Origin of the sequence: Bradyrhizobium sp. JYMT SZCCT0180 (assembly GCF_018130165.1) — a bacterium.
Classification (GTDB): domain Bacteria; phylum Pseudomonadota; class Alphaproteobacteria; order Rhizobiales; family Xanthobacteraceae; genus Bradyrhizobium.
This window is the reverse complement of sequence record NZ_JAFCLZ010000018.1, coordinates 1-115,343: the sequence shown is the minus strand read 5'-3', so window position 1 is coordinate 115,343 and position 115,343 is coordinate 1. Positions and strand designations below refer to the sequence as shown.

The window sequence follows — 115,343 nt, the reverse complement described above, 5'->3', positions numbered from 1 at the left end:
CGCAGAAACCAACGGGTGAACAATATTTGAATAACGTTCCTTCGTATCGCCCTGATTGAGGTCGATAGCCGCGCGGCGGCCGGCACACAGCCCGCGTTGATCATGAACTGCACGAATCGCACCTAAGACTGTCGCCAGACGACGCGCCAAGTCTACCACCCAATGGGGGTACCCCTTAAAAAACGCTTCTGCGCCAAGGAAGTGTTCTGGTTGCACCGCATCCAGCCGAATATCGTCGTGTGTCAGAAATGCTCTGCACTGAGTCGATTGCAGCCTGGACTGTCCCATGAAGTCCAATCTATCGATTGGCGTTCGCGTTCGAATGAGCGCTCTTGGTGCGTCACGTTGCGCGCGCCTTCCGGCCCCCGATAGTTTACAGGCGTGCCGGGCCGGCCCTCGGCCGTCGATGCCCCGAGATGACGGCCTCAGCTCGCCCCCGCGCTGCAGCCGTTCCCTGATTAGCGGCGGCCAGTCGCACGCCAGCGGCCCGGCGTCTCAATCATTCATGAAGGCTCAACTCAGATAGAATTGGAAATTGACGACTAATCGGTGTTTCACAAGAGCGGCACGAGATGAACTGGACGAGGAGTCTGCTGCAGCTGAGCGTTCTTGCTCTCTTTTGGGTCTGTGTTGCGGCCCCCATTTCGATCGTCATTTGGAAGCGAGATGCCGATACGCGCGCATACGCGCGCGCGGCGGCAGCAATTTCGGCCAAGTACGATATTGACTGTACGCCGCCGGATAGGAAGGGGCCTTTGTGCGATTTCCCTCCCGCCGCGCCCACACGCGCTCCTCCGCTTCCGAGAGCCGCCTATCCGGCGATGGTTTTAGGTCCTCCTCTCCTACTCTTCATCCTCGGTTGGATGGGTCCTTGGGCGGCGAGCGGCTTTCGCCGCTAAACCCTCGCGGCTCCGAAAATTTGCGCGCGGAACGGAATCCCATCTACTGAGTCAGCGCATGGCGCAGAGCTTCTGCTATTTTTCTATTCCGATTGATCACAGTCCACATGTGGCAAGGGAAAGGCGTCGCCTCCCGGCGACGTCAGCCCTCCATCATGTCAGAGTGTTCCGTCTAAGTCGACGATGGAGGTAACTCCGATTCTCCGCTCCTGACCTAAGTGCCAGTTGCAACAAAGCGAGCGAGCCCGCTTTAATCGCGATGTGTACGTCGCATCGTAATGGTGGTGGATTCAAGTGAGGATCTGGGGCGCTCGGGGTCGTTCATCCATGCACCACGACTACAAGGTCCGCATCCTTGGCGATGACGGCCACATCAACACCGTGCACCTATCTTCCGTAGATGACGAAACTGCAAAGTATCGCGCCAGGCGGCTCGCGTATGGGCAAGCCGTAGAGCTATGGGACGGCGGGAGCCGGATCGCGATCAAAGGCCGGATGTCGCAAGCAAATGTGCGGTCGCAACCAAGCCGCATCGCCGCCGTCGACACCGTCCGCGATCTCGATACCGCCGAGGCAATCTGGCGCAATCTTGAGAGCCCGAACCATTCCGTCGCGCCTTATCAGCGGTTCGACTTCCTCGCCGCCTGGCAGCGCCACGTCGGTGAGCGCGCGGGGCTGTCGCCGTTCCTGGTGATAGCCCGTGATGATGACAGTCGGCCGCTGGGCCTGCTACCGCTTGCCCTGCAAACAGTCCTTGGCGTGCGCTGCGCAAGCTTCATGGGCGGCGCGCATGCAACCTTCAACATGGGCCTGTGGGAGCGCAAATTCGCGGCGAGCGCCACCGAGGCCGATCTCCGCGCGCTGCTGGCAATGCTCGCGGCGCGCGCCGAAGTCGACTTGCTGGCGCTGCGGCAGCAGCCGGCACACTGGCGCGACCTGCAAAACCCGTTGGCGCTGCTGCCGCATGAGCCCTCGACCTCTCACTGCCCGCTGCGCACCATCGAGCCCGGCGCGACAGCGGCGAGCCTGGTCAGCGATTCCCTCCGCCGCCGGCTGAGGCGCAAGGAGCGAAAGCTGCAGCGGCTTGCCGGCTACCGCTATTACATCGCGTCGGTTGACGCCGACATCACCCGCCTGCTCGACTGGTTCTTCGAGGTCAAGCGGCGGCGAATGGCCGAGCAGAAGCTGCCAAACGTGTTCGCCGAACCGGGCGTAGAGCAATTCATCCGCGCCGCCTGCATGACAAAGCTGGCCGACGGCGGCCGGGTCATCGACATACATGCGCTCGAATGCGACGAGGAAGTGATCGCGATCTTCTGCGGGGTCGCCGACGGCCAGCGCTTCTCGACGATGTTCACCACCTACACCATGTCGAGGAATGCAAGATTCAGCCCCGGCCTGATTCTCGTGCGCGACATCATCGATCATTTTGCAACCCAGAACTATCGCGCCTTCGACCTCGGCATCGGCTCGAACGACTACAAGCTGCTGTTCTGCAGGGAGCACGAGCCGATATTCGACAGTTTCATTCCGCTTAGCATGCGCGGCCGACTGGCCGCGGACGCACTGTCCGCGGTCCGCCACGCCAAGCGGTTGGTGAAACACAATCCGACGCTGCTCGGCGTCGCGCAGAATCTGCGCAGCATGTTCCGCCAAACGGTGGGATAGGCCAACCTCGTCGCAGCGCGCCGGAACCAGCTCACCAAGGCCCTTTGCGGTAACGGGTTTTTGCTGAACTGGGTTTCGAGGATGAGGCCCCCTTCCGCAAGGGTCTGAATTCTACGCTGACGATGTCGCGGCCAGAAGGAATACGCGGCTCGCTTAAGACGGAGTCGACCATTTTCGTCGATCGAGGTCGAGCCGCGGTCAGGCATAAAGCCATGTCCGCTATCGTGGGTGAACCAGACTATTCGGGTGCATCGCGGAATCAACAGCAATGCGCCACACACTGCATTTGCAAGGTCGTCCTTGCCGGATGGTGGGTGATCGATGATTTCCCGGCCACCGCGCGACGTTCGCCGTTCCAAACTCACCAGCTGCGCCGTCAGTTTCGGAAGATCAAGCAGCGCCACGTTCTTGCTGTTCAATTGCGGCAGCGCGTCGCGGTAGAGGTCCGACTTCGGCTTTTCTGCCGAGAGGTACGCAATGCCGTGACGCTGGAATGCTTCCTTTGGCCTCTCGCCAGCGTATCGATCGCCGCGCACCTGGCTGATGCGATAGCTTTTCAGCGTTTCTGCAAAGTCAGAGACCACGGCGACATGCGGTTAACGACGCGAACTACGCGGCAGCCGTCCGTTTTGGATTTGGCACCTCGGGACGATTCCACCGTTACCTCGCTCTCCGTGCTGCCCATCTTCCGGGTGTGGTCGATCAGGTGGACAGCACAGTTGCCCGCGATCTGCCACCTTGCCCCACTCTTTCACGATCATGTCTTGGGCCATGTTGTCGTTTTCGGCTACCTCGTGGCAGGAATGAACGGATCGATAATGAGGGCGTCAATCCGACGATCTATTACTTCAGCGGTCAGGGCATCCACGATGGGTCGAATGATCATAGCGCCGGCACGGGCTGTCGTGGCAATTACAAGAGGCTGGTTCCGTCCACTGTCTACAAACAGACGGCCATCGATATCTTCCGGCGCAAGGCGGTAATGCAGCGCGGCCGCCTGAATTTTGCGTTCGGTCTCTTCCTGCGGGTCCTCCAGATTCCACAGCCAGACGCGCAAGCGCTGCGATAGTGAGACCCCGAGCAAGTCCCGGCCGGACACCTGCGCAAGCGCTTCCGCGGCGATCAACGAGGACTTGCCAACGCCGCCTGGCGATATGGTCGCGGTGACGAATTTTCGGATCAGCAGATTGCCGTAAATCCATCCCCGCCGCTCGATGGTGGACGGATCTTTCCAAGCATAGGGGGGCCGCGATTAACGCCGTCCTCATCAGGTCTTCTTTCGACGGCCTCAAACGCACCTAGAATAGCGTTCTCGATAGTATCGGGACCATGCGCCTTTACTAGACCCGCAATCTCGGAAGCTTCCCACAACCGCTCAATGATATTTCCTTCATCAGAAAAGCCACGGTATTGCGCGCGGCCATATCTCTGCGCCAATGTCGCCAGCACTAAGATCCCGATACTCTCGTCACGGTTTTCAAAGTAGTATTGCGCCTTGGCAAATTCTGTCCGTGCCATAGTAGGCGTGAGTTCAGCAATTGGCGGAAATACCAGAGGCGCCGTGTTTATGCCGATGGCTTCGCGAGATGGCGCCAGGCGTATTTCATACTCAATCCGTTGCTTGGCCCCCGGAGCCTTGCAAGCCTAGAGGTGCTCAAAAAGCGGCCGCTGGATTGTAGCGTCGGGCCTCGCCCTGCTCCTCATCTCAGCACCTCTGGAATTGAGATGCGATCCGGCGCCGCGCCAATCGGCGACGACGCGATGCCGAACTTGTCCGGGAGTGCCTTCACGTTGTCCGGTAAGCGGCGTTAGGCTCAAAGGCCGCCTCAGTTGGCGGGCCTCGTTCGTGTCACCCCTGCCCTCAATCGGCGCGGACCGGCCGATTTGCAGAGCGTGAGTCACGGCAGGTATTCGATTTCCGCAGTGTAAACGGCCATGAAACCGTGCGCCAACCAATGTCGCCGCTCACACCAGTTCCCAATATTTTCGATTAGCGGCACGAATTCATCGGCATAGACATTCAGCGGCCCCGTCGCTTCTGCCATCGCCCTAGAAATCGCATTGGGCGTAACTGGTGAGGTAGCGGCCGCGCAAATATCAGGCTCGATCCATGAGTTTCACAAAATGCGCATCAGGGAGTTCGTTTGGCATAGCTTAAATATGCACAAAAAGCTGTAAGTGTGCGCCGGACCTAAGCCCCGCGCCAGACGAATGATTGCGGCCAACTGAGGCAGCCACTATTGGTTTAAGATGATCCTGAGCACACATGCGGTCGTTGGGGCGGCTCTTGCCACTCTGATGCCGTCCCACCCGGTTGCCGCATTCGTGGCGGGCTTTGCAAGCCATTTCGTGATCGATTCAATCCCTCATTGGGATTATCGGCTCAGATCGATATCGCGGGGAGCCGGCGCTCGAAATAATTGGCGGATAACCGCGGCCCGGATACGCGATTTGGCCGTGATTGGCTTCGACGCCTTCGCGGGCCTAGTCCTCGCAGTCGGAATCTTTGGGACGAAAGCGAACATGGTCGCCGTCCTGGCTGGTGCCGTTGGGGGGATGCTCCCGGATCCACTGAAGTTGGTTTATATTATTTATCCTCGCCAGCCCTTGGCCACCCTTGTGCGCTTTCACAACTGGATGCACACCAAGCGCAAACTTGATTGGCCGCTTGGTGTGAGTTCCCAAGTCGCCTTTGCATCCGCAGTTATCGGGGCATCTGTTGCCGTGCGATTGGCAACCTAGGGGCTACTGCCGGCGAACGCGCCCGGCCTGACCAATCGAACGGAAGCTTCTCTTGGCCCTCGTGCCATTCGAGACGCTGAAATTCATTCCTCGCTTTAGCATCTCAGCTTCAAGGTCGGCTGCATGCTTATTCCAGTCCGGCGTGTCGCGGACCTTGAATTTCGGCTCGCCGACCTCGCGCTCCACCGCGTCGTCGGCAGCCAGCGCTCCCCGGACGGCTTCGTAACCTGGTAGTCCATCCAGCATGGTGAGGCTCTCATTCGTAAAAGGCCGTCGCGGAATTCCCAGCTAGTACTCGGTACGCGCGACCACCCAAGCCCGACCTTGTGGCAAAGGACGAAATTTGCGGCTACAATTCCGGATTGCGTAATTTTACGAGCGTTTCGAAGTTTGGTGTCGCCGTGATCGATATGCATGCCGGGCTCATCCAATTGGGTGAAGGTCCAAACCCGGCGTCTCCCGCGATGCTACGGGTCAAGAATGCGTTTTCCTGATGGACGAAAAAGCCCTACCTTCACCGGGCGGGGCTATGTCGAGAGAGTATCATTGCTTTGACCCGCGTGAGGGCCTGCCGCAGGGTATGAGGGGGTCACTCGTGAGTCTAGCCAAGCCTTCATTGGAACGTTTGCGGTCACAGCGCGTTGTGGGACGTCAGTATCGGCGGGCATTGGTGATGAAAAGTGCTTAGATAAAAAATTAACGGCCCCAGCGCTGGGGACAATTCGGCCGCGCTCTACAATGTCGAGTAGGCTTAGGTCGATGCATGAACAGCGACGTTACTACCGAAGCGCCTGCTATAGCGCGGTGCCCAAGGCGATCCAAATCGCAACAGCGATGCACCAGACAATAGCCGCGTATGGCAGAGCAATACGCATTTTGCCTCCGCTCGAAAACGCACGAAACCGACGGATGAACAATATTTGAATAGCATTCGTTCGTGTCGCCCTGATCGAGGCCTTCGATGACCGCGCGCCGGCCGGCACACAGCCCGCGTTGATCAAGAGCTGCACGAATCGCACCTAGACTGTCGCCAGACGACGCGCCAAAGTCTACCACCCAATTGGGGTACTCCTTAAAAACCCCTTCTGCGCTAAGGAAGTGTTCTGGTTGGCCGCATCCAGCCGAATATCGTCGTATGTTAGAATAGCTCTTGCACAGAGTCGATTGCAGCCTGGACTGTCCCATGAAGTCCAATCTATCGGTTGGCGTTCGCGTTCGAATGAGCGCCCTTGGTGCGTCACGCTGCGCGCGCCTTGCCAACAAGACGGGCACGATTGTTGGAGGGAGCGTCTACGTTAATAGCGTCAGCGTATTGTTCGATGGAAATAAATCGCCGACCACCATTCATCGCGAATACGTTGAAGTCGTGCCGCCAGCCCTGGACACAGCACGAGATAGCTTGGCAAAGCGACACTAAAAGAAAAATTTCGCCGCGGCACACTGCTCGGCCGCCTTATCATCGCAATGCACATTGTGAATACCTGCCCTATCCTCGCGCCATCGACCAAGGGGTGCCGCGCCCGTGCCGGATGGCCAAATTATTCGACCGTCACTGACTTGGCGAGATTACGCGGTTGATCGACGTCGGTCCCCAGGACGAGCGCCGTATGGTACGCAAGAAGCTGCAACGGCACCGCGAAAGCGAGCGGTGCCACCAAGGGCGGCATGTCCGGCAGGACAAGCGTCATCCAGGCCCCGGGTGACGCGAGTGCTGCCCCCTTCCGATCCGTAAGAAGGATTGTGCGGCCCTCGCGAGCGATCACCTCGTGCATGTTTGACATGGTTTTCTCGAACATCATGTCGCCCGGGGCGATCACGACGACGGGTACATCCTTGTCGATGAGCGCGATCGGCCCGTGCTTGAGCTCTCCGGCAGCATAGCCCTCGGCGTGAATGTAGGTGATTTCCTTGAGCTTGAGCGCGCCCTCCAGCGCAAGCGGATAGTTCGTTCCGCGGCCAATGAACAGCACGTCGCGAGACCTTGCCATCTTGCGAGCGAGCTGGCGGATCTTCGGTTCTAGCTCAAGCGCACGCATCATGTAGCTGGGAACATCGGCAAGCGCCCGCACCAGAGCGACCTCGTCGTCGGCCGAGAGCACACCGCGGGCGCGCCCTGCCGCAACGGCAAGGCAGGCCAGCGTCGCCAGCTGGGAGGTGAAAGCCTTGGTTGATGCGACGCCGACCTCCGGACCTGCAAGTGTTGGCAGCACGATTTGGCTCGCGCGTGCCATCGTAGAGCTTGCAACATTGACAACCGCAAGGGCACGTTGCCCATGAGCCTTAGCGAATTCAAGCGAGGCGAGCGTATCGGCGGTCTCGCCCGATTGCGATACAAAGATCGCCAGATTTCCCGGATCGAACGGAACGCTGCGGTAGCGAAATTCCGACGCGACATCGATTTCCACCGGGAGTCCCGCGTACCGTTCGAACCAGTACCTAGCAATCAGCCCCGCGTAGAAGGCCGTCCCGCATGCAGTAATCGATACTCGATTGATATCGCGAAACTCCAATTCCACGTCTTTCGGCATTTTGATCGTGCCGGTGGCGGCATCAACGTACTGCGCGAGCGTCAGGCCGACCACTCTCGGTTGTTCGTGAATTTCCTTAATCATAAAGTGCCGATGCTCGCCTTTATGGACGAGGACGGTCGAACCGGCGATCTTGGCTGGCAAACGCCGCAGCTGCTCGCCCTTCGCGTTGAAGAACGCGATGCCCTGTCGCGTGATGACCGTGACGTCACCGTCTTCCAGGTAATTAATCGTGTCGGTAAGTGGCGCAAGAGCAATCGCGTCTGACCCGAGATACATTTCGCCTTCGCCATACCCAACCGCCAACGGCGACCCTTTACGCGCTCCAATTATTAAATCGCCATAACCTTCAAACAAGAACGCCAGTGCAAACGCGCCTTCCAGCCGCGGCAATGCAGCACGCACCGCCGCGACTGGCTCGCGTCCTTTCTTGAGCTGCTGACTTACGAGATGAGCGATCACCTCGGTGTCGGTCTCGGTGGCGAAACGCGCGCCGGACCGATTAAGCTCCTCGCGCAATTCTCGATGATTTTCGATGATGCCGTTGTGAACGACCGCAACACCGTCAACCGCGTGCGGATGTGCGTTCGTTTCGTTCGGACGGCCATGCGTCGCCCAACGCGTATGTCCGATCCCGATGCGACCAACGAGCGGCTCACAAGCGAGCATGCTCTCGAGGTTCTTAAGTTTTCCCACTGCGCGTCGCCGAGTAAGGAGACCGCGTTCAAGCGTGGCAATTCCGGCGGAATCATACCCCCGATATTCAAGCCGTTTCAGCCCATCCAAAATCGGAGCGGCGGCTGGCCCTCGACCCACAAAACCGACGATTCCACACATGTTCGATCTCCGATCTGCCTACCATCCGCTCGCTGAAACAAGGCGCTGGTCGCGCGCAGTCAATTAGCGTGGCTTGACGGCTGTCCATTTGGGAGCCCACTCCAGCAATTCCTATCGTTGAGTTACGAACGCTTATCTCTGGTTCGAAACGACCGAAGTGAACGTCGAGCCGCTGCACGCAGCAAGATTATTGAGAGTAGGTTTAGCAGGAACCCCCGGACGTCCAAATCGTCACGATGGAGTAGGCCGAAAGAGCTCGCCACCAATATCGATGAGGCTACCGTTTAAAGCGAAAATGGCCAGCCGTGGGAACGACGTGTTCAAACCACGACGGCGCGCCGATGACTTGGCACTTCTACAGTTACCCTTATTGTTGCGCACTAAGACAGGCACGGGTTTTCCCAGGGCCTACCACCACCTTCCGCTCAATCGGACGAGATGGGCTGCGCCGGCTTGTCTTCAGGGGATCCCGCGCGATCGCTCTGCGAAATCGCGAGCGCCGCAAGCACTGTCCGGTTACTGATTTCGAGCTTCTGAAAAATGTGATGAAGATGTACCTTGATGGTGCCGTCCGTAATACTTAGCCGTCGACCAATTTCCTTGTTCGACAATCCTTCGGACACCAGGCGCATGATCTGGCGCTCACGATCCGTCAACGTTGTCAGCGCACTTTCAGCGACCGCGCTTTGCTCCCGAGTTATTGTTTGCTCAGGGGAAAGCAGCGGCAACAGCCGTTGACCTGTCGCAACCTCGCGCAAGGCCTGCATCAGAGCTTCGGGGTCCGTATCCTTCGAAATGACACTGTAGCCTTCGGCCGCAGCTGCCATAACCAGTTCGCAGTCCTCATCAGTTGCGGTGAAAAAGACCAGTCGCGTGGCAAGATTCTCGGAATTGATGAGGGAGAGAATTTCCGATTCGGTCACGCCAGGAATTGAAACGCCGAGAATTGCGATATCCGGCCCGAACTTCCGCAGCGCCTCGATGCAACTTGCACCATCACTGCAACTCGCAACAATGTTGAAGTCGCCGTCGGCGCCAAGCAGACGGCTCAACCCCTGCAGAACGATCGGATGCCGGTCTGCGATCACTACGTTGGTACAACGCATCGGGCGGTCCTCAGCCTGTCCCCCCAATAACTTAAACCCCACTCGCCCCTGCTTGTTTCATTGCTAGCCTAAACGACTTCGAGACAAATTTCCAACAATGCAACGCATTCGATACCGCAACGCAAAACGAGGTTAACCCGCGTCCTGTCAGCCTGTCTGTGTCTCAAAAGATGTAACCCCTTCGCGGTGCTTCCGTAGAAGTACGGATCGGTTTCGAGTGACACGTTACTTCGCTTTCGCATTTCATCATTTGAAGCTTTCGCGCCACTGTACATCCGCCCTCGGCGACACCGTCAGCAGCGCAAAAGTTTCACAACGCTTGATTAGCGTCGCGCTATCAACTCGCTCAGAGAATGCGGAAGAATGGGTCGTTAGCCATTATGAACGACATCCATCTGCCCGAGCCGGCACTATAACCAAAGGTATATAGGGATACGGAGAATTCGAATCTAACATTCGTAAAGACTTTACTAACGCGGATCCCTCGAAACCTGCCAAGCCGATATTCTGCGAACGTAGGAAAACAAGCATCACAGATTCGGAGCCTTTCAAATCCGCCAATAAAAAACCCCTTTGAACGAAGGAGCAAGACGACTGGAGAAGAAGACCGACTGAGTACAAAGCCAATCATTTAGTTCAAACAATTGCGTTTGGCGGGAGAGTAAAATGCGGAGGCAAAAATCTTTTACAACGGTTCTCGTTGGCAGAAGCATCTTAGTTAGGGAAGGAATTGCCAGAATCCTACGCGCAGCAAATTGTCGCACATCCGCCTCGGTATCGTGCGCTGATGATTTGCCGCCCGGCAAACTCCAACCACACCAATTGCTATTTCTCATTGTCCACACCGGTGACGATTTCAGCGTCGCCCTCGAACAGATCGAAATTTTGCGACAGAGGTATCCGGGCGGCCGCTTTGCAATCGTGGCCGATCACTATCGGCTGGATGAACTGGTTTCGGCATTTCGGGCCGGCGCCAATGGCTTTTTCGTCGACGTAATGAGGTGTGACGTATTCATCAAATCCGTCGAGTTGGTGATGATGGGTGAAACATTTTTTCCGCCGGCGTTCCTGTCATTGTTCCTCGATTCCAAAGGCAACCAATTGCCTGAGGTGGCGCCGAGCGACGACAGCGGCGAGGCAATCGTCGTCACAAGCGAGGATACGATCGCGCCACAGCTTTCACCTCGGGAGAAGTCGATTCTGCGCGGCCTGATCGAAGGCGAGTCCAACAAGTCGATAGCGCGAAAGATCGACATCGCCGAGGCAACCGTGAAGGTCCACGTCAAGGCAATTCTGCGCAAGATCCGGGTCCAGAACCGCACACAAGCGGCGATCTGGGGGATGAACAATCGGGCAAGCAGCTTTCAGCCCTCAATCTCAAATGTGAGCGAGCGACACCCGAGCCCCATCGCGGCAATCTCCGAGATCAAGCAAATCGGGGGTCCGGCGCCAGTGGAAGTGCTTAACCACGAGACAAGTCATGCCGAGGTAGCGCGTTACGACGGCCTGATCCGCAAGGACATCAACCCAAGGTCTCTTGGCGCAGCGCGGTTAGCTAAATAACAGGCGATCGCGGCGGGATTTGAAAGTCAGTCCCGCCGCGATTTTCATGCGTTGCGTATGCAAAACGAAGCGTACCGCCACGGCGTCTTCGCGTTGCGCGATGTCCGGCTGCCGACATTGAGCCAGAATGACGCGCGAAGGTTGCGGCGAAATCGAGCGGTCGCTGCAGGCGGCCGACGCTGGTGGCTGATCTCGATCTGCACGAACCCACGGACGCATCGGTACCGAGACGCTGCAGAAGGCGATCCGGGCCCGGAGCCATGATGCCGGGCTTGGCCGGCCCAGGGAAGCCTCGCGAGAAGCGGACGGCATCCGGCCGCCACCTGAAGACCGTACCGAATGCAGAGGCCTGGCTGGGGCTCAGGGACGCGCGCATCGCTTGGCGATGATGAGCTGGTATGTGATCGAGCGCGCCTGCTTCTTGGTTTCGGCGGTGGTCGGATCGTCGATGATGCGTTGGGATCATGCTGGCTGGAGCTGCGACCGTTCCATCAGACGATCCCTGAAGTTATCGGAACGGCACAATCGGCATCGGAGTGCGGCAGTGCCGTCACAGTGCGGCCAGGTGTCAGGATGGTGGCGGTGCGTGACTGCGTTGGGTCCTAGTGCGCGAGGGCGCCTCGTCGCCGCTTGGATCGGTCCGGCGGATTCTCGAATTTGAACTGCGCGACCTGCCGCCAAAGCTGCACCTCGTGCGCGTTCCCCAACTGCTTGGCCCGCTCTTTCGCTGCATCGTCGTCAGCGCAGTCAAAGTTGACCACGCCCACCAACCGGCCGTGTTCATCCGAAACGTAGACACGATAATGCGGCATCGTTTGTCCCTATCGTCACCGTTTTATCTGCAAGTTACGCTGCCAGGCATGGAGATTTCGGGTCTTAACGGGCTACCTCTGATGGGCGGCGTGCTCGCTGCCGCAACTCGTCCTCAAGCCCGCTCATGCGGTCGGACCATGCGGTGCTTGCTCACCCCCCGGGAGCGAACGCTCGGACGGTGACGGTCGGCATGCCTGGACCGCTCCAGCTCAGGCTCGATAGCACGATAGCCGTTGGGGTTCTGCAATTGCCAACGCCAATGGTCCGCGCACATTTGCTCCAACGATCGCGCCGATTTCCAACCCAACTCCTCCTTCGCAAACGTGGGGTCGCCATAACAGGTGGCGACATCCCCTGCCCGGCGCGCCCCGATCTCATACCGAATCGACCTGCCGCTCACCGCCTCAAATGTTCGAATGACTTCCAGAACGCTGCTGCCGCTGCCCGTTCCAAGATTGACCGTGAGCACCCCGGGCCGTTGCAGGTGGCGCAGGGCACTGAGGTGACCGGATGCAAGGTCGACGACATGGATGAAGTCGCGGATACCGGTGCCATCCGGCGTGTCATAGTCGTTGCCCCAAACGAGCAGCTTCTCTCGCCTTCCAATCGCCACTTGCGCCACAAACGGCAACAGGTTGCTCGGAACGCCCAGCGGGTCTTCTCCGACGAGTCCGCTTTCGTGCGCGCCAACCGGATTGAAGTACCGCAGGATACCGATCCGCCACTCGTCGTCGGAGCTGTAAAGGTCCCTCAGCATTTCCTCGATAAAGAACTTTGTGCGGCCGTACGGATTTGTCGGTCCGAGCGGATGCTTCTCGTCGAGCGGCAGATAGCTGGGTACACCGTAAACGGTTGCGGACGAACTGAAGACCAGTGACTTCACGTTTGCTCGCTTCATGGCCGACAGGAGCCGCATCGTTCCCAAGACGTTATTCTCGTAATACGTCATGGGCCGAACGTTGGAATCGCCCACGGCTTTCAGCCCCGCAAGGTGAATGACCGCAGTCACCCCGCAGGAACGAAGTATTTCGTAGATGGCCTCTTCATTCCGGATGTCAGCGTGCCGGAAGACGAGCGACCGCCCGCAGATGGATTGCACCCGCTGGAGAGAGGCCTTGTTGCTGTTGGAGAGATTGTCGACGACGACGACGTCGAGCCCGGCCTCCATCAAGGCGATACAAACGTGAGACCCAATGTAGCCAGCGCCGCCTGTCAACAAGATCATTTCGGCCCCTTTCCGTATTCGTCCAACCGGCTTCCGTGCAATGCCTGCCTGGGCGCCGGCTACGCTCTCCAGACTCGGACCGCGATTGTTCTGCGAGAAGGCTTCGGCAACCGCGCCAAGGCGTGTCGTGGCGTAGACGAACGCCGTTGCGGCAACCCTCGTCACCTCCTCCCGACGCGCAGCGAATCGCTCCCAGTCGCGTCGACCCGGTCTATCCCTGACGGGATACTTGAATGGCTTAGGCTTCGGGGAGAAGCGTCAGGCCGGTCATGGTATCGCAAGGTGACCTCGACTGCGTCACCCGGCTCCAACTCGGTATCTTCGCTTGCGACGATGCGTTCCTGGCCCTTGTCGCCTTTTCTAATGATGGCGATCTCTGTTTTGTTACCGCTTCCACGTGCGAGTTGTGATCGCACCATCGAGGTGTACTGAAGCTTCTCGCCGACGCTCTGCAACTTCTCGCGAATCTGGTTAAGCTTTACGCTGGTGTCCTGCAGCTCACGGAGCAGATCGAGCCTCCGCTGATCGTCAAGTTTTGCCAGCTTTCTGCTGAGCTCGTCCTGTTGCTTCTTGGCCTGCAGCAGTTGCGCAGTGGTCTGCAGCTTCCGGGTTGACGACAGCAACACCGCGCGACGGGCATCCGTAACGCGAGGGCTGGTCAAGGAACCCCTGGCGAAGAGATCGGACGCTTTCTGCAGTTCTTCGAGGTCTGAGTGAAGCCCCTCTTCCTCTTTCTTCTGCTGCTCCGAGAGCACGCGGATCTCGTCGTCTCCCCGTCGCACGCCGCCTTGAAGGAATGTCTTTTCCTGCTGAAAGTCACTCTGCTTCGTTTTCAAATATTCCGTTTCTGCATTGACTATCTCCGAGATCGCCGATCGAGCTATGGGCACGTCCGTCAGAATGCCTGGATTGAGCTGCGTCGCCTCTCCGAGCTCATTCTTGATGCGCCACATACGCGCCTGTTCTTTGGCAAGATCTGTCCAAAGCGATCCGTACTCGCTTCTCAAATCCGCCGACTCGAGATACGGATTATTCATTCTGATACGCATGATGTCGTAGCCGCCTGCCACAGCGACGAGCTGGCGTGCCGTGATGGACGGACGATAAGGGTACTCGCCCGGCTTTGACACGTCCCCATTTACGTATATCGGCCTGTATTCCGCCACGGTCGTCGTGACCTCATTCGCGTCGATCACGATGACAGCCTCGCGGCCATCGGAAGTCCTCTGTCGAAACACCTTGCTCCCCAGTGCGGCCCCGATTTTGGTTCGGATCTGCGGTAATAGTAGGCCGGCCACTGGTAGCGTTCCGACCAATGGCAAAGAAATGCTCCCGTCCATTTGGACGGCAGCACGATGCCGTAGCTCAGGCACGCCCGGCACCGAGACCTCCAGCACATCTCCGATGTTTACCCGATATTCGGCCTTTGCTTGAGGGACAAAAATCGTCAGGCCAACGGCCACCAAGCCCCATTTGATGCTGCGGCCGAGGTTGCTGCCGAAGACATCGATATAGAAATCATTGCGCAGTCCAGAGTTCGGCATGGTAGCAATTCCCTGCATGGACGTGGTCTATGGGTGAAGTTCTTCTCCTGATGGAAGGCAGCGCGCGCCTGCATCGCTATCGTCCGAGCGACCGTCCACGATCCGCAAGACTTACCGTTCTTGCTCCCCTCATTGGCGCTGGGTCGCTCAGTGTCTCCCTCGCTGTTTCGATTGATCAGTGCTGAGCATTGCGAGCGGATTTCTTTCCGGCAATTTTAATCCCGCGTTGCCGCAGCTCAATCGACCATCGTGGTTACCCCTCCCTACCCATTTATTGCCAGTTCGAACCGTCGACTCCGATGGTACTGATTTGGCCAGGGGGACGGAATGGCTGGGTGGCAGAGTGCTATGAGTTACGCCTCCTTTACCAATTTGCCGGTCTCTACCAAGTTTCCGGCAGGTTCGGTCGACGCCGGCAGGGCACGCGTCGGCAAGAACCGATTGGCTGCCCTATTGGCATTGGCAGCAAGTACCGAATTCCTGTTCATAACTGTAGCGGCCTATTTCGCAGCCATCCTGTATCATCAGCTGATCCTGGGGCAGGTCCTGGTCTCGCTGGATCCCGCCAAGTACATTCAGGAATCCCTTCTGATTGCTACGTTGGAGCTGCTCGTTTCCATAGGGCTCGGGCAATACTCCCGGATCCTGACCCAGCCACGCCACATGTTCCTATGGAGTGGCGCCAGCAGCGTCTTCCTCGCGTTCTGCTTCTTCCTCTCGACGATATTCCTTCTGAAAATCTCAGACGGCTACTCGCGCGCCACCGTCATCGCCCAGGCCGTGAGTGTCCTCCTCGCGGTACTCGGCACACGGGCAATATGGTTCGCACTACTGCAGCCGGCCATTGCAGCGGGACTGATCGACGCCAGGCGCATCGTTCTGATTGGAGACCAGGGTCACTGCCTGCAGTTCTCTATTCGAGCGATGGGCACCGGAATTCGCACCATCCACTCGTTCGACTTTCCGACGGTTCGCACCGACGCCTCCGTACCACCGCTTCCCGGCGCGGCCCAAGCACTACTTGATGCGCGTCAGCTTGTCGCAAATTGCCGGCCCCTCCGAGCAGATGACATTGTCATTTTGCCTTCGGAAGCAGATGTTCCGTCTGCTCTCGCGCTCGCCAACGCCCTAGCAGACCTCCCAGTTGACGTTCACGTCCTCCCTGTCGGATCCATCGATCTCATGGCCGTGTCACGGATCACTCAGTTCGGCGACATGGTGACGATGCGGATCTTCCAGTGTCCCCTCGATCCTTTCAAACGGGCATTAAAGCGAGCATTCGACGTCGCTGCGGCAATCGCCGGACTGATTATGGTTAGCCCCCTCTTCGTCATCGTTGCGCTCGCAATCAAGCTCGATTCCCGTGGGCCGGTGTTCTTTCGCCAGACGCGGCATGGCTACAACAACGAGCCTATTCGCGTGCTGAAATTCCGAACGATGACCGTGATGGAGGATGGCGACAATTTCAACCCTGTCGTCAAACACGATCCACGGGTGACTCGTCTGGGACACCTCTTGCGCCACACCAATATCGACGAGCTTCCGCAGTTGTTCAATGTCCTGGTCGGCGATATGTCGCTCGTCGGGCCCCGTCCACACGCGACCTCGCAAAACGAGGTGTTCGGCGAGCTGATTTCGTCATTCTTCCGCCGCCACAACGTTAAGCCAGGCATTACCGGCTGGGCTCAGGTCAACGGCTATCGTGGCGACACCGATACTCTCGAGAAAATGCAGCGGCGTGTGGAGCACGATCTGTACTACATCGATAACTGGTCGCTTCTTTTCGATCTGCGAATTATTCTGCTCACGCTTTTGTCCAGGAAGGCCTACACAAATGCCTACTGAAACGTTGAAAGGCCAAACCTCTGTCAGCCGATAGGGGCAACAACGAACGCGATGCAATTCGCAGATGCTTATCGTCTCGCTGGCAGGTCCGCCCGAGTGTGGCGTTGGAAGGTCTATCTGACGCAACAATCGGTCGATCCCTCGCTGCAGCGTAGTGGCGAAGCACGGGGGTAATCCGAAAGGGTCGCATCTTGGATGAATATTGCGCTAGGACTCGTGCTTGTGGCCGGGGCATCTTGGATCTTCCGCCCGCGGTTTGCCAGGATGATCCCGCCTTTGTCCTGAAGACGTTGCGCCGGAGGTCTTGATTGGAGCAAGAGAATGGTTGGTCTGTCGAATTTGCCGGTAGCAATCACTGACGCAGGGCCCTTCTGCCTCTCAGTCTTGTCGTTTCAGCAGAATGAATTTACTGAATCCGAAGAATTCCCGCTCGCCGTCAAGCCAGCGGCGGCATGGCTCGATGCGAAACTGAAGGTAACAATTGTCCAGACGGAACGAGAGCTTGTCGACGTCTGGCATCGGGCCAACAGGTCGCAGAAACCGGACCTGCTAATGACAACCGTGGCAAAGGTCCAAAGATTAGCAGATAGGGCACGCACTAGTTCAATAGCATCTGGCGTCCTGGCAGGACTCAAATGAGGGAAGTCCTGGTCAACAGCATTTTGTACGGCACGCAATGGACGGGCCTCATGCCGATATTCCGTCGGCTATTTGCCGGACGGGCGGTCATTGTAACGTTCCATGAGATCCAGCGGGATTTCCAACACGAGCTGATGACGGGTACATCGGTTGAACTCTTCCAGCAATGTCTCTCGTTGCTCCAACGGCAAGGTTGGAAAATCGTCAGCCTTGATGAGTGTTTGCGCGCGTTGTCCCAAAACGAAGCGAACGCGCCCAGGTATGCAGTTATAACATTTGACGATGGATATCGAGACATCAGCTCTGTGGCGCTTCCGCTCTTGGAGCAGAACAGGGCGCCGTTCATGGTCTACGTACCAACTGGCGCTCCAACGCGCTCCTTGAAGCCGTGGTGGCTCGGCCTGAGGGAATTATTTCGCAGAGCGGACCACGTCACGATTGATCCGATGGGCGTCAAGTTTGATTGTTCGGACTTTTTCGGCAAGAAGGTGGGATTGAAAGCGGTAACCAAATGGGTTCATGAGGATTATCGCCGTGCTGCATCGCTCGATCGTACTTTCCAGAACTACGGTATCTCGCTATCGGCCTTGAACGCCGCATATTTTCTGGACGAACGAGAACTGCAAGCGCTGTCTCGTCACCCTCTGGCGTCGATTGGTGGTCATACCACTTCGCACGCGGCGCTTGCGACCCTTGACCCCTCCTCGGCACGAGCCGAACTTGAGGACAATCGCAAGTATCTGGAAACCCTCCTCGAACGGCCAGTTCGGGACCTGGCGTATCCCTATGGCACACCCGGCGCATGCGGGCCCCGCGAAGAGTATCTTGCCGGGCAAGCTGGCTTTTCAACTGCGGTGACGACACGGAAAGGTTGCTTGGCCGACGGAAATCTCAATCGTTTGGCGCTGCCCCGCTTCGGCGTTGGATGCCATTTGGACGCACTTATGTCGTTTGAGGCGAACGTGGGCGGCGTCTACGCAGCCGGACAGGCGCTCAAGGGCGCCGTCTCTTTGCGGCACCGTTCTTAGGTCTGCTCGTTTAATCCGCAGCGCCCCCCGGCTTGCCGATTTGTCGGACACCGAGCTGGCGATCTGCGGACCGCAGCCCTGTCTGTCTGTCCATCACCAGCGCATGATCCGGAAGCGTGTGCAGCGGCTTTCCCTCCCGGAAAATGCGCAGCCTTTGCGTGGAGATAAAGCTCTGTTCGCCAACAACTCTTCAAGGGGTGCTGTATCGACGAATGTGATTCCGGGTAATAGTGTGCCAATCGCCTCATCACCGCAGTCATGGACAGCGGCCCCTCCTTAACGAGCAAACCGCTCCACTAGATTGCCCCAGCCCATCTCTCTCCCAAGCTCGACCGATCCAGCCGGGCTGAGGTGACCGTTATCGCGATAGAGCATCGTTCCGTTCAACCGTGTCTGACACCGTTCGATCCCGCATATCTGCTCGTCGAGATCGAGCAGCGGCGCCGCATCTTGCGCTCGCACTTGATCCAAGAAGCTTAGAACTTCGCGACGGTGCTTGCGGTATTCCTCCGAGGTGAACGTACAATCGGGATGGTCGGTGATCGTCAGCTTGCCCGCGGCGATCCGCTCGAGACAACGCCCGATATCGAAGGGGCCCGCAGGGGGCGGAGCCACGAGGATGACCCGCTTGCCGAGGCGGCGGATCCCGGAGACGGTGGTGGCCAAGGCTTTGAGCAGCAAAGCAGTGCTCTGCGGCCGCTCGCTGAATCCGTCCGGCGTTTTCACTAGATAGCGCCAGTCCAGATCTTCCGCACCCGGCACATACTGGGTAAGAGCAGCGGAGAGTACTACGGTGTCGATCTCCGGATGCTTAGCCAGATAGCTGAACACCGACTCGTTGAACCTGGCACATCTCTCACTCCAACGCCGATTGTGCGCGCCATTCAGGGGGGACAAATCGAGGAGGGGTCCACATACGCTCTTCGTAGCCTGAATAATTCCCTGCGGAGAAGACGCCGCTAGGCCCGGCGCCAAGGCCATCGCAAAGGAGTCGCCCCAAAGCAGAGTTCGCGAATTAGGCTTGCTCATACAACTAGGAATCGGCTCAAACTGATCCCTGTATTCGCATGCTGGCGCTAGACCATATCCGCCAGTTCGCGCCTGCGTGTCGACAGTGCTCATCCACCTGGCAAGCATGAAGCTCGCCGCGATCAGAATGATCGGCAGAAGCAGGAGAATTGCGACGCTCCGCCTCGTGATCAAGAACCTGCGGAAGCGGTTTTCTACGAAGCGGTACTGCAGCTCGGTCAAGATAGCAGCAATGCCGAGTAGCGCGATGTTCACTTGGGCGGGCACAGCGGTCAAGAAAACGTTGCTCGCGAAAGCGAACAGCGGCCAATGCACTAGGTACAACGAATAGGACCGATCGCCAACGGCGGTAAGCGGCCACAGTGCAGACTCGGCTCTACCGAGGTTTGCGCCAGGGACGAGGAGCACTGCAGTCGCGAGGCACACAACCGCAGCGGCTACGCCCGGGTGCCCGCGCTCGTCTGTGATTACGGGGACGACCAGGAGGACCGCTACGCACGCCCAGCGTAGCGCTGTGATCGGGATTGGTGCGATGATGTTACGTCGCACCATCAGGGCAACCACGGATCCGATCCCCAGCTCCCACGCCCTGCTCGGCAGATAATAGAAGGCCGCCGAGACGTTCCGCGACAGGAACGCCTCGCAGATAGCTACGCTGATGACTACGCCAACGATGCCGAGAAACAGCCGAAAGCGACGGGGGCATAAGTACAGCGCGATGGGGAGGCAGAGATAGTATTGTTCCTCGAGCGATAGCGACCATACGTGGAGCAGCGGCTTCATCGCCGCCTCGGTCCCGAAGTAGTTCGTCTGATGCAGAAGCACGACGTTTGCAGTGAAGGTGAACGCGCCGGCTAGCTGCGCGACGAAGCTTCGGAGCTCGGTGGCGTCGAGAAGCAGAGGTGCCGCGATGGCCGTGACGGTGAAAGTCGCGTAGGCTCCCGGCAATAAGCGACGAACCCTACGCGCATAGAAGCCACCGAATGTGAAGCTGCCGTTGTCGAGACCTTCGTCGATCAGCCAGGTCATCAAGTAGCCGGATATGACGAAGAAGATGTCTACTCCGAGAAAGCCCCCCGTAAGATAGGGAAGCCCTGCGTGATGAAGGACGACTACCAGAACCGCCCATGCTCTGAGCAGCTGGATGTCCGAGCGGATGTCCTTTGCACTGCTCTGAACCACCTCTTCGGACCGACCGACGGCCTCATCGACAACCAAAGAAGGAGTTAACGTTCGTTGGTGGAGCATCAGCTGTGCCTAAGCCTCGCCAGAAACCAAAAAGCTTCGCCCAAACTGTTGGCAACCGGTCGCGGATGGTGCCTGGCCGTTCAGCCACCATGGCCGCCGACTTGCGCAACTCGGTTTGCCGAGGATCGGTGATTTCGGATACTCGGTCACTCCATCTTGCGGGGTAGTCAGAAATGAACGACGAAAGAAGGACGCCGAATCGTGCACTGCGCGCCCTACCCCTTTATGGGTACATATAGATTTCCCCATTTCCAGTGAGATTGCGTTGACGCGGAGAGAGTTAAACAGCACGCTCCATGCTGTGCTCGCAGCGCGCCAGGAGTTGCCAGATCGTGAATCGAGCAGAAAATACTCGATCCGCTGCAATCTCTCCAGCGGGTATGCGGAATCTCGCTTCCGCAACCACGTTCGGATGCTTGTCCGAAGCCGACACTCCCTCGCGAAAAATGCGCAGCCTTTGCTCGGAGATCATGCTCATCGCGCCTGCACGGCCTTTAGAAGGCGCGGCGAACCTTGGCCTTGCTGTCGCGATTGGCAGAGTCAAAGCCTCGACCCGGCTCTCTTTTTGCGACCGGCTTGGCGGATATTGGTGATGTTGGGTTAGCGGCGGGGAAGATAATGTTGTTTCGAGAGATTATGGAGGCGCGGCGAGACGAGTTCGTTAATAAGGGAGTTAAGGCGCGATATTTTTTCCCGCATCGCCTGTACTATCTTCCCAAATGTGGACCCGATGGATTCGTATCAGCCGAACGACTGTTTCCGGACGCTGTCCCCAATCAGCTTTGGCAGATCGTTCTCTACGCCGCACCAAGTGCCATCGCGGACTTGCCGCCCGATTTGTTTTTTGATGACGATATTATCTGGCATCAGCAGCACTTGGGGGAAGTTGGGCTTGTTGCAACTGCAAACCTCGTGCTCCGCGGCGATACGCTCTACACCAACAACCATCTTTCGGATTTAGTACAGCGTATCTCACGGCGGCGCGAACTCAAAACCCGGATCGAGAATCGATTCAAGGGATGGAACCACATGCTGCTCAATGGCATTCTGAATTTTGCCGTCGAGCGCAATTTGAAGCGCATCTTGATGCCGACTGCGGAACTGGTCATCTCGATGACGGACCCCAAGCGGCGACAAACAATTAATCGTGAGCTCTTCGACCGCATCTATGACCAACATGTATGCGCGTATTTTAGAGCGGAGCGCGCGGGTCTATGGTGGGTTATTGATGTACCTCAACATCGAGACCGGCTGGTTGAGCCCGTAAAAAACCAAACGGGCAGCACAACCAAGGCAAGGACGATCTGCATCTATCATGACGTGGAAAGAGGCGTCGGTCATGCAGGCATTGACCCGCAACTCGAAGCGTACGCAAACACAAACGCGGCGCAGGCGCTTGAGGAGATGCTTTCTGTCGAACGCCGACTCGGTATTCGTGCCACGTATAATGCCGTTGGTTTATTTTTGCCGGATGTCCGGGCAAGCATAGCCCAGGATGGGCATTGCATTGCTTTTCACTCGTTTGACCATCGCGCCGGATCGGGCGCTGCACATCGGATTGAACAGTTCTTGGCGAATCGCGCGCTTGGTGGCAGGCGCCGGTACGCCCGCATGATGCGAAAGGCAATGCGTCGGCTTCTGCCTGCACCCCTGCGAGGGGCAGTACCACAACTCGAAGCATGCCGACGGATAGATTACCGCATCAAAGGATATCACCCTTGCCGATCCGCACTCACCCCTGAATTGATAGACGCCAATTTGTGTTATCACAATTTTGAATGGCTGGCGGCTCCTGCGGAGCGGGTCGGCAGCCAAGCGCCGCATGTAGAAAACCGCGTTGTAAAAATCCCGGTACAGTTTGATGATTTTGGCTTGTACTATTATGGAGATGAATACCAAAATTGGGAGCAGCGTGCGCTAAAGACGATTGAGGAAAATGAATTGGTTGTCTTTGGCTTGCATGATTGTTATTCGCAATACTGGCTGCCGGGGTACTGCAAGATGCTCGAACGCATCTCTCAATGGGGAACTTTCAAGACATTGGACCAACTTGCGGCAGAGACATTCTTGGCGAGCGCGGAATAGATGGCCAATACCGCATCTGCCCCTGTCGCGCCTATCAACACACCTCTTTTCGTACGTAAAAGACGCTTTGAATACCCGATAAAATTCAAAGTGAGCAAGCCGGCGCCGATGCGCGTCCACCAAGATCTGAGCGTGCCGCGCAACCTTGTATCCGCTTTGGACCATGGTCAGGTGAAGGTGATTGAGCCTGGCGCAGAGCGCCCCCGTCGTGTGCCTTGCGGTGAAGCCGGCCGGAAAGCGGATGCCGGAAACCGGCACGTCCGGTTTGATGAGTGGTAGAAGCGACGTCGGTGAAGGACACCGTGGTGGCCGACGGTCGATCTGGCGACTCCAAACAATCGGTCGATCTCTCGCCGCGGCCTTGGGCTGACGTAATGGCGAAGTGGAGAGGTCGCCGGAGTAACTCGAAAGGGTCGCGCCAGGGGCGCATTTTGCGATAGGACACGTGCGTGTGACCACGCTATGATGGAACTTCCGCACTACGGCCCTTGTCCTGAAGGCCGCATTTTGCGCCGGAGATCATGAGCATATCTGCGGTAGGCCCATGCACCGGTGCTTAGCACAAATGGCGATTGGCATGTTTCTAAAGTCAGAATGGGACGCCTCCAGCCTTGCCGATCCGGCCACGCGCTATACGCTCCAGCAATGCTGCGCAGGCGCAAGGCTACCGTACGGAAATGCTCCAATTCCGCTCGACACATTCACCAGATACGCATTGTCATTTCAGCGGCATCTGGTTCTCATGGTTGAAGATGCGCTGGTGACGGTGGCGGACGCCCGGAACCGGGCCGCCGACCGCATCATTGCTGCGACAGCCTATCGATTTGCCGCTGCTGAAACCGCGAGATCCCCGCTCGTTGTCAAAGCCGCAGCGGGCGCGGAAAGACATACGTTTCAGCTGGAGAATACTCTGGCCTCGCAACCCAGGGACCTGCAGCTGAGGAGGTCCCGGAAGTGAATCCTGTTCTGAGAAATTGCCTGTTCTACGGGGCGGGCCACTTTAGCCAACTGCCCGGCGTTCGTGCGCTCTTCGCCGGTAGAGCCGTCATCATAGTGCATCATGAGATTCAGCGCGATTGTCAGTCCGAGTTGATGACCGGCACTTCAGTCTCCCTTTTTGAATATTCACTCAATTGGTTACGGCGAGAAGGATGGTCCATCGTCAGCCTGGATGAATGTCTTCAGAGACTGGCAAGTAATGATCGATCGCGCCGCTATGCAGTCCTGACTTTCGACGACGGTTACCGCGATAATGTGTCGGTAGCGCTTCCGGTCCTGGAGCGCAATAACGCACCGTTCATGATGTACGTGCCGACTGGCGCCCCTACACGATCCCTGCAGTCGTGGTGGTTGGGTTTGCGCAAACTGTTTCTCTTGAGAGACAAGGTTACAATCGATGCGCTAGGTCGCCAGTTCCACTGTTCCGATATTCGAAGCAAGATATCGGCATTTGATGAGGTCCGCCGCTGGATTCATGAGGATTACCGGCGTGGCGCGATGCTCGCGCCGACGTTAGAACAGAACGGGATTTCTCTAGCAGCGTTAAATGATGAATATTTCCTGGACGAGCGCGAGCTTCGTAACCTTGCGCGTCATCCGCTCGCGTCGATTGGCGGCCACACAACGTCGCACCCGGCGCTTGCAAGCCTGGACACCCTTTCAGCGCGAGCCGAACTGGCCGACAACCGCAGCTATCTTGAAAATCTGCTCCAATTGCCCGTTCGTCACGTCGCATATCCGTTTGGTACCCCGAGAGCGTGCGGGCCTCGTGAAGAGCGTCTGGCGAACGAAGTAGGCTTTCAAAGTGCGGTAACAACACGACACGAGCAATTGCACGATTCCAAGGTGAACCACTTTGCTCTTCCTAGAATCGGCGTTAACGGTCGTTCGGACTTCAGGGCTCGAATGAGCGGCATTGTTGAGGCGGCGCAGGCGCTGCGCTAACCCGAAGTAGCGTCCGAACTCAGGCGTCCTGACGTGATGATCACTCTTGGGGCAGCGCCGATGGCACGGCGGTTACCCGCAGATCCTGGTAGTTCACCGCGATTGTTTCGGCGCCCCCTCGCCCGCGATAGATACCTTGCTTCCAGTAGTACGCCTCATTTTCTCCGTATCCTATCGTCCCACGATAGCTGACGATGGGGACCCCATCCCGCCAGACATTGAGGGCTCCATTTTTCATGTCGTCAAACTTCACTTGAATGCTCATGGAATAGTATTGCCCCCGCTTGATGGGGTTAGGGTCTGCGTAGATGTCGTTCTCCTTACGGGAGTGATCACGTATGATGATGTACATATGCTCGCCGTACATTGCGACGGCGAACGGAGGCGGACCGTCCGCAGCGGTTTGATGAAATTGCCCGATGACTAGCCATGGTGAAGTATTTTTCGGTCCGGCTTCTATCATAAATCTGTAAGACAGATTTATGACTGCCCCGGATTTATATTGTTGTTCGATCGCGATCTCAGACCGTTCAGATCCGCTGTTGTGCAAAAGATCGCTGAATCTGGAATTGCTCCAATGATCACCGGGGTGGACCTCAAACCGGAGCGTGCGGCTATCCGGCGAGGTCAGGCTCCAACTTTGGTTCGCGTTATGCACATGGGCGCGGACTCCATCGATCGCTATGAATGAGTCATTGGCGCCGGAGAATGAGGTGATCTCTGTTTCGGTTACCACCCTACCAGTCGGCGCCGCCGGCACTTGGTCTGTGCCAGCCATATCCATCGCAGTCGAGTGGTGAGCACCGCGGGGAGTGCCGCCCGGAAAGGTCCAGGTGGCCCAGTTGTTTGCTGCCGCCAAGCCTGGAAGCGCGAAGAATTGCAACAAGGTTAGCCCTATCAGCGATGGCAGCCTACGCAGTCCGATTACCTCGTTGATCGATGTGATTGGTAACCACGTTCCGTTGTTCCGCATAGCTATCCAAGCCGTGGTTGATCTATCTCTTTGATGCGATGCTTGCTCGACGCGTCGAACCGGATTAGCAATCGCGATTGCATCGCATCGGTATTAGTAAGTTCCTTGCAGCGAGAAGTCATCGTGACGGCCGGATAGAGGGTGGCTACTCCGCATGAACTGAATCCGTCGCGATCGGTTCGAGCCTGCATCATGTCCGCCTCGGCATGTCCTGCCATATGCCGCGAGTGTCTATGACGTCCAGGTGACGTCGTTCGGCCAGCGGGACCATTTTGAATTCATCATGGTCGACGAGGATAATCGCGATCTCGCAGCTGCGCAGTGCCTCGTCGATGGTCATGAAGCCGACGTGATGATCGGCCAGTTCAGGCGGCAGGCGGCGCAGGTTTGGCTCGACAATCTTGATGCGTGCTCCGTACCTGGCCGCTAAATGCAGTGCGATCTCCATCGCCGGGCTCTCTCGGAGATCATCGACATTCGCCTTGAAGGTCAACCCACAGCAGGCGGCATTTGCATAGGGGTGGTCCTCGATGAGAGCGCAAGCCCGCTCGATCATCTTCTGCGTCTTGTTAAGATTGACTTCCCGACTCGTGCGCATCACGCGCGCGAGCTCCGGCGCCGAATCGATGATGAACCAGGGATCGACTGCGATGCAGTGCCCACCCACGCCCGGACCCGGTCGCAACACATTCACGCGGGGATGACGGTTCGCGATATCGATCACTTCCCAGACGTTGATGTCAAACCTGTCGCAGATCAGGGAAAGTTCATTCGCAAAGGCTATGTTGGTATCGCGGAACGCATTTTCGGTAAGCTTGACCAATTCAGCGGCGCGAGCCGTCGTGGCGACGCAGGCGCCACGAACGAACAATTTGTAGAAGCGCTGCGCGCGTCGCGTGCAGGCAGGCGTAACGCCGCCGATGCATCGGTCGTTGTTGACGAGTTCAGTCAAAATCCGACCCGGCAAGACGCGTTCGGGGCAATAAGCGACGTGGATCGCCGAATTGTCCGTGCCGTTCGTGCCGTTCGTGCCTATATGGAGATCCGGCCTGCGCTCACTTATCCGCCTCGCGATCCCCTCGGTGGTGCCGATCGGCGAAGTGGATTCTAGGATAACGAGATTACCCGGCGCGAGCACATCCAGGATGCTCTCGAGCGCGGTATTTACACACGACAGGTCCGGTCGGTATTCGCAATCGATCGGCGTCGGTACGGCTATGATGAACACGTCGGCTGGTTGCGGTTTGGTCGATGTCGTTAGCGCACCGCCCGAGACGACTTTGGAAACGAGACCGTCAAGATCGGGCTCGGAAATGTGAATGGCCCCGGAGGCCACAGTTCCAACGACGTCTTCCTTGTTATCGACGCCCAGTACCTGCATCCCGCGGCTGGCAATCAATGCCGCGGTCGGCAGCCCTATATACCCAAGTCCAATCACCACAACCTTCTGAAATTCAGGCATCGAGCAGAACCCTCACGATCCGTTCACTTGCGTGGCCGTCGCCAAATGGATTGTGGGAGCGCGACATGGACGCGTAGTACTCGTCGTCATCGAGCAAGCGAAACGTTTCCTCTACTATCCTGTCGTAACTGGCGCCAACGAGGCGCGCCGTGCCGGCTTCGATCCCCTCGGGGCGTTCGGTGGTCTCGCGCATCACAAGGACAGGCTTGCCAAACGTGGGCGCTTCCTCTTGGACCCCGCCGGAATCGGTCAGCACCAGATGGGACAATGAGAGCAAACTGACAAAATCGGTGTATTCCAGTGGTGAGATAAGGACAACGCGGGGATGGTTTGAAAGCTCGGCCGCGAAAACGTCATGGACGTTGGGGTTTGGATGGACCGGAAGAACGACGGCGACGTCCTCTCTCGTTAAGATGGTCTGCAGGGCATTGACGATGTTGAGAACGCCGCCGCCGAAATTCTCGCGGCGATGGCAGGTGACCAGGATGATCCGACGGTTGCCGTGGCGCTTTTTGATGCCGTCCCACCGCGACGACAGGCCGGGATCCGCCTCAACCATGGCCTTGGCCAGGATCAGCGCGTCAACCACGGTATTGCCGGTGACGTGAATGCGCTCAGTTGACACGTTTTCCGACCGCAGGGCCCGTGCCGCGCGCTCCGTCGGCGCGAAGTGTTGATCGGCGATCGAACCTACGATCTTCCGGTTCACCTCCTCCGGCCACGGCGCATAAATGTCGCCGCTCCGTAGGCCCGCCTCCACGTGAGAGACCGGAACGCGATGATAGTACGAAGCCAATGCGCCGGCCATCGCTGTCGCTGTGTCCCCCTGCACGATGACCCTGGTCGGCCGGACGCGATCCAGCACCTCCCCGATACTGCCCAGCAGCCGAGCGGTGAGCTGATCGAGCGTCTGGTTGGTCGTCATCAGGTTCAAATCGAAATCCGGCACCACGTTGGCCAGCTTGAGGACCTGATCGAGCAGTTCTCGATGCTGCGCAGTGGCGCAGACGGTGATGGCGATATCCCTTTCAGCCTTGAGACGGTTGATCACAGGAAACAGCTTGATCGCTTCCGGACGAGTCCCTAACAGAATGAGAAAGTGCTTCTGCACGTCTCACCCTCCGATCCGGCTGGTCTCGCGCGGCAACGAGCTGTTCGCCCGCGGTGCCATGCCCAGGCTTTGACGGACAATGGCGCGGGCCAGAACGCCGGCGAACAACGTATTGGTCCTGGCATAACGCCACCACATGCGTCCCGGCTCCTGATAGACGCGGTACAGCCATTCGAGCCCGAGGTGCTGGATGCAAACCGGCGCTCGCCGTACCGAGCCGGCAAGAATATCGAACGAACCGCCGACACCCATGATGAAGGGAACGCCGAGCACATCGCGATACGAGGCAAGAAAGTGCTCTTTGCGCGGCGTCGGCATGCCGATAAAAAGACAATCGGCGCGGCTGGTCCGAATTTCGCGGACCACATCAGCTTCCTGCTCGCGTGTGAAGTAGCCGTCCCTGAGGCCGGCGAAGGTGATCGAGGGATGATTGCCGCGGACGTGCTGCGCGGCTTGTTGCAGCACGCCGGGCGTCGCTCCGAGAAAATATGGCTTGAAGCCTTCCTTTGCGCAGAGTGCAAGAAGCTCGGTGAGCAGATCGATGCCTGTCACCCGCGTCTCAACCGGCAGGCCTAATGCGCGCGCGCCCCACACAATGCCCATGCCATCAATGCTGATCACATCGCTATTGGCCACATCGGCAGCGAGCACCGAATCGAAGCGCATGTTGACGAACTTGGCGACATTGAGAGCAACATGTTGCAAGCGCTGCTGGCTATGCATCGCCCGGCGCGCGAGTTCGACGGTGTCGGCCATCGTCAGGATATCAATGGGGCATCCTAGAAATGACGCACGCATCCCGCCCCCTTCCAGACCCTCAATTTCATCGACGCCGTCTCCGACAGAACCGAGAGGTGAAAATCGAAGATCTACAGCATAGCGCAACTCCCACGCGTGAGCTTGGCCAATAGGGGGTACCCAACTCGAGCACGCGCGTGTTTTCCGTTTGCTGGACGCGCCGTGGTCAACACGGGCGGCCGATCACCAGATCGCCTTCAGCGCATGGACGATGCAGCAATCATCTGCGCCGCGACCAGCCCGTACGGTGATGCCATCGACATCTATCTCGATACCCGGAGATCCGGCCTGCCTTGCGTCGCTGTGCCTTGCGCTCCGGGCCTGCAGCCGCTGCAAGTGTATCCACCACCGCCGGTACAAACTGCGGCTCGTTAGCCTTCGCAGCTGGCGCCTGCCGCCGCTAGGTGAAGATTAAAATGGATGCGCTAGGTTGCCAGGTCCACTGTTCCGTTATTCGAAGCAAGATATCGGCATTTGCCGAGCTGCGCCGCTGGATTCAGCATTACCGGCGTGGCGCGATGCTCTCGCCGACGTTTAAACAGAACGGGATTTCTCCTGCAGCGTTGAATGATGAATCCTGGACTAGCGCGAGCTTTGCAATCTTGCGCGTCGTCCGCTCGCGTCGATCGGCGGCCACACCACGTCGCACCTCGCGCTTGCTAATCTGGACGGCTCTTCAGCGCGAGCCGGGCCAATTACCCCAGCTATATTGAGACTCTACTTCAGTTGCCCATTCGGCACGTGGCAGACGCGCGACGCATTGCAACAAGGTTAGCACCGTCAGCGAAGGCAGCCTACGCTTTCGTCGTCGATGATGTAGTTGCTGTAACCACGGTCCGTTGTCCCGCATAGCCGACCAATGACCAACGTCGATGTGTTGCAACAATATTTTCGGTCAGCCTCTCAAAGCTCGCGCGCGGAAACGTCCGTAAAAAACATCTTCCTAGTTTTTAACTCCGGAGGTTCACTTAAGTATTTCCACGAAGGAGTATAGACTCCAAACTTGAGGTAGGGAGCCAATAAGTTGTCGTAACAGTTCGGGCCGTGCCGTTGGAAAACTAGATCACCGTCTTTTTCGACCTCGATATTCCCGTCCCCATCCAGCGACCACTTGGTACGAAAAGTCCAACTACTCCACTTTCCACGTTCAAACGGCTGCGACCATGGAAGATCATGACGAATGTCCCCATTTCGATCGAGCCACGTCGGCACCCGCCCCCAAGCTGTCCGGAGAACCCAGGTATTGTTGAGTAAGCTCAATTGTAGCGGGGGAACGAGCCCCCACTCACCTTTCCAATTATCCGGAACGTTGTGCATTTGCATAACAACAACTTCATTATCATCTGACTGCCAATCCGGTGGCACGAAAATCTTGAAACCATACTCATAAGGTCGACGAAACTCCGTCGCCTTCAATCGGAATTCTGATCGATGCCCCCCCCTAACGAGGGGGTCATCGAAGTTTATCTCGAATCTCACGGCGCTCTTAGAATTCCAGTTGGGCGCGTCAACAACCACTGCCGCCGCGTTACAGCAAATTTGTTTTGCCAAGCCACTCCATCGTGAAAAGTCGCGGGTTGCAAATTCGTCGTACATGGGGATGCGCCCCATCAGGAAGGTGGTCGAAAATATCAAAACGACTTGAACCGCACACGCGATGAGTACGCAAAGGACAACCCCTCCGCCTGCCAGCTTTACGAACGAAATCTTGCGCACGCTATACCTCACGTTCCTGTGCTGATTGACTCCGCGACAATCAGCGTTCAAAACGAATCTTGCGCACGACAGTCGTCGCAGCAATCATCACCGTGCCGAGACACTGACTCGTCATCCTGACGTCCTCGCCATCCTGGTGTCGCGCGCCCGTCGCAACGCTCGCCGCGCGAGCGGCCTCGGGCATATCTCCGCGGGCGAGTGTCCCCGGCCCTCATCGGATGCTTCCAATTTCGCTAATCCGTCGAATGCCGGTTGTAGCCGGCGCATCTCGATCCGGCGCCCCTCTCCAGATGACACGAGGAGTACTTTGCTCGACACGATGGCACTCCAAACGCTCAGGGCGGCCGCTCGATCGCCGCAGACCTATCCGCTAGCCACAACAGCCTAGTACGCCCTCAGCAGAAGGCATTCCTCCGCCGAGGTCATCTCAGAGAGATCGAAGGTCTCATTACAATAATGACAAAGCTTCCCACGTGGGCCTGCAATTTAGAGTTACCCCACTCGGTCACACCAATATTTTTCTGGATGCGCGTCGTCAGCGCCGGTCATGAACCAGGCTCCGGACATAGTGCCAACAGATCTGGGGGCGAGGCCGATGACGACGAGATCCATCCGCACAATCGAAGCGATAGACCGAGTACCGCGGCCGGGCAATGTATTCAGCTCCGAGGTCTATTGAATTGGTGGCACAAGAGCGCCTGAACGACGTCGGTGTAGCCCTCGATCACGCGATCCGCCGTGAATGCCATCGCGGCAGGAAGACTCCATACTTCAAGGTCTAGCGGCCTTTCGCCAGGTTGAAACCAGTCGCGTGATATAAGTGCTGATCTCAAATCGCTCGGCATAGTCGCGGCGTGCAGCCTCGCCCAGACTTCGCCGCAACCCCCGATCCTCGAGCAATCGATGCAGCGCACCCGCGAGCGCCTCGACATCTCCGACCGGCACGAGTAGGCCGTTGCGTTCGTGATCGATGACTTCGGGCACCGCGCCGACTGGCGTTGCAACCACAGCTAGGCCATAGGCGAAGCCCTCTATTACCACCATCGGGAGGTTTTCCACGAAGGATGGCAGCACCAGGATATCGGTGCGACGCAGCAAGGCCGCGGTTTCGTCGGGGCCAAGCCACCCCGGTATATCCACGCGATCGGCAATTGCGAGCCGTTGAGCATGGGAGCGACTTTGATCCAATTCGCCATTTCCAGCTATCGTCGCCGACCAGTCGGCGCGGGCTGATATCTTTCCAAGAGCCTCGATGAGTTGCGGAACGCCCTTCGCTGGTTGCACATGACCGAGGAAGCTAATCTGGATACGTTCACCATCCGCGCGATCTCGACGCGCGCCGTTCGGCAAAGTGGTCGTGTTCGGAAGAATTGTGATCTTGTCCTTCACGCTAGGCAGCCGATCGAGAATGTGGCTCGCCCAACATTGCCCGAGAACTATGATCGCCGCGCTATCTATGAAGAATTGCTCGATCCTTCGAGCTAAGTGTCTTCCGGCCTTTGCCCAATCGAACCGGCCGCCGTGAAGATGCACCACGTAAGGAACCCTGAAATACCGCGCGAGCGCTGCGATCATGAGTTTGCGATACAAGCTACCGCCCCACGCGAGTTGAATGTGTAGCAGGTCAACGTCACGCCGTCTTGTCGCAACCCCTACCTCAATCAGTGCTCGGGCAAAAACAACAGGCCACCACCTCTTTTCTCCCCTAGTCACCAATCGCCTTACCTCAACGCCGAGATCCTCGCGTCGGTTGATGGTCTCAACGATGAGATCCGTCAGTCGATCAATTCCTCCTCGGCCATACTGGCCGAGGGGTGTAGCCACCATTACGCGAAGCACATCCTGGTCGGTGGACTTCACGAGCCTGCTTGTATCAACTTGAACGCTGCCCCCTTGGGCGAGACCATTTGATCTCTTATGGGCACCGGAGGAGTCCGCTCCTTTAGTCTCAGCGCAAATTCCTTGATTTTTCTTTCGCGACAACGGCATCAGAGTGTTCATGGACGCACCCCCAATAAATCGAACCAGGCAGATAACGAACACCCGCCACAGAGTCCGGAACGCCACCAACGAGCGGGCGGCATGCAACTCACTTGGAGCGGAGCGCAGCGTGGGTATCTTCAGTTCGGCTCATTTCGTGGATCAAATCAGGATATTTTAGCTCGACCATCTCACCCTCCCGCTCAACGCGTTAGCCACACGGTCACGTTGCGAGGCCAAGACCACGATTCAGGTATCATGCTCAATGCCACGTCTCGCTCGGCGGCCCGTAGAGGGCGCAGGAGGAGAATGGCGCCGATCATCGCAGCCACGCATCCGCAGGCAACGGCCAGCGCTGCGCCATCTGAGGCAACTCCGATGAGTGCCTTGACGGTTAGACCCGCCAGGACCACAAGAAGGCTTATCAAAATAAATTCAAACATTCGCACGAGATCGATGGCACGCCCCACCACGTCTCTTCGATAAACAAACAGAAAGATGCAAAACCGAGCAGCACTCTCGATCAGGGGGAACGCAAGTACGCTCCAGATGCCGTACCTTCCTATGGTCAGATAGATCGCACCGGCCGACGCCAATCCCAATGGCGACAGAAGCAGGAATACCCTCTGGTTTAAATTCAAATTCCCTACAATTTCAAAAATCCTGTAGGATGCGTTGATGGCCATCATCGCCGCAAGCACCGGCAACACGAAAAAAAACTCGGCATATGTCGGCGTCGCGAGAAGCCGGACGATTGCTCCGCCGGCGACCGAAGTTGCTATCACAAGCGCGAGGTTACAAACGAGGTCGAGCTTGTAGACGAGCGACAATGGGGCGAATAGCTTTTCGCGCGGTACTCCCTGCGCCAAATTGGCCATGATCACCGGTTCCAGGGCGGGCAGCATCAGTGTCCCTGGAAGGCCACGCTGCAGCGATCCCACGAAGTTTTGTGCAAAGGAAAACCCGGCAAGGGCTAGGACGTCGAGACCAGTTGCCGCTACTAACCGCACGACGGAAGGACTGGACACCACCCAGGCATAGAGGGCCAGATAGATCGTCGCGGCAAAGCGTGGCGCCTGCTTGACGTCAACCGGCATATTGGTGTCCGCGGCGACTTGGCTTCGCGACAATGCGGTAACTGTCGGCACGAGAAGGATGGCGATCGTCGCCAATGCCAGCAGGGCGGTCGCGGCGCTGATCACAACAATCAACTCGGCGTTCGCCGCGTAACCCATAGCGAGAAGCACCACGACCATGGCAAAGCGGCTGACGATTTCCGCCGTTGTCGCGATTGCCAAGCGACTATGGGCAACCCATGTCTGCGCCAGCGCATCGACATCACCGAACGTACTTGTCGCAATGAACCAAACGGTGAATGCAACAAGGGTTGTAGGTGTAAGCCTTTCAGACGTGAACCATTCGAGGACGCCGTATTGGATACCGATGAGGAACAGCGTAATCCCGACAACGCGCGCCGCCCCGATCCCAAGGTAAAGTGCGAGCAGCTGGCCCCGCTCCCCGCGCAATGTTAGATCGGGGACAAACCGGTAAACCGTCCTATCAACGCCGAATGATAATATATTCTGCGCGAGCATCATCGTGGCAAGAAGCACGGCATAGGTCGCGTAGTCCCCGACCGGCAGCATCTTGACGACGAGGACCTGGAATCCGAGTCCGAGGATCAGGTTTACCGTTCTTGCACTGATATGAATACAAAGCGCACGCCTGAGTCGAGGCCGGACGTAGATCCCATCTTGTCCCCCGAAGACCGGGGTCCCGCCAGCGCTTACTTGAGTTTCGCTATGCATGGTCAACGCCCCGGCGGAAAGCGGCGGTCCGTGCGCTGAGCTCTCGAGCTTCAAGCCGTGCTCTTGTTGCAAGGCCCGCCGCCAGCGCAAGCAGTACAACTGCGTAATTGCTTTCGGTTATCAGCATCGATTCGATGCAGTTTGCGCCAAGCACGTATATGACGATAGTTAAGGGAAACCCGCTCAGATGGCCGAGGTGAGCGGGCGGAGCGGCAACAAGCCGCCCGGTTGCCCTCAAGAGCCATATTATGACAGCCAAGCAGATCCCAAGCCCGAAATAGCCAAAGGCTATCAATACCTCAAGATACCCGTTGTGGCAGTGCGCATATATGTTTCCCGTAGCGGCCAAAACTTGGGGTTGGACCAGTTGAACAAAACCGGCGAAATATCCGTATCCAAGGAGGGGCTGCTCCTGTGCCATGACGAGTATCGTGTCCCACAAGGGGACGCGACCTGTTAGGTCGGGTTGCTTATTGAGAAGGAAAAGCCCCGTAGAAAGCAGTTTGGGCGCAAGCACCATCAGAAGCAGGATGGTAACGAGCATCAAGACAAGGACCGCGCCGCGGTGAGCGGGTTTCAATCTGATCACCGCTTGCGTGACCACCAGGGCCAAGGGAACGAAGGCTGCCGTCAGGATGCCGCCACCGGAGTCGGCTCCTATGACGCACGCAACCGAAAGAGCCACGATCCCGTAACGAAAAAGACGGGACGACCATATGAGTCTCCCATAGCAGATCAACAAACCCATGGTGAGGCCCGCAACGTGCCCCAAAACAGTCCGATGGGCAAAAATCCCCCGCCAATCCCCCTCTAGCAAGTTCCCAGCATAATCTGATGAATTATGTATTGCATAGTACGGGAAAAGATACAGCCAAGCGACGCTAAACAAGGTTGCAAGCGACAGGACACGGCCTAACAGGCGAATGGCGTCTTTCGTACTCAACACAGTCGCGACCGAAAAACCGAACAGCACCGTTCCGAAAAAAGCGACGCTCTTTCGAACCGTGACCTCGGCATCCGGAGACCACAACATCGACGCAAATGCCAAGGCCGGCATCACGAAGATGGGCCAGGTGCCGAGTGCCATATCACTCGCCCGGCGTGAGCAAAGAACAAGTGCGCCAGCAGCAACAATGGCCGATGCAGTCAGGATCTGGACGATTATGGAGGCTGCTGCTCCGTCAACCGGGAGACCGGGATCCACTCCAGACAATTGCCTTCGGAACGCGCCGAATTCGAACAGCAGACCGGCTGCGACAAAAACGATCAGGAATTTACTGGCACGCGGACTCGCAACAAGGCGGGACACGTCCGCAGCGCGGGTTGGGCGCCCGCCCACGCGGACGTCAACGGTCATGGGTGGAGTTGGGCGCGTCACCGTGGTGTCACCCGGATGAGCTTCGAATAGACGGAGCTGACCAGCTCGGCATAAACGGCGTACGATCGGTGTGCAGTAACCCAAGGCGGGCCGCGCACAGCCATGGATTCCGCGGCGGTTTTATCCGAAAGCAGGATGGCGATCGCTTCGGCGAAACCTTCGGAAGAAAGGTCGGTAACCAATCCTGCTCCACTCGCTTCCAAGACCTCGCGCTGGTCGGGATGATCGTTCGCGACCACCGGCCGGCCCATTGCGAGATACTCCACCAGCTTGGTCGGAGTTCCGACGACTAGTATCGGATCGACGGGGCACGGGGATAGACAGACATCTGCGCGCCGGACATAGCCGAGCGCCTGTGCGAGGGGGAGATGGCCGGTGAAGATCAGGCGATCGGCCACCCCTTCCGCCCTGGCGAGATCAAGCAATGCGTCGCGATCTGTCGGTCGCGAGTCGCCGAGCAGCACGAGAACGGCATCATGGCCCTTGCGCACCACCGCGCCGAGCGCCCGAAGGATGACGTCGATCCGGCGGCCCGGCAGGCTCGTCCCCATGTACCCCATGTAGAGGAGGACATTCCTCCCATCCAGGCGTCGGTCATCGGCCGGTGCTACGTTCGACGGATTGAATCGATCAACCGAGACTCCCATCGGAACCGGCGTTATCTTTTGCGCCGCAACTCCTCGCTGAACGAGCTCGACCTTCATTCGCGGGCTCTGGGCGAAAACGTGATCCGCAGCTTGCAGAACTATGTTGTACAGGACACGCTTTCCTACCGTCACATAGGCTCGCATCGCCAAACGCCGCCAGGTCGGAATGGCTTCTTTAGGGTCGCGAGCCCGGCAGAGCATCCCCTCGAGCATTGGCCAGGACATCCAGTATACGAATGGCCGACCGGCCAATTTGGCCAGCAGGAGAAAAAGAAGCGATGATGTCGACCGGTCGCGGGCCTGCACAATGTCGTACTCACCGCGCAGAATGGCGACGGCGATCCTCCCGATGAGGCGCAGACCAGCGAGCCGGGCCCGGATCGATCCGGCCCCGAGCACGAAAGTGCGCTCCTCGGGCGAAGCAATCGCGATCTCCGACGGACCGGGGGCAGCTCTCGCCATCAACCAGTCGATGCGATATCCCGCACCTACGAGCCAGCGTGAGAAAAGCTCGGTTACGTCCACTCGAAATGCGGGATAACGGTCCTTGGCAACACAGAATAGTCGGGGGCTCGCCCCAGAAGCTGGGTCATCACGAACCGGATTTTTACTGGACACGGCAAAGAGGCCCGACGCGCCGGCTTTGTCGGCGGCTCGTTGGGACACGGCTTCGAGCGTCATCCCGAGTTCGGCAAATCGGTCTTTACCGGGATGATGCTCGCCAGATTCCTTCTCGTTACATAGGCTCATCGAACCGCGCTTGCATTGGCTGTATTACGAGATTCGCAGGTGCGGACGCCTCGATCTAACCGATCACGCAGCAATGCGATGGCAATTCCAAGAAGCAGCCCGCCAATGCCCGATATTCCAAGCACGATTCCGATTTTCGGGGAACTGGCCCTCAAAGGAGGGGACGCCCTGGAGAGCACGTGCGCCTCTAACGTCGGCAACGATTGTTGTTGCGCTTCCATGTAACGCAGCACACGAAGGAAACTGTCATAAATGCTTGCCGCGGTTTCTGCGGCGTCTTCCAGCTCGCTCAGGTCCCTTTGCGTCCTCGGCGTGGATTGCGAGGCAGGTGTGTTTGCCCTGACGGCATCCGCGGACTCCCCGATATCTTTCCTGTTCTTCTGATAATCCGCCAATGCTTTCTGGGCAGCCGATGCTCGACTACTTAACCTGTTCAGCCGATCCTTGACCCATTTCTCACCTCGCAAAGACGATGCGTATTTTGCGTCCAGTTGAGCCGCAACATATGTTTCCGCGACAGTGTTTAATATCCGTGCCGCTCGCTCAGGGTCAGTGGATTCGAAGGTAATCTTGATGATGTATGTAACGCCGGCGCGCTCAACCGAGAGTTTGCGTTTGAAAGATTCCGCGGCGTGGCGGATCGCGCCAGATTCGGTTGCTGGTCTGCTCCAGCCGAGCAGCTGGGATATCGACCTGACGGCGTCGCGCACGACGCTATCTTTCCGGACAAATTCCGGATCCTCTGTCAGATCCAATTCCTGTATCACTGTACGAGCAAGATGCTCAGACTTTATGACCGCGATCTGACTTTCCACGATCGTCGACACGGACACAGCATCTCCCGCAGCCGCTTTCGAATCCACGATGAGTTCTGCGTTGGCAGTAAACGTCGGTACTGTAACAATAAGGTAGAGCACACCAATGCCAAGCATGATCGAACACGTCAGCAATATGGTCGGGAGGCGTCGCCGTATGAATGCCACCGCTTCAGCCAAGGACTCGATCGGCAAACGAAATTCAGGTGGCATATTGTCCGGACTGTCCGGATTTACCGAGTTATCCGTTCTAGTAATCTGCAGCATTTCAAGTTCCAGTCGCTTACAGTTGCACTACTAGGGCTCCGCAGGTCACCTCAAACATGTGGTAGGTCACGACGGGGCCCCGATTCCAATGCGCTCCGGGATCTACCAAGTAGAAGGCCGGTTTGAAGGTGCAGCGGAAGTGGTTGATAGAGGACGGCGGCGAAATAGGCCGCAACCGTTGACGAGCAGGAATTCGGCAGCTGTCGCCATTTTCATCACATCTGCAACCCCAGCACTCCGACATCTCCAGTCAAATTGGTAGCATTCGGGTAACTGGGTGAGGACCGACTAACTTGGGTGGGAACCGACAATAAATGGGTAGCCACAATGGTCCATTGAGCCGCGGCAGTACGGGCTTAAACTTGCCAAGTATCAATCCGCTTCAAACGTTCATCCCAATGGGCTGATGGGATGCCTCAATTGAGGACCGCTCAATCAAACATAGCGAGGGAAGAAGGCCCGGCGACAAGGGAACCCATGGGCTTGGGATCGTTGCGGTACAACATTCGACGCCCCGGTTCGCTCAACCGTATATCCGGGCCCAAGCTAGCGTCCCACGAACTTGTAACGCTCGGACTCGGGGCGCTCGGACTCGGGATGCACCTCGCGATGCGGCACTGCACGAGACGATGAATATGATGACATCGTTATTCAATCAGGCGCGTCGCCTTCGCGGGCTTCCTGGAGCCGCGGCGGGATGGCGGACAAGGCGCTCGCCGCCATGGTGCAGGGGGCTTATGTGCCGGGCGTCTCGACCCGCTTAGTGGACGATCTGGTGCAGGCAATGGGGACGAGCGGCATCTCGAAGAGCCAGGTGAGCCGGCCATGCAGTGAGATCGAAAGTGAAGGACTTCCTTGCCCGTCGGATCGAGGGCGACTGGCCGTATTTGTGGACTACGCCACCCACGTAAAGTGCGCCAGCAGGGGCGCATCGTCTCGGTCGCGGTATTGTTGCGGTTGGCGTCAATAGCGACGCCCGGCGCGAATGGATATTGCCCCTCCGAAGCCGAGACGTTCCGCACGGCATCCTGCGCAAGCTCGCCCGCCGTGGCCTACGCGGCGTCAAGCTGATCGTCTCCGACGCCCACGATGGCATCAAGGCCGCCATCAGCAAGATGCTGACCTCGACCGGCACTCTCGTGAATGGTGGGACAACACAACCCGACTGTGACGCCCGCGAACTTGAGCCCCCGTTGCTCTCCGAAGATGCCGACCCCGCGTTCGATCCACGAAACCGCACGAGAAGTCGCGCGCGATATCGCCAGGATCGATGCTTATGTGAGTCGCGGCGCGAACGGAGAAGGTCGAGATGCCGTTCGCACATCTGGAGCGCCGCCGCTTTCGACCTCCCGCAAACGCTGACGACGAAGCCATCCGACGGAAAATCGTGGGTGTGCCTTGAATCGACCAGATATGGGCACGTATTGGGCCCACATACATGGGTATAAATCATACTTTGAAAGTTTTTTCGCCATTTTTGCTTATTAACCAGCCAGCCAGCAGTCGGGGGGGCGAAATCCCACTGCTTTGAAATACCCTCGCGGTTCGAGGCTGCAATGCTTTGAAATGCGTTCGTGGTGCCCAGGCGCTGCGAGCAAGCGGTATGTCGTGCGCCATCTGCACGGCAGTGAAATATCCTCGCGGTTCGAGGCTGCAATGCTTTGAAATGTGTTCGCCGGCGGTAAGCCGCGAGCATGCGGTATGTCGTGCGCCCTTATGATGCGCGGCAGTGGAATTCAGCGTCTTCAACTTTCAAGAAGGAATGAACGGAATGACAATCACCTCGTTCTCGGGTGTAAATGGCGGAACGGTAACAATCGATGGGATGAAAGCTCAGGTCGAAAACGCCAGCCGGAGCTATAGCCTAACAGAACCCGATAGCAACACGCTCAGGTTCGAGGTTCATTCGGGGGATTATTGGCCCAATGACGTCCGGAACGGCAACACGTCCGAACGGTCTGAGATCGACATGTTCCAAAGCTATAAAGCAAATACTCAAATCAACGTATCCTACGGCCTTACCCTGGAGCCCGGAGCGCCAAATACTGCTGCATGGATGCTCCTCGGCCAGATTCACCAAACCCTAGGGTCCGGTTCACCGCCATTCGCCATCGGCATGTACGGCGAACGCATGGTCGTCATCGCACGCGGTCCCAATAACGCTGAGAATCGCGTTTATTTCGACGCGAACCCGATCCAGCGTGACCATCAATATCAGTTGAACGTCCAGGTCAACTTCGGAAGTAACGGCACCGGCACGCTGAAAGTCTGGCGAGATGGGGTTCAGATCGTCAACTACAGCGGCGCGCTCGGAACAGGGCTGAGCGGCGAGAGTTACTACTGGAAGGAAGGCATCTACCGCGCGCCGGCCAAGGAGGTGGTTGCGGCGGAATTTTCCAACCTGCAAATCACGACCGGGGCGGCCGCGGCTCCCACGGCACCGACGCAGCAACCCACGCCCAACGTCGCGCCCACCGTGACGCTGGTCTCCGCTTTACCGGGGACGGGAGTCGAGCATGTCGGCGATACCATCACAATGACGGTCCGCTTCAGCGAGGCCGTGACCGTCTCCGGTCAGCCGGCGCTGTCGCTCAACGATGGCGGCAAGGCCACCTATGTGAGTGGGACGGGCTCGAATACGCTCACCTTCAAAACGACGGTCGCGGCGACCGACCGCGATACCTCGGCGCTTGCCATCACCGGCGTCAATTTGAACGGCGGGAGCATCAAGGATGCTGGCGGCCTGGCGGCGAACCTTTCGGGCGCGGTGAAGACTTTCACTGGTCTCCAGGTCGATGTCGATCCGATCTCACCGACGAACCCGACATCACCGACATCACCGACGAACCCGACGAACCCGACGTCTCCATCCGCGGTCACACCGGTCCTCACCGTCGCGGATCCCACGCTCACGGTGAAAGGCAGGGGCGGCACGGTCGATTTGGGGGTGAAGGTGTCGACGACCGATTCCAACGACAAGGTGACCGTGAACATCAGGGGATTGGCGTCGTACGAGACGATCACCGACGGCCTCGGTCACACGTTCAGTGGAAGAAACATCACCTTGACCAAGGAGCAGGTTGACAGCGGACTGACGCTGCACAACTACCATCGAGGCTGGGATGATCCGGTCGACACGATCACGCTGACGGCAACCGCCAAGGACCCGGTCACCGGCGCCGTTACGACATCCGCGACGCAGACGATGACCCTGTCGGATGCTCCGCGCGGTTGGACCACCACGGCCACCACGACGCCGCAAACCCCCACGGTGCAAACCCCCACGGTAATGGCGCCTTCGACCTCTACCCCGGTCACCAGCACGGTGACGGCACCGCAGCCGATCTCCGTGACGAATGCTCCTCCGGGGATTACCACGGCGCCTGCGACCACCACGACTGCAGCGTCTTCGACGAGCCCGGGTTCGGCGCTGCTTAGCCGCATCGGGGATTTCGCCGCCGGCGGAGTTGCGACCTCTGCGGCGCAAATGTTCAATGTGGCCGATCTATCGCCCGCGACCAGCAGCAGTCCCGCAGCATCCCTGGCAAATCAGAGCTTTGCGCTGCTGAACCAGTATATGGCCGCCAGCCCCGGCCGGGTCGATCCCGGTCAGATTGTGTCGGCTATATCGAATGGCACCACTTGGGGGCCGGAATCGTTCCTCACCAGACCACCAGCTGCGTGATCTGCTTCCGCACCCGGGCGCTCGCCGCCCGGGTGCGGCACCATCGAAATTTGGGAATGCATGAGAAGGAACATCGGAAGCGGCCGGTAGCCGCGAAGGGTTGAGTAGAAAATATGGCGATCCAGAATGGAAATGCCCACGCCGCAGATCTAGGGCTCCGAGCCCTGGCTCTGTTCCTGCGGATTCATGGCGTCAACGCTACGCAAGAGCAGCTCCGCGATCGATGCGGCAGCGACGCAATCAGCATCCGCGCAATGCTGCGCTGTGCGCGCGAGTTTGGAGTCAACCTCGGCTCGCGGACGACGCATTGGAAGCGACTTGCGGCCATCCAGCTGCCTGGAATCGCAGCGCTGCATGACGGCGGATTCCTGCTTCTCGGAAAGATCGATGACAGGGGTGCGCTTGTGCTGCATCCGACCTGGTCAAATCCCAGGGTGATGACGCGCGCAGAGTTCGAAGAAATCTGGGACGGTCGTTTGATCCTGCCCGGACCTCAGAACGTCGCCAATCGGGTGCTTCATGCACTCGCCGGCATCAGCACCCGCGGAGTTGACCTGGCGCGCCGTGCCGGCGACGCCCTGCTGCGTGCCCTCGAGCCTTTGACGCGTACGCGCGATACCCTGATGCGCACGCGCGATACCTTGGTGAAAGCCCGCGATACCCTGATGCGTGGACGTTTCGCCGCTCGAGGCGATACTGCTTCCCCGCTGGCTTCCCCGCCGGTGAGCACCGAAGTCACGGCGGCAAATGCCGAAACCGACAATGCCGATGAATCCGCGCTCGTTGCGCTGACGATATTGCTGCGTTGCCATGGTATCGCGGCCGACCCGGCTCAAATCCGCCATCGGATAGGCGCGGCGGGCGTAGGCGTTACCGAAATCCTGCGCTGTGCCAAGGAATTCGGACTCAAGGCACGGGTACAGAGAACGAGCTGGAGCCGACTTGCGGTTACCCCGCTGCCCGGGATCGCCGTGCTGCGCGACGGCGGATTTCTGGTCCTCGGCAGAGTGGACGAGGGCAAGCTCCTCGTTCAGCGCCCGTTGTCTCCCCGACCCGATAGAATGACGCAGGACGAGCTGGAGGCCATCTGGGACGGCGACATCATCCTGATGGCCCGGCGCGCGAGCCTGACGGACCTCGCCCGACGCTTCGATATCGGCTGGTTTGTCGGCGCGGTCCACAAGTATCGCCGCCTGCTCAGCGAGGTGCTGGTCGCCTCGTTCTTCCTTCAGCTCTTTGCCCTCGTGTCACCGCTGTTCTTCCAGGTGGTCATCGACAAGGTGCTCGTGCATCGAAGCATGAGCACGCTCGACGTTCTGATCCTGGGCCTGGTCGCCCTCACCGTCTTCGAAGCCATTCTCGAAACGCTGCGCGTCTATCTGTTCGCGCACACCACAAACCGTATCGACGTCGAGCTCGGTGCCCGGCTGTTTCGTCACCTGATGGCGCTGCCGATCGCCTATTTCCAGACCCGCCGCGTTGGCGATTCGGTGGCACGCGTCCGCGAGCTCGAGAATATCCGCCAGTTCCTGACGAGTTCGGCGCTTACGCTGGTCATCGATCTGCTGTTCACGGTCGTTTTCCTTGTGGTGATGTTCTACTACTCGCCGACGTTGACGCTGATCGTCCTGGCCTCCTTCCCGTTCTACATCGGAATCTCAGTAGGGGTTGCGCCGCTGTTTCGCCGGCGCCTCGATGAGAAGTTCAATCGCGGGTCCGAGAATCAGGCCTTCCTCGTCGAGAGCGTCACGGGCGTCGAAACCCTGAAGGCCATGGCAGTCGAGCCACAGATGCAGCGCCGCTGGGAGGAGCAACTCGCCGGCTATGTGGCCGCAAGCTTCCGCGTGCTCAGCCTGAACAACACGGCGAGTCAGGCAGTCCAGATGATCAACAAGCTGGTCATCGCAGCGATTCTTTACTTCGGCGCCAGGCTCGTGATCGGCGGGGAGCTGACAGTCGGCGAGCTCGTTGCGTTCAACATGCTGGCCGCGCGCGTCAGCACTCCGGTGCTGCGGCTTGCACAGCTCTGGCAGGATTTCCATCAGGCCAAGCTGTCGGTCGATCGCCTGGGCGACATCCTCAACACCATGCCCGAGCCGAGCTTCAATCCGGGTCGCGCCGCACTGCCGGCGATCCGCGGCAAGGTCACATTCGAGCACGCGACCTTCCGCTACCGCATCGACGGCCCCGAGGTGCTGCACAACGTCTCCTTCAGCGTGGAGCCCGGCCAGGTCGTCGGCATCGTGGGCTCCTCGGGCTCGGGCAAGAGCACCATCACCAAGCTGATCCAGCGCCTCTATGTGCCGGAGAGCGGACGCGTGCTGGTCGACGGCGTCGATCTCGCGATGGTCGATCTGAGCTGGCTGCGACGACAGATAGGTGTCGTGCTGCAGGAGAACGTGCTCTTCAACCGCTCTGTTCGCGAGAACATCGCGCTCGCCGATCCGGCCATGTCGATGGAGCGGGTCATCGAGGCGGCATCGCTCGCCGGCGCTCACGACTTCATCCTTGAGCTGCCCGAGGGCTATGACACCGTGGTGGGCGAACGCGGCAGCAGTCTGTCCGGCGGACAGCGCCAGCGTATCGCGATCGCGCGCGCACTTATCACCGATCCGCGTATCCTCATCTTCGACGAGGCGACAAGCGCCCTGGACTACGAAAGCGAGCGCGCCATTCAGCAGAACATGAAACAGATTTCTGCCGGACGGACCGTCTTCGTCATCGCGCATCGGCTCTCTACCGTGCGCAATGCGAACCGGATCATCACGATCGAGCATGGTCGGATCGTTGAGGACGGCAGCCATGATGAGTTGATCCGCACCAACGGTCGTTACGCGAACCTTCACTATTTGCAGGCTGGTATCCATGACGTCCGCTAACCGAAACGTCGTTGCATTTCCGAAAGCCGAGGTTCGCCGGCGCGAGAACGAAATTGCGTTCCTGCCGGCGGCTCTCGAAATCACCGAATCGCCTCCGTCGCCGATCGGGCGTGCGATCGGTGCGAGTATCATCGCACTCTTCTGCGTCGCACTGGCCTGGGCCTCGCTCGGCAGCGTCGATATCGTCGCCACGGCGACAGGCAAGATCGTGCCGGGTGGGCGCACAAAGCTGATCCAGCCGTTCGAAACGGGCGTTGTCCGCGCCATCCAGGTTCGCGATGGACAGCGTGTCAAGGCCGGCGACGTCCTGATCGAGCTCGACCCGACGATGACGGAAGCCGACCAGGAGCGCCAGAAGAGCGATCTCCTTGCGGCCGAGCTCGAGGTCGCGCGGCTGCGCGCGGCACTGGCGGCGGATCCTCTCGCCGCCTTCCGGCCGCCGCAAAGCGCAAGCGCCGCCGAGGTCGAAATGCATCGCCAGTTCCTGATCAGCCAGCGCGCCGAACAGAACGCCAAGCTCGCGGAGATCGAGCGCCAGCTGGGTCAGAAGGAAGCGGAACGGGCGACCACGTCGGCGAGCGCGGCGAAGCTGCAGGCGACGATACCGGTGCTGCAGGAGCGCGTCGACATCCGCAAAGGCCTCGTCGAGAAGGCACTGGCCTCGAAGGTCATCTATCTCTCGGAGTACCAGGAACTGGTCGGCCTTCAGCAGGACCTCCTCTTGCAGCAAAGTCGACTGCTCGAAGCGGACGCGGCCACCGCGCTGCTGAAGGAAACCAAGGAAAGGACCGCAGCGGAGTTTCGTCGCACGACCTATGACGCACTCGCGAAGGCCGAGCAGAAGGCTGCGACCGCCGCGCAGGAGGTGGTCAAGGCGGATCGGCGCACGAAACTACAGCGCTTGACCGCACCGGTCGACGGCATCGTGCAACAGCTTGCGGTTCATACGGTGGGAGGCGTGGTGACGCCGGCGCAGGCGCTGGCCGTGGTGGTTCCGAGTGACAGCCAGCTCGAGATCGAGGCCATGCTCTCCAATCGCGACATTGGCTTCGTTCATCCGGGACTGAAGGCCGAGATCAAGGTCGACACCTTCAACTTCACGCGTTATGGGCTCCTTCATGGCGACGTGCTCAGCGTGTCGTCGGATGCCATCACGCGCGACAGGCCGCAGAGCGGTTCGAATGACCGGGGATCGGGTACAGCGCAGAGCAGCAGTGAGCCGAAAGGTCAGGAACTGGAATATGCCGCGCGCATTTCGCTCGACCGTCCGGAGATGCAGGTGGAGGACAAGCTCGTCAAGCTCGGCCCCGGAATGGCGGTGACGGTCGAAATCAAGACCGGCACGCGCAGGATCATCAGCTACCTTCTGTCGCCGCTTGCGCGATACAAGCAGGAGTCGATGCGAGAGCGGTAGGCGAACACTATCGATGAGCCTTGCGGGCAACAATTGCCCGTAAGGCGCTTGCCGCTTTCGAACGAAGCACCTGCCGGGAGATGCCGGCCGTGGAGACGGTTGCGCGGATGTCGCCGGTCGACTGGCATATGCGCTAGCGACGCAGCGCTTCCAGCCGTGCTTTCGCCTCCTGGATTCCCGCGGCATCAGCCTTTGCATAGAGGCCCTGCGCCTTGCTCGCATCGCCGCGGGTGCCCTGAGTTTTCCATTTCGCAAGGATCAATGGATCGTAGGTCTCTGCCAGCGCGAAGCTGGCCTGGGCGCTGCCCATCTCGACGGCGCGCTCGAGTACAAGCCGCGCCGCGCCTATGTCGCCCTGCCGGAGCAGCGTGGCCGCGCGCGCAACCAACCCTGTCGCCACCGCGGCTTGCTCGGAATCGAGCTGGGCATCGCCACGCGCGGGCGCCGCTGGTGTCCACTCGGCACGCGCCTCTGCGAGATCCTGCTGCAACCACGCGGGCCGCTCGCGCTGGTCCTGTGCCGATTTGCGAGGCAACGGCGCGCTGTTTGCAGCCGCCTCTCTGAGTTCCGCCGCTTCGCCTCCAGCTTTGCGGGCCTGCGCCTTGTACGCATAGATCGCGCTCCGCGTCATCGAGAGGCCTTCAAGCAAGTCGGCCGTTTCGTACTCTTTTTGCGTCGATCGCCTCAATTCCGCGGCACTGGCTACCGTCGCCTGTTTCCGCCGGGTAGCTTCCTCGTCGGCCTTTGCCGCCAGCGCGGTCTGGATCTCGACATCACGCCGCATCGCCGCGAGATCCTGCTCCAGCCGCACGGACCGCTCGCGCTCCTGTTGCAGGGACTTTTGCAGCCCCGCCGCACCGCTCTCCGCCGCCGCTTTCAACCGGGACGTTTCCGCGCCTGCCCTCGTCGCCAGCGCGGTCTGGGTCTCGACATCACGCCGCGCCGCCGCCAATTCCTGCTCCAGCCGCGCGGATCGCTCACGCTCCTGTTGCCGGGACTTCTGCAGCTCCGCCGCGCCGCTCTCCCCCGCCGCTTTCAGCCGTGAAGTTTCCGCGCCTGCTTTCGTCGCCAGCGCGGTCTGGGTCTCGACATCGCGCCGCGCCGCTGCAAGCTCCTGCTCCAGCCGCGCGGATCGCTCACGCTCCTGTTGCCGGGACTTCTGCAGCTCCGCCGCACCGCTCTCCCGTTCCTGTTTCAGCCGGAACGCTTCCTCACCCGCTTTCGCCGCCAGCGCGGCCTGGGTCTCGACGTCACGTCGGGCCACCGCCAGATCCTGCTCCAGACGTGTAAACCGCTCGCGCTCGTCCGGAGCGGCCTTGCCGGGCGACGGCGCGCCGCTTGCGGCTGCTTGCCTGAGTTCCGCCGCTTCGTCTCCAGCTTTGCGGGCCTGCGCCTCGTATGCGTAGATCGCACTCCGCGTCAGGGAGAGGTCTTGTGCCAGCGCGTCGGCCCTTGCGCGCGACTGCCTCAGTTCGGCAGCCCCGGCTTCCGCCGCCTGCTTCCGTCGCAAAACCTCCTCGCTCGCCTTTGCCGCCAGCGCGGCGTGGGTCTCGACATCATTCCGCGCTGCCGCAAGATCCTGCTCCAGCCGGGCGGATCGCTCGCGCTCCTGGTGCAGGGACCTCTGCAGCTCCGCGCCGCTCTCCCCCGCCGCTTTCAGCAGGGCAGTTTCCTCACTCGCTTTCTTCGCCAGCGCGGTCAGGGTCTCGACATCATTCCGCACCGTCGCCAGATCCTGCTCCAGCCGCGCGGACCGCTCGCGCTCCTGTTGCAGGGACTTCTGCAGCTCCGCAGCGATGCTCTCCCCCGCCTGTTTCGACCGGGAAACTTCCTCGCCCGCCTTTGCAGCCAATGCGGTCTGGGTCCCGACATCGCGTCGCGCCGCCGCGAGGTCCTGCTTCAGCCGCTCCGCCAGCTCAAGCGCCTGTTGCAGGGAGTTCTGCAACTCCGCCGCACCGCTCGGCGCAGCCTGCCTCATGCGCGCGGCTTCTTCGGCCGCTTTAGCCGCCAGCGCGCTCTGGGTTTCGACATCCCTTCGCGCTGCCGCAAGACCCTGCTCCAGCCTCTCGGCCCGATCGCGCTCCTGCTCGAGACGTTGCAGCAACTCGATATCGCGCCTTGCATTGGTGAGTTCGCGGGACAGGGTCTCCGCCCAGTGAAGCTCCTGTTCCGGAGACCGCCTTGTGTCGCCGATCGTCGCTTGGACAACCTGCACCGATCTGTCGTTGCCGGCTCGGCTCGGCGGCAAGGCTACCGACAAGGCCACTGACAAGACTACTGAATCGTCATCACCTTCCGTTCCAACAGAATCGATATTGCGGGCAGCCGTCACCAGCTGCGCATCCGCCAACAGTCGCTCCCGATCGGGGCAAGCCTGCGTTTCCGACGCCCATGTCATTGCGAGCATGGCAGCGGCCATCCACAGGGGCGCGGATCGTCCGGGCGCGGGCAGCTGCCTCCTTTGCTTTGTCTTCTGCGCAAACGGCGTCGTGTCCGAATCGTTGCGCGACGCGCTTGCGATATCGGAGACGGTACTTGATCCGTCACTGAGAATAGCCGTGCGGCCCATTTGCAATCACCCGTCGCTTGGCGATGCGACCTGTTCAGGTCGCGCTATTTTGCGCTCCGCCGCCATGCAAATCCTAGGATTCGCATGGGGGAGCCCCACCCCTTTCGGGTCAGGGTTTTACATAGGACCAACCCTTCTCCTGCAGCTCCATCACGCGCACGACGCCTGACTTCACCACCTCCGCCTGACGAACAATCGGGATGCTCTTGTTCTCGGCCTTGTGCATTCTTTCCTGAGTGTTGCCGCAGGCCTTGAACGATACCTCCGGCGTGCTCAGCGCCATCTCCTCGATACGTGCCTTTACCGGCGAGGTGTCGTCGCGCAGCATGTGCAGGCCGGGCCCGAACGTGACCACCTCGATCTTCACCTTCTCACCGGCATCCTTGTAGTACTGCGCGACGTTCGTGGCGTTGTTGAGCGCGAGATTCATGGCGGCAGGGTCGTTCGTGTTCACCTGCAAGATCAAACGGTGCGCTTTGGAGTCGGCAAGCCGAGCGTTGGCGGCAAGAGGCGATCGTGCGGCAACAGCGGATCGTGCCTTCTTTGGTTTGGTTGCCTTGTTATGTGTGGTGGCCTTTGCTGCAATGCGCTGATGGGGCGTAGCGGGCTCCGTCGTTGTCGGCACCCAGTACCGTCCGCCTTGTTCCGCCGCAGCGAGTGGCGCGGCGAACAGTACCGTTGCGGCTGCCATGGTGATTACCCGCGCAATATATTGAAACATGCTCATTATGCCTCTCCTATCAATAAACGTCATTGGACTGCTCATCCGTTAGGTTTCGTGGCTGGATGTGGCCACCTGCACACAGTGGCCATCTTCGCTCGCACCGCCTCCAACCCGCCTAGCGAGAACACTGCATCCAGAGCAGTCCCCATCCGGGATGTAAGGTGAATACTGAGGCTTCCGCTGTCTGGAAGGGACTGCACCAAGCGAACAACGTCGCCCCCGAACGCCACTCCGATTCCGGACGTCGGCACGGCTGCTGCGATCTGCAGCCCCTGACCGTCGTTGACGCGATAGGAAATCGTATAATCGTTGCCGCGACCGGGAACGCCGGGCCCGGCGACCACCAGTTCGCTCCGCCCGCCGCGGCATCGAATCGAAAGCGTCACTCCGGATTCGCCGGCACCATCGCGTGACGATGTTGTGGCGGTAGCGACCGGTGAATAATCGACGGGTGAGATCGTCACGCTAATGATCCAGTTGTTTCCCTGGTTCGCCTGACGAGGCGCGGTGGTCCGCGGCGCCCTCTCGGGGCACTCCAGGCCTGCTGCGCGTTCCGCCGGGGAACAATCGTGAAGCTGCGCTGTCGGATGATCTTGTGTCCCCTGCGCCAAAGCAGTGCCGCTTGCGAGCGTGATTCCAGCCACGAACAGACCGGCCGCGCGTCTCATTGCGATGCATGCGCAGCACGCGGCCCACGATCGAGCCATGCCTGCGCCGCAGGGAAGCGCGCAAGACCAGGAACGGTAGCCGCGAGATTGATCGATTTCCACTTCTGGTCGAAGCCAGGCTGCTGCAACTTTTCAATCCGGGAGAACAGATGGTCCACAAAGCGCGCTAGCCGCTCGTAGCGGTTCGATTTGGCTGGAAAATTGAAGGCGACGAGCGCGGTCGGCACCGCAATCGTCGTTACGCGTTCGCCCTGCTTGATCAGATTGGGGTATTCTGCGGCATCGAGCGCGGCGGGAAGATAATAGTCCTCGAACTTGCGGTCATAGGGGACGGGCAGGAACTTGAACCCCGCCTCCCAGCGGCCGCGCACGAAGGCATCCACCGGCTTCGAGGTAATGAAGACGACCGCGGCCATCTCGCCCTTGCGCATCTGCTCGAGCGCGATCTGATGCGGGATGAAGGTCTTTTCCACATCGAGGCCCAGACGACTGAAGATCAGCGGCCCCGAATAGGCCGCCGCGGTGCCCTGGGTATTGAAGTTCACCTTCTTGCCGACGAGATCGTTCAGGCTCTGAATCTCGGGACGAACGAAGATATGAAGCTCGGACGGAAACAAGTTCAGCACATAGGCCAGCCGTTGCTGAATATCGGGCACCTGGCTCTTGTATTCCTCAAGCACGTCGGAATTGATGATGGCGGCATCGACGCCGCGCAAGTAAAGCAGCGAGTTCACGTTTTCCGTGGCTCCGCGCGTCACGATCGGAAGAACGTGCAGTTTGTCACCATCATCGACGACGCGGGCTACTTCGGCCGCCAAACGGATGGGTGCGCCTTCGAGAAGGCCTCCGGCGAGGCCAACCGTCCAGGCGTTCATCGTCACTTGCGGCTTTTGCGGCGGCACCTGTCGCAATTGACGAGTAGCAGGTTGCGTCTGTGCATCCGCGTCGGACGGCTGAACGACCGTGAGCAGCGGGGCCAGCGCCGCCAGCACAAGCAGCTTGCGCAACGCAGCCTTTGCGTGCCGCGCCCCAACCGCAATCACCTGTCCCATGGTGATATCCTTTTCTAATCCGTCGTTGCGCGATTTTATGCCCCTCGCCTGCGCATCCTATTCCCTGCATTAGGGAATCACACCTACCCTTCCGGGCTATGCTCTGCACGGAGCCTCATCACGTGAACAGATGGACGGCACGAATGGGGTATCGGCTCCCGCGCTCCATCAATGCGCAGCTGATATCCGTAGGTAACCCTTCAGAGGTACACCTAGCGGACACAATCAGCACATCAGGCGCTCGCGGCCCGAGGGCCGCACATAAACAGCCTACCGGCGCTCCGATGCATCGGCGCGCGCGGCAGCGAGGGATCGATCGGGCGTTTGGCGTACATCAGATCGAACTTCGAGCACTACGGGGCCCTTGGCCGACATTGCTTCCGCGACGACCTCCGCTGCCTGCGCTGCGTTCGTGATCGTATAGCCCTGCGCGCCGAATGCGCGGGCAAGGGCCGCAAAGTCGGGGTTGGACAGATCCGTACCGCAAGGACGCTGCGGAAACGCTTTCTCCTGATACGAACGGATGGTGCCGTACGATTGGTTGTTGGAGATCACGATCTTGATGTTGAGCCGGCGGGCAACGGCTGTTGCCAGCTCGTTCCCGGTCATCAGGAAACCGCCGTCTCCGCAGAACGCGATCACCTGATTGTTCGGATAACGAAGGCTCGCGCTCAATGCAGAAGGAACACCACTGCCCATCGCGCCGCAGGCAGAGCCAAGCAGCCGGGCCGACGGCTGGAAGCGGAATATGCGGTGTACCCAGGCGGCGAAGTTGCCGGAGTCGGTCGTCACGATACCATCTGCCGGGAAGCGCTTGGCGATGGCCGCAACAGCATGCCCGAAGACATCGGCGCTCGGGATACCCGGCTCGGGCCATGCGTGCACCGCCTCTCGGGTTTTCGTCACGGCTTCAATCCACCCACCGCGCTCGCGCGACGCGACCGGCAAGTCGAGCCAGGATTTCAAGAACGGATGGGCCGACGCGACGATTGGAAGATCCGTATGAAAGTGAGTCCCGATCGCATTCGGATCGGGATAGACGTGAACCAGAGGCTGAGACGGCGACGATTGTCGCGGAAACCGAAAGCCCAGGGACGACAGGTCACCGAGCCGCGTTCCGATCGCAACGATCAGATCCGCTTGCTCAAAGAGCGCAACATGCGCCGGCGACGTGAAGAAGCCAAGCTGCCCAATCCAGAGCCGGTGATCGTTCGGAAACAGATCCTGCATCTTGTTGGTGGCGGCGACCGGTACATTCCAGCGCTCGCTCAGCGCAATCAAGTCCTTACGAAATTCCGCGGTGCGACACTCTCCTCCGACCAGCAGGATCGGTCGCTCCGCCTTGCCAAGCATGACGGCCGCCTGCTCGACGGCGGCCCGGCTGGGCTCGGCTCGCGCGACGCCGTGAACCCTGGCGGAGAGCGGACCCGCCTCCATCTCGAGAACGTCTTCAGGAAGCTCGATCACCACCGGCCCGGGCGTGCCGCCAAGCGCCACGGAGAATGCCCGCGCCATCATCTCGGGCAGCTGGGCCGCCGAATCGATTCTGGTGGACCACTTGATAAGGCCACTGAACGCCCGCCCCGTGTCGATCTCCTGCACCGCGTCGCGATTCAGCTCAAACGTACCGACCTGACCAACGAGCAATACGAGGGGTATGGCCTCCTGGGAAGCTACATGCAGACCAAGCGCCGCGTTGGATGCCCCCGGCCCGCGGCTTACCATCACCACGCCGGCCCGGCCGGTGAGCTTGGCGTCGGCAACTGCGGCAAGGCTGGCGTTTCCCTCGTGGCGGCAAGTCACGAGATCGATCTCGTCGCGCTCGTACAGAGCGTCAAGGAGCGCAAGGAAGCTTTCGCCGGGTACGCTGAATGCCCGGTCGACGCCGTGCGCGATCAGAGAATCCACGAGTAGATCGGCAACTCGAAAAGCCATGCGACTTGATCTCGGTTGAAAGGTCATCATCACGCCGCAAGCTTTACCGCGTGCGCAAATTCCCAATACAGCTTCCGCGCACGCGTATAGAACGGCCCGGGCGTAAGCTGCCGGTCGTCGATCCGAATGACGGGCGCAACCTTGGCAAAATTGCCGGACGAAAAGATCTCGTCCGCGGCAAGGAAATCGGCATAGCGCAGCGTGGCCTCCACCACGGTGACGCCCGAACCGCGCAGCAGTTCGATCACCCGCTGCCGGGTGATGCCGTTCAGGAAGGTGCCGTTCGCCGCCGGCGTGTAGACGACACCGTCTTTCGCCATGAACACGTTGGCATTGCCGAACTCCGCGACGTTGCCGAGCATGTCCAGCATCAGGCAGTTCTGGAAGCCGCGCGAGGCGGCCTCGATCAGGGCCCGCGAACAGTTCGGGTAGAGACAGGCCGCCTTGGCATCGACCGGCGCGCATTCGGCGGTCGGTCTGCGGAACGGCGACAGCGTGATCGCGTTGCCGACAGGTTTCGGGAGCGGCGCTTCGTAGATGCTAAGGCACCAGTCCATCGTCTCCGGATCGAACAGCACGCCGCCGCCCACGCCATTCTGCGGCCAATACATCGGGCGAACGTAGAGTTCGGCATTGGGCGAGAAGTGCGCGATGCCTTCGCGCGCCAGACCCAGCCATGTGTCGAGATCGACGATCGGCTTGAGCCCGAAGTTGAGCGCGGATTGATTGACACGGGCGCAATGGCGGTCAAGATCGGGCGCAACACCTTCGAAGGCGCGTGCGCCATCGAACACGGTCGAGCCGAGCCAAAGCCCATGGGTGCGTGGCCCCATGATCGGAACATTGCCTTCGTGCCACTGGCCTTGGAAGAATGTCCATGTCTGCGAATGGCTGACGGACTTGCTGGTGGGAATCATGACGGCTCTCCATTGGGCAGCAAAATTACGGTCCATAGATGACCAGCTCGGTATCCGACAGATCGGCAATCCGGGGACACTGCGGACCCTTGAAGTATTTGCGGCCGCGCTGTCCCCTGTAGAAGCCGATCAGATCCTTCATGCGGCCATTGGCGTCGAGGGCGAGCAATATCCGGCCGCGCCGGAGCAGGAAGCGGCCGATGGCGCCGGCGCAGGCGACAAAGTCGGCCACGTCGGGGCAATAGATCAGCCGCATCGCTGGCAGGGGGATCCCGCGTTTGCGCATCGGCTGCAGGACGAAGGGGTAGCCGCGGCCGTCGCCCGCGCGGCACACCAGGCTTAGGCAACCATAGGCCGCATGCCGCGTAAGCAGCGCGACGTCGGCGTCGGACAAGCCGTCGACCGCATATGCGCCCTGCTGAACGACTTCGACGCGCATGCTCTTCGGACGCGAAAGCGCCGGAAAGGAGAAGAACAGGCCGCCACAATAGGGGCGGAATCCCTGAGCCTCAATGGTCCGCCAGGTCGAGAAGGCCGGGCTGATGTTGACGTAGGTGACGCGCTTGTGGCGCTGCGCGACGCTGGTCAGCATCGAGGCGTAGTTGCGGAAGGCAGGTTCCACATACCAGCTGGAGAGGTTGCAGCGGATCGAGGTCCCGCCGTCATCGTCCCGTTCCGTGTAGATCAACAGCAGAACGCCGACGGGCATCCCATCATTGTCGAGCATGTACCCGAAGCGGGGGAAACCATCGGGTACCTGGCGCACGGAAGCGCGCTGGAGCCCGTCCATCCAGTAGTCGCGCGAACGGCGGGCAAAGCCACGCGTCAGAAGATCGGCAATGGCAGCAAGGTCGGCCGGTCCTATCTCGCGGCATCGGATCACGGTCCGAACTCCATCATACAATCCGCTCCCGCTTCTTCGTCGGCAGGCCGGCTAGCGAGAGCCCGGCTAGCGGATCGCGGCCGTTGCTCCGGTTCTCCATGTTGCCCGGACGCACCCATGATCTACGCCGCGGCAGGCCTGGGCCTCGTTCGATAACTTCCGTTGAAGGCAAACGGCTTTGAGCGTCCAGCTCGCTGCGAGGCCATGTACAGCAGCCAGTTGCGGTATATGCGCCGTGCCGGCGGATGCCAGGCGTTTCTCAAATCCTTCGCCACTTGGTCTACCGGGAAATCGGCGAAAAGCTCCGGACTTCTGTCGGAAAGGGCTTTGCGCCGGAAGGCCGTCAGAATCTCTTCCGCCTCCGAGGCGAAATAGCCGCTCGGTATCGTCGGACAGACCTCGCTCTCGCCGCGGAGGAAACGACCCATGTCCCTTCTGAATTCAGCCAACAGGCTGTGGGTGTCGTACTCCGGATGGCCCTGGAAATTGACGAAGAGGCTCTTCCCCTGTTGCTTGACGAAGCAGTCGACGCCGGCCTCTGCCGACTTGGTGAGAACGGAGTATCCGCAGCTCTCGACAGCCCTCTCCTGCACCTCGTTCCACCGGGCGTGCGGCGTTCTGAAGGTCGCCGGAACGTTGCGCATCAAGGGATGATCCCTCGTCTTCGTTTGAGCGAAGACGCCGATGCATTTGGCAGGCAGCTTGTGGCGCTCCACGCCATCCAGGTGCAGGACGGCCCCATGGACGGCCAGACAGGAAAACACCGACGACACGGTGCTCTCCCTGGCCCAGTCGATGATTTGGACGAAGCTGGACCAGTATGGTTCTTCCGGCAGGCTGGCGGCTCTCGGTTCGGCGCCGGTCACGATCACGCCGTCCAGGCGCCTGTTCAGCAGATCGTCGGTGCCACGGTAGTAGCGACGCACGTAATCGCGCCCCCAGTCCGAACGGGGCGTCGTCTCCATCGTGTAGAAATGCAGCCTGACCAGGAGCTCGCCGGCCGCCGCGCCGAGCAGGTCGAACAGCTGGCGCTCGGTGGACATCAAGGCGGCATCCGACATGTTGTTGATCAGCCCGATGTCGAGGCATTCCTTCCGGTTTCCGGGGGACTCTGCGCCGCTTCCGTTCCGCGCTCTTGAGAAAAGGTGGTGTTCGTACGAATCTATATTTACAAGGACGGGCATCTGAATGCCTTCATGGTTGACCTGCACTCAATCTGCGGCACGGAGCGCCTGATCGAGGTCGGCGATGATGTCGTCGGCGTGCTCGATACCAACGCTCAGCCTGATCATCTCGGGCCGCACGCCGGCCCGTTCCTGCTCTTCGGGCGACATCTGCCGGTGGGTGGTCGATGCCGGGTGGCAAGCAAGCGATTTGGCGTCCCCGATATTGACCAGCCGCTTGAACAGTTTCAGCGCGTCGTAGAACCGCTTGCCAGCCTCGAACCCTCCGGCCACGCCGAAGGTCAGCAGCGAACACGCGCGGCCGCCCAGATATTTCTGCGTCAGCGCGTGATAGGGGCTATCGTCAAAGCCCGCGTAGTTGACCCATCCGACGCGGCGGTTGTCGCGCAGAAACCGCGCGACCTTCTCGGCATTTTCGACGTGCCGCTCGATCCGCACCGCGACGCTCTCGATGCCCTGGAGCAGCAGGAAAGCGTTGAAGGGCGCCAGGATGGAGCCGGTGGTCCGCTGGGAGACGGCGCGGCACCGGGCGATGTAGGCGGCGGCCCCGTAGCGCTCGGTGAAGACCATCCCGTGGTAGGATTTCTCCGGCTCGTTCAGCATCGGAAAGCGCCGGCGATGCTTCGCCCATGGAAACCTGCCGCTATCGACGATGATTCCGCCGAGCGTGGTGCCGTGCCCGCCCATGAACTTCGTGAGCGACTCGACCACGATGTCCGCTCCGTATTCGATCGGCCTGAGCAGGATCGGGGTAGGAACCGTGTTGTCGACAATCAGCGGCACGCCATGCCTGTGGGCGACCTCGGCGATCGCTTCGATGTCGCAAACGTTTCCGGCCGGATTTCCCACGCTCTCGCAGAACACCGCACGCGTATCGTCGTCGATCAGCTTCTCTATGCTCGCCGGACTGTCGTCTTCCGAGAACCGGACCGTGATGCCCTGCCTCGGCAAGATGTGCGCGAACAGCGTATGCGTGGTGCCGTAGAGCTGCGGGACCGAGACGATGTTGCTGCCCATATCCGCGATGTTGACCACCGCATAGTTCACCGCGGCCTGGCCACACGCCACGCTCATCGCCTCGATGCCTCCTTCCAGGGCGGCAACGCGCTTCTCCAGCACTGCGTTGGTCGGATTGCCGATCCGGGTGTAGCGAAAGCCGTCCACTTCGAGGTTGAAGAGCGCGGCGCCATGGTCGGCACTGTCGAAGGCATACGAGGCGGTCTGATAGATCGGAACGGCGACGGCTTTGGTGGTCGGATCGTTGTCGAAGCCGCCGTGTACGGCGAGGGTCTCTCTTTTCATGGAGGTTGGCCCTTCGGCTCTTCGGTCGCGGGCTACCTCGGGAGTTCGTTGGTGCATTTCAGTTCCTCGAATGCCGACGTCGGCTACCGGTCGTTCCGCGGGAAGCCGAGCAGGTCCCGCACCGCGGTCGGCCACCTTGCGACGGACTTGCCGTGGATATGGAACATGGCGACGGCGAGACGATCCATTCCGAAGGCCACGCAACCAGTATGGGCCGGCTCACCGGTCGCGTCCTTAATGCCCCAGGTGGTGCCGAAGTGATCGCGGTGATAGTTGAAGCTCATACATGCAGTCGGTTTCTCCTCGGAGCGCAAAGGCACCAGCAACTCGAATTTCAGCGACTGCTGCTTTTGGCTCACCGCCATCATCTGGCCGACCCGGCCGAAGAATGGATCGCTGGCATAGTCGACCCTGAAGGTCAGTCCGAGATCGCGGGCGATCTCCTGAGCGCGCACCATCCAACGCTCGCGGAACGCCGAGACGTGGTCGGGGCTGCCGATGCAGACGTATTCGCGCATCCTGAAGGACTGCAGCCGGTCGAGATGGAGCGAGGGCTCGCGACGGAAGCAATCGGCGGCCACGTCGAAACATAAGCCGCCCGCCGGCAGGGGACCCCGGCTCGCCGCGATCGGATAGACCGGATAGCAGGCGGCCGGCGACAGCACGAGGTCGGCCGGTGAAAGTGACATGGTCCAGTCGCCGCCAGCATCGAAACGGCTGACCGCCGCGTCGATCTCACTGTCCGTGCCGTGCAGGCCGCAGACACAGCCGAGCAGGTTCGGAAAGCTCTTCAGATAGCCCGACTTCTCAAGCTGCGCGCGGCTCATGACGGGAGGAAAGCGCATCACCTCGGTGTCCGGTTCGCGGTGCCGCGTGATCAGCGCCGCGAGCCGCTCCACAACGTCTTCATAGAGCGCGGTGCGGGCATAGACACCCGGAGAGCCCATCTTGTGGAACAGCGCGTCGGCAAGATGGTCCAGCGGATCAGCCTCAGCCTGAGTGGGTTCCGCCGGTGCAGTAAACATGGCTACGTTCATACCAACCCCATTTCTTCGAGAAGAAAATCAATCGCGCAGTGACGCCGGGACGGCGCTCATCAGAGTGGCGCTACCCATGCTGGCAAGGATGCGATCGTTGTTGATCATGATCGGAGCCGACAGCACGTCGCGGAGATGGCGACCGACACTGACATCGGTGTCGTTGCGATAGCCGGAAAGGCCGCACGCGCGCATCGCATGCATGACGACCGTGACCGCGAGTTCCGAGGCCTCCACCTTGAGAAGGTTGATCGAGGACTGGAAGTCGAGGGACGAAAGCGCGCGCTCGTCTTGTTCGCGGGCCGCAAAGGAATCGAGGTTCGCGGCGATGAGGGCGCGCAGTTTCGTCAGAGTCATCTTGGCGGACGTAAAATGCGGCGCGCCGGGAGGAAGGTTGCCGCCGGCCCCGCGGGCGGCCTTGCGGATGAAGAGCTGCGCCCGGTCCACTGCCGCAGCCGCGATACCCGCCCAGACCGACGACCAGCATAGGTGCGCGACGGGCGTCATGGTCTGCGCATGGACCTTTTCGTATGCCACCGGGAATATCTGTTCCGCCGAGCCCTTGAAGCTCAGCTTGAAGCCGGCGCTGCAGGTGCCACGCATGCCGAGCGTCTCCCATGCGAGAGTTTGCTCCAGCGTGTAGTCGTCGCGTGTGATGGCCAACAGTACCTGATCGGATCCGGTGGCGTCGTCGGAGCGGCGGGCAATGGTTACGATGCCGTCCGCCTCGGCGCCGTAGGAAATCACCGTCGCGTCGCGCACCAGCGAGATCTCGGCGCCCTCGTGCTCCACCGCGGCCGAGCTGAAGCGAATGTTTCCGCCGTTCTGACCTTCCGTTGTCGAAGACGCCAGGAGCATTTGTTCGGCCGCCACGCGGCGCATCAGCCTTTCGTGCCAGCTGCTGCCCGCGCCGTGACGGACCAGACAGGCGATCTTGGTCTGATGCATCGCGAAGATCATCCCGGCCGAAGCGCAGGCGCGTCCGAGCGCGTAGCACATGTCGGCCACCTCGGAAATCGACGCGCCGTCGCCGCCGAACTCGATCGGGATCTGGGCGCCTAGAAGTCTTTCCGCGCGCGCAGCGTCGATCGCCTTCTGCGGGAAGCGCGCTTCGCGGTCGACCGCTACGGCCTCCGACGCCGCAGCCTCCGCGACGGCGGCAGCCCGCTGCGGGAACGAAGCGCGATCGGGAGAGAATGGCACTCGGCTGGTTTCCCGAGCGAGACTGCGGAACTGGACTTCCTGCACATTCATGGCCCAACAGCTCCCATTTGGATGGTTTGATGGTCGAAGACCCGACGGGTCGAGACCAATTCCGCGAGTGCGACGGCGGCAATCTAACCGACCGCAGTTGTGGAGTCGGCGGCGCAAAGGTGGATGTTACCGAGAACGTGCTCCCAAGCGGGGTACCCCCGAAGTGGAGCTACTGACCTGAGCCGCAGTCAGGTATCGTCACGTCCATCATGATCTGCCCCCGTCACGCGATGAGTGGAGCTGAAATGCAAGACTTTGCCGCAAACGTCCAAGAGCGTGTTCTTTCCGTCGTCAGGAACGTCCTCGCGCAGAACGCTATCATCGCGGATGTCCACCCGGAGTCCCGGCTGGTGGATATCGGACTGGACTCGATGGATATGGTCGCGCTGATGCTCAAGGTCGAAGCCGAGTTCGATCTCACCCTTCCCCAGCCCGAGATCACACCCGAGAATTTCCAATCGGTGAAGACGCTGGAGGTTATGATCCTCAACCAACTCGGACCCGCGACGGGATAAGGGAGTTGGACAGAGATGCGTCTTGTGCGATCGAGCGAAACCTCATCGACAGTGATCGCAAGATCGCGCGCGGTCCGATGCGCCTCGTCACTCCTTCCGCCGCAGCTCTGCCGCCTCGCGACCTGGTCGGCGCGAGCAACGATCGAAATCATCTGGGTCAGATCATGAAAGCAGGCGCACTTCAGCGGGCGACTGAAAGCGGTGACCCGCGACCCAGACCGTCTGCCACCAAAGCCTGGCTGAAGGCCATCGAACTGACCTCGCGGATCGACGCCGAACCGCAACGGCTATTCGCCGACGTCGTGGAAGAATGGGCGAAACGGCAACCCGAACGCCCTGCACTGCTCTCGGACCGTCAATCCTTCACCTACGGGGAACTCAGCGCCCGGATCAGCCAATATGCGCGTTGGGCGCGGAGCCTGGGCGTCCGCGCCAGCGATACCGTCTGTCTGCTGATGCCGAACCGGCCGGAGTACGTTGCCTGCTGGCTCGGAATCAGCAGCGTCGGCGGTACGGTGGCGCTAATCAACACCCGGCTGGTCGGCCGGTCCCTTGCCCATTGCATCGACGTCGCGCGTGCCGACCACATCGTTCTTGCCGCCGATTGCATGAATGCGTTCGAAGCCGCACGTCCGCACCTGGATCGCGTGCCCCAGATCTGGAGGCTGGGTCCTGGCAGCACTGGCGCCGATCTGGATGCGGCGCTCGCCGGCACGGATCCACGCCCGCTGTCCTCCGTCGAGCGCGGCGACGTCACGATCAGTGAACGCGCCTTGCTGATCTACACCTCGGGCACCACGGGATTGCCAAAGGCGGTAAACGTCAGTCATCGCCGCATCCTCAGCTGGGGAGGATGGTTTGCCGGGCTGACAGACGCTTCCAACCACGACCGCCTTTACAATTGCTTGCCGCTCAATCATTCGGTGGGCGGTGTCGTCGCGCCTTGCAGCATGCTTCGCGCCGGCGGTTCGGTCGTGATCGCCGAGAAGTTCTCCGCGGAAGACTTCTGGGACGACATCATGTACTTCGACTGCACCGTCTTCCAGTATATCGGTGAACTCTGCCGCTACCTGCTGAACGCACCGGCGTCGGGGCTGCAGGTCGGACACGGGCTGCGGCTGGCTGTCGGCAACGGATTGCGCGGCGACATCTGGGAGGCGTTCGCGAAGCGGTTCGCGATTCCGCAGGTCCTGGAATTCTACGCCGCGACGGAAGGTAATTTTTCGCTGTTCAACTTCGAGGGAAAACCCGGCGCGATCGGCCGTATCCCGCCGCTGCTGGCGCATCGCTTTCCCGCCTCGATCGTTAAGGTCGATGCCGACAGCGGCAGCCCGGTCCGCGGCGACGACGGGCTCTGCATCGCCTGCACCCACGGCGAGGTCGGCGAGGCAATCGGGCGCATCGGCACCGCAGATCGGGGTGGCGGACCTTTCGAAGGCTATACGGAGCCGGCCGAGACCGAGAAGAAGATTCTCCGCAATGTGTTTGCCGAAGGCGATGCCTGGTTCCGGACTGGCGATCTGATGCATCGGGACCAGCAGGGCTACTTCTATTTCGTCGACCGGGTCGGCGACACCTTCCGTTGGAAGGGCGAGAACGTCGCGACCAGCGAGGTGAACGACGCGATCATGGACTGCCCCGGCGTTGTTGACGCCTCAACCTACGGGGCCGCCGTCCCCGGCGCCGACGGCCGCGCCGGCATGGCGGCCCTGGTCGTGGACCAGCATTTCGATCTTGGGATGTTCGCGGAACACCTGTCGCGCCGGCTCCCGGTCTATGCCATTCCGGTCTTCGTCAGGTTCTGCGAGGAACTCGACGCCACCGAGACCTTCAAGAGGAACAAGCAGCGGTTGATCCGCGAGGGATTCGATCCTTCCGTCGTGAGCGACCGGCTGTTCCTGCGCGATCCGGCGACCCGCGCCTATCGTTCGATCGACCGGGCCGTCTACGCGCGCGTCGCGGAAGGCGGAATCAGGTTTTAGCATCGGCTCGAAGAGCCGCTTTTTGAAGAGGTGAGGTGTTCATGTCGGTAAAGTTGAGGATTTTTTCGGCGATGCAGCAGATCGCTGAAGAGCAAAAGGTCACCCTTCCGCCGCTCCGGGACGATCTGGCGCTGCAGGACACCGGGTTCGATTCTCTGGCGTTCGCGATCCTGGTCGCGCGGCTGGAAGACGATCTCGGCTTCGATCCGTTCACCATCGCGGAGGACGCCGCCTTCCCGTCGACCGTCGGCGAGTTCATCAGAGCATACGAGAATGTCCCAGCCTGACGTATTAGCGCTTCGCGAATATCTCGGCCCGGAGCTGAAGGGCCGCACGATTTCCGATGCCCGGCACGTCATATCGCTGACCGACATTCTCGGGTACAGCTGTCTGATCGGCAGATATCGCGAGCTGTCCGGCCGCTCGGTGCTGCTTGCGACGTCGGGACAGCTGCAGTCTGCGCTCGCGATGATCGAGCTCGACGGCGTCGCACGCCGCATGCTTCTGTGCCCGCCCGACCTCGATCCGGATCACATCGAGGGCCTGCTTGCGGATGCCGAGATCGACGCCATCGTGACCGACAGGCCGCTTCACCGATGCGATGATGGCGCGCATCTGGTCGTCGGCGCCGGTCTGCCTGAACGGCCGGGTGCGGGATGGAAGACCGAACGCGCGACCGAGTGGCTGATGCTGACCTCGGGCACATCCGGGCCGCCCAAGATCGTCGGCCATACGCTCGACGGGCTGGCCGGCGCGATCATCGCCGACGGTGCTGCGCGCTACCAGAACGCGACCTGGGCGACGTTCTACGACATCCGTCGCTACGGCGGCCTGCAGATCTTCCTGCGCGCGGTGATCGGCGGCGGATCGATGGTGCTGTCGGAGCCCAAGGAAGCCACCGTCGATCACGTGGCACGGCTGCGCGCGGGCGGCGTCACCCACATTTCCGGGACACCGTCGCACTGGCGCAAGCTCCTGATGAGCAGCGCGGTCGCGGACTTCTCGCCACGCTATGTCCGCCTGTCCGGCGAAATCGCCGACCAGGCGGTGCTCGACGGCCTCGCCCGGGCGTTTCCGCAGGCGTCGATCGGCCATGCCTATGCTTCGACCGAGGCCGGCGTTGGTTTCGCGGTCAACGACGGGCGCGAGGGTTTTCCCGCCGACCTGGTCGGGCAGAACCGCGACGGCGTCGAGATGAAGGTCGTCGACGGCTCGCTTCGGATCCGCTCTCACCGCACGGCACGCTCCTATGTCGGCACCGGCGCGCCGCAGCTCACCGACGCCGAGGGCTTCGTCGACACCGGTGACCTGGTCGAACTGCGCGACGAGCGCTACTACTTTGTCGGCCGGCGTACCGGCATCATCAACATCGGCGGGCTGAAGGTCCATCCCGAGGAGGTCGAGACCGTGATCAATCGGCACGAGTCCGTGCGAATGTCGCGCGCGCGGTCGCGCAGAAGCCCGATCACTGGCGCCATCGTGGTCGCCGACATCGTCCTCGCCGACGGCACCGACGCTGGTCGCCACGAGACGATCCGTACGGAGATTCTCAGCCGGTGCAACGACGCGCTGGCAGCATACAAGGTGCCTGCGGTGATCCGCTTCGTCGAGCGGCTGGACCTGACGGCAGGCGGCAAACTGACGCGCGCCGATGCATAACGTCCTCGTCACTGGCGGCAGTCGCGGCATCGGGCTTGCGATTGCACGCAGGCTTGCCGCATCCGGCGACTACAATGTGGTCGCGGTCGCGCGCCGCGAGAGCGAGGAGCTGGGACAGGCCATCCGCGAGGTGGGAGCGGACCGCCTGCACTTCAGGGCGTTCGATCTCGGCCAGACCGACAAGATTCCCACCTTCGTGAAGGAGCTGCGCGACGCCTTCGGCGCGATCTACGGCCTCGTCAACAATGCCGGGATCAGCAGCGAAGGGCTGCTGGCCAACACGCGCAATTCCGAGATCGAGGCGTTGATCCGTCTGAACGTGCTGTCGCCGATCGTTCTGACCAAATACGTGGTGCGCCATATGATGGCCGACGGCGCCGGGCGCATCGTCAACATCTCCTCCATCATCGCCTCGACCGGCTACAACGGCTTGGCCGTCTACGGCGCGTCCAAGGCAGCGGCCGGCGGATTTACCCGTTCGCTGGCCCGCGAGGTCGGCAAGCTCGGCATCACCGTGAACGCGATCGCGCCCGGCTTCCTCGACACCGAATTGACCAAGTCCCTGGACGACGACGGCCGCCGGCGGATCGCCGGCCGCAGCGCGTTGCGCCGCCTGCCCGAGGCCGACGACATCGCTTCGATGGTCGAGTATCTCCTGGGCGAAGGCGGCCGGAACATCACCGGCACTGTGCTGACGGTGGACGCCGGCAACACTGCCTAAGTGTAGCCGGCGCCTCGCCTCGGCCTACCCTGGCATGCCGGGGAAGTAGCGGCTGAAAACTTCCCGAACAGCGATCAGACTGCCAAGCTGGCCCTCCAGCTCCTGCACGCGCTTTTCGCCGGCTATCATCTGGGACTCGTATTCCTTGATCATGGATGCATCCCTGGCATCCCGGGTCAGATATTCTTCGTAGTCCGTGCCCGCGGCAAAGGAAGCCAGATCGCGCGCCGCATCTACTCGCCCACGCAACGCGTCCCTCTCCTTCTGAACTGACGCAACCGCTGCGCTAATCGCGGCCGAAATCGAACCGAACCGTTCGCTGTCGGTCTGAGCATCGCGTTCAGCGGAACGAACCTTGAAACCTCGAATCATAGCCGGTCTCCTAGTCACACCGGCTTCGTCGCATCATCGACCCTCTTCGCCGGGCGCCAGCTCGCATTCTAACTTCATCTCGAGTTTCGACACGGCGCCTGAGATGCCTCTTTAGAGGTAACCCGCGTTGAGCGACCACTCTTCATTGTTTTTGGGATAGTCTAGTCCCATCCGTTCCGGGAGAATTAGCAATCTGCAACTCGCGTGGCCGGGACGCTGTTGACCGTGCACACTTTTTCAATCCGCTGAGGTGATCGATGCCGCTTGCGCTTATTGAAACCGGCCATTTGAACGTGGATCTCAAGCCGTCGCCGATCGAGCCATCCTGGATCCTTGAAGGCAATCCGGAAGCCCGCTCGCATGTGCTGTCGACGAGCGCGGACGGCGCTGCCACAACCGTGATCTGGTCCTGCACCGAGGGCAAATTCAACTGGTACTACGATGTCGACGAGACCATCGTGATCCAGGAAGGATCGATCGTGCTCGAGAGCAAGGGCATGCCACCGAAACGTTACGGCGTCGGTGACGTGATCGTTTTCCACAACGGTGCGCACGCCAAATGGCATGTCGAGGGCTATGTGAAAAAGGTCGCCGTCTTCCGCCAGACCAGTCCGTTCCTGCTCGGTCTGGCCGTTCGCGCCGTCAACAAGCTGAAGCGGACGCTCGCCCCCGTCCATTGACTTCCTGACTGCCGATCCGCCCTGCGGAGCATTCAGATACAGCTCAGCCGCGACCGCGCAAACGGTTCGCGGGCTGCGGGCGGCTATCTGGCCAAATTCTTGAAAAGCTTGGTGGGCGCACCAGGGCTCGAACCTGGGACCCGATGATTAAGAGTCATCTGCTCTACCAACTGAGCTATGCGCCCGGACTTGGTCCGGAAAAGCCTTCGCAAGAGGGCGTCGTTTAGCAAAGCGATTCCCCGATGTCCAGCAAGCTGGAGCGAGTTTTCCCGGCCTTTGGCGCGAGCCCGGAAAGGCAAAAAGCCGCTGGATTTCAGCGGCTTCCGCCCTAGAGCCTTTTCCGTTCCGATGGAATCGGAACGGGGCTCTAGATTCTTGTTTTGACGCGTTTTCTTCACGCGAACCGGGGTCCACTTCGCTGGAAAACGCTCTACCTCGGCAAACCTGTGCTCAGAGCCGCTCCGGGCCCCCCCGGTCCGGCCCGTCATCCCGGTCATAGCGGTTGCGGTTGTAGCCGCGGTCCCGGCCGCCATCGTCGCGATCCCGCTCAAAACGCTCCATCCGGCGCTCCCGCCAGCCTTCGCCATGGCCACGAAACCGGTCCATTCCGGTCAGCACGGCCAGGCGGCGCTTCTGGCCGTCATCCAGCGTCTTGTAGAGCGGATCGGCCGCATCGGCGATTTTCTTCATGGCGGCCGCCGAAGTCGCCATGTTGTCGGCCCGCTCGCGCAGCCGCGCCACCGGATCATCCGGCTTCTGCGGGCTCGAATCGTCCCGACGCGCATCCATCCGCGCATTGGCCCGATCGATCCGCAGTTTGGCGAATTCCCGCACCGCGGTTTCCACCGCCGGCCACAGCTTTTCCTGGTCGGCGGTCAGCTTGAGCCCGGCATGAACGGAGGCGATCCGCGCGTCGGCAAACGCCGCCCGGTCTTCCGGGTTCATCCGCATATGCCCGTAGCCCCAATGACGGTGCTGGGCATAGACCGCCGTCGAACCGGCGATGGCGAGCACCGCGACCGCGGCGATGGTGAACTTCCTCATGCTGACCTCCGTTGAAAAGTCGCATGAAGATGGGCCCGCGGCTGCCGGCAATCAACTTAACGATAGGCAAGAGTGCCTTCCCTTACCAAGATGTAATGTCGATGAACCTCGTCTGTCCAAATCGTTAAAGCATCCCGAGCGTACGCGGCAGCCACAGCGACAATTCCGGGATGTAGGTGATGAGGCCGAGGAAAACCAGCAGCGTGACCAGCCATGGCAGCACCGCGATCGACAATTCGGTAATGCCCATCTTGGCGATGCCGGAGGCCACATAGAGATTGAGGCCGACCGGCGGATGGCACATGCCGATTTCCATGTTGACCACGATCATGATGCCGAAATGCACCGGATGGATGCCGAGCTTGACCGCGATCGGATAGAGGATCGGCGCCATGATCAGCACGATCGACGACGGCTCCATCACGTTGCCGGCCAAGAGCAGCAGCAGGTTCACCACCAGCAGGAAGGTGATCCATGTGATGCCGCTGTTCGTGATCCAGTTCGACATCGCCTGCGGGATCTGCTCGCTCGTCATCAGGAACGAGAACAGCACCGCGTTGGTGACGATGTAGAGGATCATCGCGCTCATGTTGGCGGAGACGAGCAGGACTTTTGGCACGTCCTTCCACTTCAGGTCCTTGTAGATGAACATCTCGATCAGGAAGGCGTAAACCGCGCTCATCGCCGCGGCTTCGGTCGGCGTGAACCAGCCGAGATAGATGCCGCCGAGAACCACGACTATCAGGGAGACGCCCCAGAACGAGTCCATGAACGCCGTGAACGCCTCGCCCCACGAAGCCTTCTCGACCCGCGGAATATTGTTCTTCCAGGCGCGATACCACGTGGTCCCCGACAGCATGATCGCCAGGATCACGCCCGGCACCATGCCGGCCATGAACAACTGCCCGACCGAGGCAGATGCGACTTTCTCGCCATTCGGGCCAAAGTAAACCGCCCCGCTCGTCGCCACCGCATAGATCACCATGATGATCGACGGCGGAATGAGGTTGCCGAGCGCGCCGCCGGTGACGATGACGCCGGCGGCAAAGCGCTTGGGATAGCCGACCGACAGCATCGCCGGCAGCATGATCGAACCGATGGCGACGACGGTTGCGGGCGAAGACCCCGACACCGCCGAGAACAGCGCGGCTGCCATGGTGGCGGCGATGCCGAGCCCTCCGGGCCAATGGCCGATCATCGTTCTGGCAAAAGCGATCATGCGTCTGGCGACGCCGCCATGGGTCAGAAAGTTGCCGGCCAGGATGAAGAACGGGATCGCCATGATCTCGAACTTCTCGATGCCGGTGAAAAGCTTCAGCGCCACGGACTCGATCGGCACCGAGGTCATGAAGAACAGGAACGTCAGCACGGTCAGGCCGAGCGCGATCGAGATCGGCATACCCGTCAACATCAGGGCGACGAGCAGCCCGAAGATCATCAGCGTGATCATCGGGCGATCCCCCCAGCGCCGACACCGGGCGCATCGATCTCCACGCCCTCGACCTGGGTTTCGTCGTGATGCGGCAGATGCCCGGTATGCCAGAAATTATTGGCCACCTGCAGGAAGCGGAAGCACATCAGGTAGGAGCCGAGCGGAACGCAGAGATAGGTGATCCAGCTCGGAATCTCCATGTCGGCCGTCACCTGGTCGGTGTGGTAGAGCCCGTAGACAAATTTCGCCCCCATGGATCCAACGACGAACGTAAACAGCGCACCGCACAGCAGACTGAACATGACGATGACTTTGCGCTTATTCGGACCGAGCTTGTTGACCAGCACGTCGACGCCGACATGGATGCCGGTGCGCACGCCATAGGCGGCACCGAACTTCGCCATCCACACGAACATGATGATGCAGAGCTCCTGCGCCCATGCGAGGTTGATGGGAAACAGGTACGGATAGAAAACAGGAATGCCGACCAGATAGCGATGCACCACCGCGATGAAGATAATCACCGTGGCGGCCGCGATCAGGAATGTGATCAGCAGTTCCTCGAGCCGGTCGAGGATTCGTAGAAACATCAAGTCCCCCAATATCGAAGCTCGTCATGGCCGGGCTTGTCCCGGCCATCCACGTCTTTCACGCTGCTAAGCGAATAAGACGTGGATGCCCGGCACAAGGCCGGGCATGACGGAGAACGATTTATTTGCCCCTACCAAGAGCTTGCTCCCGGCATCTCAAATCGTCGTCTCAGTTGGTCGCGCCCCTGGTCTCCTTCAGGAACTCGTCGATCAGCCCTTGGCCGACGCGGCCGGCGACATCCTTGTAGATCGACTCCATCGCCTTGCGCATCGCAGCGTCCTGTTCCGGCGTCAGCGTGACGATCTCCGCCTTGCCGCTCTTCTTGATGTCGACGAGCGCTTCGTCGTTTTCCTTCTGCGACTGGCCGTTGCCGTAAGCGGTGGCTTCCTTCATGGCCTTGTCCAGCTGGACACGAACATCATCCGGCAGGCCGTCCCAGAACTTCTTGTTCACCACCACGATATAGCCGATGTAACCGTGATTGGTGACGGTGATATGCTTCTGCACCTCGTGCATCTTCTGGGTGTAGATGTTCGACCAGGAGTTTTCCTGACCGTCGACGACGCCGGTCTGCAGCGCCTGATACACTTCGGAGAACGCCATCACCTGCGGGATCACGCCCAGCGCACGCATCTGCGCCTCGATCACTTTCGACGACTGGATGCGGAATTTCAGGCCCTTGTAGTCGGCCGGCGTGATCAGCTTCTTGTTGGCGCTCATCTGCTTGAAGCCGTTGTCCCAATAGGCGAGACCGGTCATTCCCTTGGCATCGAGCAGCTTCAGCAGCTTTGCTCCGAGCGGACCGTCGGTGACTTTGCGCAGCGTCTTCAGGTCGGGGAGGATGTACGGCAGATCGAACACCTCGAATTCCTTGACGCCGATCGGCCCGAACTTGGCGCTCGATGGCGCCAGCATCTGCACCGCGCCGAGCTGCAGCGCCTCCAGCTCTTCCTTGTCCTTGTAGAGCTGCGAATTCGGGTAGACCTCGACCTTGACCTTGCCGCCCGTGTACTTCTCGGCCAGTTCCTTGAATTTCTCCGACGCCAGCCCCTTCGGCGTGTTCGGCGCCACGACATGGCTGAGCTTGATGACGATCGGCGATTGCGCCGACGCCGGACCCGCCAGGGCCAAAGCTGCAATCGATGCCGCAGCCAAAATCAATTTCTTCATGTTTCCTCCCACGTAATTTTTTGCGGAGCGCGAACACCCGGCTCCGAAGCTTGTATGCCACCGAACCAATACAGAGAAGCCGGGCGAAACGCCATTGCCCGTTAGCAGGAGACGGCCTTCAAGGTTTGCTGCATCGCAAAATGCGACATCCTGTCCAACCAGGGTGGGTTAGCCAAGGGGTCGACTTTCGCAAGGCACAGTTCCGCACCCTCGCCGCGCGATGCGCCCGAGTTGTGCAACCGAGTTACCCTCCAAAAACGAGAGGGCGCAGGGAATGCCGGATGCGCGCTGCACCCGCGATCTCATGTGCGACTGTGCATAAGAATGCTGCACATGAGCATACAGGGCAGCGGAGAACACCCGACATTCCCTGCGCAATGGCTTTACGGCTTATAACGCGCTCTCCCCGGTGAGACGGCCTCTATTGCCACCGTCACCCCTCCGAAGCGTTAGCTTCGTCAGGGCTTGACGCCGTTACGGGCGCCAGGACCACACGCTTTCGCCGTACGCTTCAGCCGCGACCGTCAATCGCAACATCAGCGTCCACCGCAACCCGCCCCTCGTTGTGACGATGGCCAACGCCCCTCGGAGTGGGACGGGATGGCGATAGATGCGCACTGATTTGGGGCGGATGGAAAGAGAAATATTTTTGATTTACAGAAACTTAAGACTTGACACGATTTCCGAAAAACGGAACTGATTTGCCCGTCGTGTTGTTTTGTCGCAGCTGCCGTCCCGGCTCAAGGCCGGGACGACCAAGTTCACAACGCCTCACCCCTGCGACGCAGTTCGTAGGGCGGGTTCGCTTTAACCCGCCATCTCGCAATCAAAGCGGCGGGTTAAGGGGAACCCGCCCTACGAAGCGGGAATGATGGGTTTCGCGAAGAGCTCAACCCATCCTACAGTGCACAAACAACTTCGGTCACCAGACGATGCGGAAGCCGCCGGAGCCCTTGTAGCTGTGGTTCACCGCCGCGTGCTCAAGGCTCGCATTGTAGGAGACCTCGCCGAAGACGGCGTAGCGCCCGTTGGCCCAGCTATAGATGCCGCCGCCGCCGAGGCTGCCCCACAGCCGGTCCTGCGCATTGGCAAAACCGGTGCCTGCGACATCGACATTGGTGCCGCTGAGGAACTCGTAGCGCAGATTGGCGATGCCGTAGACGTCGGATCGCACGATGCCCGCGCCGTCGTTCCAGGTCTTCTGATGGTTGAGTGCAAGGCCAGCGCGGCCGAGCAGGCTATCACCGTCGCGGAGCGACACCTGAGCGCCGAACCGATCGGCGAAACTTTCGAAAGCGACCTTCGAATAGGAAAGCTGCGCCTGCGGCGTCAGCGACCAGCCGTTGCCGACGCCAAACCGCTTGCCGGTCTCGGCGCTGAAGGCATAGCCGACCCCTTCATTGCCATGGGTCATGCTGCCGACCAGCACGGAAGACAGATCGCTGCGGTAGAACATCGACTGCGCCTGGCCGTCGACATAGAAGCCGTTGTCGCCGTACCAGGTCAGCGTACCGCCGACACCGCTGCCCTCGGTGCGGATACGGCCATTGCCGAACATCGAAGCGACATTGGCAGTGGCCAGGCCATATTGCGCGGTGAGACCGACGATCAGCCGGCCGCGTTCGTTCTCCAGCGCAAGCCCGTCGAGGCCGGCCTGCACTTTCATCTGATCGGCCTTGGTGGTCGAGCCTGTCGTGCTGGCGGGCTGCAGATCGGCACGCCCGCCTTCGATGCGGCCCCAGAACGCGGTCGGCGCCGGCGAAGTGGCGCCCGGCACCGGCGCGACACCGGCGCGCGCCATGGCATCGCTGCCGCCCCAATAGCGGTTGCCGACACGCTGCTGCAGCGTCGGTACGTCGTTCAGGCCGAGCAGCACCTGGGCATAGTTCTCGTACAAGGGAACGCCGGGCTGATAGAGCGGCGGCGGAGCGACGCCGGGCGACGGCTGATCGATCAGGGCCGAACGCAGGTACCAGTCGCCATCGGCGGGATTGCTGACCCCGTTCTTGCGCAGCGTGTAGGCATAGGCGCCGCCGACCACCGCCTGCTGGCCCTGAATGACATAATTGCCGAGCAGCGAGAACACGCCGTTCGACGCGCCCGCGACATCGACGATCTTGATGCCTTCAACGGTCTGCGCGCCGGTGCCGCCGAGATTGATCACCCGCACGTTGGTGTTGCCTGCGGTGTTGCCGGTGACGACAAGCCGATCGGTCGGCGAGGCATCGCCGCCGAGCACCGTCTCGATCTGCAGCGTTCCGCCATTGCCGGTGTAATTGCCGACTACCGTCAGCGTGCCGATGGAATTACCGGGCGCCACGATACCCGCGTTCACTGTGTCGCACACCGAACCGGTGCCTTGCAGCGTGCCGCCGGCAAGGACGCTCGTCGCGCCGCACAGGCTGCCGTTGACCGCAAGCGTGCCACCACTCACCGTGGTTGCGCCGAGATACGTGTTGACACCGGAAAGGGTCTGCATGCCGCCGCTGATGGTCAGCCCGCCGGTGCCGGAGATGACGCCGGCAAACGTGTCGCTCGCATTGGTGATGGTGAGCGTCTTGGCGCCGAGCGCGACGCTGCCATTGCCGGCGAGACTTTGAATATTGGTGCCGGCGCCCGCGAGGGCGGAGATGTCGAAAGTCGAACCCACCACCACATGGCTCGAATTGCCGATCGCGCCCGTGCCAGCAAGCGCCAGCGTGCCGGCGGAAATCGTCGTCACGCCGCCAAAAATGTTGACGCCGGACAGCGTCTGCGTGCCGCCGGCGAGCGTCAGCCCGCCGCTACCGCCGATGACACCGGCAAAGGCGTCATTCGCCGCCGTGAGCGTCAGTGTCCTGGCGCCGAGATCGACGCTGCCGGTGCCCGACAGCCGCTGGATGCTGGTGCCGGCGCCGGCAAGGCCGGCAATGCTGAACGTGCCGTTCGCGATCACCTGGCTCGAGGCCGCGACCGAGCCCGCATCGGTCAGCGCCAGCGTGCCGCCTGATATCGTGGTCACGCCGCTGTAGGCCTGCGCGCTGGAGAGCGCTTGGGTGCCGCCGGTGACTTGCAGCCCGCCGGTGCCGCCGATGCTGCCGGCGAACGTATCGTGCCCATTGGTGACGATCAGGTCCTTTGCGCCGAGTACGACGGTGCCGGTGCCTGCCAGGCTCTGGATGTGCGAGGCGGGGTCGAAGACGGCGGAGATATCGAACGTCGCGTTGGCGACGACCCGGCTTGAATTGATCAGGGCATCGCTGGCGCCGGCGATGACGCCAATCGACAGCGTGCCCTGCTGGATCACCGTCTCGCCGGTGTAGGTGCTGCCGCCACGGAGGAACAAGGTTCCGGCGCCAGTCTTGGTCAATCCGCCGACACCGCTGAGGCCGCCGGCACTTGAAGCGATGACGGTGAATCCATTGGTATCGAAGGTCAGCCCGCCCGCGGCGATGTTGTTCTGGGCAGCCGTTCCGCCAAAGAAGTTGGCGTTATTGCCGACCGCGCGGACAACGGCGTTGTCATAATTTGCCTGGCCGCGAGGGCCAAAACCGATGTTGGTCACCTGCAGCGTGCCGCCGCGGATGTTGAGGGTGCCTGAGCCGGTGCCGCCAGGGCTGGTGACGTTGATCCTGCCTCCGGCGACAACGGCACCGTTCTCGATGTTGAGGGTGTTTGTGCCAAAAGCATTGACATTAAGTATGCCATTGATGTTCCACCGCGATCCGGCCCCGGTCACGGTCACGCTGGAGGTCGTGCCAGTGGTACTGCCCATCGTAAGGGAGGCGCCGGTGGTCGTCAGTATCGCGCCGTTTTGAATGGTGAGGTTGGCCGTTACCCCGGCCGTGGTTCCGGCTAACCTGAAATTTCCCGTCGTGCCCGTCGCCCCGGCGGCCACGCCCAGGACGATGTTCGAATTCTGCTCGATGACAACCGCACCGCCGGCCGGCACCGTTCCCGTGTTCCAGTTCAAGCCGACCGTCCAGTCGTTGCTGGTGGCGCCGGTCCAGCCCTGCGCCGCCGCCGATCGCGGCGACAGCGCGGCGAGCGCGGCTACCGAGACGCTCATCAGGAGCAGGCGCTCGAAGTGCGCGCGGGCGCTGGACGAGAATCGAGTCCGGCGTGGGCTTAGGCGTGGCTTGTCATTCGCCTGTCGTCGGATTGTTACATCCCCGATGCATTCGCGCATGGGTGGCTGCTCCAGACTCTTTTTGGCCCACCGGGCGAGTGCATTCAGTGCGTGCAAAGGCGAGTTGAGCGTCACGCTAGATGAATCGATTCCAGCAGACAATCGCAAGTTCAGTTCAATCAAAGGGAACATGCGGCGTGTGTCGCTCGCGCAACAAAAGACGCTTAACAAAGTATTTCGGACACAGCGTCCGATACGACCTCGGCGGAAGCAGGCATCAGTCGTGCTGTTTCGACGCAATATCGAATTCGGGCGGGCCCTGCTCGCGTGATATCGCGCGCGGGTCTACGAGAATCGCCAAGCAACGCCGATAGCCGGCGTTCTCCGACATCGGACTCGCAAACGTGCGCGTCTAGTTGCCGAACAGCGCCACGCGCGAATTGTCGTCACCACCAAAGGCCATGACCGGGGCTTCGTCGCGCTCTCGCGTTTCCAGTCGCTGCCTGGCGCGGGCAGCCTCGCGCTTGAATTTGCGTTCGGCGTAGCGCTTGCGGCGTTCACGCACTTCGGCTTCTGCCTTCTTCGCGTCCGGCTTCTCAACGCGTTTTTCCGGTTGCGCCGCCTGCACGGGCTCGGGCGCCGGGTCCACCACTGCAGCCTGTTGCGATGTCTGTTGGGGCGGTTGCGGCGGCTGGGCTGCCTCCGCCGTCGTAGGCAGAATGACCCTGACGGGGGACGGCAGTTCTGCGGTCGTACGTGCCTGGTAGCCGGAGTGGTCCTTGAGCGCCGAGTTGGCCATCAGGAGGCCGCTGCCAAAGCCAACTCCCAGGATGACAAAAGTAGTTCCCACACCTGCAAAAAAAATGCGCGCGCTCGATGCCATGACCGTGTCTCCGACAATGCACGTCAACACAATGATCGCGAGATATGTTCCGGGTCGGGAAAAATAGGTAGCCGGCGTTTGCTTGGCCGCTGCAATTCCTGCCCTCACGCGCCTGAGGTTTGCGCCTCGCTTGAGCAGTGGCCGAAAAACTTGTCGCCGCGATGACCGGCAGCGCTGCCGAACATTATGAAAAGCCCTGCCGAGCGGGTGCTCGGCAGGGCTCACGCAGAGAAGTCGACGGACGGCAAGCGGGGACCTTGGTGGCCCATCGAGGGTCTGCGAGCGTGTTAGCGTCGGCACTAACGTCCCGTATTGCCACTTGTTCCCGGTAAGATACTCGAGAAGGTCGTCGCCTTAACGCCGTCCGCGTTTGAACCTGATAGCGAAACCGACGGTTCGCGAATGTGGTTTATGCCGACAGACGTCGATCCAACGGCCCACAATGGGTGCGCTCAATTTTGCCTGACGGGCTGAAGCGAAAATGCGCCCGCACCGGACTGGCTTTGTTGTTTCGATAATCAACCCAAATGCCGTTTTCCGTCACCGTGAGATCGTCGAGGGTAAAGGCAGTCGGGAGCTGGTTTTGCAGTTTGCCGGTCCAGTAAGCCGACAACGGCTCTCGCCCGGTCAGCCGCGCACCCTCGCAATCGCATTCAAGCGTGGCGCGCTCGTCGTAGAGATCGAGCAAAGCGTTGAGGTCGCCTGATCGACATGCGTCGAGCCAGTCAATAACAACGGCCAGCGGATCGAAGTCATCAGGGGCAAGCGACATAACGGTCCCATTATAAAAGCCACCCCCGGCGCTGAATAGACAGCGCATGATGAATGCATCTTGAACGGCCCAGGCCTCGCACCCCGTAAAAACACGGTGCCGCCCCTCTCCTCCTCATGCCAAGCCTTCGCCGTGCCGCGAGGGAAGTCATGTTTGTGCGTGCATGCATGCATGCATGCGGAGAAGCGATGACTGGCCAATGCCGATCTGGCCAACAGCAGACTGCGCCCGACGCAGGTCTTGTTCCCCAGGGAACAGCGGGGGGCGGCAGACGGGGGCATGGTCCTGCTCACCGATGAAACGGAGCGATGATCGCCCCGGTCGGACACGACGGAGCAAACCGATGACCAGCAATACCGGACTTCTGAACGACACCGAGCTTGCGACCGCTTCAGGTGGCATCACTTCGCTGATTGGCACCAGCACCATTGCGCATCCGCACATTCCCCGGAATCACGACCTGCTGACGCCGCAGCAGATCGCGAAGCTGCTTTCGTTCAACGGCGGCTTCAGCCCCCCGATCCCCCGCAGCTGATTTCAGCAAGCCGAAAGCTGAATTGCCTGATCTCGCCTCCCCTGGCCAGGGAGGCGAGGTCTTTCACGGCGCCCAATCGTTCATGGAGAAGCTGGCTTCCGTCGCGACCGCACCGCTTCAGAACCTCACTTCGCCGCGCCCTGCTTCTTGTCGCGCGGCAGGAATGGCTTGAGCGGTCGCTTGATCGCGCCCGCGCAGGCACGGGTGACGGTCTTGCCGCCCTCGGTCCAGGTCTGCGTGCCCTTCAGGTTGGCGCTGCGCCGCACGAAGCTGCCGCTGTATTTCGCCTGGTACTCGCGGCTGCCGCTTTTCCAGGTGCCCTGAAGATCGATTTTCTGGCCATCGATTTTTCCGGTGCCCTGCTCGGCCGTGGCCTCGACGACGGCGTTGCGCAGCCGCACCACATGCGTGTAGCGCGCGGCGCTGCCGCTGATCGTGACCTCGATAGCCTCGCGCATCTTGTCGCTGGTAAACGGCAGCTTGTCGCATACCATGGTGCCGCGATAGGTGGCGTCGATCACTTCCGCCGCGACGGGCGTACCCATCGTCGCCATCATCGCCGCCGCCAGCACTGCACGTTCCAGCCGCACCATTGCCGCCCCCTCGTCTCGTTGCCGCCGCCGAGCGGTCTTCCGCCGCTTCCTTCAATCCGCATCGTACTGCCCAACCGGGGACGTCGATAGGGGCTGAATCCTGCTTCGCTGCTGCAACATGGCTGCGCTGGTCGTTGCCCTGGCCTAGTCTGGTGCCGGTCGCAATGATGTCGTGCTGCGACCGTTGGTCCGCAAAATCAAGTTTGACCGCTGCGCCGCCGTGGAACAAACTATCCCTCTTAGTCACTTTTCAATGGGAGGCGGACTTGAAGAAACTCGTTACGGCGGCAGCCATTTCGTTCTTTGTCCTTGGATCGTCATTGGCGTTGGCTCAGACCGCGCCAATGTTGATAGGAAAAGACACCAGCAAGACAGGCGCCACTCCACCCAACCAGGGCGGCAGTGCGCCCATCGCGGTTGATCCAAAAGCCAAGAAACCGGCTCCCATGGCAGGTGCTGATTTCCAGCACAAAGCAGGCGCCCAACCACCCAACGCAGGCGCCAGTGCGCCCATCGCGGTTGATCCAAAAGCCAAGAAACCGACTCCCATGGCAGGTGCTGATTTCCAGCACAAAGCAGGCGCCCAACCACCCAACGCAGGCGCCAGTGCGCCGATCGCGTCCGCGCCCGCGGCCAAAGGGAAGAAGTAGGACCAGAGCAGTTTTTGTGCGTCTGAAGGCCCCGTCCCCACGGGGCCTTCTTCGTTTGCTGCGAGCTCACAGATTTACGTCGAGGCCGAACTCCCGCTTGACCATGAGCACGTAGTCTGCGTCGCTCACCGACCCGATACTGATCACCTCCTCGTCGGTCTTGCTTGCCCGCCATTGCAGGAACGGCGCGGCGTCGGGGCCGACCGGGTAACGGAACTGCCAGCTGTCGCCATCGACAATTTCGCGAATTTTTTCGCCAACGACGTAGGGCGACGTCGGCTTGGTCAGCGACTGCGCGAACAAAGCCCTTTGACGCCGGGAGTGCGGGTAAGGACTGTCGCGGGGTACCGGCGCGGCCTTGGAGAATATCGGCGTCGCAATGACTCCCGGTTCGATAACGGCAACCCGCACGTTGAACGCCTTCATTTCCTGCGCAAGACACTCGCTCAAGGCCTCCAAGGCAAACTTGGACGCGGAGTAAGCCGCTGCAGGAGCCAAAGCCATTCGGCCGGCAACCGACGTGACATTGACGATGCACCCCTGGCGCCGTTGGCGCATCCCGGGCACGACGGCCTTGATGCAGCGGAGCGCACCGAAGAAATTGGTTTCCATCACCTGGCGAAATCTCGTCGTGGAGCATTCCTCCACCGAGCCGCCACCACCAATCCCGGCGTTATTCACCAGTACGTCGAGACGACCGTGCTCGGCCATGACCTTGGCGAACGCACTTTCGACCGAAGCATCATCATCCACGTCGAGGGCGGCTATCGTGACCGGGAGGTTCTCGGCCGCCACGATTTTCCGAAGCTCGCCCGCACTCTCCGGATTTCGCATCGTCGCGATGACGGTATGTCCACCACGCGCGAGAGTTACGGCGGTCGCTAATCCAATTCCGCTGCTCGTTCCGGTAACCAATGCAATGGCCATGAGAATCTCCACACCGTTGAAGTGCATCCATTTGACACTGCAAGTGCTATTATTAGGTCATTCTCCGGGAAATTCCGCAATATCCAATCGGCGACCTGCGGGCCCCCCTGTGAGGCAGAGTACACGCTGGTGGTTGGCTATGACGCGACGTGCGCCAGCCCCTTCCAGTCGAAGGTGATGCCATGGCCCGGCCGCGCCGGCGCCAATGCCATGCCCTGTTCGAGGACGAGCGGTTGCTCGATATAGCGGTCGAGCCCGAAACCGTGCGCCTCGAGATAGGAGCGGTTTGAGCAGGCTGCGAGCAGGTGGACGGTAATGTCGTGCGCGCCGTGGCTGGTGACCGGAAGATTGAACGCTTCGGCGAGCCGCGCGATCTTCATAAAGACTGTGACGCCGCCGCAATTGGTGACATCGGGCTCGGGATACGACACCGCACCGGCCGCGATATAGTTCTTGAACTCCCACAGCGAGCGCAGGTTTTCGCCCGCCGCGATCGGCACGCCGCCGGCAGCCATGATGCGGGCGTGGCCGGCAACATCATCGGGAATGATCGGCTCTTCAAGCCAGGTCAGGTCGAAGGGTTGCAGGGCGCGCGCGGCGCGGATCGCCTCCTCGACCGTCCACTTCATGTTGGCATCCGCCATCAGCGGAAAGCCGTCGCCAAGATGCTTGCGCATCGCCTGCACGCGCGTGACATCGGAGGCGAGATCGGGCCGGCCGACCTTCATCTTGATGGCGCGAAAGCCCTTGGCGAGATTGTCGTCGGTTTGCCGCAGCAGCGCCTCCACGGAGAGATCGAGGTCGATGCCGCCGGCGTAACAGGGTACGCGCGCGTCGAAGGCGCCGAGCAGACGAAACAGCGGCACGTTGGCGCGGCGCGCCTTGAGGTCCCACAGCGCGATATCAAGCGCCGACAGCGCGAGCACGGGCGGTCCGCCGCGGCCGCCATAGTGCAACGCCCACCAGACATGATGCCAGATCGCCTCCGTGTCATCCGCTTCGCGGCCCTCGATCAGTCCGGGAATTTCCCGACGGAGCGTATCGGCAATCGCGCCGCCATTGCGGCCGACCGTGTAGGTATAGCCGACACCTTCGGCCCCGTCGGAATCGCGGACACGGCACGTGATCAATTCGAAGGCGTTGATTTGGCCGTGCGTGCTGTCGGAGAGGCTAACGGTCAACGGGATCCGATAGAGCCCGGTGTCGATCGTCCTGATAAGCGCCATGGTCCGCCCTTTTTGGGCATCCTATGCTGCCGCCGTTAGCAGGGCAATTGCTTCAACAATTTACATCCGATGGGTGCTCTCCGGAAGGAACGGTCGTGATCGGCGGCCTGGTTCACCTTGGTCGCATGGTCCCCCAAGATGTGAATGTCTGCCTGGCAAGTTCGCGGTAGAGCTCGCAAATCTTTTGCGTCTCGGCAACAAACGTCAAATAGGCCTGCCTTGCAAATTCGGTCTGAATCTCAATTGCCTTGTCGAACGACCGCGCGCCGATGAGCTTCTCGACGAGCAACCCGCTCTCCTGAAGCGACATCCTGGTGTAGTCCCGGTACGCATTCGCGATGGTTTGAATACTGACTGGGTTCTCTTGAATACTGACTGGGTCCTCGTTCGCCGGAAGAACTGCGATAATCGAGGGCACATCCGCCTGTTCAACTTCACCGATGACGGCCGCAGGCGCGGCTGTGTCGTCCGTGGAAACCTCAGGTGACACCATTTCCGCGGAAACCTCAGGTAACGCCATCGCCATGGAAACCTCAGGTGACGCCACCATTGGGCCGATCTGAGCTTCATTCTGCGGATCAAGATTCGGACTTGGCCGTTGTTCTGACTTCCGGCTCTGCTGGTCCGTCTTCCGGTTGCGCTGGCGGGGCTTACCGCCGGATTTGCCCTGGTGCGTCGTCGACATTGTTGAACTCCACTAAATTCCGCTGTCGAAATCAGACCAGACATCAAGACTTCGCCATGTTTGCGATGGAATCGCGGTTCTGGCTTGTCCCTTGGGCGGCTTTGGTGTGGTAGCGGAAAATTTGAACGGAACGCGGGACGCTTGCGCGGAGCAAGGTTCCTTGTCAGGCATCGAGGAGGACGGCCGCTCTTGGCGCAAACGGGCATGCTGGAAGCTCGACGTCCGGCAACTTCTATCAGCGGACGTCACCAGACTCATTCAGCTTCCTTCATCCAGCGCACGATCCCGGGCCAATACTCTTCAAGCGTGCGCCTCCCCATGAACAGACTTAGATGGCCGCACGGGGCGACCGCGTGGCGCAGGGATTCCGCCGGCGTTCCTACCAGCCGTTGCACTGCCAGCAATTGTTCCGGGGCAACCACGTCGTCGGCGCTCCCGGCCAGAAGATACATCGGAAGCTGCAGCCGCGAGAGGTCGATCTCTTTTCCCAGGGCGACGAAGTTTCCGCTGGCGAGCGCGTTGCATTTGTACAGTTTCTCGACAACTTCGAGATAGTATTTTCCGGGAACGTCGATCGTCCAGGAATTCCAGTTCTTGAAGATGGCTTCGAGTCGGGTGAATTCCGGCGAGCCGATCGGCTGCACACTCTGCAGAGCGCTTCTGATATCTTTCGGGTCAGTCTCGTTCCCCCAGAACGGCGCGACGTTGCGGCCGATAACGAGACCATCGCCGGACTTGACCAGGTTCTCAAACACGAACCGCGGGGTCGCCTCGGCAATCGCAGACAAGCCGGATTGCTGCGCGGCAATATCAACCGGCGCGCCGGCCATCACAAGCTTGCGTACCTTGGCCGGGAAGCGTCCCGCATAGACCAGGGATAACCAGCCACCCTGGCAAAGCCCCACGAGATCGACCAGGCCGCCGAGATGATCGACAAGGACATTGAGTTCGGCAAGATATTCGTCGATTCCAAGAAATCGCATGTCAGCGCTGGCAGAGTGCCAATCGGCCATGAACAGCCGTTCAATACCGGCGCCCTGGAGGGCCGCAACGAGACTATGGCCGGCCGCAAGGTCGGCGATAGCGGCTCCATGCAGTGCGAGCGGCGGGCATAGCAGGGCGGGAACACCGCTTCTGCCCACCGTAAAGTCACGAAGCCGGACGCTGTGCAGATCCAGCGCGATCGTGCTTGGCGTGGCTCCTTCCGGCTCCTGCGCAGGACCGGCGCCACCAGCGTCGGCGGAGAATCCAAGAAGCTGCGCCGCGACGGACGAGGCGGTTTCAGCGGCCGATGCAGCGACGATCGCAGGCCAGAAGAACGCCGCATAAGGGAATTGATCGCCTGGATATCGATCCATTTGAAAGATGTCCCGTGCGCCCCACGCGATAAGCTAGCACTTTTCGCTGGGCATCGAGCCGGGAAATGGCGCGGCCGGGCTCAGCTATTGAGCCATGACGGCTCCCGGCGCAAAGCGGACATGCGCATAGACTACCCTTGTCGGCCAAGGATCAGAAGCTGACTTAAAGCGGCAACTCGAAATTGTCTCCTTGTCCCCAGTTGCAGACCGAGGACGGGGACTAAGTTACTGGACCTCGGCGATCTTCGGTCCAGACGACGGCGTATGCGCGTTAGTTGCCGTGGGCCGGTTCGACGGCGATGCCGGATCCGGCGATCGGAAAGCGGCGTCGGGCGGCGCTCCCTGGGACGGCCGACGGGCAGCGGTTGGCGGAAGCACGATCACTTTCGCTCCGACTTTCACCCGCTCATAAAGGTCCACGACGTCCTCATTGGTCAGCCGGATACAGCCGGACGAAACCCGCTTCCCGATCGTATCGGGCTTGTTGGTGCCGTGAATTCTAAATTCGGTCTCGCCCAGATACATCGCCCGAGCGCCGAGCGGGTTGCCGGGACCGCCTGCCATGAACCGCGGCAGATAGGGCTGACGCACAAGCATGTCTGCAGGCGGACGCCAATCCGGCCATTCTGTTTTACGAGCCACCGTCTGTTCACCGGACCATACGAAACCTTCGCGGCCAACGCCGATGCCGTAGCGCATCGCTTGGACGTCGTTCAAGACGAGATAAAGGAATGTGTTCTTGGTATCGATGATCACGGTGCCCGGTGTCTGGTGGCTGGCGTAGTCAACCACCTGCCGAACAAATGCTCCGGGAGCGTCAGCGGCTTTTGGGGTTTCGAACGGAGGCGCGGGGGGCAAAATCGGGGCCGGGGTCGGGGTCGGAGTCGGAGCCGGAACTGTCGCTGATGCATGAACTGGAGTTGACACGTAAACCGGAGTTGACGACGCCATGGCCTGGTGCGCGGACGGTTTCCGGATCGGTTGCACGCTCGTCGGGGGAGACAGCAAACAGTACCCCAATGCGGCGACGGCAACTACGCCAATTCCAACTCTCCCGAACATTGGTATTGCGAGCGTCTCTGCCTTTTTACGTTTAGCCCGCTTGCTCATATCGTTCCCCAGGTCACCATGCCTGGATGGGGTACACAGCAAAATTTAAGAAACTTCGAAGCGATTTCGCTCAGACTGGAACCGCTTGCGATGGTTAACGCCGAAATCCCGTTGGCAACAAAAAATTGGGCAAAGCGGACACGCTCCGCTGTTTTCGGTGACGGCGGCTTTGGTCAGAAGTCGACTTGGCGCGAATGTCTGCTACTGGCGCAAGGCAGACCTTTGGACCATTAGCGATGTCGGCTAAGTGCCATAACCGGACTCATGCGCCGCAGCAAACAGCCTCTCTATTCGATGACCTCATCGGCGCGTGCCAGAACATTTGGCGGGATTTCGAGGCCGAGCGTTGTTGCGGTTTTGAGGTTGATAGCGAAGAGGAACTTGGTCGCTTGCTGGTACGGAATTTCGCCCGGCTTGGCTCCGCGCAAAATCTGATCGATTTGCCCGGCCGCGCCTCTATAAGCTTCGGAGAGCTTGATGCCGTAGGCCATCAACCCGCCGGAAGAGACGAACTCCGGATAGGCGTACATCGCTGGCAGGCGGGCGGCCGTTGCCAGCTCGGAGATAAGCCTGCGGTTTGCGATGTTCTCGCTCTGATCGCTCGCGAGGAGCGCTTGCGCTCCTGCATCGGCGATCGCCAGGATGACTCGGCGATACTCCGGCTCCTGAAGAGAACCATGGAGCTGCGGCCCAACAAAGTTCAGGCCTTGCCGTTGCGCAGCCTCCCGAAGGGCCGGGCCGTACCACGAGTCCCAAGTCTCGTGGTCCGCAAGGAAGCCTATGCGGGAGAGGCCAGGGATAGCTTCTTTCAACAGTTCGAGACGCTTCCCCCAAACCTCTCGACCGGCGTCGACACTGACTCCCGTAATGTTACCACCAGGCCGCGCCAAACTCGTCGCAATGCCGGCAGCGACCGGATCGGCCGAAATGCCGACGATCGGCATGGTTAGGGTGGCGGCTTTTAGCAACAAAATCATTTCGTTCTTTCCCGACAGGATCACGTCTGGCCTGCGACCTACAACCTCACGGGCCAGATCGGCATATTGCGCGGTCCGCCCCTCGGCGGAATAACGCTCGACACGTAGGTTTTGGCCTTCGATATAGCCGAGGCGGCGAAGCTCCGCGAAGAACGCGGGGAACCACGGGAGACGGTCGCTCGCCTCGTTCATCTCGGACACGGGGTACGACGGATGGGCAATGGCAATGCGGTAAACCTTGCCCGCCTGCTGCGCCTCAGCGCGGCTGAGCGCGGCGGTGCAAACGAGACCGGCAATGAACGCGCGGCGCCTCATCTGATCCCCTCCTTGGCTCCTGAGCCGGGAGCGTAACAGCGCTTTAACTTGCGCTATCTTATCACGTCGGAATGAGGGCGGGCGCGCTAAACTGGATACACCGGCTCACGATCACGGCCGTTCTGGCCGACTGCCAAATGTCGTTCGCCCTTCGAGCTGTAAGCAGACGAAGATGCGTTTCGAGACGGCTCATTTCAGGCCACGCAAGATATCGTGAAGTCGCTCAGAGTTTGGGACACCGCCCCTATCCTGCTCGGCGCGCCGCATCGGTCCGCTTGCATCGCGGACAGCGGGTTGCGATTAGAAGCAGCGACGCACGTCGGGTTCGGGTCATTCGCGTCAGCTCGCCCGGACCACCACGACTTCCAGTGTACCCCGGTGAACGGACATTGTCAGGATAGGCGGGCATGTCTCAAAGGTGCCAACATGCGACATCTCGATATTATTCAATCACCTCGCCAGCTTGCGCGGCCAGGACCCGGCGAGAGCTGATCTATGCGAAGAACCTGCCGCGCAACTCGCCGACAAGCTGCTTGCGGGGAATTGCGGACGATCTGCGGCAGCGGATGAGGCAAAATAAAACGCCTCTTCCTCGCGCCGCTCCTATTGCAGGAGAATCGGCAGATTAAGCGGGCCGCGGAAACCGAATCCGTGCCAGCGCACGCCCGCGGGATCAGGCAAGGTCATGTTGGGGAAGCGCTCGAACAGCATGGGCAGCAGGATCGCGCCAACGGTTCGCCGCGACAGGTGCGCGCCCGCGCAGTGATGCGGGCCGTTACCAAAGGCCTGGTGAGGATTGGGCTCACGCAACCCGTAATAGTTTTCGCCATCGTCGAAGACGTCCTCGTCTCGATTGGCCGACGCCTGGATCGTCATAACGGTGTCGCCTTTCGGGATGAAGCAGCCGCGGATCTCCGTGTCCTCCATAACGAGCCGCGAACTCGCCTGGATCGGCGCCACCCACCGCACCCCTTCCTCGAAGGCTGAGCGCCATTTGTCGCCTGCGCGCACGGCGTCAAGCTGATCCGGATTGGTGAGCAGGCCGTAGAGGATCGTCAGCAGGGCGTCGCGCGGCTCGTTGATGCCGCCGCCGATCGCGATCTTCACATTGGCGATCATCTGACTTTCCGGAATCGGATTCTTCGCGTTCACCATGAAGGAGAGCGCTGAGGAATCCGGTTCGGCCCGCACGCGTTCGGCGTTGGCGCGAATACATTTGTCCATTTCCGCATTGGCGATGTCGGTCGCATCGAAAGGCCCCGGCGTCCAGCCGAAATTGCCAGCGCCGTCGATCAGCGTCTGCGACCATCGCTGCATGTCCTCATCGTTCGCGTCCGGAACGCCCATCGCATGTGCCAGAATCCGTGCGGCAAGCGGTCCTGCGAGACCGGGAAAAAGATCGACCACCTCACCGCGCGGCAGCCGATCAAGATACGCCGCGGCCAGTTTCGCATATAGCGGCGCCCAGACGGATTCGATCGTCTTCGGCATCAGGGCCGGCATCATCGCCATGCGTTCGGTCCGGTGCTCGTCGTGGTCCTTGCGCATCAGCGTATGCGCGAGAAAAGCGCGCTTCATGGGCGTGTTCGGGTCGTCGGAGCTGAACAACGCCGCGTTGTCCTTCACGTATTTGGTGTCGGCGGCCTTGGTGAGGAAGGTGCGGCCTACGGATTTGACCCGTAATACGGGCGCTTCGCGTCTCAGGCGCCGGTAGATCGGATAGGGATCGCGCGAGAGCTCTTCGATCGTGATGGTCTCGTCCAGGGGGGCCAGGCACGCGGTCGGCATGGGGTGATCCTATTGGTTGTGGGCCCGTATGTGCCGAGGCGGAGCATATTGGCAGGCGAGAAACAGCGCAATCCGGCGTCGCCGGACCGGCAGGCGCGAAGCCGGCACGCTCCTCCGCCGCGCCGGAACCGAATGAGAGAAGAATTCAGGACCAAGCCTGATTATACCGGGAGAGAAAAGCCGGCATCGACAGGGACAGGTCGCGCCGTTGAAGGTAATGCATGCGAGCGACACAAGCCTGCTCCCTAGCGGATTTGAGGAGAGAGCGTTACCTTTTGGCTATCCGCGCGAGCGCGTGTTCCGGCAGACGGCCAGAGTCCGTTGTGGGTCAAAAGCTGACTTGGACCGGATGTCTGCTTTTGAGGCAAAGCGGACATCCACCGAAAAGGCTGACGAAGCAACCGCCACGTCGAGACGGGTACAACCTGGAGTCCCGCAATCTTAGAGAAAGCTGCCCCGGGCGACTAGGTCAGACATGTATGACTAAACGGCACGAACTTCAGCTGGGCCAAGGTCAATCGGCGACTTCTGCTTCCTGAACGTCCCCTTGCCTTTGGCCGCTGTCAGAACGTCGAGTTGCTCGGTACCGGCCAGGCGACATGCCGTGATATCGATGGAACAGCTTCGAAAACGCCGCCGCTGTCTCGTAGCCGACCCGGCTGGCAATCCGCGCGATGGGTTCCTCGCTGGTTTCCAGCAGGAACGCCGCTTCCGCCATCCGGCGTTCGATCACATAGCGGTGCATGGACTGGCCGACGAGCTTGGTAAAGCGCGCCGAAAATACCGAGCGGCCGAGCCCCACGCGGTGGCCAAGGTCGCTCAGGGTCCAGGGCCGCTCCGGGCTTTCGTGAATCAGCTTGAGCGCCGGTCCGATATGCGGGTCGGATATGGCCCCGAGCCAGCCGCCTTGTCCGGGACTGAGTGACGCGATCCAGCTTCGGAGCACCTCGACAAAGAGCACTTCCGTCAGTCGTGAGAGCGCGACGCGTTGGCCAGGACGCTCAAGCGCGGACTCGCTGACCATGCGGCGCAGGATTGCTTCAAGCCAACCACCGTCCGCCGTCGGCTTCAGCAGGAGCACGGGTGGAAGTAGCTCCAGCACGTTGCCAAACAGCGGCCGTGACACCGTGAAATTTCCGCAAATCATGGTCGATAGCGGCTTTGCACGGGTGCCGTGACGGATGACGCCGAGAAGCGGCGACGATCGATCGATATCGATAATCCGCAAAGGCTTGGCCCGGCGATCCGAGTAAAACACATGCGGCTCTCCGCGTGTGATGACGACGAAATCGCCCTCGGTCATCTGGATTTCCTGTCCCTGTTCGAGCGCGAGGGTCGCTGAGCCCTGGCTGAGATAGTGAAACAGAGCGTAGGGGCGCGTCGGCAACTCAAGATGCCAGGGATGGCCGAGCTCGAAGTGAAAAAGCAGCGTCCCGCCGAGACGAACGCGATCGAGCACTTGGGCGAGGATGTCCATGCCGCCGAGATTAGACCGCTGGACGATTGGACACAACATCCGGACGATTGATCTCTATCGTCCGAAAGGTCCGCGGAATAGGTCATGTCGCAGCGGGCCGACGTCACGTGCGGCAACCATCTCGCCGACGGCGGATGGGAAAACCGCGACCTTTCTGGAAACGCTCGTCCATTCCCCCGGACCGTGTTCGTCCGACATGCCAACAGGAACAATCAATGCGAAATATTCTTCTCTCAGCCGCCACCGTACTCCTGGCCGGAACGACATTGGTCGGCTCCGTCCATTCCGCCGAACTGCCCAAGGGAGCAGCCCACAATATCGTGCTCGTGCACGGCGCTTTCGTGGACCAGACGAGCTGGCAGCCCGTTGCCGATATTCTCACGAAGAAAGGCTACAGCGTAACGCTCGTGGAAAATCCGCTCACTTCGCTCGCCGCCGACGTTGATGCCACCAAACAGGCGCTCGCCAAGCAGGACGGCAGGACCGTTCTGGTCGGCCATTCATGGGGCGGCGTGGTGATCACGCAAGCCGGCAACGATCCCAAGGTTTCGGCGCTGGTCTATGTTTCCGCTTTCGCGCCGGAGGTCGGTGAATCCCTGGCGTCGCTGGCAAAGGCCGGCCCGCCGACCGAAGGCGGCAAAGCGATCCATCCGGACGCGAAGGGCAATTTGTACATCGATCCCAAGGTGTTTCCGTCGGCCGTCGCGGCTGACCTTCCTCCTGAGATCGCTCAGCACCTCGCCAACACGCAGCTTCCGTTGAATCACGTTGCGTTCGAAGCCCCCGTCGACATTGCGGCCTGGCATGACAAGCCGACATTCTATGTCATCAGCACGAAGGACAAAGTCCTCGCGCCCGAGGCCCAGAAGTCGTTCGCATCCAGGATCAAGGCTCAGACGACGGAAGTCGCCGGCAGCCATGCCTCGCTCGTCGTCCATGCGAAGCAAGTCGCTGAGGTCATCGAAAAGGCTGCACTCGCGAAGTGACGGTACCGCTCCCGGCGCTTTCGCACCGGGAGCGCGTGCGCTCGCTCAGAGAACGCAGAACGCATCGGACCGCGATGGCGAAAACCAGTCAAAGCCGCGGAAGCGCCAGCGACATCCTGGGGGAAGGTCCCGGTCGCTGCGCCACACCGGTCCCCCACTCGATTACTTATGCCAAGCATCCAGAGGATGACATGACTCAACTCGACATCGCGAACCAGGACGCCGCCACGCTCGAAGCGGCGCCGACCCGTTACATCGAAGGCCACGGAATCCGCTTCGCCTATCGCCGCCTCGGCCCCGCGACCGGAACGCCGCTGGTTCTCCTGCAGCACTTCTCTGGCAACATCGATGCATGGGATCCCGCCGTCATCAACGCTCTGGCCGCTGATCGCCCCGTGATCGCCTTCGACAACGCCGGGGTCGGCCGCTCGACCGGTCAAACGCCCGACAATGTCGCGGCGATGGCACGAGACGCGGTCGACTTCATCAACTTGCTCGGCCTGACCGAAGTCGACCTGCTAGGCTTTTCCCTCGGCGGCTGCGTCGCTCAGCAGATCGCCGCCGAGCACGGACGGCTGGTCCGCAAGCTTATCCTCGTCGGTACCGCGCCAAAAGGCGGTGAGGAACACCTGTTAGCGGTTTTGCAGGAAGCGTTTTCCCAAACCGATGCGCCGGACCCCCGCCTGCCGTTGTTCTTCACGAGTTCGGCCGCCAGCCGGTCGTCCGGTTTGGCCTTCCTGAAGCGGACGAAGCTGCGTAAGGACGATCGGGACACCGATAACGGCAGCGCGGTAACCGATCCGCAGGCCAAGGCGCTGATCACCTGGTGCGCCACACCAGATCCCGGGCACGCCATTCTGCGCGCCATCCGCCAGCCCGCTCTTGTGGTGAGCGGCAGTCACGACACCATGCTGCCCGCGAGCAACGCCTACGCAATGTCTAGGGAATTAAGCAACGCCCAGCTGGTCCTCTATCCCGATTCAGGGCACGGCGCCCTGTTTCAGCACCACGAGATGTTCGTCAGCCACGTCCGGACCTTCCTGGATGCACAGCCCGCGGCTGCATGACTCCCGGCGCGTTCCGACGCGATCAGAGGCACTTTATCCATGAGAGTTGTTACGGAGGACAAATGACAATCGCTAAAGTCGAGGTGGAGCGTTTCAGCCTCACGAGCTTAAAACCATTCGACGCTGTCGTGGCCGCGCTCAAGTCGGCGGTCGGGCAACCTAACATGGCCGAATTCTTCAAGGAGACCAGGGCGACAAAATCCTTCCCGGATTTGGAGCACGTTGTACAACGCGGCCTCGGCCGAACGGACCTTATGCTGTTTGCGGAGTTCGACTTGGGCGACATTCTGCGTCGCGAAACTGGATCCAAGACGCCCAAGATCATACGGCTCGTGGTCGGCAATCCACTCATCATGAAAGAAATGGTCAAGCACGTGCCCGATGCGGGATCTTACGCTCCAGTCACAGTGCTCATTGATGAACGTCCCGATGGCGTCCACGTCTCCTATGACAAAATGGAGAGTTATCTGCTGCATTATGGCAGCCCGGAAGCCCTTGCCGTCGCCCGAAATCTCGATGCGAAAATCACAACCTTGCTACGCGAATGTGCAAGCTAAAACGTCCCGATGAAGTCTCGGCCGATGGAATTGGTAACTGATACCAATCTCGGAACGCGACGGGCGTTGTCATGACGCGAGCCAGACGTTGGAAGGGATACTCCTGCATGTACAAGGCACTTCTTGTCACTCTCACTGCTTCGGCTCTTTTCACCGGGGCTGTCGCGCCTCCCGCCGTCAGCAAAGAGCCGCTGGATGCTGCGACCCTCAGCGCGATAAAATTGAAGTTCTGCAGACTGATGGAATTGGCCAACAAGCACGATTTCAAGGCCCTGCATGGGATGTTCTGGCAATCGCCTTCGACCCTGTTGGTGGCAAAGAGCGCGATCCAGTCCGAGGGGAACTGGGCTGGCTTCTGGGGCAACGAGGCGGTTGATCAAAAGCTGCATGATATCGGCAGCTCCGGTCCGGTCGTGCTCGAGCCGGATTATTCGAAGCTCAGGGTCGTCGGCCTGACGCGCGACGTCGCCGAGTCCTACGTGCCGATGAACATCACGGTCTCTTATGCGGGGCAGGATGGAACGGCCAGACCGTTTCTGATGATCATCAATTGGCTTCGCGTCGGGAAGGACTGGAAGATCGCTTCCGAAATCATTCTGCCGGTGCCGCCCGTACCCGCCGCGAAGGGCTAGGCGCGAGGCTTCGACTGTTCGGCGCTGACTCCTCGCATTCCTCTGTATTGAGCGCAACGTCCTGGGACTGTCTTCTCGCAGCTGACAGACCAACCGCTGGTCGTGCGAGACGCCGGCGACGCGCCCGCCGAGCGGTCGACTGACGGTGCGTCAACGTTAACCATGCGGCAGCCTGATCTCGCACGGGGTGCACGCTTAATTAGCGCTTAACGCTTTTGCGCAACAGATAACCCCTCAGCAGTAAAATCAAGAAGTTGCGGCAAGAGTGCAATGGGAATTCCGCCCTCGAGGAGGGGAATTGCATGGGATTGCTTTTCATTGGCGTACTAGCTGGACTCCTTATCGGCTATGGCCTTGGCCCGTCGCAGGCAAGCCTCCGGGAGTGCGCGCCACAAGGCTGCCTCGAAGGACCCCCGACCGGTCCGCCGATGGCGCAGAAGTCAGCGGCGCGCAGGCCATATCTTGCAACAGCTGGAGCGAAATCCGCTGCGGTCAAGTCCAGGAAACCATCATCGGCCGGATCCCGCGGACGGGCTCAAATCGTCAAAACCGCGCACGCGCCGTCGACGACCCCCGCCTCGCCAACCTATCGATCCGCCGAACGCCCGGATCCCGTCCTGGCCAAGGCAAAGATCTCAGTCGCCGCAAAGATGGACGATCCGGCATCCGCCGAATTTGGCGACATGAAGCGGGCCGTCAGACTGAATATGTGGGGGCGTCCGGTGGACACCATCTGCGGTCACGTCAGAGGGAAGAATGCGTCCGGTTCAGATACCGGAGACAGGCCGTTTCTATATCTCGTGAAGGAGGATGATGCATACGTCGTCGCTGGCAAGGCAGATTCAGCGGCGGCGATCGCGTATCGTAACATCTGCAACTAAGGCATGATCCGGGATTGCGGATACCGGTTCTATCATGCTCAGAAGCCCAGAATGCGCGCGACGCGATGAAATCGCATCGTGCCCGGCTGTGAAATTGCGTGGAAAGAATTTCCTCCTGCAACTGCGGCGTCGTGGATATCCCTGAGACCTTTGAGCACCGATTGCTCAATCGGGCATCTCTCATGGACCTGGCGCCAGGCAATTATGATCGGTGGAAATTTGGAATCAGTGGGGTGGCCCAACAGCTTTTTGAATTCGGGGTTATTATGGACCAAGTCGTCAACCACGCTGAACGGCTCAATGGATCGCCGCAAATGCCGGCCCTGGTGATCATCGAGCCTCTCACGTTAACGCGCACCTGCATCTTGAGCATTCTCCGGCGGGAATTGCCGGGGTTCGAAATCGTCGAAATGGCGACCACGGACGGTCTGGATTTCGTGTCGGGACGAGATGTTTGCCTGGTGGCGCTGAGTACCGGGGACAAGTCCATCGCCGATCCGTCTGTCGAGGACGATCTTGCTCTCCTCGTGGACTACTGCCCCAATGCCTCCATCGCGCTCTTGTCGAACCGTGACGACGAGGCCACGGCATTGGCTGCAATGCACAGGGGAGTACGGGGCTTCTTCCCGACCTCGATCCCGGTCGAGGTCGCGGTTGCCGGCCTGCGTCTTGTTCTCGCCGGCGGGGTCTACAGACCACTTCCGATCATCGCGCAAAATGGGACGACGGCGCCGGAATTGCTCTCTGCTGCCGAGTTGCCGTCGGGATACCTGGCCGCCGACGCTGCGAAAGACGTGACAGAAAAACACCTGATCGACTTCACGCCTCGCGAGCAACACGTGCTTGCGGAACTGGAGCTCGGTCTTCCGAACAAGCTGATTGCGGCTAAGCTGAACCTTTCGGAAAATACCGTAAAAATGCATATTCATCATATCATGCGCAAGTGTGCCGCTCGCAACCGCACTGAGGCGGTGCTCCGCTGGAGCGGCCGGCTGTCGGGTCATGAACGCGATACCAGCACAGGCGCATCTTGAGGCTCAATCCTCCTTGAACGCGCCGCTGAAGCTGTCGAGCAAGGGCCTCAGGGCATAAAGCGCCACGGTGCTGCGCCCGGTTGTGATGAACACCTGTGCCGGCATTCCGGGGATGATCCGGATGTCGTGCTCGGCGATCCGCGCATCCTGCACGCGAATTTTGGTTGCGTAGTAGGGTTGCTCGGTACGCTTGTCGACGAGGCGGTCGGCGGATACGTGCGTCACCGTCCCGCTGAGACGCGGCGCGCGGCGCTGATTGTAGGGCAGCAGTTGCACGTCGGCATTCAATCCTGGATGAACCACATCGATGTCCTCGGGCTTGATGCGCGCGGTCACGATGAGGCGATCCTGCCGGGGCACCATATCCATCAGCGGGGCACCGGCCCCGATCACGCCGCCGGGGGTATGAATCCGCAGGTCGGTTACCACGCCGTCCTCGGGAGCCTTGACCTCGGTTCGCGACAGCTGGTCCATGGCCGCCCGCAATCGCTCGCGTAGCTGAAATATCTGGTTTTGTGCCTCGCGCAACGACTGCGCGATTTCGTTTTGCCGATCGTTCTCGAGCTTGAGCAGCGTCGCCTGCGATTCGCTGATGACCTGCTCGGCGCGCGAAATATGCGCGGCGATCTCGCCCCGCCGCCCCTGTATTTCAGCCACTTCCCGTTCGAGGTTAAGAAGGCGCGGCCGCCGTTCGAGCCCCTTGCTGACGAGGGTGGCCACCATGTCCAGTTCCTCGCGGGCGATGGCGGCCCGCTGCGCGACAGCGGTTTCCTGCGCCCTGAGGCCCAGGATTTCCTTGTCGACCTGGAGGCCTTTCTCCCGGACGACGGCGAGCTGAGACCGGAAGACCTGCCGGCGCGTTTCAAAGATGTTTCGCTGCGCACTAAGGACATCTGCGGCCGATAAACTCTCCTTCCCCGCAGTCGCCATGCTGGCGGGAAACGACACATGCTCTTGCCCTTGCATCTCGGCCTGGAGCCTTGCTTCACGTGCCGTCGCGTCCCACAATTGGCCCTGAAGGCTCTGCGCCTCGGCGCGGGCCCTGGTGTCGTCCAGCCAGATCAGCACCTGCCCGGCGCGCACCGCGTCGCCGTCGGCAACCAGGATTTCCCTGACGATGCCGCCCTCAAGGTGCTGAATCGTCTTCCGGCTCGATTCCGTTTCCACGACGCCGGAAGCGATCGCGGCACTCTCGAGTGGCGCAAAGCCCGACCAGATCCCGAGGCCCAGCACAAAGCAGACGACCAGCAGATTGCCTGCCCAGGTGAAGCCACGGAGTGCGGCGCGAGGTGAGGCCGGCGTCGGGGCCGTCCACCATGCAAACTCCAGAGGCTCGATATCGTCGATCGCGGTAATCACGACCTTGGTTCGCCGCTCAGGGACGAGGGACGACGAAGGCGGCGGTTTGTCTGGAACGTCGGTCACGGGACAACTCGCTGCGGTGACACGTTGGCGGCCGCGGGCGTACTCTCGGGCAACGTGACCTGTGATGCGACTTGCGGTCGGCTCAAATACCTCTCGAAGATCTCCTCGCTTTCGCCACATGCCATGACGGCACCGCCCTGCATGATGGCAATTCTGTTCGTGGCCGCGAGAATACCCATTCGATGGGTGATGATGATCACCGTGATGTTGGCTTTCTTCAGCTGCTCGATGGCATCGAACAGCACGCGCTCGCCCACGTAGTCGAGGCTGGCGTTCGGCTCGTCGAGCACGACAAGGCGCGGGTCATCGAAGAAAGCCCGTGCAAGGCCGAGACGCTGGCGATACCCGCGCGAAAAAGCACAGCCGCCACCGGGAATGACGGTGTCATACCCCTGTGGCAGCCCCACGATGGTGTCATGGATTCCGGCAAGCTTCGCGGCTGCGATGACCTTCTGCGGATCGCTATCATCCAGCCCTGCGATAACTTCCGTTATTGTCTCCCCAAACAGGTTGATGTCCTGCGGCAGATATCCGAGGTGACGATCGCCCCCTCCCTCACGCAAGACCGAAACGTCGACGTTGTCGAACAGGACGCGCCCCTGAGTTGGCGTCGAGATTCCGGCAATGACCTGGCCGAGCATTGATTTGCCGGAGCCGGACGGTCCGATAATGCCAAGGCATTCACCAGGCGCGAGGCTGAACGAGACTTCCCTCAGCAGGAATCCGCCGGAGCCTGGCAATACCACGCCGACATTGTCGACGACGAGACGACCCCGGTTCGACGCAATGCCCGCGCTCTCCGGGACAGCGGGGATGACGACAAGGATGTCCGTGAGCCGCCGGTAGGCGCTCAAGGCCGTCGCGAAAGCTTTCCAGCCAGCGATGGCACCCTCGACGGGTGCGAGCGCGCGGCTGAACAGCAGTGTCGAGGCAAAGATAATGGCGGGGCTTCTGTTGTAGTCGAGCACCAGCCACGCGGCGGCTCCCATGATCAGGACCTGCGACAATGCGCGTGCCGGCTTTGCGACAAGCATGATGATCTCGTATCGCTGCTGGGCCTCGTCGTGCTCGCTTCGCGCATCCTGCGCGGCCTGGCAGATCAGCCGCGCGGCGCGGTCGCGCATCCCCATGGCATGGATCAATTGAACATTATCGACAGCCGTCGCGAACCGGCTATGGCTTCTGGCCCAGGCAGTTCCGGACCTGGCCTGCGCATCCTCGGTGAGGACATCGCCGACAAGCGCGAGGCCGAACAGGAAGAGCACGCTGCAGGCTCCTATCACTCCCAGCAAAGGATGTACGAGAAAAAGCACACTTAGAAACAACGGTACCCAGAGCGCGTCGAACAGTATCGGGCATGCATTGGATTCGACGAACTGACGCAGAACGGTGAGATCCCGATACGCCTGCGATGCCTGCGCCGGGTTGCCGCGGTTGGCGCATTCGAGGCTGGCCGAGAGCACGGAGGGACGAAGGCGATCGTCGAGCCATGCCCCTAGCCGTCCCAACACGGCGCGGCGCAGCGCGTCAAGTACGCCACCAACCACGACGGTGAGCGCGACGATCAGGGTGAGCATCAGAAGCGTGTGGCCGCTCCGGCTCGACAAGACCCGATCATAGATCTGAAGCAGGTAGATGGACGGAGCGAAGAGCAGCAGATTGTAGCTGCAACTGTATGCGAACACGATGCCAAGCGTGCTGGCGCAGGCCCAGAGCGCCGCCTGCAGCCTCGTCTGTGGCTGTGCTGCGAGGTGTAATCGGAGGGGCGGCATCAGCATTGTCGTCACCGCCAGAGCCCTGAGGATTCGACCGGGTCGTGGACCGGCGGCCGCTGCCGCCGGTCTTGCCAGTCGGACAAGCTGCCGATCAGAAGGTATCGAAAACGAAGTTCACGTCTCCACCCAGCGCGATGTTGCCGTTTCCACCGTCGCCGCCGATACCAGCCACCACTTCCTGATGCATGTCCGCCTTCAGCGAGTTTGACTGCTGCGCCGTCGTGTTGGCGTATACCTTGGAGGTATTATGGCCGCTGTCGGAGTCCTGGTTTCCGTTCGACGTGGCCTTTCCTCCCTCGGCCTTCGCAAACCACGAAGCCTTTCCGTTTGCGCCCCCGGCATCCCATTCCGCCTTTTGATTGACGTGATCGCCGGTTTTCACGTCCACGCTGGCACCGCTCGCCTTGTTGTATGGATCGAAGCTGATGCTCGGTTGGTTGACGATTTTTCCCGAGAAGCTGCCGTCGCCGCCATTTCCGGCGGCGTTGCCCCCGGTGTTGATCGATTTGAATTCGATGGAGTCGGAAACGTTGATCAATCCCTTTGCCTTGGCCATCATATCAGCCTCCGTCCTGTGTTAATTTCACGCACCATCCGTCCGGATCAGGATAGCGGATGTGTCAACAACTCTGATCCCCACTTGCGTGGGCCGGATAGATGGCAAATGGAGTGCCATCCTGTTCGGTAGGCGATACACACGAAAGGATTACATGCCTTTTACATGCCTTGGCGCCTCTCGATGGCGACGCAGCATGGCGAAGCTGCGAGCGCGCCTGGTCGATCAGCGGACCGCGAGCGGCTTCGGCCTCACCATCGGAGCGGCAGAAAATTCCCGCCCTATCCTATCAAATGAAGTTCAGAGAGAAGATGCGTGGCGACATCACCACCCAGCGCAAGATTGCCGTGGCCGCCGTACCCACCGTTTCCCGCGATCTGGACCGTGCTCTGGTCCAACATCACATTGTTGATCTGGTCGGCTTCGGCCGTCGAATTGGGGCCAGCGATCGCAATGTTGATCGGCGCATAAATCGCGATGCTGACATCGATCATGCTGCCGGTGAAATGGCCGCTGCCACCGTTGCCGGCAGTGTTGTCCCCGGTTGCGATGGCGTTGGAGCCACCTCCGAAGCCGGAGAAGACGTTTCCGCCCGCTGCGGCATTGCCGTTGCCCCCATTTCCTCCGAGGCCGGCCATCTGAAAGGAGAACTGATCCAGCTGCACGTTGTTCGACTGGAAGGCATGCGCGCTGGAATTATACCCGGCCACCGCAATGTTGACCGGGTTATAGATCGCGAAGGATGCGTGGACGAGGCCTCCATAAAAGTAACCGTCGCCGCCATTGCCCGCATGGTTGTCGCCAGTATGTATGAGCGAGTCAGTCCCGCCGTTGCCCGATCCGGAAGTGTGTCCGAGCATCGATACGTTGCCGCCGCCTGCCGCATTTCCGCTACCGCCGTTGCCACCGACACCGGCGATCTGGACGGCGGATTGATCGATCTCAACCGTATTGGATTGAGTAGCCACGGCCGTGCCTCCTGCGCCGGCGATGGCAATATTTACTGGATGGTAGATAACGACAGGAGCGTTCACGAGGCTCCCGAAGAAGTAGCCGTCGCCACCATTGCCGGCGCCATTGCCGCCGGTCGCGATAAGGTCGGCGCCAGAAGAAGAACTGCCGACGTTTCCCCCCGATGCGGCGTTGCCATTGCCGCCGTTTCCCCCGACGCCGGCGATTTGAACGGCTGATTGATCGATACTCACATTGTTGGTTTGTTCAGCGTGGGCGCTGGAGCCATATCCAATCGCGATCGCGATGTTGATCGGCTGATAAATGAGGAAGGAGGCGTGGATGGTGCCTCCATAAAAATATCCATCTCCGCCGTTGCCGGCCTGATTGGCCCCGGTCTGGATCGTGGTGGAATCAAGCCAGCCATGGCCTGGGCCGGAACCAGAATTGAGGGCTGATACCTCTGCGCCAGTCGTCGCGCTGCCGCCTCCATCTTTGCGGCCCGTCTGGCCGGCGTGTTGATCGGCGTGCACCGCATTGGACTGGGCATCGGCCTTGCTTTGAATACCTCCGTGTCCTGCATCAAGCCAATCAGAACGCGCGACAGGCGGATGCATCGCGCCGACGAAGAAGCCATAGCCGCCGTCGCCAGCGCTATTGTAACCGGTGCCGATCGCGGAATTCAGTGTAGGATCCAGCCATGCCACGTCTCGAACGCCTTGGCCATCGTACCCGTCATGGTCAGGGGGCTGTTGATGATGCAGCCGGATTCCGTCGGACATCTGCCAAAAATTCATGGTCGCCTCCCTCGTCGCAATCGCACTGCACAACCCGACGGGACTCTCCCGACCCAAGGAAGGAATGTCACCCTGCGCCAGTCAAAAGCCGAGTCGCCAATTCGGTTTGCAGCGCTTCGGATGATAGACGTCATAACGGCTATACCCGTTCGGGCGGAAGGTCCGCTCCAATAGCGGCGCGCGTCATTGCTGATCGAAGCGCCATATCAGCCCGCAATTGCAGTGCAGCAGGCCATCCATTAGACGCCAGATACAAAAACGCTTACGATCTTGATCGGCGATTGGCGCAGCCCTTCGCTGGAAAACAACATGCGGGAGGGACCGATGGCTTCGATGATTATCCATCACAGAGTCCGCGACTACGCAGCATGGCGTCCGGGCTATGACGCCCACGAATCGAGCCGGACCGCGGCTGGAGTCACGAACTGCCGCGTCTACCGCAACACGGAAGACGCCAACGACCTTGTAATCGTTGCCAACGTGGCGGACCTGGCCAAGGCGCGCGCCTGGACGGCGAGTGATGATTTGAAGTCTGCGATGCAAAAGGCCGGTGTGGAAGGCGCGCCGACAATTCATTTGATCGGCTGATCCTTGATCGGCTGATCGGCTGATACTCTCGGTACGGCGAGATCGGCGGGCGGTTAACCCTGTCGGCAAACATCCTGCACGCGGGTGAGGTTCCTGCGTGGACCGCCGCCAGATTGCCCCATTAGAGCGGAGAATTTGCACCGGCACTATCATGGCCGGAGAAGCATCATGTTGAGAATGGTGTTGTTGGGCCTCCTCATCCCATTGGGGATAGGAGCGCTTGCGGCGATGGAACTCAGAACTCCGCCGCGTACTGCAATAGCGGTCGTTCAGCCCCTTGCCGAAACAACCGTCGACATTTCCGATTCACATGGTGCGTTGGCGAAGGCCGATAAGCTCGAAGTTAACTATGCGAAAACCGAGACGCCAGCGCAGCCTGCTCTGGTCAACGAACACGTTTCTCCCTCGCCGCCTCCGGAAGCCACCTTCATATGGCCTTCGGAGACCCCGAGGATGAACCGCCACCGGCACGATCCCAAATCAAAGAAGGTCACTACCGCTGCCCTTCCCAAGCCGAAGCCAAAGGCCCCCGGTATCAGGCGAACTGCCGATATCAGGCGCACTACCAGCGCCGAGCGTTCAAAAGCCGCCCCCAGCGAGCCCCTGCACTGCCGGCTGAGCGCGTTTGGTGGCTTGCGCAAGGCCTTGAATACAGCCGGCTGCGAAATCTAGTTCAGCGAGCCGCGATCCCCGCGGCGCCGGCGATCAGTTCGAAGGAGCGCAGCCGCTTGGCGTGATCGTAGACATCGGACACGATCATGAGTTCGTCGGCGCCGGTTTCCGCAACGAGCGCATCGATGCCGGCGCGAACCGTCTCGGGCGAGCCGATGATGGAGCGCGCGAGCATGCCCATCGCTTGCCTCTTTTCCGCGGGCGACCAATAGCTCTCGATGTCGTCGATCGGCGGCTGGCTGAGGCCGCGCGCGCCGCGGAAGATGTTGGTAAAGGACATCTGCTGCGTCGTCGCCCAGCCGGCGCGCTTCGTCATCGCTGTCGGCGGCGATGATGTTGACCCCGACCATCGCGTAGGGGCGGTCGAGCTGCTCGGACGGCTTGAAGCGGCTGCGGTAGATCTGCAGCGCCGGGATCAGGAGTTCAGGCGCAAAGTGCGAGGCGAAGGCATAGGGAAGCCCGAGTTCGCCCGCCAGCATCGCGCCGAAATTGCTCGATCCCAGAATCCACAGCGGCACTTCCGTTCCGGCCGCCGGCACCGCCTGGATGCGCTGATTGGGACCGGCCGGCGCCAGGAACGCCTGCACCTCCAGAACGTCCTGCGGAAAATTTTCGGCCGCTTCAGGCGTGCGGCGCAAGGCGCGCAGCGTGAGCTGGTCGGTGCCGGGGGCGCGGCCGAGCCCAAGATCGATGCGGCCGGGAAACAGCCGCGCCAGCGTGCCGAACTGCTCGGCAATGACATAAGGCGCATGGTTGGGGAGCATGATGCCGCCCGCACCGACGCGTATGGTCTTGGTTCCCGCTGCGATATGACCGATCACGACCGAGGTCGCGGCGCTCGCGATGCCGGCCATGTTGTGATGCTCCGCCACCCAGATGCGGCGATAACCCCAGGCCTCGGCATGAACGGCGACATCGCGGGCGTTGTAGAGCGCGCCGCGGGCATCGGTCTCTTCGGTGACGCGGACGAGATCGAGGATAGACAGTGCAGTCATGAAAACTCCCGAACGAAACCACTTGAAATGACGCCGCCCGAGCTACAAGGCCGCATACTTGTTAGTCCGAAACGGCAGGCTTCATCCGATTCTGACTTCCCATATGGATATTGTCGCCGTGTGGGTCAATCTGCTGAAATCGAATGGCGACCAACCGACAGCGCCGGGCGCTCGCTGCGCCGACGACCTCTATGGGCGCAAAGTGGTCAGCCGCGGGAATGTCCGATTTTAGGGACAAAGCTGACGTCCCGGACAGCCGCCCACGATGCTGCTATGATGGACAACTAGTTTCCCGAGCCGGGAGCGTGTCTTGAGCAGCGAGCCCGTAGAACGGCGATTGGCGGCGGTACTGGCTGCGGATGTTGCCGGCTATAGCCGCCTCATGGGTGTCGACGAGGAAGGCACCCTGGCCCGGCTCAAGGCGGCCAGAAAAGCTTTTATTGACCCCGCTCTCGGTTCCCATCGCGGCCGCATCGTCAAGACCACGGGTGATGGCATGCTGGTGGAATTCGCGAGCGCCGTCGACGCCGCGCGCTGCGCGGTCGAAATCCAGCGTGCAATGGCCGCGCAAAACGCCGACGTCCCCCAGGACGTCAGGATTGAATTCCGGATCGGTATCCATGTCGGCGATATCATCATCGACGACAACGATATCTTTGGAGACGGCGTCAACATTGCCGCGCGGCTGGAGGGCATTGCCGAGCCCGGCGGCGTTTGCATATCCGACGACACCTATCGGCAGATCCGGGGCAAGGTCGAGATCGGCTGGGATGACCTTGGACCGCAGACCCTCAAGAACATCGCGGAGCCCCTGCGGGCATGGCGGGTTCAACTCGGTGGTCAAGCCGCTGCCAAGCAGCAACCGGGTTCGCCGGCGGGCCGGGCTCCGGTACTTGCGCTCCCCGACAAGCCGTCCATCGTGGTTCTTCCATTCCAGAACATGAGCGGTGATCCGAAACAGGACTACTTCGCTGATGGAATGGTGGAGGAGATCATTACCGCGCTGTCGCATTTCAAGGCGCTGTTCGTCATCGCCCGCAACTCGAGCTTTACCTACAAGGGGCGCGCCGTCGACGTGAAGCAGGTCGGGCGTGAGCTGGGGGTGCGCTACGTGTTGGAAGGCAGCGTTCGCAAGGCGGCAACCCGGGTGCGCATCACGGGACAGCTCGTCGATACCGCCACGGGCGCACATCTTTGGGCGGACCGGTTTGATGGCGGCCTCGGCGACATCTTCGATTTGCAGGACCAGGTGACAGAGAGCGTCGTCGGGGCGATCGCGCCAGCGATGGAAAAAGCCGAGATCGAGCGTGCCAGGCGCAAGCCGACCGAGAGTCTCGACGCCTATGCCCTCTATTTACGTGGTTTGGCCGCGTTCTATCAGTTTGACAACCGGCAAGCGAACGAGGAGGCTTTGCGCCTGTTCAACAGCGCAATCGCGCTCGACCCCGATTTTGCGTCCGCCTACGGTCGTGCCGCCTTTTGCTACTCTACGGCCAAGAACAATGGCTGGATTTCAGACACAGCGAACGAGATTGCCGAAGTGACGAGGCTCGCCCAGCGGGCGGTTGAGTTGGGCAAGGATGACGCGATCGCACTCGCCGCCGGCGGGTTTGCGCTAGCACACTTTGTTCGCGATCTCGAGGTGGGCGCTGCCTTGATCGATCGCGCGCTTACGCTCAACTCCAATTTGGCCCAGGCGTGGAATTCCGGCGGCTGGGTAAAAAACTTTCTCGGCGAGCCAGAATGGGCAATCGAGCGTTTCGCTCGTGCCATGCGCCTGAGCCCATTTGATCCGTTTCTGAGAGCAATGCGAGGCGGGACCGCCTATGCCCATTTCTTACAGGGCCGCTATGACGAAGCTGTGTCATGGGCGGCAATGGCATTGCAGGACAGTCCGGACTTTCAACCTGGTTTACGCATTGCCGCCGCGAGCAATGCAATGGCCGGACGGCCGGAGCAAGCACACAAGGCAATGGCTCGGCTGCGGCAACTCAATCCCGCGCTACGTATTTCCAATCTCAAAGACGCGCTCCCCCCTTTTCGACGGGCCGAAGACCTCTCGCGATTGGAAGAAGGATTGCGGCAAGCCGGGCTGCCTGAATGACCATCGCAGCCAGTGTTCGCCCCTGGGCTACGGGTGAACGAATGAAGTGCGACTTCCGCTAATGGCAGCGCAAAGCTGACATTCACGGGGCTTTTCGAGCCACGGCGAGAGCATTGCCGCGAATGTCGCCAGGTAGTAGCGCCATCAATTCCCAAGCATTCATCCCTGCGAACGATTTGCGAACTGGATGCTTCGCGCGGATACCTGCGCTCCAACCAGTGTCAACGACTTCAACTATGAAAGAATGCGACGGAAACGAAATTCTTTCGTGTCGGGAAACGGGTGGTTGGAACATCGGTCGTGCAATAGGTCAGAGGACGATGACACGCGGCAAGAGTTTGAACGCGAATCTGAACGCCGCCGCGTACGTTTCACTTACGACCTGTGAGACACACAACGGAGAAGGAATTACGAATGTCGAAGGAAGAGGAAAATAAAGCGATCGTCGGCCGTTGGTTCAAGGAGTTCTGGGGCAATCCGTGGAATCCCGATATCATCGACGAACTCGCTGCGCCTGACATGCTGTTGCAGTATTCGCTGCATGAGCCGCGTCGGGGTCGCAAGGACGTGAAGGAATTCATGATTGGATTCCGCGATGCGTTTCCAGATCTCGGCTTTGGGGGCACTGCGGACTTGATCGCGGAAGGTGATTACGTCGTCGGTCGTTGGGAAGGCGGCGGAACACACACGGGGTCTGCTTTCGACGATTTCATCATCGGATCACTGCCGGCGGCTTCCGGCCGGAAAATGCGCTTCAGCGGAATAACCGTGCTCCGCGTCGAGAACGGCAAAATCGCGGAAGAGGTCGGCCTGGACGATGGCGCGACCGCGCTGCAGCAGCTCAACATCTTGCGCGCGGCCTGATCAATCGTGATCGCCGTCTCCGACAATGTCGGCAGCAGCCATCCGGAAACGAGTTGGACCGGGGTCACTCCCCGGTTCGGTTCGCTGCGGGGAAGCTGCGAGATCAAAAACAAGGAGGACGAGCTCCATGAGTATGAGTCGCAAGGAATTAACGTTCGCCTCCGGTCATGACACATGCGCTGCGTGGTTTTACCCCGCTGCGACGGATAAAGGACCGAGACCTGTGATCGTCATGGCCCACGGATTGACCGGCACACGCCGAGATCGGCTTGGTGCGTTCGCCGAAAGGTTTGCCGCCGCCGGCATCGCAGCGCTCGTTTTCGATCATCGAGGCTTTGGCGACAGCACGGGCGAGCCGGACCTGTTCGAACCGTCTCTTCAGTTGGAAGACTGGCGCGCTGCTATCGCGTTTGCTCGTTCGCTACCCGATATCGATGCCGGACGCGTGGCGACGTTTGGCTCCTCGCTGGGCGGCGGCAACGCGCTCGCCGCGGCAGCGGAGGACCCCAGGGTGGCCGCGGTTATCAGCCAGGTCCCATATCTCGACAGGGATTCTCAGACTTACGCCAAACCTCAGCACGTCGTAGAGGCAATGAAGGCTGCAGCGGTCGAGGGTCGCTATTTGGCTGCCGTTGGTCAGCCCCATGAGGCGGCATTCATTAGCGCGCCCGGATCTGAGGTCGGTTGGCGTCGTGTTGTCGCCATCGGCGAGGAATCTCGATGGCGGAACCGCGTCTCCGCGGCCTGGCTGCTCGGTCCTCCATATAGCGCCATCCGGCATGCCGCCTCGCTTCACTGTCCCTGGCTGGTTTGCGTCGCTGCGGACGATCAGGTTGCCAAGCCGGGACCTGCGGTTGAGGCCGCGCGCCAAGCCCCGAAAGGTGAACTCCGCATCTATCCAGGTGTCGATCACTTCGACATCTACGACGGGCCGGCCCACGAGGCAGTGGTCGCGGACGAGATCGAGTTTCTTCACCGTCACCTTCTTGGCCGAAGCCTCTGCGGAACAACCAAGGCAGCTTCGGAACTGGCGCGGGTCCATCTTCCCACGTCGGTCTCGGGCGACAATCGAGTTGGCCAAGATATTGCGACAGCACGAAAGTAGCGTCGGCAAACTGCATGGCCGCGAACCAGGGCTCCTTTTCGGTGACTCCTGAGATGCAATCATCCCGGGAATGGCCGCTTCTGGCGCAAAGCTGCCCTTCATGGGCATGTCTGCTCCTGGGGTCAAAATGGACATTACATATGTGCGGGCGGAGGTCGCCTTTTGACCCTAAACTGACGTCGTACCCCGTCGCCATGACGGGCAATTCGGGTTACGCTTGATCCTTTCCGTGCCAAGGACAAGCAAGTTATTTGCGCCCTCGAGGATTGAAATGAGTGATTTTAACTTCCCGGAGACGCGTTACGCGCTCAGCGGCGACGTCAATATCGCCTATCAAGTAATGGGCGCTGGACCGGTTGATATCATCATGGTTCCCGGTCTCGTTTCGCATGTCGAGTTCACGCACGAACTGGCGGGATATACTGCATTCTTGCGCCGTCTTTCGACATTTGCTCGTGTCGTCACTTTCGACAAACGGGGCCAGGGGTTATCCGACCGGATATCGGGCGCGCCCTCGCTTGAACAGCGCATGGACGACGTCCGCGCCGTCATGGACGACATAGGTTCGGAACGGGCGGTGGTGATGGGGTTTTCCGAAGGCTCCGCTATGAGCGCATTGTTCGCTGCGACATATCCCGAACGCGTCATACAACTCATTCTTTTCGGAGGTTTTGCCCTTGCCCCGGCGTCTCGGTCGGACGGTCTGGAGCATAGAATTGCCAGGATTGTAAAATCCTGGGGCACGGGCGAAATCATGAAGACTGTGATCCCGAGCCAAGCGGCAAACGGGGATACGATTGTTCAGTTCGCCAAGTTGGAACGGCTATCCGCCAGTCCCGGCGCAGTTCGGGCAGCCATTCTCTTGAATGCGCAAATTGACGTCAGACCGATACTGTCAGCGATACAAGTTCCTACACTTGTGTTGCATCGGCGCTTGGACGCGCGGGTCCCTATCGAGGCTGGCCGCGCTCTGGCGGCAGGCATTCCCAAAGCGGGATTTATTGAATATCCCGAGGGCGATCACGCGTTCTGGGCTGGCGACACCGAAGCACTGCTCGGAGACATCGAGGAGTTTGTAACCGGACATAGGGAACGTTCATCGGCGTATCGCGAGCGCATTCTGGCAACAGTTCTCTTCACCGACATTGTCGATTCGACTCGCAGCGCTGCTGCCATGGGCGACCAAGCCTGGCGGCGGTCTCTCGACAGCCATGATCAGCTTGCGAAACAAGTGATCGAGAAGCATCGCGGGATTCTGGTCAAAAGCACCGGCGACGGAATTTTAGCGACCTTCGACGGCCCCGGCCGCGGCGTTCGATGCGCGTTGGCATTCGGGACGGCTGCGGGGCAGATAGGCTTGCCTTTACGGGCCGGCCTCCATACGGGTGAAATTGAAATAAGAGGCCGGGATATCGGAGGCATCGCTGTGCACGCGGCCGCTCGCGTAATGGCCCAATCCCAACCAAGCGAAGTTCTCGTTTCAAGAGTTGTCACCGACCTTGTTGCCGGGGCGGGCCTGAAATTTTCCGAGCGCGGTTCGCATGAACTCAAGGGGTTGCCCGGTCGATGGGACTTGTTCGCCGCGAGTGCATAGTCCATGTCCGAGTTTGGCACAAAGCTGACGTGGCCCCGCAGCTGCGCGATGTCCGCTTCTGGGTGAAAGGCAGACATCGATATTCCATCCAATTTGCGAATGGCCGCTTCTGGCGCAAAGCGGCCGGTCGGAAAAGTCTGCTCCTAGGGAAGAGTGGACAAGCCGCACCGGCAGATTGAGGTCTCAGTTTGACCCGACCCGGACATGGGCGCACTCCCGCGCGGTCCTGGTTTTGACCAAGATGCAGGTTACGCTACGATGGGGTCGATCTCAGGCGCCTTGCAGTATCAACTCGCTGGTGCGGTCCGGCGCATCAAGCATCGACATGTGCCCGATGTCCGGCAGCTCGAACGTAGCCCAGGACTTGTTACCCTTGCAGTCCGCGAGTGCCTTATCGAAAGCCGGCTGTGGAAATTTCGGAAGCCGGATGTACGTTTTCTTCGCGACCCTTTCGAGCGCTCCGGAAAGCTTGATCGGCTGGACATAGGTGCCAACCGGATGGGCGGTGACCTTAGACTGCGCAAATGCCTGATCACGGTCAGCTACACCAGCCACCGAAATCTTCGGCGGACCAACGCCTGCCTCGCCCTTGTCAATGGCCGTCTGTATGATTTTGGCAAAAGGGCCCGCGCCTGCCAAGTCCAGCACCTTCTGTCCGTCGGTAGGCAGATAGGCATCAAGCCACACGATGGAGGAGACTTGATTGCCTATACTTTCGAGTGCGCCCGCGCCTACGAAGCCTGCATAGGACCACGCCACAAGGCAGACATCCTCAAGGCTCTCCCACTTGATCAGGTTGACGACGTCGGCGATGTGGGTGTCCAGACTGACGTCCTTGCTCAGCAGATGCGAGCGCTCGCCTAAACCCGTCAGTGACGGAGCGAATACTTTGTGGCCGCCCTGTTCGAGCCGATCAGTGACCCGGCGCCATATCCAGCCACCGCAAAAAGCCCCGCTGACAAAAACAAAGGTCTTTCGCGCCGATTGCGCGCGGGCGGCACCGACCGCCCCTGAGGCCGCGGCTACCGCGAGACCGCCGGTTGCAGCACTGCGAAGAATGCGACGTCGCGTGATTCCACTGTTTGTCATGACAAAATTCCTACTGCTTAAGGAAGATCGGACTGAAGCGGTTTGCAACCTGGAGGATATCCGCGCATCGGTTCGCGGCCAAGGTCTGTAATTGGCGCAAAGCGGCCGGTCAGCAAAATGCGATGCTATTGATTTCTGCGAGCCGCGACGACATCGCGATACAGGGCGGCGTAGCGGCTCGCCCGATTGCGCCATGATACATCCGTCGACAAACCATTGTATTGCAACCTTCGCCAGGCTTGCTGGTCGTGCCACAGAACGTTGGCTCGTTGCAGGGCGCCAGCGAGGGCTTCGGCCGTGACGGGCCCGAACTTCAAGCCGGTTGCGGCGCCTCCGGCCTCACTTACGTCAATGACGGTATCCGCAAGGCCGCCGACCTGCGATACGATCGGGATAGCGCCGTATCGCAAGGCGCAAAGCTGGGTCAAACCGCACGGTTCGAAGCGTGACGGCACGACCAGGGCATCGGCGCCGGCTTGAATGAGATGGGCGACAGCCTCGTCGTAGCCGATCAGAACCGCTATCCGGCCCGGGTGCGCTTTTGCGGCGGCCTGATAAGCTTGCTGGAGACCCGCCTCTCCGCTCCCGAGCAAGACGAGCTGCATCCCTTCGCCGAGGATGGTCGGCAGGTTCTCAAGGAGGATATCCAGTCCCTTTTGCCAGGACAGCCGACTCACCACGCCGAGCAGCAGGGCGCTTGGGGATTGATCGAGACCAAACCGGCGCTGCAGGGCCAGTTTGTTTGCCGCACGGGAATCCAGCTCGGTCGCGCTGAAACGCGCGGCGATGTCGGGATCGGTTTCCGGGTTCCAGACCGACATATCGATGCCGTTGAGGATGCCGCTCAGAACCTGCGACCGTTCGCGCAGCAACCCACCCAGCCCCATGCCTCCCTCATCGGTCTGAATCTCGCGCGCATAGGTCGGCGAAACCGTCGTGATGCGATCGGAGAATTGCAGGCCCGCTTTCAGGAAGCTGATCTCACCATAATATTCGACGCCGTGAATCGAGAACGACTCACGCGGCAGGCCGAACACATCGAGCATGTGATGCGGAAACTTGCCCTGGTAGGCCAGATTGTGGACCGTCATCACGGTGGCAGGCCGGCGCTGATGGGTAAGGTGCAAATAGGCAGGCGCGAGGCCAGCCTGCCAGTCATGGGCATGCACCACATCAGGCACGAACGAGGGAATGGCGCCCTGGCCGATCTCGGCGGCCATCTTCGAAAGCGCGGCAAAGCGCACGCCGTTATCGGGCCAGTCCTTGCCATCAGGGGTGACGTAGGGGTTGCCGGGCCGTGCAAAGAGATGCGGCGCGTCGAGCACAAGCAAATTGAGGTTGCCATGCACGCGACCGAGCAGGCGGGCCGGTCCGCCAAAAAACTCCGGCACATGGAGGAACTCCTCCGCGACCGTCAGCCCCTTGATGACATCGGGATATCCCGGCACCAGGGTCCGCGTTTCGATGCCATGCGCTTGCAGCGCAGCCGGGAGCGCGCCGACGACGTCGGCAAGACCGCCTGTCTTGACGATCGGATAGATTTCAGAGGCGACCGCAAGGACGCGAAGCTCGCTCATGCATCCAGCCTGTCGATCATCGGCTGCGTGATCAGCGTGATACCCTGCGCCGTGGTTCGAAACCGTTTCGCATCGAGTTCAGGATCTTCGCCGACCACGAGACCTTCCGGGATTCGAACGCCGCGATCGATCACGACATTCTTCAACCGCGCATACCGGCCCACATTCACGTAAGGCATGACGACGGCATTTTCCACGTTTGCATAGGAATTGACGTGCACCCCGGTGAACAGCAGCGAGCGGCGCAATGCGGCGCCGGAGATGATGCATCCGCCGGAGACCAGCGAAGTCACCGCCTGTCCGCGCCGATCCTGCTCATCATGAACAAACTTGGCGGGAGGCGTGATCTCGGCATGGGTCCAGATCGGCCATGCGCGGTCGTAAATATCGAGCTCAGGCAGAACGTCGGTGAGGTCGATGTTGGCGGCCCAGTAAGCATCCACGGTGCCCACGTCCCGCCAATAGCTCCGTGGATCGCCGTCGGACCTGACGCAGGAGGTCGAGAATTGGTGCGCCACCGCCCGGCCGTTCTTGACGAGGTAAGGGATCAGATCCTTGCCGAAATCATGGCTCGAATTCGGGTCGTTCGCGTCACGCCGCAACTCGTCGAACAGGAATTTCGAATCGAATACATAGATCCCCATGCTGGCCAATGATTTGTCGGGCTTGCCGGGCATCGCCGGCGGATCGGCCGGCTTCTCGAGGAAGGACTTCACGATGCCATCCTCGTCCACGTCCATGATCCCGAAGCCGCTGGATTCCGCACGCGGCATTTCCAGGCAGCCGATGGTGACGTCGGCGCGCTGTTCGACATGCTGCTTCAGCATGCGCTCATAGTCCATCTTGTAGATGTGATCTCCGGCGAGCAGCACGATGAACCTGGCATCGTGCGACTCGATGATGTCGATGTTCTGATAAACCGCGTCCGCCGTTCCGAGGTACCAGTTGGTCTCCGAGACGCGCTGGCTTGCGGGGAGGATATCGAAGCTCTCGTTGCGCTCCGGGCGAAAGAAGTTCCAGCCCATCTGCAGGTGCCTGATCAGGCTGTGGGCCTTGTATTGGGTTGCAACCGCGATCCGGCGAATTCCGGAGTTCACCGCGTTGGAGAGGGCAAAATCGATGATGCGCGATTTTCCGCCGAAATAGACCGCCGGCTTGGCGCGCCTGTCGGTCAGCTCCAGGAGCCGGCTTCCACGACCGCCCGCAAGAACGAAGGCGAGCGCATGGCGTGAAAGCGGTTCGTTGACGATGGCCATTTTTGTCCTCCCTGGGAACCACAACGCATGCCCCAACGCCTTCTCTTGTCCGGAAGGCAGGGTCGGGCCACGGGATCGATAGTAGCTGGACGATTGGTTGATCGGAAAGTGGTATGTAAAACGGCCGAGTTCTGAAGTTTGTTCCTTCCACAGCAGTCGGCGCCGTTCCACCGGGCCTAATGGCTGCTGCTGGCTGCCATGAACGGGCATACGCTCACTGAATGAAGGCATCACCGACCGGAGCGTATTACGGTCTGGACCCATTTCTCATGGATGCCAGTCAGCCACCGAACGCACCATATGCCATCCCAGCATATCAAGAGCGGCGGTCATGTCCCGGAATTTGGGCCGCGTATTAGTAAACGCGGACCAACAAAAATCACTGTTTGTTCGTACAGAAAGGGTTTCTGTTCCAGGCAACGAACCGCCATGCCACCAATTATTGGCCGAATTAACGAACAGGCCTTTGGCATAACGGGGATTTGCGGCGGTCGGGGTGCTCATTGTGCGGAGCGTGTCGTCGGTCAGCAGTTGTTTCGAAGTCTTGAACCCATCGATATGAACGAAGAACGTTGTCATCTCGCTCGGTGTCGCAATCCAACCACCGTGAGAATCCATTCGGGCGACGTTCATCCCGTAAGGATCGCCCCCGGCCGGACTATAGTATTTTACCTCGTTGATCGCTCGGTCCGTCAACCTGTTTCCCGCAATCTGCATATCGGTTATTCCACAGCGCTTCAGAACGTTTTCCTTGATGTATTGTTCGTAGGTCTGACCAGTAAGTTTCTCAATCACCCGCCCAAGTATGCAGTAGCCGAAATTGGAATAGGCAAAGGATGTCCCTGGAGGAACGGCAAGAGGCATCTGCTTCAATGTCCAGGTAATTAGTTCGCGATGGTTCAGTTCCTTGTTCAGAAACATTGGATCGCGAGCATCGTTTTTCCAGCCGCCGGTGGTGTGAGTTAGCAGATGCTCAATTGTAATTCGTGTTTCAGATCCATCGGCCGACCACGGGTAATCATCACCAAAAATGGAATTTGGTCCAAAAATGCGCTGATCCAGCTGCAATTTTCCTGCTTCGATGAGTGTGAAAATTCCGGTGGACGTAATCGGCTTCGATATGCTTGCCACGCGAAATCGATGTTGCGGCGTCAATGCTTCGCCGGTGTCTCGATCTGCAACGCCGAACGCCTCAACGTAGGCAGGCTTTCCCTTGATTGCGATCGCAATTGAGAGACCCGGAACCTCATAGGTTTCCATGAAAGCGGCGGCCAACCGAGCCAATCTCTTGCGCTCATCCGGCGTCGGTGCCGAGGCGGGCTCCTGAGGAAGAGCCGGGGACGATCCGTGGACCATTCCTGCAGCACAAAGTAACGAAGTCTGAAGCAACCGTCTGCGTGAAATGGACATCGCGGCCTTTCTCAACGGAGAGCGATATCCCTAGCGTAGATTGTTTTTTTGTACTTTGCACCTGGTCCCAGAACGGCGTGAAGTCCGTCCAGGGTCAAAAAGGACCAGAGGGAACGTCTGCTGCCGGCGCGCCCAGCGGGCGTCGCTGCAAGCCATCAAGAACGCATCAAGAATCGCCCGATGGCGAGAAAGTTCGGCGCGCTGCGCGAAAGAAAGAAAAAGGCCGGCGGGCATTACGCCGCCGACCTTGTCTTGCAACTGCCGTCTCGGGAGGTCCGGTTCCGTTGCTTGCATTCCGTCGTGCTGGATGGGTAGCGCGACGCGTCGGCGGGCACCATTGCACGCAGGTATGGTACGGCCGTTCCGAGGTAGCCTCTGCGTTTGGGATCCGGCCCAGGTCGTCATCAGCCCATGAAACCTTCCAAATGACGACGGGCCAGAGAGATACTGACCTGTATTTGAGATTCTGGTAATGTCCTGAAGGTCAGGCTCGCATGAAGGGGGCCAGATGCCCCACCCAACGTCGGTTGCGGAGTGGTTGACGACCGTCGGAATGCCCGAGTACGCGGTCCGTTTTGCCGCGAACGATATCGACCTCTCCGTCTTGGTCCATTTGACCGATCAGGATTTGAAGGAGCTCGGTGTCTCGCTCGGTCATCGCCGAAAGCTGCTGGCGGGGATTGCGGAACTGCCAGGTGCCATTCGCGCCGGATCCCCTTCCGCGCCATCCGGGCCGACTCGGCATGACGATGCCGAGCGCCGCCAGATCTCCATCATGTTCTGCGACCTGGTCGGGTCCACCACGCTGTCGACGCGACTCGATCTCGAGGACCTGCGCGCGGTCATCGGGACGTATCACCGATGCTGCGCGGAGTTGATCGGCCGACACGGCGGTTTCATCGCAAAGTACATGGGGGACGGTGTACTCGCTTATTTCGGCTATCCGCAGGCGAGCGAACACGACGCCGAGCGCGCCGTCCGAGCGGGCCTCTCACTCATAGAGGCCGTGCCGAATCTTCAGACCGCCGCCGGCGTGCCGTTGAGCGTAAGGATCGGGATCGCGACCGGGCTGGTCGTGGTCGGCGATCTCCTTGGGACGGGCGCGGCTCTAGAGCAGGCGGTCGTTGGCGAGACCCCGAACCTCGCGGCCCGGCTCCAGGCATTGGCCGAGCCGGGTACCCTCGTCATCGCGTCGACTACCCGCAATCTGACAGGTGGCCTCTTCGAGTACCGCGATCTCGGCGCCGTTCCGCTGAAGGGCTTCGACCAGACCGTTCAGGCCTGGCAAGTCGTGGCGGGCGAGGCGACAGACAGCCGGTTCGAGGCGCTGCGCGCCGCCGGCACGCCGCTCATCGGTCGCGAAGACGAGATCGGGCTTCTCGCGCGGCGTTGGGAGCAGGCAAAGGCGGGAGAAGGTCGCGCAGTCCTGTTGTCGGGAGACCCGGGCGTCGGCAAGTCGCGGATCACTCAAGCCCTGCTGGAACGACTGGCTCACGAGCCGAACGCGCGCCTACGATATTTCTGCTCACCCCACCATCAAGACAGCGCACTCTATCCGATTATCACGCAGTTGAAGCGCGCAGCGGGCATTCGACGAACCGACACCGATGAGCAGCGCCTCGCCAAACTCGAAGCAGTGCTCGCGCGCGCCACCCTCGATTTGGATGAGTCCGTGCCACTGTTCGCCGAATTGCTGAGCGTACCGATCGGCGACCGCTATCCACCCCTCGAACTGACGCCACAGTTGCGCAAGGAGAAGACGCTTCACGCGCAGCTTGCCCTGACAGCGGGATTGGCCGCGCAGCAGCCGGTGCTGATGGTCTTCGAGGACGTGCACTGGAGCGATCCGACCACGCGAGACTTGCTGGACATCCTCGTCGACCGGATATCGGGCTTGCGGGTACTCTTGATCGCCACCTTCCGACCGGAGTTCGCCCCACCGTGGGGCAATCGTCGGCACGTGGATCTGCTGAGCCTTGGCCGGCTGCCGCCCGAGCAATGTGCAAAGATGATCGGTCATCTGACGGGCGGCAAGGCGCTGCCGAAGGAGATCGCCGATCAGATTCTGGATCGTACCGATGGAGTTCCGCTGTTCGTCGAGGAGTTGACCAAAACGGTCCTGGAGAGCGGCCTGGTCAGGGATGCCGGGAAGGCCTACCTCGCGACCGGCCTCGTCAGCCCGACGGCGATCCCGACGACGTTGCACGCGTCCTTGCTCGCCCGTCTCGACCGGCAGGCGCCGACGCGCGATTTGGCGCAAGTCGGCGCCGCACTCGGCCGCAATTTCTCGTACGACCTGATCAGTGCCGTCGCGCAGCTTGCGAAGTGGCAACTGGACGATTCGCTGATGCAGCTTGAGCGCACCGAACTGATCTTCCGGCGGGGAACGCCGCCGGAAGCGGAATACACCTTCAAGCACGCGCTGGTGCAGGATGCCGCCTACAGTACGATGCTCCGGGAGAAACGGCAGCAGTTGCATGAGCGCATCGCCGCGGTCCTCGAACTCGACTTCCCCGAGATACGAAGGACCCAGCCCGAAACCCTCGCCCGCCACTGCGCCGAAGCGGGTCTGACGGAAAAGGCAGTGGAGCTGTATATTTCGGCGTCGCAATGCGCGACCGCTGCGTCGAACAATATAGAGGCGGCGGCGCATCTCAAAAAGGCCCTCGCACTGGTCAAGACGCTTCCACCTCTGGCTCAGCGCACGATCGAACTGCGAAACCGGATCATGCTGGGTGGATGGTGGTGGTGGTCAGCCTGACGACGCTCAAGGCACGACTTTCACGTCTCAGTATTTGAGTAATGGAGAGGCAGGAGGGAGAGATGATCGGAGATCTTGAAGGAAAGGTAGCCTTCGTGACCGGCGGCGCCAGTGGCATTGGTTTCGCCTTAGCGCGTGTCTTTGCCGAAGCAAAGCTAAAGGTAATGCTCGCTGATGTTGAAGAAAACGCCCTGTTTGCCGCGCTGGAGAACCTAAAGGCTTCCGGTATTGAGGCGCGCGGAGTCGTATGCGACGTGTCAGATCGCGCATCGGTGCAGCGCGCCGCAGGCGAAACGTTCGCAGTCTTCGGCAACGTTCATATCGTATGCAACAATGCCGGTGTCGGCGTAGGCGGACCCTTCGAATCCATAGCCCCGGCGGACTGGGATTGGATCATCGGCGTCAATCTGATGGGTCCAATCTACGGGGTTCAGGCGTTCCTACCACATATCAAGGCGCATGGAGAGGGCGGCCATATCGTTAATACCGCGTCCATGGCAGGCCTAATTGGTCCGCCCGGAATAGCACCGTACAATGCCGCAAAGTCCGCGGTGATCAGCCTGACCGAGACGCTCGCTGCCGAGTTGGCCGGCACTGAAATCGGGGTGAGCGTGCTCTGTACGGCGTTCGTGCGTACGCGAATTGCGACGAGCGCTCGAAACCGCCCGCCACGCTTCGGCGCTCGCCTCGACGAGCCGGCCAACCCGCAAATGGCCGCCCTGGTCGACGCCGGGTTGGATCCAACAATTGTGGCTCGCCGCGTTTTAGCGGCAATCCGAGAAAATGATCTCTACATCCTTACGCATCCGGAGTTGCGCAGCGCAGTTGCGGGACGATTCGACCAGATACTTACCGCTTTCGACAAATCCTCAATCCAGGAATGAAACCGATAGCTGCCGCGCGTCTGCTTAGCCTCCAGTACCGGTGCAAAACGGGGAATCGCCTGATGTCGGAATCGGGTCAGAGGAAACGTCTGCTGCTGGCGCGCCCAGCAGCCATTCGTTTCAGGCCATCAAGAACGCATCGTGAATCGCACGATGGCGAGAAGTTCGGCGCGCCGCGCGAGAAAAAGAAAAAGGCCGGCGGGCATTACGCCGCCGACCTTGTCTTGCAACTGCCGTCTCGGGAGGTCCGGTTCCGTTGCTT

General features: G+C 60.4%; 93 protein-coding genes, 1 tRNA gene and 2 pseudogenes (1 of these 96 running past the window's edge). 37 read left to right on the top strand and 59 right to left on the bottom strand.

What is annotated here, in order from left to right:
- Positions 1-288 carry the 5' portion of a hypothetical protein gene (locus tag JQ641_RS25560; protein WP_211998644.1) on the bottom strand. The gene continues 99 nt to the left of window position 1, outside the view, so only the first 288 of its 387 coding nucleotides appear in the window; its start codon is at positions 286-288; the stop codon falls past the left edge of the window.
- A gap of 1,106 nt (positions 289-1,394) precedes the next feature.
- Between JQ641_RS25560 and JQ641_RS25555 the strand changes: the two genes are divergently transcribed.
- On the top strand, positions 1,395-2,567 hold the full coding sequence (locus tag JQ641_RS25555; protein ID WP_211998721.1) for a GNAT family N-acetyltransferase: 1,173 nt from the start codon (positions 1,395-1,397) through the stop codon (positions 2,565-2,567).
- Between the two features lie 787 nt (positions 2,568-3,354).
- On the opposite strand, the gene JQ641_RS25550 is transcribed toward JQ641_RS25555, so the two are convergent.
- The 6 genes from JQ641_RS25550 to JQ641_RS25525 form a co-directional block, all read right to left on the bottom strand.
- Positions 3,355-3,747 (bottom strand): AAA family ATPase, encoded by a 393-nt coding sequence (locus JQ641_RS25550; protein ID WP_349628622.1) that lies wholly within the window; start codon positions 3,745-3,747, stop codon positions 3,355-3,357.
- Positions 3,747-4,085, bottom strand: coding sequence for a hypothetical protein (locus tag JQ641_RS25545; protein ID WP_211998643.1), 339 nt, complete (start codon positions 4,083-4,085; stop codon positions 3,747-3,749). The genes JQ641_RS25550 and JQ641_RS25545 overlap by 1 nt, the downstream gene beginning before the upstream one ends.
- Before the next feature lie 380 nt (positions 4,086-4,465).
- Positions 4,466-4,612 (bottom strand): hypothetical protein, encoded by a 147-nt coding sequence (locus JQ641_RS25540; RefSeq protein WP_211998642.1) that lies wholly within the window; start codon positions 4,610-4,612, stop codon positions 4,466-4,468.
- 700 nt (positions 4,613-5,312) lie between these two features.
- Positions 5,313-5,555 (bottom strand): hypothetical protein, encoded by a 243-nt coding sequence (locus JQ641_RS25535; protein ID WP_211998641.1) that lies wholly within the window; start codon positions 5,553-5,555, stop codon positions 5,313-5,315.
- Between the two features lie 1,292 nt (positions 5,556-6,847).
- On the bottom strand, positions 6,848-8,674 hold the full coding sequence (gene glmS / locus JQ641_RS25530) for a glutamine--fructose-6-phosphate transaminase (isomerizing) (protein ID WP_211998640.1): 1,827 nt from the start codon (positions 8,672-8,674) through the stop codon (positions 6,848-6,850).
- Positions 8,675-9,099: 425 nt separating this feature from the next.
- Positions 9,100-9,780 (bottom strand): LuxR C-terminal-related transcriptional regulator, encoded by a 681-nt coding sequence (locus JQ641_RS25525; protein ID WP_211998639.1) that lies wholly within the window; start codon positions 9,778-9,780, stop codon positions 9,100-9,102.
- Positions 9,781-10,446: 666 nt separating this feature from the next.
- Between JQ641_RS25525 and JQ641_RS25520 the strand changes: the two genes are divergently transcribed.
- Positions 10,447-11,343, top strand: a complete 897-nt coding sequence (locus JQ641_RS25520) for a LuxR C-terminal-related transcriptional regulator (protein WP_211998638.1) — start codon at positions 10,447-10,449, stop codon at positions 11,341-11,343.
- Positions 11,344-11,945: 602 nt separating this feature from the next.
- On the opposite strand, the gene JQ641_RS25515 is transcribed toward JQ641_RS25520, so the two are convergent.
- The 3 genes from JQ641_RS25515 to JQ641_RS25505 all read right to left on the bottom strand — a co-directional run bounded on the left by JQ641_RS25515 (position 11,946) and on the right by JQ641_RS25505 (position 14,925).
- A complete protein-coding gene (locus tag JQ641_RS25515) occupies positions 11,946-12,155 on the bottom strand; it encodes a hypothetical protein (protein WP_211998637.1) in 210 nt (69 codons plus the stop codon).
- A 113-nt stretch (positions 12,156-12,268) separates the two neighbouring features.
- Positions 12,269-13,381, bottom strand: coding sequence for a UDP-glucose 4-epimerase GalE (gene galE / locus JQ641_RS25510; RefSeq protein WP_211998636.1), 1,113 nt, complete (start codon positions 13,379-13,381; stop codon positions 12,269-12,271).
- Between the two features lie 161 nt (positions 13,382-13,542).
- Positions 13,543-14,925 carry a polysaccharide biosynthesis/export family protein gene (locus JQ641_RS25505; RefSeq protein ID WP_211998635.1) on the bottom strand — a complete coding sequence of 461 codons (1,383 nt, stop codon included), beginning with the start codon at positions 14,923-14,925 and terminating at the stop codon, positions 13,543-13,545.
- Between the two features lie 348 nt (positions 14,926-15,273).
- Here JQ641_RS25505 and JQ641_RS25500 point away from each other — a divergent pair, with 348 nt between their 5' ends.
- Both JQ641_RS25500 and JQ641_RS25495 read left to right on the top strand, forming a co-directional pair.
- Positions 15,274-16,770, top strand: coding sequence for an undecaprenyl-phosphate glucose phosphotransferase (locus tag JQ641_RS25500; RefSeq protein ID WP_211998634.1), 1,497 nt, complete (start codon positions 15,274-15,276; stop codon positions 16,768-16,770).
- Positions 16,771-17,405: 635 nt separating this feature from the next.
- Positions 17,406-18,437 carry a polysaccharide deacetylase family protein gene (locus JQ641_RS25495; protein ID WP_211998633.1) on the top strand — a complete coding sequence of 344 codons (1,032 nt, stop codon included), beginning with the start codon at positions 17,406-17,408 and terminating at the stop codon, positions 18,435-18,437.
- A gap of 276 nt (positions 18,438-18,713) precedes the next feature.
- Here the strand turns inward: JQ641_RS25495 and JQ641_RS25490 are convergent, their stop codons facing one another.
- Together JQ641_RS25490 and JQ641_RS25485 are read right to left on the bottom strand one after the other, a co-directional pair.
- On the bottom strand, positions 18,714-20,714 hold the full coding sequence (locus tag JQ641_RS25490) for an acyltransferase family protein (RefSeq protein ID WP_211998632.1): 2,001 nt from the start codon (positions 20,712-20,714) through the stop codon (positions 18,714-18,716).
- Positions 20,715-20,994: 280 nt separating this feature from the next.
- Positions 20,995-21,192 (bottom strand): hypothetical protein, encoded by a 198-nt coding sequence (locus JQ641_RS25485; protein WP_211998631.1) that lies wholly within the window; start codon positions 21,190-21,192, stop codon positions 20,995-20,997.
- Positions 21,193-21,227: 35 nt separating this feature from the next.
- Here JQ641_RS25485 and JQ641_RS25480 point away from each other — a divergent pair, with 35 nt between their 5' ends.
- The 4 genes from JQ641_RS25480 to JQ641_RS25465 all read left to right on the top strand — a co-directional run bounded on the left by JQ641_RS25480 (position 21,228) and on the right by JQ641_RS25465 (position 24,743).
- Positions 21,228-22,799 carry a polysaccharide deacetylase family protein gene (locus tag JQ641_RS25480; RefSeq protein WP_211998630.1) on the top strand — a complete coding sequence of 524 codons (1,572 nt, stop codon included), beginning with the start codon at positions 21,228-21,230 and terminating at the stop codon, positions 22,797-22,799.
- The gene (locus JQ641_RS25475; protein ID WP_211998629.1) at positions 22,800-23,078 is read left to right on the top strand and encodes a hypothetical protein; all 279 of its coding nucleotides are present in this window, start codon (positions 22,800-22,802) and stop codon (positions 23,076-23,078) included.
- A gap of 286 nt (positions 23,079-23,364) precedes the next feature.
- Positions 23,365-23,757: a hypothetical protein gene (locus JQ641_RS25470; RefSeq protein ID WP_211998628.1), complete on the top strand. Its 393-nt coding sequence runs from the start codon at positions 23,365-23,367 to the stop codon at positions 23,755-23,757.
- Positions 23,754-24,743 (top strand): polysaccharide deacetylase family protein, encoded by a 990-nt coding sequence (locus tag JQ641_RS25465; RefSeq protein WP_349628619.1) that lies wholly within the window; start codon positions 23,754-23,756, stop codon positions 24,741-24,743. The genes JQ641_RS25470 and JQ641_RS25465 overlap by 4 nt, the downstream gene beginning before the upstream one ends.
- Before the next feature lie 40 nt (positions 24,744-24,783).
- On the opposite strand, the gene JQ641_RS25460 is transcribed toward JQ641_RS25465, so the two are convergent.
- The 10 genes from JQ641_RS25460 to JQ641_RS25415 form a co-directional block, all read right to left on the bottom strand.
- Positions 24,784-25,629, bottom strand: a complete 846-nt coding sequence (locus JQ641_RS25460; protein WP_211998627.1) for a heparin lyase I family protein — start codon at positions 25,627-25,629, stop codon at positions 24,784-24,786.
- A gap of 277 nt (positions 25,630-25,906) precedes the next feature.
- On the bottom strand, positions 25,907-27,178 hold the full coding sequence (gene wecC / locus JQ641_RS25455) for a UDP-N-acetyl-D-mannosamine dehydrogenase (RefSeq protein ID WP_211998626.1): 1,272 nt from the start codon (positions 27,176-27,178) through the stop codon (positions 25,907-25,909).
- Positions 27,171-28,289 carry a non-hydrolyzing UDP-N-acetylglucosamine 2-epimerase gene (gene wecB, locus JQ641_RS25450; protein ID WP_211998625.1) on the bottom strand — a complete coding sequence of 373 codons (1,119 nt, stop codon included), beginning with the start codon at positions 28,287-28,289 and terminating at the stop codon, positions 27,171-27,173. Before wecB ends, wecC begins: the two co-directional genes overlap by 8 nt.
- A 3-nt stretch (positions 28,290-28,292) precedes the next feature.
- Positions 28,293-29,087: a WecB/TagA/CpsF family glycosyltransferase gene (locus JQ641_RS25445; protein ID WP_211998624.1), complete on the bottom strand. Its 795-nt coding sequence runs from the start codon at positions 29,085-29,087 to the stop codon at positions 28,293-28,295.
- A 903-nt stretch (positions 29,088-29,990) separates the two neighbouring features.
- A complete protein-coding gene (locus JQ641_RS25440; protein WP_211998623.1) occupies positions 29,991-30,803 on the bottom strand; it encodes a polysaccharide lyase family 20 protein in 813 nt (270 codons plus the stop codon).
- 771 nt (positions 30,804-31,574) lie between these two features.
- On the bottom strand, positions 31,575-32,804 hold the full coding sequence (locus tag JQ641_RS25435; protein ID WP_211998622.1) for a glycosyltransferase family 4 protein: 1,230 nt from the start codon (positions 32,802-32,804) through the stop codon (positions 31,575-31,577).
- A gap of 182 nt (positions 32,805-32,986) precedes the next feature.
- On the bottom strand, positions 32,987-34,591 hold the full coding sequence (locus tag JQ641_RS25430) for an oligosaccharide flippase family protein (protein WP_211998621.1): 1,605 nt from the start codon (positions 34,589-34,591) through the stop codon (positions 32,987-32,989).
- Positions 34,584-35,900 (bottom strand): O-antigen ligase family protein, encoded by a 1,317-nt coding sequence (locus JQ641_RS38755; protein WP_211998620.1) that lies wholly within the window; start codon positions 35,898-35,900, stop codon positions 34,584-34,586. Before JQ641_RS38755 ends, JQ641_RS25430 begins: the two co-directional genes overlap by 8 nt.
- A 65-nt stretch (positions 35,901-35,965) precedes the next feature.
- Entirely contained in the window at positions 35,966-37,366 is a 1,401-nt protein-coding gene (locus JQ641_RS25420; RefSeq protein ID WP_211998619.1) for a glycosyltransferase family 4 protein, read from the bottom strand.
- Positions 37,363-38,448, bottom strand: a complete 1,086-nt coding sequence (locus tag JQ641_RS25415; RefSeq protein ID WP_211998618.1) for a Wzz/FepE/Etk N-terminal domain-containing protein — start codon at positions 38,446-38,448, stop codon at positions 37,363-37,365. The genes JQ641_RS25420 and JQ641_RS25415 overlap by 4 nt, the downstream gene beginning before the upstream one ends.
- 669 nt (positions 38,449-39,117) lie before the next feature.
- On the opposite strand from JQ641_RS25415, the pseudogene JQ641_RS38515 reads away from it, so the two are divergent.
- The 5 genes and pseudogenes from JQ641_RS38515 to JQ641_RS25395 form a co-directional block, all read left to right on the top strand.
- Positions 39,118-39,578, top strand: a pseudogene (locus JQ641_RS38515) (transposase); the annotation flags it as partial.
- Positions 39,579-39,630: 52 nt separating this feature from the next.
- A pseudogene (locus JQ641_RS38910) lies at positions 39,631-39,817 on the top strand (IS5/IS1182 family transposase); the annotation flags it as partial.
- 402 nt (positions 39,818-40,219) lie between these two features.
- Positions 40,220-42,133, top strand: a complete 1,914-nt coding sequence (locus tag JQ641_RS25405; RefSeq protein WP_211998617.1) for a heparin lyase I family protein — start codon at positions 40,220-40,222, stop codon at positions 42,131-42,133.
- Between the two features lie 113 nt (positions 42,134-42,246).
- Complete coding sequence (locus tag JQ641_RS25400) at positions 42,247-45,012, top strand: type I secretion system permease/ATPase (protein ID WP_211998616.1); 2,766 nt, start codon at positions 42,247-42,249, stop codon at positions 45,010-45,012.
- A complete protein-coding gene (locus JQ641_RS25395) occupies positions 44,999-46,426 on the top strand; it encodes an HlyD family type I secretion periplasmic adaptor subunit (RefSeq protein ID WP_211998615.1) in 1,428 nt (475 codons plus the stop codon). The genes JQ641_RS25400 and JQ641_RS25395 overlap by 14 nt, the downstream gene beginning before the upstream one ends.
- 133 nt (positions 46,427-46,559) lie before the next feature.
- On the opposite strand, the gene JQ641_RS25390 is transcribed toward JQ641_RS25395, so the two are convergent.
- From JQ641_RS25390 to JQ641_RS25345, 10 genes are all read right to left on the bottom strand, one after another.
- Positions 46,560-48,641 (bottom strand): coiled-coil domain-containing protein, encoded by a 2,082-nt coding sequence (locus JQ641_RS25390; RefSeq protein ID WP_211998614.1) that lies wholly within the window; start codon positions 48,639-48,641, stop codon positions 46,560-46,562.
- 463 nt (positions 48,642-49,104) lie between these two features.
- Positions 49,105-49,722 carry a DsrE family protein gene (locus JQ641_RS25385; protein WP_211998613.1) on the bottom strand — a complete coding sequence of 206 codons (618 nt, stop codon included), beginning with the start codon at positions 49,720-49,722 and terminating at the stop codon, positions 49,105-49,107.
- A 661-nt stretch (positions 49,723-50,383) separates the two neighbouring features.
- Positions 50,384-51,379, bottom strand: coding sequence for a TAXI family TRAP transporter solute-binding subunit (locus JQ641_RS25380; protein ID WP_349628618.1), 996 nt, complete (start codon positions 51,377-51,379; stop codon positions 50,384-50,386).
- 330 nt (positions 51,380-51,709) lie between these two features.
- On the bottom strand, positions 51,710-53,374 hold the full coding sequence (locus JQ641_RS25375; RefSeq protein WP_211998611.1) for a thiamine pyrophosphate-dependent enzyme: 1,665 nt from the start codon (positions 53,372-53,374) through the stop codon (positions 51,710-51,712).
- 29 nt (positions 53,375-53,403) lie between these two features.
- Complete coding sequence (locus JQ641_RS25370) at positions 53,404-54,291, bottom strand: branched-chain amino acid aminotransferase (protein WP_211998610.1); 888 nt, start codon at positions 54,289-54,291, stop codon at positions 53,404-53,406.
- 25 nt (positions 54,292-54,316) lie between these two features.
- Complete coding sequence (locus JQ641_RS25365) at positions 54,317-55,195, bottom strand: acyl-CoA acyltransferase (protein ID WP_211998609.1); 879 nt, start codon at positions 55,193-55,195, stop codon at positions 54,317-54,319.
- A 101-nt stretch (positions 55,196-55,296) separates the two neighbouring features.
- Positions 55,297-56,358 (bottom strand): homoserine O-succinyltransferase MetA, encoded by a 1,062-nt coding sequence (metA, locus tag JQ641_RS25360; protein WP_211998718.1) that lies wholly within the window; start codon positions 56,356-56,358, stop codon positions 55,297-55,299.
- Between the two features lie 27 nt (positions 56,359-56,385).
- Complete coding sequence (locus JQ641_RS25355) at positions 56,386-57,660, bottom strand: O-acetylhomoserine aminocarboxypropyltransferase/cysteine synthase family protein (protein WP_211998717.1); 1,275 nt, start codon at positions 57,658-57,660, stop codon at positions 56,386-56,388.
- An 83-nt stretch (positions 57,661-57,743) separates the two neighbouring features.
- The gene (locus JQ641_RS25350) at positions 57,744-58,697 is read right to left on the bottom strand and encodes an amino acid--[acyl-carrier-protein] ligase (protein WP_211998608.1); all 954 of its coding nucleotides are present in this window, start codon (positions 58,695-58,697) and stop codon (positions 57,744-57,746) included.
- 27 nt (positions 58,698-58,724) lie between these two features.
- Positions 58,725-59,951 (bottom strand): acyl-CoA dehydrogenase family protein, encoded by a 1,227-nt coding sequence (locus JQ641_RS25345; protein ID WP_211998607.1) that lies wholly within the window; start codon positions 59,949-59,951, stop codon positions 58,725-58,727.
- A 245-nt stretch (positions 59,952-60,196) separates the two neighbouring features.
- On the opposite strand from JQ641_RS25345, the gene JQ641_RS25340 reads away from it, so the two are divergent.
- The 5 genes from JQ641_RS25340 to JQ641_RS25320 all read left to right on the top strand — a co-directional run bounded on the left by JQ641_RS25340 (position 60,197) and on the right by JQ641_RS25320 (position 64,828).
- Positions 60,197-60,466 (top strand): acyl carrier protein, encoded by a 270-nt coding sequence (locus JQ641_RS25340; RefSeq protein ID WP_192738752.1) that lies wholly within the window; start codon positions 60,197-60,199, stop codon positions 60,464-60,466.
- 164 nt (positions 60,467-60,630) lie between these two features.
- Positions 60,631-62,448, top strand: a complete 1,818-nt coding sequence (locus tag JQ641_RS25335) for a long-chain-acyl-CoA synthetase (RefSeq protein WP_211998606.1) — start codon at positions 60,631-60,633, stop codon at positions 62,446-62,448.
- 41 nt (positions 62,449-62,489) lie between these two features.
- Positions 62,490-62,735, top strand: a complete 246-nt coding sequence (locus tag JQ641_RS25330; RefSeq protein ID WP_192738753.1) for an acyl carrier protein — start codon at positions 62,490-62,492, stop codon at positions 62,733-62,735.
- A complete protein-coding gene (locus JQ641_RS25325) occupies positions 62,722-64,107 on the top strand; it encodes an AMP-binding protein (RefSeq protein ID WP_211998605.1) in 1,386 nt (461 codons plus the stop codon). The genes JQ641_RS25330 and JQ641_RS25325 overlap by 14 nt, the downstream gene beginning before the upstream one ends.
- Positions 64,100-64,828 carry an SDR family NAD(P)-dependent oxidoreductase gene (locus JQ641_RS25320; protein ID WP_211998604.1) on the top strand — a complete coding sequence of 243 codons (729 nt, stop codon included), beginning with the start codon at positions 64,100-64,102 and terminating at the stop codon, positions 64,826-64,828. The genes JQ641_RS25325 and JQ641_RS25320 overlap by 8 nt, the downstream gene beginning before the upstream one ends.
- 24 nt (positions 64,829-64,852) lie before the next feature.
- Here the strand turns inward: JQ641_RS25320 and JQ641_RS25315 are convergent, their stop codons facing one another.
- The gene (locus JQ641_RS25315; RefSeq protein WP_211998603.1) at positions 64,853-65,200 is read right to left on the bottom strand and encodes a hypothetical protein; all 348 of its coding nucleotides are present in this window, start codon (positions 65,198-65,200) and stop codon (positions 64,853-64,855) included.
- Between the two features lie 257 nt (positions 65,201-65,457).
- Here JQ641_RS25315 and JQ641_RS25310 point away from each other — a divergent pair, with 257 nt between their 5' ends.
- Positions 65,458-65,880 carry a cupin domain-containing protein gene (locus JQ641_RS25310; protein WP_211998602.1) on the top strand — a complete coding sequence of 141 codons (423 nt, stop codon included), beginning with the start codon at positions 65,458-65,460 and terminating at the stop codon, positions 65,878-65,880.
- 109 nt (positions 65,881-65,989) lie between these two features.
- On the opposite strand, the gene JQ641_RS25305 is transcribed toward JQ641_RS25310, so the two are convergent.
- The 8 genes from JQ641_RS25305 to JQ641_RS25270 all read right to left on the bottom strand — a co-directional run bounded on the left by JQ641_RS25305 (position 65,990) and on the right by JQ641_RS25270 (position 75,880).
- A tRNA-Lys gene (locus JQ641_RS25305) sits at positions 65,990-66,065 on the bottom strand.
- 265 nt (positions 66,066-66,330) lie between these two features.
- Positions 66,331-66,924 (bottom strand): Spy/CpxP family protein refolding chaperone, encoded by a 594-nt coding sequence (locus JQ641_RS25300; RefSeq protein WP_211998601.1) that lies wholly within the window; start codon positions 66,922-66,924, stop codon positions 66,331-66,333.
- Between the two features lie 124 nt (positions 66,925-67,048).
- On the bottom strand, positions 67,049-68,374 hold the full coding sequence (locus tag JQ641_RS25295) for a TRAP transporter large permease (protein ID WP_211998600.1): 1,326 nt from the start codon (positions 68,372-68,374) through the stop codon (positions 67,049-67,051).
- Positions 68,371-68,946 carry a TRAP transporter small permease gene (locus tag JQ641_RS25290; RefSeq protein ID WP_211998599.1) on the bottom strand — a complete coding sequence of 192 codons (576 nt, stop codon included), beginning with the start codon at positions 68,944-68,946 and terminating at the stop codon, positions 68,371-68,373. The genes JQ641_RS25295 and JQ641_RS25290 overlap by 4 nt, the downstream gene beginning before the upstream one ends.
- Before the next feature lie 169 nt (positions 68,947-69,115).
- Positions 69,116-70,117: a TRAP transporter substrate-binding protein gene (locus JQ641_RS25285; RefSeq protein ID WP_211998598.1), complete on the bottom strand. Its 1,002-nt coding sequence runs from the start codon at positions 70,115-70,117 to the stop codon at positions 69,116-69,118.
- 922 nt (positions 70,118-71,039) lie between these two features.
- Positions 71,040-74,165 carry an autotransporter outer membrane beta-barrel domain-containing protein gene (locus tag JQ641_RS25280; RefSeq protein WP_211998597.1) on the bottom strand — a complete coding sequence of 1,042 codons (3,126 nt, stop codon included), beginning with the start codon at positions 74,163-74,165 and terminating at the stop codon, positions 71,040-71,042.
- Positions 74,166-74,637: 472 nt separating this feature from the next.
- The gene (locus tag JQ641_RS25275; RefSeq protein WP_211998596.1) at positions 74,638-75,108 is read right to left on the bottom strand and encodes a hypothetical protein; all 471 of its coding nucleotides are present in this window, start codon (positions 75,106-75,108) and stop codon (positions 74,638-74,640) included.
- Between the two features lie 409 nt (positions 75,109-75,517).
- On the bottom strand, positions 75,518-75,880 hold the full coding sequence (locus JQ641_RS25270; RefSeq protein ID WP_211998595.1) for a YybH family protein: 363 nt from the start codon (positions 75,878-75,880) through the stop codon (positions 75,518-75,520).
- 343 nt (positions 75,881-76,223) lie between these two features.
- On the opposite strand from JQ641_RS25270, the gene JQ641_RS25265 reads away from it, so the two are divergent.
- A complete protein-coding gene (locus JQ641_RS25265; protein WP_211998594.1) occupies positions 76,224-76,415 on the top strand; it encodes a hypothetical protein in 192 nt (63 codons plus the stop codon).
- 125 nt (positions 76,416-76,540) lie between these two features.
- On the opposite strand, the gene JQ641_RS25260 is transcribed toward JQ641_RS25265, so the two are convergent.
- A complete protein-coding gene (locus tag JQ641_RS25260) occupies positions 76,541-77,008 on the bottom strand; it encodes a hypothetical protein (RefSeq protein WP_211998593.1) in 468 nt (155 codons plus the stop codon).
- A 266-nt stretch (positions 77,009-77,274) separates the two neighbouring features.
- On the opposite strand from JQ641_RS25260, the gene JQ641_RS25255 reads away from it, so the two are divergent.
- Complete coding sequence (locus JQ641_RS25255) at positions 77,275-77,658, top strand: hypothetical protein (protein WP_211998592.1); 384 nt, start codon at positions 77,275-77,277, stop codon at positions 77,656-77,658.
- A gap of 66 nt (positions 77,659-77,724) precedes the next feature.
- Here the strand turns inward: JQ641_RS25255 and JQ641_RS25250 are convergent, their stop codons facing one another.
- The 8 genes from JQ641_RS25250 to JQ641_RS25215 all read right to left on the bottom strand — a co-directional run bounded on the left by JQ641_RS25250 (position 77,725) and on the right by JQ641_RS25215 (position 87,521).
- Positions 77,725-78,585, bottom strand: a complete 861-nt coding sequence (locus JQ641_RS25250; protein WP_211998591.1) for an SDR family oxidoreductase — start codon at positions 78,583-78,585, stop codon at positions 77,725-77,727.
- A 137-nt stretch (positions 78,586-78,722) separates the two neighbouring features.
- On the bottom strand, positions 78,723-79,811 hold the full coding sequence (locus JQ641_RS25245) for a mandelate racemase/muconate lactonizing enzyme family protein (protein ID WP_211998590.1): 1,089 nt from the start codon (positions 79,809-79,811) through the stop codon (positions 78,723-78,725).
- A 112-nt stretch (positions 79,812-79,923) separates the two neighbouring features.
- Positions 79,924-80,496, bottom strand: coding sequence for a phasin family protein (locus JQ641_RS25240; protein WP_211998589.1), 573 nt, complete (start codon positions 80,494-80,496; stop codon positions 79,924-79,926).
- A 254-nt stretch (positions 80,497-80,750) separates the two neighbouring features.
- On the bottom strand, positions 80,751-81,638 hold the full coding sequence (locus JQ641_RS25235; protein WP_211998588.1) for an alpha/beta fold hydrolase: 888 nt from the start codon (positions 81,636-81,638) through the stop codon (positions 80,751-80,753).
- A 441-nt stretch (positions 81,639-82,079) separates the two neighbouring features.
- Entirely contained in the window at positions 82,080-82,964 is an 885-nt protein-coding gene (locus JQ641_RS25230; RefSeq protein WP_211998587.1) for a L,D-transpeptidase, read from the bottom strand.
- Between the two features lie 287 nt (positions 82,965-83,251).
- Positions 83,252-84,256, bottom strand: coding sequence for an ABC transporter substrate-binding protein (locus JQ641_RS25225; protein ID WP_211998586.1), 1,005 nt, complete (start codon positions 84,254-84,256; stop codon positions 83,252-83,254).
- A 603-nt stretch (positions 84,257-84,859) separates the two neighbouring features.
- Positions 84,860-86,044, bottom strand: coding sequence for a cytochrome P450 (locus JQ641_RS25220; protein ID WP_211998585.1), 1,185 nt, complete (start codon positions 86,042-86,044; stop codon positions 84,860-84,862).
- A 514-nt stretch (positions 86,045-86,558) separates the two neighbouring features.
- A complete protein-coding gene (locus JQ641_RS25215) occupies positions 86,559-87,521 on the bottom strand; it encodes an AraC family transcriptional regulator (RefSeq protein ID WP_211998584.1) in 963 nt (320 codons plus the stop codon).
- Between the two features lie 215 nt (positions 87,522-87,736).
- Here JQ641_RS25215 and JQ641_RS25210 point away from each other — a divergent pair, with 215 nt between their 5' ends.
- From JQ641_RS25210 to JQ641_RS25185, 6 genes are all read left to right on the top strand, one after another.
- Positions 87,737-88,507: an alpha/beta fold hydrolase gene (locus JQ641_RS25210; RefSeq protein ID WP_211998583.1), complete on the top strand. Its 771-nt coding sequence runs from the start codon at positions 87,737-87,739 to the stop codon at positions 88,505-88,507.
- 191 nt (positions 88,508-88,698) lie between these two features.
- Positions 88,699-89,574 (top strand): alpha/beta fold hydrolase, encoded by an 876-nt coding sequence (locus tag JQ641_RS25205; protein ID WP_211998582.1) that lies wholly within the window; start codon positions 88,699-88,701, stop codon positions 89,572-89,574.
- Between the two features lie 62 nt (positions 89,575-89,636).
- A complete protein-coding gene (locus JQ641_RS25200) occupies positions 89,637-90,131 on the top strand; it encodes a DUF302 domain-containing protein (RefSeq protein WP_211998581.1) in 495 nt (164 codons plus the stop codon).
- Positions 90,132-90,238: 107 nt separating this feature from the next.
- The gene (locus tag JQ641_RS25195; protein WP_211998580.1) at positions 90,239-90,763 is read left to right on the top strand and encodes a hypothetical protein; all 525 of its coding nucleotides are present in this window, start codon (positions 90,239-90,241) and stop codon (positions 90,761-90,763) included.
- 302 nt (positions 90,764-91,065) lie between these two features.
- The gene (locus JQ641_RS38090) at positions 91,066-91,644 is read left to right on the top strand and encodes a hypothetical protein (RefSeq protein WP_249150666.1); all 579 of its coding nucleotides are present in this window, start codon (positions 91,066-91,068) and stop codon (positions 91,642-91,644) included.
- 98 nt (positions 91,645-91,742) lie between these two features.
- Positions 91,743-92,678 (top strand): helix-turn-helix transcriptional regulator, encoded by a 936-nt coding sequence (locus tag JQ641_RS25185; protein WP_349628616.1) that lies wholly within the window; start codon positions 91,743-91,745, stop codon positions 92,676-92,678.
- A gap of 3 nt (positions 92,679-92,681) precedes the next feature.
- Here the strand turns inward: JQ641_RS25185 and JQ641_RS25180 are convergent, their stop codons facing one another.
- The 4 genes from JQ641_RS25180 to JQ641_RS38905 all read right to left on the bottom strand — a co-directional run bounded on the left by JQ641_RS25180 (position 92,682) and on the right by JQ641_RS38905 (position 98,182).
- A complete protein-coding gene (locus JQ641_RS25180; protein ID WP_211998728.1) occupies positions 92,682-94,103 on the bottom strand; it encodes an HlyD family type I secretion periplasmic adaptor subunit in 1,422 nt (473 codons plus the stop codon).
- The gene (locus JQ641_RS25175; protein ID WP_211998579.1) at positions 94,100-95,881 is read right to left on the bottom strand and encodes a type I secretion system permease/ATPase; all 1,782 of its coding nucleotides are present in this window, start codon (positions 95,879-95,881) and stop codon (positions 94,100-94,102) included. Before JQ641_RS25175 ends, JQ641_RS25180 begins: the two co-directional genes overlap by 4 nt.
- 88 nt (positions 95,882-95,969) lie before the next feature.
- Complete coding sequence (locus tag JQ641_RS25170; protein ID WP_211998578.1) at positions 95,970-96,437, bottom strand: hypothetical protein; 468 nt, start codon at positions 96,435-96,437, stop codon at positions 95,970-95,972.
- 278 nt (positions 96,438-96,715) lie between these two features.
- On the bottom strand, positions 96,716-98,182 hold the full coding sequence (locus tag JQ641_RS38905; protein ID WP_211998577.1) for a hypothetical protein: 1,467 nt from the start codon (positions 98,180-98,182) through the stop codon (positions 96,716-96,718).
- 270 nt (positions 98,183-98,452) lie between these two features.
- Here JQ641_RS38905 and JQ641_RS25160 point away from each other — a divergent pair, with 270 nt between their 5' ends.
- Both JQ641_RS25160 and JQ641_RS25155 read left to right on the top strand, forming a co-directional pair.
- Positions 98,453-98,770 carry a cyclase gene (locus tag JQ641_RS25160; protein ID WP_211998576.1) on the top strand — a complete coding sequence of 106 codons (318 nt, stop codon included), beginning with the start codon at positions 98,453-98,455 and terminating at the stop codon, positions 98,768-98,770.
- A gap of 168 nt (positions 98,771-98,938) precedes the next feature.
- Positions 98,939-99,442 carry a hypothetical protein gene (locus tag JQ641_RS25155; protein WP_211998575.1) on the top strand — a complete coding sequence of 168 codons (504 nt, stop codon included), beginning with the start codon at positions 98,939-98,941 and terminating at the stop codon, positions 99,440-99,442.
- Here JQ641_RS25155 and JQ641_RS25150 read toward each other — a convergent pair.
- On the bottom strand, positions 99,439-100,437 hold the full coding sequence (locus tag JQ641_RS25150; protein WP_211998574.1) for an LLM class flavin-dependent oxidoreductase: 999 nt from the start codon (positions 100,435-100,437) through the stop codon (positions 99,439-99,441). The two genes, JQ641_RS25155 and JQ641_RS25150, sit on opposite strands and share 4 nt — an antisense overlap.
- Positions 100,438-100,747: 310 nt before the next feature.
- On the opposite strand from JQ641_RS25150, the gene JQ641_RS25145 reads away from it, so the two are divergent.
- From JQ641_RS25145 to JQ641_RS25130, 4 genes are all read left to right on the top strand, one after another.
- Positions 100,748-102,541, top strand: coding sequence for an adenylate/guanylate cyclase domain-containing protein (locus tag JQ641_RS25145; protein ID WP_283815219.1), 1,794 nt, complete (start codon positions 100,748-100,750; stop codon positions 102,539-102,541).
- 414 nt (positions 102,542-102,955) lie between these two features.
- Positions 102,956-103,405: an ester cyclase gene (locus JQ641_RS25140; RefSeq protein ID WP_211998573.1), complete on the top strand. Its 450-nt coding sequence runs from the start codon at positions 102,956-102,958 to the stop codon at positions 103,403-103,405.
- 25 nt (positions 103,406-103,430) lie between these two features.
- Positions 103,431-104,510, top strand: a complete 1,080-nt coding sequence (locus JQ641_RS25135; RefSeq protein ID WP_349628615.1) for an alpha/beta hydrolase — start codon at positions 103,431-103,433, stop codon at positions 104,508-104,510.
- Positions 104,511-104,781: 271 nt separating this feature from the next.
- Positions 104,782-106,104 carry an adenylate/guanylate cyclase domain-containing protein gene (locus JQ641_RS25130; RefSeq protein ID WP_211998571.1) on the top strand — a complete coding sequence of 441 codons (1,323 nt, stop codon included), beginning with the start codon at positions 104,782-104,784 and terminating at the stop codon, positions 106,102-106,104.
- Between the two features lie 270 nt (positions 106,105-106,374).
- On the opposite strand, the gene JQ641_RS25125 is transcribed toward JQ641_RS25130, so the two are convergent.
- From JQ641_RS25125 to JQ641_RS25110, 4 genes are all read right to left on the bottom strand, one after another.
- Positions 106,375-107,193, bottom strand: coding sequence for an alpha/beta fold hydrolase (locus JQ641_RS25125; protein WP_211998570.1), 819 nt, complete (start codon positions 107,191-107,193; stop codon positions 106,375-106,377).
- A gap of 125 nt (positions 107,194-107,318) precedes the next feature.
- Complete coding sequence (gene glgA / locus JQ641_RS25120; protein WP_211998569.1) at positions 107,319-108,770, bottom strand: glycogen synthase GlgA; 1,452 nt, start codon at positions 108,768-108,770, stop codon at positions 107,319-107,321.
- Positions 108,767-110,026, bottom strand: coding sequence for a glucose-1-phosphate adenylyltransferase (gene glgC / locus JQ641_RS25115; protein WP_211998568.1), 1,260 nt, complete (start codon positions 110,024-110,026; stop codon positions 108,767-108,769). Before glgC ends, glgA begins: the two co-directional genes overlap by 4 nt.
- Positions 110,027-110,293: 267 nt before the next feature.
- A complete protein-coding gene (locus JQ641_RS25110; protein ID WP_211998567.1) occupies positions 110,294-111,436 on the bottom strand; it encodes a serine hydrolase domain-containing protein in 1,143 nt (380 codons plus the stop codon).
- A gap of 180 nt (positions 111,437-111,616) precedes the next feature.
- Here JQ641_RS25110 and JQ641_RS38510 point away from each other — a divergent pair, with 180 nt between their 5' ends.
- From JQ641_RS38510 to JQ641_RS25095, 4 genes are all read left to right on the top strand, one after another.
- Entirely contained in the window at positions 111,617-111,751 is a 135-nt protein-coding gene (locus tag JQ641_RS38510) for a hypothetical protein (RefSeq protein WP_283815217.1), read from the top strand.
- A gap of 193 nt (positions 111,752-111,944) precedes the next feature.
- A complete protein-coding gene (locus JQ641_RS25105; RefSeq protein ID WP_283815216.1) occupies positions 111,945-114,197 on the top strand; it encodes an adenylate/guanylate cyclase domain-containing protein in 2,253 nt (750 codons plus the stop codon).
- 62 nt (positions 114,198-114,259) lie between these two features.
- Entirely contained in the window at positions 114,260-115,081 is an 822-nt protein-coding gene (locus JQ641_RS25100) for an SDR family NAD(P)-dependent oxidoreductase (RefSeq protein WP_211998565.1), read from the top strand.
- 62 nt (positions 115,082-115,143) lie between these two features.
- A partial coding sequence (locus JQ641_RS25095) for a hypothetical protein (protein ID WP_211998564.1) occupies positions 115,144-115,343 on the top strand: 200 nt, incomplete at its 3' end.

What these genes read in the sequence shown, in the direction of transcription:
- JQ641_RS25125 (WP_211998570.1), bottom strand. Translation starts at nt 107,193, where the DNA reads ATGACAAACAGTGGAATCACGCGACGTCGCATTCTTCGCAGTGCTGCA.
- JQ641_RS25395 (WP_211998615.1), top strand. Translation starts at nt 44,999, where the DNA reads ATGACGTCCGCTAACCGAAACGTCGTTGCATTTCCGAAAGCCGAGGTT.
- JQ641_RS25295 (WP_211998600.1), bottom strand. Translation starts at nt 68,374, where the DNA reads ATGATCACGCTGATGATCTTCGGGCTGCTCGTCGCCCTGATGTTGACG.
- JQ641_RS25100 (WP_211998565.1), top strand. Translation starts at nt 114,260, where the DNA reads ATGATCGGAGATCTTGAAGGAAAGGTAGCCTTCGTGACCGGCGGCGCC.
- JQ641_RS25260 (WP_211998593.1), bottom strand. Translation starts at nt 77,008, where the DNA reads ATGGTGCGGCTGGAACGTGCAGTGCTGGCGGCGGCGATGATGGCGACG.
- JQ641_RS25500 (WP_211998634.1), top strand. Translation starts at nt 15,274, where the DNA reads ATGAGTTACGCCTCCTTTACCAATTTGCCGGTCTCTACCAAGTTTCCG.
- JQ641_RS25220 (WP_211998585.1), bottom strand. Translation starts at nt 86,044, where the DNA reads ATGCCGACCGCGTGCCTGGCCCCCCTGGACGAGACCATCACGATCGAA.
- JQ641_RS25270 (WP_211998595.1), bottom strand. Translation starts at nt 75,880, where the DNA reads ATGTCGCTTGCCCCTGATGACTTCGATCCGCTGGCCGTTGTTATTGAC.
- JQ641_RS25385 (WP_211998613.1), bottom strand. Translation starts at nt 49,722, where the DNA reads ATGAGCATGTTTCAATATATTGCGCGGGTAATCACCATGGCAGCCGCA.
- JQ641_RS25555 (WP_211998721.1), top strand. Translation starts at nt 1,395, where the DNA reads ATGTCGCAAGCAAATGTGCGGTCGCAACCAAGCCGCATCGCCGCCGTC.
- JQ641_RS25155 (WP_211998575.1), top strand. Translation starts at nt 98,939, where the DNA reads ATGTTGAGAATGGTGTTGTTGGGCCTCCTCATCCCATTGGGGATAGGA.
- JQ641_RS38090 (WP_249150666.1), top strand. Translation starts at nt 91,066, where the DNA reads ATGGGATTGCTTTTCATTGGCGTACTAGCTGGACTCCTTATCGGCTAT.
- JQ641_RS25320 (WP_211998604.1), top strand. Translation starts at nt 64,100, where the DNA reads ATGCATAACGTCCTCGTCACTGGCGGCAGTCGCGGCATCGGGCTTGCG.
- JQ641_RS25200 (WP_211998581.1), top strand. Translation starts at nt 89,637, where the DNA reads ATGACAATCGCTAAAGTCGAGGTGGAGCGTTTCAGCCTCACGAGCTTA.
- JQ641_RS25340 (WP_192738752.1), top strand. Translation starts at nt 60,197, where the DNA reads ATGCAAGACTTTGCCGCAAACGTCCAAGAGCGTGTTCTTTCCGTCGTC.
- JQ641_RS25275 (WP_211998596.1), bottom strand. Translation starts at nt 75,108, where the DNA reads ATGGCATCGAGCGCGCGCATTTTTTTTGCAGGTGTGGGAACTACTTTT.
- JQ641_RS25225 (WP_211998586.1), bottom strand. Translation starts at nt 84,256, where the DNA reads ATGAGGCGCCGCGCGTTCATTGCCGGTCTCGTTTGCACCGCCGCGCTC.
- JQ641_RS25470 (WP_211998628.1), top strand. Translation starts at nt 23,365, where the DNA reads ATGGCGATTGGCATGTTTCTAAAGTCAGAATGGGACGCCTCCAGCCTT.
- JQ641_RS25325 (WP_211998605.1), top strand. Translation starts at nt 62,722, where the DNA reads ATGTCCCAGCCTGACGTATTAGCGCTTCGCGAATATCTCGGCCCGGAG.
- JQ641_RS25505 (WP_211998635.1), bottom strand. Translation starts at nt 14,925, where the DNA reads ATGCCGAACTCTGGACTGCGCAATGATTTCTATATCGATGTCTTCGGC.
- JQ641_RS25535 (WP_211998641.1), bottom strand. Translation starts at nt 5,555, where the DNA reads ATGCTGGATGGACTACCAGGTTACGAAGCCGTCCGGGGAGCGCTGGCT.
- JQ641_RS25495 (WP_211998633.1), top strand. Translation starts at nt 17,406, where the DNA reads ATGAGGGAAGTCCTGGTCAACAGCATTTTGTACGGCACGCAATGGACG.
- JQ641_RS25335 (WP_211998606.1), top strand. Translation starts at nt 60,631, where the DNA reads ATGAAAGCAGGCGCACTTCAGCGGGCGACTGAAAGCGGTGACCCGCGA.
- JQ641_RS25250 (WP_211998591.1), bottom strand. Translation starts at nt 78,585, where the DNA reads ATGGCCATTGCATTGGTTACCGGAACGAGCAGCGGAATTGGATTAGCG.
- JQ641_RS25315 (WP_211998603.1), bottom strand. Translation starts at nt 65,200, where the DNA reads ATGATTCGAGGTTTCAAGGTTCGTTCCGCTGAACGCGATGCTCAGACC.
- JQ641_RS25430 (WP_211998621.1), bottom strand. Translation starts at nt 34,591, where the DNA reads ATGCATAGCGAAACTCAAGTAAGCGCTGGCGGGACCCCGGTCTTCGGG.
- JQ641_RS25540 (WP_211998642.1), bottom strand. Translation starts at nt 4,612, where the DNA reads ATGGCAGAAGCGACGGGGCCGCTGAATGTCTATGCCGATGAATTCGTG.
- JQ641_RS25520 (WP_211998638.1), top strand. Translation starts at nt 10,447, where the DNA reads ATGCGGAGGCAAAAATCTTTTACAACGGTTCTCGTTGGCAGAAGCATC.
- JQ641_RS25205 (WP_211998582.1), top strand. Translation starts at nt 88,699, where the DNA reads ATGACTCAACTCGACATCGCGAACCAGGACGCCGCCACGCTCGAAGCG.
- JQ641_RS25290 (WP_211998599.1), bottom strand. Translation starts at nt 68,946, where the DNA reads ATGTTTCTACGAATCCTCGACCGGCTCGAGGAACTGCTGATCACATTC.
- JQ641_RS25130 (WP_211998571.1), top strand. Translation starts at nt 104,782, where the DNA reads ATGAGTGATTTTAACTTCCCGGAGACGCGTTACGCGCTCAGCGGCGAC.
- JQ641_RS25330 (WP_192738753.1), top strand. Translation starts at nt 62,490, where the DNA reads ATGTCGGTAAAGTTGAGGATTTTTTCGGCGATGCAGCAGATCGCTGAA.
- JQ641_RS38905 (WP_211998577.1), bottom strand. Translation starts at nt 98,182, where the DNA reads ATGAATTTTTGGCAGATGTCCGACGGAATCCGGCTGCATCATCAACAG.
- JQ641_RS38510 (WP_283815217.1), top strand. Translation starts at nt 111,617, where the DNA reads ATGGCGAGAAAGTTCGGCGCGCTGCGCGAAAGAAAGAAAAAGGCCGGC.
- JQ641_RS25280 (WP_211998597.1), bottom strand. Translation starts at nt 74,165, where the DNA reads ATGAGCGTCTCGGTAGCCGCGCTCGCCGCGCTGTCGCCGCGATCGGCG.
- JQ641_RS25345 (WP_211998607.1), bottom strand. Translation starts at nt 59,951, where the DNA reads ATGAATGTGCAGGAAGTCCAGTTCCGCAGTCTCGCTCGGGAAACCAGC.
- JQ641_RS25420 (WP_211998619.1), bottom strand. Translation starts at nt 37,366, where the DNA reads ATGAGCCTATGTAACGAGAAGGAATCTGGCGAGCATCATCCCGGTAAA.
- JQ641_RS25245 (WP_211998590.1), bottom strand. Translation starts at nt 79,811, where the DNA reads ATGGCGCTTATCAGGACGATCGACACCGGGCTCTATCGGATCCCGTTG.
- JQ641_RS25175 (WP_211998579.1), bottom strand. Translation starts at nt 95,881, where the DNA reads ATGCTGATGCCGCCCCTCCGATTACACCTCGCAGCACAGCCACAGACG.
- JQ641_RS25110 (WP_211998567.1), bottom strand. Translation starts at nt 111,436, where the DNA reads ATGTCCATTTCACGCAGACGGTTGCTTCAGACTTCGTTACTTTGTGCT.
- JQ641_RS25230 (WP_211998587.1), bottom strand. Translation starts at nt 82,964, where the DNA reads ATGAGCAAGCGGGCTAAACGTAAAAAGGCAGAGACGCTCGCAATACCA.
- JQ641_RS25265 (WP_211998594.1), top strand. Translation starts at nt 76,224, where the DNA reads ATGACCAGCAATACCGGACTTCTGAACGACACCGAGCTTGCGACCGCT.
- JQ641_RS25490 (WP_211998632.1), bottom strand. Translation starts at nt 20,714, where the DNA reads ATGCTCCACCAACGAACGTTAACTCCTTCTTTGGTTGTCGATGAGGCC.
- glmS (WP_211998640.1), bottom strand. Translation starts at nt 8,674, where the DNA reads ATGTGTGGAATCGTCGGTTTTGTGGGTCGAGGGCCAGCCGCCGCTCCG.
- JQ641_RS25515 (WP_211998637.1), bottom strand. Translation starts at nt 12,155, where the DNA reads ATGCCGCATTATCGTGTCTACGTTTCGGATGAACACGGCCGGTTGGTG.
- JQ641_RS25150 (WP_211998574.1), bottom strand. Translation starts at nt 100,437, where the DNA reads ATGACTGCACTGTCTATCCTCGATCTCGTCCGCGTCACCGAAGAGACC.
- JQ641_RS25310 (WP_211998602.1), top strand. Translation starts at nt 65,458, where the DNA reads ATGCCGCTTGCGCTTATTGAAACCGGCCATTTGAACGTGGATCTCAAG.
- JQ641_RS25415 (WP_211998618.1), bottom strand. Translation starts at nt 38,448, where the DNA reads ATGCTGCAGATTACTAGAACGGATAACTCGGTAAATCCGGACAGTCCG.
- JQ641_RS25405 (WP_211998617.1), top strand. Translation starts at nt 40,220, where the DNA reads ATGACAATCACCTCGTTCTCGGGTGTAAATGGCGGAACGGTAACAATC.
- JQ641_RS25475 (WP_211998629.1), top strand. Translation starts at nt 22,800, where the DNA reads ATGGCCAATACCGCATCTGCCCCTGTCGCGCCTATCAACACACCTCTT.
- JQ641_RS25445 (WP_211998624.1), bottom strand. Translation starts at nt 29,087, where the DNA reads ATGCGTGCGTCATTTCTAGGATGCCCCATTGATATCCTGACGATGGCC.
- galE (WP_211998636.1), bottom strand. Translation starts at nt 13,381, where the DNA reads ATGATCTTGTTGACAGGCGGCGCTGGCTACATTGGGTCTCACGTTTGT.
- JQ641_RS25300 (WP_211998601.1), bottom strand. Translation starts at nt 66,924, where the DNA reads ATGAGGAAGTTCACCATCGCCGCGGTCGCGGTGCTCGCCATCGCCGGT.
- wecC (WP_211998626.1), bottom strand. Translation starts at nt 27,178, where the DNA reads ATGCCTGAATTTCAGAAGGTTGTGGTGATTGGACTTGGGTATATAGGG.
- JQ641_RS25135 (WP_349628615.1), top strand. Translation starts at nt 103,431, where the DNA reads ATGTCGGCAGCAGCCATCCGGAAACGAGTTGGACCGGGGTCACTCCCC.
- JQ641_RS25355 (WP_211998717.1), bottom strand. Translation starts at nt 57,660, where the DNA reads ATGAAAAGAGAGACCCTCGCCGTACACGGCGGCTTCGACAACGATCCG.
- JQ641_RS25400 (WP_211998616.1), top strand. Translation starts at nt 42,247, where the DNA reads ATGGCGATCCAGAATGGAAATGCCCACGCCGCAGATCTAGGGCTCCGA.
- JQ641_RS25285 (WP_211998598.1), bottom strand. Translation starts at nt 70,117, where the DNA reads ATGAAGAAATTGATTTTGGCTGCGGCATCGATTGCAGCTTTGGCCCTG.
- JQ641_RS25140 (WP_211998573.1), top strand. Translation starts at nt 102,956, where the DNA reads ATGTCGAAGGAAGAGGAAAATAAAGCGATCGTCGGCCGTTGGTTCAAG.
- JQ641_RS25350 (WP_211998608.1), bottom strand. Translation starts at nt 58,697, where the DNA reads ATGAACGTAGCCATGTTTACTGCACCGGCGGAACCCACTCAGGCTGAG.
- JQ641_RS25435 (WP_211998622.1), bottom strand. Translation starts at nt 32,804, where the DNA reads ATGAACACTCTGATGCCGTTGTCGCGAAAGAAAAATCAAGGAATTTGC.
- JQ641_RS25215 (WP_211998584.1), bottom strand. Translation starts at nt 87,521, where the DNA reads ATGGACATCCTCGCCCAAGTGCTCGATCGCGTTCGTCTCGGCGGGACG.
- glgA (WP_211998569.1), bottom strand. Translation starts at nt 108,770, where the DNA reads ATGAGCGAGCTTCGCGTCCTTGCGGTCGCCTCTGAAATCTATCCGATC.
- JQ641_RS25195 (WP_211998580.1), top strand. Translation starts at nt 90,239, where the DNA reads ATGTACAAGGCACTTCTTGTCACTCTCACTGCTTCGGCTCTTTTCACC.
- JQ641_RS25545 (WP_211998643.1), bottom strand. Translation starts at nt 4,085, where the DNA reads ATGGCACGGACAGAATTTGCCAAGGCGCAATACTACTTTGAAAACCGT.
- JQ641_RS25370 (WP_211998610.1), bottom strand. Translation starts at nt 54,291, where the DNA reads ATGATTCCCACCAGCAAGTCCGTCAGCCATTCGCAGACATGGACATTC.
- metA (WP_211998718.1), bottom strand. Translation starts at nt 56,358, where the DNA reads ATGCCCGTCCTTGTAAATATAGATTCGTACGAACACCACCTTTTCTCA.
- JQ641_RS25375 (WP_211998611.1), bottom strand. Translation starts at nt 53,374, where the DNA reads ATGGCTTTTCGAGTTGCCGATCTACTCGTGGATTCTCTGATCGCGCAC.
- JQ641_RS25525 (WP_211998639.1), bottom strand. Translation starts at nt 9,780, where the DNA reads ATGCGTTGTACCAACGTAGTGATCGCAGACCGGCATCCGATCGTTCTG.
- JQ641_RS25210 (WP_211998583.1), top strand. Translation starts at nt 87,737, where the DNA reads ATGCGAAATATTCTTCTCTCAGCCGCCACCGTACTCCTGGCCGGAACG.
- JQ641_RS25105 (WP_283815216.1), top strand. Translation starts at nt 111,945, where the DNA reads ATGCCCCACCCAACGTCGGTTGCGGAGTGGTTGACGACCGTCGGAATG.
- glgC (WP_211998568.1), bottom strand. Translation starts at nt 110,026, where the DNA reads ATGGCCATCGTCAACGAACCGCTTTCACGCCATGCGCTCGCCTTCGTT.
- JQ641_RS25170 (WP_211998578.1), bottom strand. Translation starts at nt 96,437, where the DNA reads ATGATGGCCAAGGCAAAGGGATTGATCAACGTTTCCGACTCCATCGAA.
- JQ641_RS25240 (WP_211998589.1), bottom strand. Translation starts at nt 80,496, where the DNA reads ATGTCGACGACGCACCAGGGCAAATCCGGCGGTAAGCCCCGCCAGCGC.
- JQ641_RS25485 (WP_211998631.1), bottom strand. Translation starts at nt 21,192, where the DNA reads ATGAGCATGATCTCCGAGCAAAGGCTGCGCATTTTTCGCGAGGGAGTG.